The sequence below is a fragment of the Nocardia sp. NPDC050793 genome, assembly GCF_040654065.1.
Classification (GTDB): Bacteria; Actinomycetota; Actinomycetes; order Mycobacteriales; family Mycobacteriaceae; genus Nocardia.
Map to the genome: position 1 here is coordinate 857,228 of NZ_JBFAHG010000001.1, position 114,319 is coordinate 971,546.

Annotated in this window: 109 protein-coding genes and 1 pseudogene (2 of these 110 cut by a window edge); 43 read left to right on the plus strand and 67 right to left on the minus strand. The window is 68.8% G+C overall.

From position 1 onward, the window contains the following. The 3 genes in view from AB0H50_RS03895 to AB0H50_RS03905 are tightly spaced (each overlapping or abutting the next) and all read right to left on the minus strand, a layout consistent with a single transcriptional unit that may run on beyond the window. On the minus strand, positions 1-465 hold the 5' portion of the coding sequence (locus AB0H50_RS03895) for a helix-turn-helix transcriptional regulator (protein WP_357446260.1). It extends 387 nt beyond the left edge of the window; the window shows 465 of its 852 coding nt (coding positions 1-465); it begins with the start codon at positions 463-465; its stop codon lies off the left edge, out of view. Beyond that, on the minus strand, positions 462-974 hold the full coding sequence (locus AB0H50_RS03900; protein ID WP_357446263.1) for a DUF6879 family protein: 513 nt from the start codon (positions 972-974) through the stop codon (positions 462-464). Before AB0H50_RS03900 ends, AB0H50_RS03895 begins: the two co-directional genes overlap by 4 nt. Further along, entirely contained in the window at positions 955-1,281 is a 327-nt protein-coding gene (locus tag AB0H50_RS03905) for a hypothetical protein (RefSeq protein ID WP_357446266.1), read from the minus strand. Before AB0H50_RS03905 ends, AB0H50_RS03900 begins: the two co-directional genes overlap by 20 nt. A gap of 593 nt (positions 1,282-1,874) precedes the next feature. Here AB0H50_RS03905 and AB0H50_RS03910 point away from each other — a divergent pair. Together AB0H50_RS03910 and AB0H50_RS03915 are read left to right on the plus strand one after the other, a co-directional pair. Continuing rightward, positions 1,875-2,072 (plus strand): hypothetical protein, encoded by a 198-nt coding sequence (locus tag AB0H50_RS03910; RefSeq protein ID WP_357446269.1) that lies wholly within the window; start codon positions 1,875-1,877, stop codon positions 2,070-2,072. 260 nt (positions 2,073-2,332) lie between these two features. After that, positions 2,333-3,220 carry an HNH endonuclease gene (locus tag AB0H50_RS03915; protein ID WP_357446272.1) on the plus strand — a complete coding sequence of 296 codons (888 nt, stop codon included), beginning with the start codon at positions 2,333-2,335 and terminating at the stop codon, positions 3,218-3,220. A gap of 37 nt (positions 3,221-3,257) precedes the next feature. Here the strand turns inward: AB0H50_RS03915 and AB0H50_RS03920 are convergent, their stop codons facing one another. The 4 genes from AB0H50_RS03920 to AB0H50_RS03935 all read right to left on the minus strand — a co-directional run bounded on the left by AB0H50_RS03920 (position 3,258) and on the right by AB0H50_RS03935 (position 8,363). Continuing rightward, the gene (locus AB0H50_RS03920) at positions 3,258-4,286 is read right to left on the minus strand and encodes a Shedu immune nuclease family protein (protein ID WP_357446275.1); all 1,029 of its coding nucleotides are present in this window, start codon (positions 4,284-4,286) and stop codon (positions 3,258-3,260) included. Between the two features lie 189 nt (positions 4,287-4,475). Then, positions 4,476-5,891, minus strand: coding sequence for a VWA domain-containing protein (locus AB0H50_RS03925; protein WP_357446278.1), 1,416 nt, complete (start codon positions 5,889-5,891; stop codon positions 4,476-4,478). A 160-nt stretch (positions 5,892-6,051) separates the two neighbouring features. Next, a complete protein-coding gene (locus AB0H50_RS03930) occupies positions 6,052-6,933 on the minus strand; it encodes a MoxR family ATPase (RefSeq protein WP_357446281.1) in 882 nt (293 codons plus the stop codon). A gap of 68 nt (positions 6,934-7,001) precedes the next feature. After that, a complete protein-coding gene (locus AB0H50_RS03935; protein WP_357446284.1) occupies positions 7,002-8,363 on the minus strand; it encodes a DUF2252 domain-containing protein in 1,362 nt (453 codons plus the stop codon). A 457-nt stretch (positions 8,364-8,820) separates the two neighbouring features. Here AB0H50_RS03935 and AB0H50_RS03940 point away from each other — a divergent pair, with 457 nt between their 5' ends. Beyond that, positions 8,821-9,126, plus strand: a complete 306-nt coding sequence (locus tag AB0H50_RS03940; protein ID WP_357446287.1) for a hypothetical protein — start codon at positions 8,821-8,823, stop codon at positions 9,124-9,126. A gap of 66 nt (positions 9,127-9,192) precedes the next feature. Here AB0H50_RS03940 and ilvC read toward each other — a convergent pair whose 3' ends face one another. The 3 genes from ilvC to AB0H50_RS03955 are packed head-to-tail and all read right to left on the minus strand — an operon-like array spanning position 9,193 to position 12,680. Continuing rightward, the gene (gene ilvC, locus AB0H50_RS03945; RefSeq protein ID WP_357447262.1) at positions 9,193-10,194 is read right to left on the minus strand and encodes a ketol-acid reductoisomerase; all 1,002 of its coding nucleotides are present in this window, start codon (positions 10,192-10,194) and stop codon (positions 9,193-9,195) included. A 51-nt stretch (positions 10,195-10,245) separates the two neighbouring features. Then, the gene (gene ilvN / locus AB0H50_RS03950; RefSeq protein ID WP_067832673.1) at positions 10,246-10,749 is read right to left on the minus strand and encodes an acetolactate synthase small subunit; all 504 of its coding nucleotides are present in this window, start codon (positions 10,747-10,749) and stop codon (positions 10,246-10,248) included. Continuing rightward, a complete protein-coding gene (locus AB0H50_RS03955) occupies positions 10,746-12,680 on the minus strand; it encodes an acetolactate synthase large subunit (RefSeq protein WP_357446290.1) in 1,935 nt (644 codons plus the stop codon). The genes ilvN and AB0H50_RS03955 overlap by 4 nt, the downstream gene beginning before the upstream one ends. Positions 12,681-13,027: 347 nt before the next feature. On the opposite strand from AB0H50_RS03955, the gene AB0H50_RS03960 reads away from it, so the two are divergent. The 4 genes from AB0H50_RS03960 to AB0H50_RS03975 all read left to right on the plus strand — a co-directional run bounded on the left by AB0H50_RS03960 (position 13,028) and on the right by AB0H50_RS03975 (position 17,202). Continuing rightward, positions 13,028-13,576, plus strand: coding sequence for a PH domain-containing protein (locus AB0H50_RS03960; protein WP_357446293.1), 549 nt, complete (start codon positions 13,028-13,030; stop codon positions 13,574-13,576). Between the two features lie 400 nt (positions 13,577-13,976). Beyond that, positions 13,977-15,818, plus strand: coding sequence for a dihydroxy-acid dehydratase (gene ilvD, locus AB0H50_RS03965; protein ID WP_357446296.1), 1,842 nt, complete (start codon positions 13,977-13,979; stop codon positions 15,816-15,818). Positions 15,819-15,906: 88 nt separating this feature from the next. Then, entirely contained in the window at positions 15,907-16,125 is a 219-nt protein-coding gene (locus tag AB0H50_RS03970) for a hypothetical protein (protein ID WP_357446299.1), read from the plus strand. 201 nt (positions 16,126-16,326) lie between these two features. Further along, positions 16,327-17,202, plus strand: coding sequence for a hypothetical protein (locus tag AB0H50_RS03975; RefSeq protein WP_357446302.1), 876 nt, complete (start codon positions 16,327-16,329; stop codon positions 17,200-17,202). Positions 17,203-17,345: 143 nt separating this feature from the next. On the opposite strand, the gene AB0H50_RS03980 is transcribed toward AB0H50_RS03975, so the two are convergent. Beyond that, on the minus strand, positions 17,346-18,185 hold the full coding sequence (locus tag AB0H50_RS03980) for a DoxX family protein (protein ID WP_357446305.1): 840 nt from the start codon (positions 18,183-18,185) through the stop codon (positions 17,346-17,348). Between the two features lie 246 nt (positions 18,186-18,431). Here AB0H50_RS03980 and AB0H50_RS03985 point away from each other — a divergent pair, with 246 nt between their 5' ends. Next, positions 18,432-19,532: a PQQ-dependent sugar dehydrogenase gene (locus AB0H50_RS03985; protein ID WP_357446308.1), complete on the plus strand. Its 1,101-nt coding sequence runs from the start codon at positions 18,432-18,434 to the stop codon at positions 19,530-19,532. 112 nt (positions 19,533-19,644) lie between these two features. Next, the gene (locus tag AB0H50_RS03990) at positions 19,645-20,055 is read left to right on the plus strand and encodes a DUF4259 domain-containing protein (RefSeq protein WP_357446310.1); all 411 of its coding nucleotides are present in this window, start codon (positions 19,645-19,647) and stop codon (positions 20,053-20,055) included. Positions 20,056-20,243: 188 nt separating this feature from the next. Here AB0H50_RS03990 and gatB read toward each other — a convergent pair whose 3' ends face one another. The 9 genes and pseudogenes from gatB to AB0H50_RS04035 all read right to left on the minus strand — a co-directional run bounded on the left by gatB (position 20,244) and on the right by AB0H50_RS04035 (position 31,449). Further along, positions 20,244-21,749 (minus strand): Asp-tRNA(Asn)/Glu-tRNA(Gln) amidotransferase subunit GatB, encoded by a 1,506-nt coding sequence (gatB, locus tag AB0H50_RS03995; RefSeq protein ID WP_357446313.1) that lies wholly within the window; start codon positions 21,747-21,749, stop codon positions 20,244-20,246. 65 nt (positions 21,750-21,814) lie between these two features. Then, a complete protein-coding gene (locus tag AB0H50_RS04000) occupies positions 21,815-23,194 on the minus strand; it encodes an alpha/beta fold hydrolase (RefSeq protein ID WP_357446316.1) in 1,380 nt (459 codons plus the stop codon). A gap of 103 nt (positions 23,195-23,297) precedes the next feature. Beyond that, entirely contained in the window at positions 23,298-23,726 is a 429-nt protein-coding gene (locus AB0H50_RS04005; RefSeq protein WP_357446319.1) for a hypothetical protein, read from the minus strand. Positions 23,727-23,759: 33 nt separating this feature from the next. Continuing rightward, positions 23,760-24,794, minus strand: a complete 1,035-nt coding sequence (locus AB0H50_RS04010; RefSeq protein WP_357446322.1) for an ATP-dependent 6-phosphofructokinase — start codon at positions 24,792-24,794, stop codon at positions 23,760-23,762. A 150-nt stretch (positions 24,795-24,944) separates the two neighbouring features. After that, the gene (locus AB0H50_RS04015; RefSeq protein ID WP_357446325.1) at positions 24,945-25,826 is read right to left on the minus strand and encodes a hypothetical protein; all 882 of its coding nucleotides are present in this window, start codon (positions 25,824-25,826) and stop codon (positions 24,945-24,947) included. 528 nt (positions 25,827-26,354) lie between these two features. Continuing rightward, complete coding sequence (locus tag AB0H50_RS04020; protein WP_357446328.1) at positions 26,355-26,777, minus strand: hypothetical protein; 423 nt, start codon at positions 26,775-26,777, stop codon at positions 26,355-26,357. Between the two features lie 1,745 nt (positions 26,778-28,522). Continuing rightward, positions 28,523-29,353 (minus strand): annotated as a pseudogene (locus tag AB0H50_RS04025) (serine/threonine-protein kinase); the annotation flags it as partial. 33 nt (positions 29,354-29,386) lie between these two features. Continuing rightward, entirely contained in the window at positions 29,387-30,076 is a 690-nt protein-coding gene (locus tag AB0H50_RS04030; protein ID WP_357400244.1) for a response regulator transcription factor, read from the minus strand. Then, positions 30,073-31,449: a histidine kinase gene (locus AB0H50_RS04035; protein ID WP_357446332.1), complete on the minus strand. Its 1,377-nt coding sequence runs from the start codon at positions 31,447-31,449 to the stop codon at positions 30,073-30,075. The genes AB0H50_RS04030 and AB0H50_RS04035 overlap by 4 nt, the downstream gene beginning before the upstream one ends. 191 nt (positions 31,450-31,640) lie before the next feature. On the opposite strand from AB0H50_RS04035, the gene AB0H50_RS04040 reads away from it, so the two are divergent. From AB0H50_RS04040 to AB0H50_RS04050, 3 genes are read left to right on the plus strand one after another with little or no spacing between them, the layout of a single operon-like run. Beyond that, the gene (locus tag AB0H50_RS04040) at positions 31,641-31,961 is read left to right on the plus strand and encodes a hypothetical protein (protein WP_357446335.1); all 321 of its coding nucleotides are present in this window, start codon (positions 31,641-31,643) and stop codon (positions 31,959-31,961) included. Positions 31,962-31,990: 29 nt separating this feature from the next. Then, positions 31,991-32,743: an ABC transporter ATP-binding protein gene (locus AB0H50_RS04045; RefSeq protein ID WP_357446338.1), complete on the plus strand. Its 753-nt coding sequence runs from the start codon at positions 31,991-31,993 to the stop codon at positions 32,741-32,743. Further along, positions 32,740-35,232, plus strand: a complete 2,493-nt coding sequence (locus tag AB0H50_RS04050; protein ID WP_357446341.1) for an FtsX-like permease family protein — start codon at positions 32,740-32,742, stop codon at positions 35,230-35,232. The genes AB0H50_RS04045 and AB0H50_RS04050 overlap by 4 nt, the downstream gene beginning before the upstream one ends. A gap of 36 nt (positions 35,233-35,268) precedes the next feature. Here the strand turns inward: AB0H50_RS04050 and AB0H50_RS04055 are convergent, their stop codons facing one another. After that, positions 35,269-38,250, minus strand: a complete 2,982-nt coding sequence (locus tag AB0H50_RS04055; RefSeq protein WP_357446344.1) for a protein kinase — start codon at positions 38,248-38,250, stop codon at positions 35,269-35,271. Positions 38,251-38,643: 393 nt separating this feature from the next. On the opposite strand from AB0H50_RS04055, the gene AB0H50_RS04060 reads away from it, so the two are divergent. Further along, positions 38,644-39,540 (plus strand): hypothetical protein, encoded by an 897-nt coding sequence (locus tag AB0H50_RS04060; protein ID WP_357446347.1) that lies wholly within the window; start codon positions 38,644-38,646, stop codon positions 39,538-39,540. Here the strand turns inward: AB0H50_RS04060 and AB0H50_RS04065 are convergent, their stop codons facing one another. Together AB0H50_RS04065 and AB0H50_RS04070 are read right to left on the minus strand one after the other, a co-directional pair. After that, positions 39,541-40,206, minus strand: a complete 666-nt coding sequence (locus tag AB0H50_RS04065) for a response regulator transcription factor (RefSeq protein ID WP_357446349.1) — start codon at positions 40,204-40,206, stop codon at positions 39,541-39,543. It lies immediately after the preceding gene. A gap of 72 nt (positions 40,207-40,278) precedes the next feature. Further along, a complete protein-coding gene (locus AB0H50_RS04070) occupies positions 40,279-41,463 on the minus strand; it encodes a histidine kinase (protein WP_357447265.1) in 1,185 nt (394 codons plus the stop codon). 202 nt (positions 41,464-41,665) lie between these two features. On the opposite strand from AB0H50_RS04070, the gene AB0H50_RS04075 reads away from it, so the two are divergent. The 4 genes from AB0H50_RS04075 to AB0H50_RS04090 all read left to right on the plus strand — a co-directional run bounded on the left by AB0H50_RS04075 (position 41,666) and on the right by AB0H50_RS04090 (position 45,663). Further along, complete coding sequence (locus tag AB0H50_RS04075) at positions 41,666-42,421, plus strand: hypothetical protein (RefSeq protein WP_357446352.1); 756 nt, start codon at positions 41,666-41,668, stop codon at positions 42,419-42,421. Further along, the gene (locus AB0H50_RS04080; RefSeq protein WP_357446356.1) at positions 42,418-43,833 is read left to right on the plus strand and encodes an alpha/beta-hydrolase family protein; all 1,416 of its coding nucleotides are present in this window, start codon (positions 42,418-42,420) and stop codon (positions 43,831-43,833) included. The genes AB0H50_RS04075 and AB0H50_RS04080 overlap by 4 nt, the downstream gene beginning before the upstream one ends. A 48-nt stretch (positions 43,834-43,881) precedes the next feature. Beyond that, positions 43,882-44,328, plus strand: coding sequence for an SRPBCC domain-containing protein (locus AB0H50_RS04085; RefSeq protein WP_357446359.1), 447 nt, complete (start codon positions 43,882-43,884; stop codon positions 44,326-44,328). 90 nt (positions 44,329-44,418) lie between these two features. Continuing rightward, positions 44,419-45,663 carry an SGNH/GDSL hydrolase family protein gene (locus tag AB0H50_RS04090; protein ID WP_357446361.1) on the plus strand — a complete coding sequence of 415 codons (1,245 nt, stop codon included), beginning with the start codon at positions 44,419-44,421 and terminating at the stop codon, positions 45,661-45,663. Between the two features lie 68 nt (positions 45,664-45,731). Here AB0H50_RS04090 and gatA read toward each other — a convergent pair whose 3' ends face one another. Both gatA and gatC read right to left on the minus strand, forming a co-directional pair. Then, entirely contained in the window at positions 45,732-47,204 is a 1,473-nt protein-coding gene (gene gatA, locus AB0H50_RS04095; protein ID WP_357446364.1) for an Asp-tRNA(Asn)/Glu-tRNA(Gln) amidotransferase subunit GatA, read from the minus strand. Further along, positions 47,201-47,500 (minus strand): Asp-tRNA(Asn)/Glu-tRNA(Gln) amidotransferase subunit GatC, encoded by a 300-nt coding sequence (gene gatC, locus AB0H50_RS04100; RefSeq protein WP_357446367.1) that lies wholly within the window; start codon positions 47,498-47,500, stop codon positions 47,201-47,203. The genes gatA and gatC overlap by 4 nt, the downstream gene beginning before the upstream one ends. A 450-nt stretch (positions 47,501-47,950) precedes the next feature. Between gatC and AB0H50_RS04105 the strand changes: the two genes are divergently transcribed. Continuing rightward, positions 47,951-48,601, plus strand: coding sequence for an amino acid-binding protein (locus AB0H50_RS04105; protein ID WP_357446370.1), 651 nt, complete (start codon positions 47,951-47,953; stop codon positions 48,599-48,601). A 91-nt stretch (positions 48,602-48,692) separates the two neighbouring features. On the opposite strand, the gene AB0H50_RS04110 is transcribed toward AB0H50_RS04105, so the two are convergent. The 3 genes from AB0H50_RS04110 to AB0H50_RS04120 form a co-directional block, all read right to left on the minus strand. Continuing rightward, positions 48,693-49,199 carry a GNAT family N-acetyltransferase gene (locus AB0H50_RS04110; RefSeq protein WP_357446373.1) on the minus strand — a complete coding sequence of 169 codons (507 nt, stop codon included), beginning with the start codon at positions 49,197-49,199 and terminating at the stop codon, positions 48,693-48,695. Positions 49,200-49,247: 48 nt separating this feature from the next. After that, positions 49,248-49,592, minus strand: a complete 345-nt coding sequence (locus tag AB0H50_RS04115) for a hypothetical protein (RefSeq protein WP_357446375.1) — start codon at positions 49,590-49,592, stop codon at positions 49,248-49,250. Positions 49,593-49,787: 195 nt separating this feature from the next. Continuing rightward, positions 49,788-51,014, minus strand: coding sequence for an ATP-binding protein (locus AB0H50_RS04120; RefSeq protein WP_357446378.1), 1,227 nt, complete (start codon positions 51,012-51,014; stop codon positions 49,788-49,790). 450 nt (positions 51,015-51,464) lie between these two features. Here AB0H50_RS04120 and AB0H50_RS04125 point away from each other — a divergent pair, with 450 nt between their 5' ends. Beyond that, positions 51,465-51,818 (plus strand): hypothetical protein, encoded by a 354-nt coding sequence (locus AB0H50_RS04125; RefSeq protein WP_357446381.1) that lies wholly within the window; start codon positions 51,465-51,467, stop codon positions 51,816-51,818. A gap of 133 nt (positions 51,819-51,951) precedes the next feature. Here AB0H50_RS04125 and AB0H50_RS04130 read toward each other — a convergent pair whose 3' ends face one another. The 6 genes from AB0H50_RS04130 to AB0H50_RS04155 all read right to left on the minus strand — a co-directional run bounded on the left by AB0H50_RS04130 (position 51,952) and on the right by AB0H50_RS04155 (position 59,616). Next, positions 51,952-53,034 carry an S-adenosylmethionine:tRNA ribosyltransferase-isomerase gene (locus AB0H50_RS04130; protein ID WP_357446384.1) on the minus strand — a complete coding sequence of 361 codons (1,083 nt, stop codon included), beginning with the start codon at positions 53,032-53,034 and terminating at the stop codon, positions 51,952-51,954. Further along, a complete protein-coding gene (locus AB0H50_RS04135; protein WP_357446387.1) occupies positions 53,031-53,762 on the minus strand; it encodes an SDR family oxidoreductase in 732 nt (243 codons plus the stop codon). The genes AB0H50_RS04130 and AB0H50_RS04135 overlap by 4 nt, the downstream gene beginning before the upstream one ends. A gap of 60 nt (positions 53,763-53,822) precedes the next feature. Beyond that, complete coding sequence (gene ligA, locus AB0H50_RS04140; protein WP_357447268.1) at positions 53,823-55,889, minus strand: NAD-dependent DNA ligase LigA; 2,067 nt, start codon at positions 55,887-55,889, stop codon at positions 53,823-53,825. Positions 55,890-56,008: 119 nt separating this feature from the next. Further along, positions 56,009-57,064 carry a methionine synthase gene (locus AB0H50_RS04145; protein ID WP_357447271.1) on the minus strand — a complete coding sequence of 352 codons (1,056 nt, stop codon included), beginning with the start codon at positions 57,062-57,064 and terminating at the stop codon, positions 56,009-56,011. A gap of 204 nt (positions 57,065-57,268) precedes the next feature. Then, positions 57,269-58,387 (minus strand): tRNA 2-thiouridine(34) synthase MnmA, encoded by a 1,119-nt coding sequence (gene mnmA / locus AB0H50_RS04150; RefSeq protein WP_357446390.1) that lies wholly within the window; start codon positions 58,385-58,387, stop codon positions 57,269-57,271. Beyond that, positions 58,387-59,616: a cysteine desulfurase family protein gene (locus AB0H50_RS04155; RefSeq protein WP_357446392.1), complete on the minus strand. Its 1,230-nt coding sequence runs from the start codon at positions 59,614-59,616 to the stop codon at positions 58,387-58,389. Before AB0H50_RS04155 ends, mnmA begins: the two co-directional genes overlap by 1 nt. A 225-nt stretch (positions 59,617-59,841) precedes the next feature. Between AB0H50_RS04155 and AB0H50_RS04160 the strand changes: the two genes are divergently transcribed. The 3 genes from AB0H50_RS04160 to AB0H50_RS04170 all read left to right on the plus strand — a co-directional run bounded on the left by AB0H50_RS04160 (position 59,842) and on the right by AB0H50_RS04170 (position 62,811). Then, the gene (locus AB0H50_RS04160; protein WP_357446395.1) at positions 59,842-60,351 is read left to right on the plus strand and encodes a hypothetical protein; all 510 of its coding nucleotides are present in this window, start codon (positions 59,842-59,844) and stop codon (positions 60,349-60,351) included. A gap of 100 nt (positions 60,352-60,451) precedes the next feature. Further along, positions 60,452-61,336, plus strand: a complete 885-nt coding sequence (locus AB0H50_RS04165; RefSeq protein WP_357446398.1) for an alpha/beta fold hydrolase — start codon at positions 60,452-60,454, stop codon at positions 61,334-61,336. A gap of 149 nt (positions 61,337-61,485) precedes the next feature. Then, the gene (locus tag AB0H50_RS04170) at positions 61,486-62,811 is read left to right on the plus strand and encodes a family 1 glycosylhydrolase (RefSeq protein ID WP_357446401.1); all 1,326 of its coding nucleotides are present in this window, start codon (positions 61,486-61,488) and stop codon (positions 62,809-62,811) included. A gap of 151 nt (positions 62,812-62,962) precedes the next feature. Here the strand turns inward: AB0H50_RS04170 and AB0H50_RS04175 are convergent, their stop codons facing one another. Next, the gene (locus tag AB0H50_RS04175) at positions 62,963-63,841 is read right to left on the minus strand and encodes an NAD(P)-binding domain-containing protein (RefSeq protein WP_357446404.1); all 879 of its coding nucleotides are present in this window, start codon (positions 63,839-63,841) and stop codon (positions 62,963-62,965) included. An 85-nt stretch (positions 63,842-63,926) separates the two neighbouring features. Between AB0H50_RS04175 and AB0H50_RS04180 the strand changes: the two genes are divergently transcribed. After that, the gene (locus AB0H50_RS04180) at positions 63,927-64,244 is read left to right on the plus strand and encodes a helix-turn-helix transcriptional regulator (protein ID WP_357446407.1); all 318 of its coding nucleotides are present in this window, start codon (positions 63,927-63,929) and stop codon (positions 64,242-64,244) included. A gap of 129 nt (positions 64,245-64,373) precedes the next feature. Here the strand turns inward: AB0H50_RS04180 and AB0H50_RS04185 are convergent, their stop codons facing one another. Then, on the minus strand, positions 64,374-65,204 hold the full coding sequence (locus tag AB0H50_RS04185) for a helix-turn-helix transcriptional regulator (RefSeq protein WP_357446409.1): 831 nt from the start codon (positions 65,202-65,204) through the stop codon (positions 64,374-64,376). Positions 65,205-65,291: 87 nt separating this feature from the next. Here AB0H50_RS04185 and AB0H50_RS04190 point away from each other — a divergent pair, with 87 nt between their 5' ends. Then, complete coding sequence (locus tag AB0H50_RS04190; RefSeq protein ID WP_357447274.1) at positions 65,292-66,077, plus strand: NADPH-dependent F420 reductase; 786 nt, start codon at positions 65,292-65,294, stop codon at positions 66,075-66,077. A gap of 82 nt (positions 66,078-66,159) precedes the next feature. On the opposite strand, the gene AB0H50_RS04195 is transcribed toward AB0H50_RS04190, so the two are convergent. The 3 genes from AB0H50_RS04195 to AB0H50_RS04205 all read right to left on the minus strand — a co-directional run bounded on the left by AB0H50_RS04195 (position 66,160) and on the right by AB0H50_RS04205 (position 69,606). Beyond that, entirely contained in the window at positions 66,160-67,281 is a 1,122-nt protein-coding gene (locus AB0H50_RS04195) for a lysophospholipid acyltransferase family protein (RefSeq protein WP_357446412.1), read from the minus strand. Next, positions 67,278-68,105, minus strand: coding sequence for a GNAT family N-acyltransferase (locus tag AB0H50_RS04200; protein WP_357446415.1), 828 nt, complete (start codon positions 68,103-68,105; stop codon positions 67,278-67,280). Before AB0H50_RS04200 ends, AB0H50_RS04195 begins: the two co-directional genes overlap by 4 nt. A gap of 229 nt (positions 68,106-68,334) precedes the next feature. After that, the gene (locus AB0H50_RS04205; RefSeq protein WP_357446417.1) at positions 68,335-69,606 is read right to left on the minus strand and encodes an NAD(P)/FAD-dependent oxidoreductase; all 1,272 of its coding nucleotides are present in this window, start codon (positions 69,604-69,606) and stop codon (positions 68,335-68,337) included. Positions 69,607-69,719: 113 nt separating this feature from the next. Here AB0H50_RS04205 and AB0H50_RS04210 point away from each other — a divergent pair, with 113 nt between their 5' ends. Next, positions 69,720-70,577: a LysR family transcriptional regulator gene (locus AB0H50_RS04210; protein WP_357446420.1), complete on the plus strand. Its 858-nt coding sequence runs from the start codon at positions 69,720-69,722 to the stop codon at positions 70,575-70,577. A 17-nt stretch (positions 70,578-70,594) separates the two neighbouring features. Here AB0H50_RS04210 and AB0H50_RS04215 read toward each other — a convergent pair whose 3' ends face one another. The 4 genes from AB0H50_RS04215 to AB0H50_RS04230 all read right to left on the minus strand — a co-directional run bounded on the left by AB0H50_RS04215 (position 70,595) and on the right by AB0H50_RS04230 (position 74,352). Beyond that, on the minus strand, positions 70,595-71,752 hold the full coding sequence (locus AB0H50_RS04215) for a hypothetical protein (RefSeq protein ID WP_357446423.1): 1,158 nt from the start codon (positions 71,750-71,752) through the stop codon (positions 70,595-70,597). Then, positions 71,746-72,315 (minus strand): DUF4365 domain-containing protein, encoded by a 570-nt coding sequence (locus AB0H50_RS04220; RefSeq protein WP_357446426.1) that lies wholly within the window; start codon positions 72,313-72,315, stop codon positions 71,746-71,748. The genes AB0H50_RS04215 and AB0H50_RS04220 overlap by 7 nt, the downstream gene beginning before the upstream one ends. A gap of 256 nt (positions 72,316-72,571) precedes the next feature. Then, a complete protein-coding gene (locus AB0H50_RS04225; protein WP_357446430.1) occupies positions 72,572-73,528 on the minus strand; it encodes an electron transfer flavoprotein subunit alpha/FixB family protein in 957 nt (318 codons plus the stop codon). 38 nt (positions 73,529-73,566) lie between these two features. Next, entirely contained in the window at positions 73,567-74,352 is a 786-nt protein-coding gene (locus tag AB0H50_RS04230) for an electron transfer flavoprotein subunit beta/FixA family protein (RefSeq protein WP_067781613.1), read from the minus strand. 238 nt (positions 74,353-74,590) lie between these two features. Here AB0H50_RS04230 and AB0H50_RS04235 point away from each other — a divergent pair, with 238 nt between their 5' ends. Genes AB0H50_RS04235 through AB0H50_RS04245 form a run of 3 tightly spaced genes read left to right on the plus strand, consistent with a single transcriptional unit; the run spans position 74,591 to position 78,212 of the window. Next, a complete protein-coding gene (locus AB0H50_RS04235) occupies positions 74,591-75,355 on the plus strand; it encodes a class I SAM-dependent methyltransferase (protein ID WP_357446433.1) in 765 nt (254 codons plus the stop codon). Beyond that, entirely contained in the window at positions 75,352-76,938 is a 1,587-nt protein-coding gene (locus AB0H50_RS04240) for a glycoside hydrolase family 57 protein (RefSeq protein ID WP_068057608.1), read from the plus strand. The genes AB0H50_RS04235 and AB0H50_RS04240 overlap by 4 nt, the downstream gene beginning before the upstream one ends. Before the next feature lie 11 nt (positions 76,939-76,949). Then, a complete protein-coding gene (locus AB0H50_RS04245) occupies positions 76,950-78,212 on the plus strand; it encodes a glycosyltransferase family 4 protein (RefSeq protein WP_357446436.1) in 1,263 nt (420 codons plus the stop codon). Positions 78,213-78,269: 57 nt separating this feature from the next. On the opposite strand, the gene AB0H50_RS04250 is transcribed toward AB0H50_RS04245, so the two are convergent. After that, the gene (locus AB0H50_RS04250; RefSeq protein WP_357446439.1) at positions 78,270-79,601 is read right to left on the minus strand and encodes a PQQ-binding-like beta-propeller repeat protein; all 1,332 of its coding nucleotides are present in this window, start codon (positions 79,599-79,601) and stop codon (positions 78,270-78,272) included. Positions 79,602-79,960: 359 nt separating this feature from the next. On the opposite strand from AB0H50_RS04250, the gene AB0H50_RS04255 reads away from it, so the two are divergent. Both AB0H50_RS04255 and AB0H50_RS04260 read left to right on the plus strand, forming a co-directional pair. Further along, positions 79,961-80,710, plus strand: a complete 750-nt coding sequence (locus tag AB0H50_RS04255) for an acyltransferase (protein ID WP_357446442.1) — start codon at positions 79,961-79,963, stop codon at positions 80,708-80,710. A gap of 53 nt (positions 80,711-80,763) precedes the next feature. Beyond that, on the plus strand, positions 80,764-81,303 hold the full coding sequence (locus tag AB0H50_RS04260; protein WP_357446445.1) for a DUF1697 domain-containing protein: 540 nt from the start codon (positions 80,764-80,766) through the stop codon (positions 81,301-81,303). Between the two features lie 19 nt (positions 81,304-81,322). Here AB0H50_RS04260 and AB0H50_RS04265 read toward each other — a convergent pair whose 3' ends face one another. From AB0H50_RS04265 to ctaD, 9 genes are all read right to left on the minus strand, one after another. Next, positions 81,323-82,531, minus strand: a complete 1,209-nt coding sequence (locus AB0H50_RS04265) for a class I SAM-dependent methyltransferase (protein ID WP_357446448.1) — start codon at positions 82,529-82,531, stop codon at positions 81,323-81,325. Further along, a complete protein-coding gene (locus tag AB0H50_RS04270; RefSeq protein WP_357446451.1) occupies positions 82,532-83,509 on the minus strand; it encodes a class I SAM-dependent methyltransferase in 978 nt (325 codons plus the stop codon). It abuts the gene before it with no gap. Between the two features lie 179 nt (positions 83,510-83,688). Beyond that, entirely contained in the window at positions 83,689-84,465 is a 777-nt protein-coding gene (locus AB0H50_RS04275) for an enoyl-CoA hydratase-related protein (protein ID WP_357446454.1), read from the minus strand. 132 nt (positions 84,466-84,597) lie between these two features. Continuing rightward, the gene (locus tag AB0H50_RS04280) at positions 84,598-85,368 is read right to left on the minus strand and encodes an NUDIX hydrolase (RefSeq protein ID WP_357447277.1); all 771 of its coding nucleotides are present in this window, start codon (positions 85,366-85,368) and stop codon (positions 84,598-84,600) included. Positions 85,369-85,486: 118 nt separating this feature from the next. Continuing rightward, a complete protein-coding gene (locus AB0H50_RS04285; RefSeq protein WP_357446457.1) occupies positions 85,487-86,320 on the minus strand; it encodes an ABC transporter ATP-binding protein in 834 nt (277 codons plus the stop codon). Between the two features lie 338 nt (positions 86,321-86,658). Next, positions 86,659-87,435 carry an aminoacyl-tRNA hydrolase gene (locus AB0H50_RS04290; protein ID WP_357446460.1) on the minus strand — a complete coding sequence of 259 codons (777 nt, stop codon included), beginning with the start codon at positions 87,433-87,435 and terminating at the stop codon, positions 86,659-86,661. Beyond that, positions 87,436-87,906 (minus strand): protease inhibitor I42 family protein, encoded by a 471-nt coding sequence (locus tag AB0H50_RS04295; protein WP_357446463.1) that lies wholly within the window; start codon positions 87,904-87,906, stop codon positions 87,436-87,438. A gap of 162 nt (positions 87,907-88,068) precedes the next feature. Beyond that, positions 88,069-89,289, minus strand: a complete 1,221-nt coding sequence (gene serB, locus AB0H50_RS04300) for a phosphoserine phosphatase SerB (RefSeq protein WP_357447280.1) — start codon at positions 89,287-89,289, stop codon at positions 88,069-88,071. Between the two features lie 195 nt (positions 89,290-89,484). After that, positions 89,485-91,227, minus strand: coding sequence for a cytochrome c oxidase subunit I (gene ctaD, locus AB0H50_RS04305; protein ID WP_357446466.1), 1,743 nt, complete (start codon positions 91,225-91,227; stop codon positions 89,485-89,487). Between the two features lie 273 nt (positions 91,228-91,500). Between ctaD and AB0H50_RS04310 the strand changes: the two genes are divergently transcribed. Together AB0H50_RS04310 and AB0H50_RS04315 are read left to right on the plus strand one after the other, a co-directional pair. Next, a complete protein-coding gene (locus AB0H50_RS04310) occupies positions 91,501-92,298 on the plus strand; it encodes a VOC family protein (protein ID WP_357446469.1) in 798 nt (265 codons plus the stop codon). Between the two features lie 79 nt (positions 92,299-92,377). Then, positions 92,378-93,448 (plus strand): ABC transporter substrate-binding protein, encoded by a 1,071-nt coding sequence (locus AB0H50_RS04315; protein WP_357446472.1) that lies wholly within the window; start codon positions 92,378-92,380, stop codon positions 93,446-93,448. A gap of 479 nt (positions 93,449-93,927) precedes the next feature. On the opposite strand, the gene nrdF is transcribed toward AB0H50_RS04315, so the two are convergent. Beyond that, positions 93,928-94,890, minus strand: coding sequence for a class 1b ribonucleoside-diphosphate reductase subunit beta (gene nrdF / locus AB0H50_RS04320; RefSeq protein WP_357446475.1), 963 nt, complete (start codon positions 94,888-94,890; stop codon positions 93,928-93,930). Between the two features lie 480 nt (positions 94,891-95,370). On the opposite strand from nrdF, the gene AB0H50_RS04325 reads away from it, so the two are divergent. The 4 genes from AB0H50_RS04325 to AB0H50_RS04340 all read left to right on the plus strand — a co-directional run bounded on the left by AB0H50_RS04325 (position 95,371) and on the right by AB0H50_RS04340 (position 99,009). Continuing rightward, the gene (locus tag AB0H50_RS04325; protein WP_357446478.1) at positions 95,371-96,339 is read left to right on the plus strand and encodes a hypothetical protein; all 969 of its coding nucleotides are present in this window, start codon (positions 95,371-95,373) and stop codon (positions 96,337-96,339) included. Positions 96,340-96,357: 18 nt separating this feature from the next. Next, the gene (locus tag AB0H50_RS04330) at positions 96,358-96,516 is read left to right on the plus strand and encodes a hypothetical protein (protein WP_357446481.1); all 159 of its coding nucleotides are present in this window, start codon (positions 96,358-96,360) and stop codon (positions 96,514-96,516) included. Positions 96,517-96,781: 265 nt separating this feature from the next. After that, a complete protein-coding gene (locus tag AB0H50_RS04335; protein WP_357446484.1) occupies positions 96,782-97,753 on the plus strand; it encodes a hypothetical protein in 972 nt (323 codons plus the stop codon). 275 nt (positions 97,754-98,028) lie between these two features. Continuing rightward, on the plus strand, positions 98,029-99,009 hold the full coding sequence (locus AB0H50_RS04340; RefSeq protein ID WP_357446487.1) for a hypothetical protein: 981 nt from the start codon (positions 98,029-98,031) through the stop codon (positions 99,007-99,009). A gap of 87 nt (positions 99,010-99,096) precedes the next feature. Here AB0H50_RS04340 and mgtE read toward each other — a convergent pair whose 3' ends face one another. From mgtE to AB0H50_RS04355, 3 genes are all read right to left on the minus strand, one after another. After that, entirely contained in the window at positions 99,097-100,461 is a 1,365-nt protein-coding gene (gene mgtE, locus AB0H50_RS04345) for a magnesium transporter (protein ID WP_357446488.1), read from the minus strand. A 276-nt stretch (positions 100,462-100,737) separates the two neighbouring features. Further along, a complete protein-coding gene (locus tag AB0H50_RS04350) occupies positions 100,738-101,262 on the minus strand; it encodes a hypothetical protein (protein ID WP_357446491.1) in 525 nt (174 codons plus the stop codon). A gap of 76 nt (positions 101,263-101,338) precedes the next feature. Then, on the minus strand, positions 101,339-101,551 hold the full coding sequence (locus tag AB0H50_RS04355; protein ID WP_357446494.1) for a type II toxin-antitoxin system VapB family antitoxin: 213 nt from the start codon (positions 101,549-101,551) through the stop codon (positions 101,339-101,341). Positions 101,552-101,723: 172 nt separating this feature from the next. Here AB0H50_RS04355 and AB0H50_RS04360 point away from each other — a divergent pair, with 172 nt between their 5' ends. From AB0H50_RS04360 to AB0H50_RS04370, 3 genes are all read left to right on the plus strand, one after another. Next, positions 101,724-102,506, plus strand: a complete 783-nt coding sequence (locus AB0H50_RS04360; protein WP_357446497.1) for a response regulator — start codon at positions 101,724-101,726, stop codon at positions 102,504-102,506. Between the two features lie 44 nt (positions 102,507-102,550). Next, positions 102,551-103,009 (plus strand): hypothetical protein, encoded by a 459-nt coding sequence (locus AB0H50_RS04365; protein WP_357446500.1) that lies wholly within the window; start codon positions 102,551-102,553, stop codon positions 103,007-103,009. 216 nt (positions 103,010-103,225) lie between these two features. Then, positions 103,226-103,363: a hypothetical protein gene (locus AB0H50_RS04370; RefSeq protein WP_357446503.1), complete on the plus strand. Its 138-nt coding sequence runs from the start codon at positions 103,226-103,228 to the stop codon at positions 103,361-103,363. A 565-nt stretch (positions 103,364-103,928) separates the two neighbouring features. Here AB0H50_RS04370 and nrdE read toward each other — a convergent pair. From nrdE to AB0H50_RS04390, 4 genes are all read right to left on the minus strand, one after another. Beyond that, the gene (nrdE, locus tag AB0H50_RS04375) at positions 103,929-106,010 is read right to left on the minus strand and encodes a class 1b ribonucleoside-diphosphate reductase subunit alpha (protein ID WP_357447283.1); all 2,082 of its coding nucleotides are present in this window, start codon (positions 106,008-106,010) and stop codon (positions 103,929-103,931) included. Between the two features lie 65 nt (positions 106,011-106,075). Continuing rightward, complete coding sequence (gene nrdI / locus AB0H50_RS04380) at positions 106,076-106,537, minus strand: class Ib ribonucleoside-diphosphate reductase assembly flavoprotein NrdI (RefSeq protein WP_357446506.1); 462 nt, start codon at positions 106,535-106,537, stop codon at positions 106,076-106,078. A gap of 43 nt (positions 106,538-106,580) precedes the next feature. After that, positions 106,581-106,814 carry a glutaredoxin-like protein NrdH gene (nrdH, locus tag AB0H50_RS04385; RefSeq protein WP_357446509.1) on the minus strand — a complete coding sequence of 78 codons (234 nt, stop codon included), beginning with the start codon at positions 106,812-106,814 and terminating at the stop codon, positions 106,581-106,583. Between the two features lie 532 nt (positions 106,815-107,346). Further along, on the minus strand, positions 107,347-107,916 hold the full coding sequence (locus tag AB0H50_RS04390; RefSeq protein WP_357446512.1) for an NAD(P)H-dependent oxidoreductase: 570 nt from the start codon (positions 107,914-107,916) through the stop codon (positions 107,347-107,349). A 143-nt stretch (positions 107,917-108,059) separates the two neighbouring features. Here AB0H50_RS04390 and AB0H50_RS04395 point away from each other — a divergent pair, with 143 nt between their 5' ends. Together AB0H50_RS04395 and nadE are read left to right on the plus strand one after the other, a co-directional pair. Next, positions 108,060-108,680 carry a TetR/AcrR family transcriptional regulator gene (locus AB0H50_RS04395; RefSeq protein WP_357447286.1) on the plus strand — a complete coding sequence of 207 codons (621 nt, stop codon included), beginning with the start codon at positions 108,060-108,062 and terminating at the stop codon, positions 108,678-108,680. 6 nt (positions 108,681-108,686) lie between these two features. Beyond that, on the plus strand, positions 108,687-109,511 hold the full coding sequence (gene nadE, locus AB0H50_RS04400) for an ammonia-dependent NAD(+) synthetase (protein ID WP_357446515.1): 825 nt from the start codon (positions 108,687-108,689) through the stop codon (positions 109,509-109,511). Between the two features lie 32 nt (positions 109,512-109,543). On the opposite strand, the gene AB0H50_RS04405 is transcribed toward nadE, so the two are convergent. The 3 genes from AB0H50_RS04405 to AB0H50_RS04415 all read right to left on the minus strand — a co-directional run bounded on the left by AB0H50_RS04405 (position 109,544) and on the right by AB0H50_RS04415 (position 112,260). Continuing rightward, entirely contained in the window at positions 109,544-110,782 is a 1,239-nt protein-coding gene (locus AB0H50_RS04405; RefSeq protein ID WP_357446518.1) for a sigma-70 family RNA polymerase sigma factor, read from the minus strand. A 2-nt stretch (positions 110,783-110,784) separates the two neighbouring features. Beyond that, positions 110,785-111,492 carry a YciI family protein gene (locus AB0H50_RS04410; protein WP_357446521.1) on the minus strand — a complete coding sequence of 236 codons (708 nt, stop codon included), beginning with the start codon at positions 111,490-111,492 and terminating at the stop codon, positions 110,785-110,787. Between the two features lie 129 nt (positions 111,493-111,621). Next, a complete protein-coding gene (locus AB0H50_RS04415) occupies positions 111,622-112,260 on the minus strand; it encodes a TetR/AcrR family transcriptional regulator C-terminal domain-containing protein (RefSeq protein WP_357446524.1) in 639 nt (212 codons plus the stop codon). Between the two features lie 80 nt (positions 112,261-112,340). Between AB0H50_RS04415 and AB0H50_RS04420 the strand changes: the two genes are divergently transcribed. Further along, on the plus strand, positions 112,341-113,243 hold the full coding sequence (locus tag AB0H50_RS04420) for an alpha/beta fold hydrolase (RefSeq protein ID WP_357446527.1): 903 nt from the start codon (positions 112,341-112,343) through the stop codon (positions 113,241-113,243). After that, positions 113,230-113,889: a maleylpyruvate isomerase family mycothiol-dependent enzyme gene (locus tag AB0H50_RS04425; RefSeq protein WP_357446529.1), complete on the plus strand. Its 660-nt coding sequence runs from the start codon at positions 113,230-113,232 to the stop codon at positions 113,887-113,889. The genes AB0H50_RS04420 and AB0H50_RS04425 overlap by 14 nt, the downstream gene beginning before the upstream one ends. Here AB0H50_RS04425 and AB0H50_RS04430 read toward each other — a convergent pair. The 3 genes in view from AB0H50_RS04430 to moaA are tightly spaced (at most 27 nt apart) and all read right to left on the minus strand, a layout consistent with a single transcriptional unit that may run on beyond the window. Next, positions 113,858-113,983, minus strand: a complete 126-nt coding sequence (locus AB0H50_RS04430; protein ID WP_357447322.1) for a hypothetical protein — start codon at positions 113,981-113,983, stop codon at positions 113,858-113,860. The genes AB0H50_RS04425 and AB0H50_RS04430 overlap by 32 nt on opposite strands. Positions 113,984-114,010: 27 nt before the next feature. Then, positions 114,011-114,253 (minus strand): MoaD/ThiS family protein, encoded by a 243-nt coding sequence (locus AB0H50_RS04435; protein ID WP_357446532.1) that lies wholly within the window; start codon positions 114,251-114,253, stop codon positions 114,011-114,013. Beyond that, positions 114,246-114,319, minus strand: partial view of a GTP 3',8-cyclase MoaA gene (gene moaA, locus AB0H50_RS04440; RefSeq protein WP_357446535.1) — the 3' end only. Its footprint extends 985 nt past the window's final position; only the last 74 of its 1,059 coding nucleotides appear in the window; its start codon lies off the right edge, out of view; the stop codon is at positions 114,246-114,248. The genes AB0H50_RS04435 and moaA overlap by 8 nt, the downstream gene beginning before the upstream one ends.

Consider the following 114,319-nt stretch of genomic DNA (forward strand, 5'->3'; position numbering starts at 1 on the left):
CTCCAGACGTTTCGCGACACCAGCCTCTACATCGTTGGGTGTCTGGTAGAACGTGCTCACGTTCTGGAGGACCACCGCCGCGTACTCGGCGGTCTGGAGAAATCCGGGAATGAAGTGCGGGTTGTATACCCGGATGATCTGAGCGGTCTCGGTCAGGTTGACCAGGGCCTGTTGCCGCTGCTTGGTGCCCACGCCGAGCACTTTCCGCCATTCGAGATAGGCGGTTTCGATGCTATGGCGGGTAGCGAGTAGGTCCGGTAACTGGTCGTTGTGGCCGGTGTGGTGGCAGTATGCGCGAATGTCGTTGTCGGAAGGATTGATTCGCCCGTACTCGAGCTTCGGCACCTTGGTTTGGTGCCATCCGTTTCGCCGGGCCAGCTCCGCGCCGGATAGGCCCGCGGCAAGGCGAAGCTCCCGGAGTCGGCCCCCGAGAGCTTCGCGCTGTTGCTGAATCGAACTCGTCACGTGGTGACATACTCCGAGTACGGCGTCGCCAGGTCCCACAGCCGCGCTTGCACGCCCCGGCAGTACTCCGCGATCGGCGGATCGGTGGTCACGGCAGCGCCAGCCGGTTTGCCGTTTGCGTCGGAGAGGTTGAAAGCGACACGTTCGCCATCGAACAACCACCAGTCATCTGGTGGGACTTCCCCGGCGAGATGGCGGGGCAGATACCTGATGTCCTCCCCGGATTCGATGTTGCGGCCCGTGATCGACAGTAACCAACGGTGGTAGCCGGTGTGTGGCACGGTGACAACGCGGACCCGGCTCACGGATACGCCTCTGTCTGTGGTTTCCCGCATGAGCCCATGCCACGGGACAGGCGGCTCATCCGGTGGTGGCTCTCCGTTGAGGAACGCTCGCAGACGATTGTTCTCGGCAGGCTCGGCGTACGAGTCCCGGACTTCGAGATGGAACGCGCTGCGTCGCAACCCACGGAACCATTCCGGCCAGGGGTCACCGTCGACCAGTAGCACCGTAAAACGTCCTCGCTTTCTTCTCGACCTCGATAGCCGTCTCATCGTCGGCCAGTTCGAGCTGCGCTAGCGTCTCAGGCTCGGTCACCGGTCGGCCCGACAGGGTGAACGTGCCCCGGCCGGTGTCGGTCATGGTGGCACCGATGAACGTGTCGGGTTCGGCGAATCCCGCTAGCAGATGCGGGATTTCGACTGTGCCCGGGTCGTCGGTTTCCCATCCCTGGACCAAGTAACCGTGGTCGGTGGCGTACAGAGACGGGCATCCGTTGGCTTCACTTCCACCTTTGCCAAGGAACGTAAGTCCCATGTCGGTCCTCCTGTCAGTTATGCACCTGCATGACGTTGACAGATCCGAGTCTGACCGAAGAATACCGATTGTGGGCTGGTATCCACCGGTCTGTGCATTCTTGTGCATAGGCATGGACCCGAGGCGCCGCCTGTTCGTAGCTTCGATTCCGCACGCGGCACCGGGTGAGTCCAGTCACTAGGTCATCGGTCGGCGGTTTCCCCGGTGCCGGGTGCTGTCAACGGGAATAGGAGGAAACCATGTCGTTGCCGAAGCGCCCACCGAAGACCAAACGCCCGTATCCGACGCCGGTTGCCCGGCCTGCGCTGATCCGGCGCGTAGCCCAAGCATTGACGCAGTGGGAACCGCCGAAGCGGTCGGCATGAGCGAACGAAGTGAGCGAATCATGTGCCAGCGCGCCGTGCGCATGCCTGAGCCGAGCTCCAGCGAGGCGCAGGCATGAGCGACGTAATCCGGCCGACGCTGGAAGCGCTCTCAGCGCGTGCCGCTGTCAGGTCGCTCACGATCCGGCGCTTGAACCGACCACCGTACGGGTGGGAGATGTCCAACTGCCACAGCGTCGTCTGCTCCGGGTCCCTCGACAGGCTTGCGGAGTGGCTGGACGCGGCAGAGCGTCAGCGGTGATCGTGTTCGGCTGGGTTGTCGCGATCGGGCTACCGCTGGCGGTGACGGTCGGAGTGATCGCGTGGCCGGAACGGATTCCGAAGGACCGCACCGCCTGCGGAATCCGCGAACGGATCGAACGCGAGGACACGGACGGGATGAAGCCTGACGCGTCACGGAAGTACTGATCGGCTCCAGGCAAGGTCAGGCTGTTGGTAATACGGAAACCTTGCTGCACAATACTTCTCGGCCATTCTCGATAGCTGAGATACTAGCTTCTGCGCTGGCCCTCAACGCGGGACCGGCCGGCATCTTGGTCGTCTGACAGCGGGGCGGCCACACGACGACGCTGGAGGTCCTCACTAGCCAATCTGGTGCACCCCACGTGAATGGCGCAGATTCGCTCACGAACCGTGACTGGCGAGGGTGAACATGGCACACTCCACACGTGGATCGTGGGGTCGAGTTGGAGTTGCGCGAGATGATCTTCGATCATCTCGCCAAGCAAGTGGAAGAGAAGGGGGCCTTGACCCGAGCCGAGTTGTCGGCTTTCCCGGTCGGGAACGAAACCCGTCGCCTGATCGACCAGAACCGTGGTATCTGGAACCCACGTGATTTGATGGCGACACTGTCCATCGTGTCCAATCCGAGCAGCCAGTACGCGGATGCCGAGATCGGCGACTCGATGTTCGCCTACTCGTACCGCGACGGTAGCACGGACGGCGACAACCGAAAATTGCGGCGAGCCTTCGAACTGCAGCTCCCGGTCATCCTGCTTCGATGGATCCGTCCCGGAACCTATGTCCCGGTGTTTCCGGTTTACGTCATCCGGGACGATCACGAGCGACGACGGTTCCTACTCGCGCTGGACAAGGACTTCGGAGAGATTCCAGATCCGGAGAAACTGACGCCCATCGAACGGCGCTACGCGCGTCGCCTCGCCAAACAACGGCTACATCAGCCGGAGTTCAGGGGAAGGGTCCTCGTGGCGTACGACAACCGGTGCGGGATCTGCGGCCTCGGATACCGGCAGCTGCTGGATGCGGCGCACATCGTTGCCGACAACGACGAGCATGGACTTCCCGAGGTAGCGAATGGCCTGTGTCTGTGCAAGATCCACCACGCCGCCTTCGACGCAAATATGCTCGGTATCTCGCCCGACTACGAAATAGTCGTCGGAGACGAGTTGATGAACGGACCGGACGATGGGCCAATGCTCCACCATGGGTTTCGCGAAATGCACCGTAGGCAGCTCATCACGCCAGTTCGCAGGATCGATCGACCTGCCAAGGACCGCCTAGCCCAACGGTTCGAGCTCTTCGAAGCAGCAAGCTGACAGGAGAATCGAGCATTCGGGTGGTGGTCGAGGACTCTCAGCTGGGGAGCGAGGACGATACGAGCCACTCAGCCCTGGCGTACAACTCGTCGAATGTGATCACTTCGGGCTCGACGAGCTGTCGACGGAACAGTTCGAACGAACGAATCTTTTCCTGGCGGTCTCCGCCGCCCTCTCCAACAAGACCTGAGAGCTGTCCGACGACCACATACGAACGCGGACGGAGCAGATAGGTGAACTCCCCTGGGAGATCGCTTCCATCAGTTGCTTTGTCCTGCAGTCGCTCTCCCATCGTCGAGACGGCGCGATGCACGGTTCCCTGCACCTGAGCGACCGCACCGGACAAATGCTCCGATGGGACCCAACAGCCCGGACGATAGGCGGTTGTTCGCAGCAAGGGTGCACGGTGCGTTTTGAACTCGGCGAAAACGAGGGACCGAATCCGGCCTGCGGTCCGTAGTAGGGCGTCGATCCGCTTGCCGACGCCGGCTATGGAGAATCCTGCTACGACCTGCTCTAGTCGGTTGTCATCCCACGAAGTCAAGAGTTGGCCACCTAGTGAGAGACCCAGGATCCACGGATTCTCTTCGAAGAAGCGTTGCCACACCCCCTCCTCGCCGACACGAGGTGATGCGGCGACTTGCGCATCGAAGTACTCATCGTCCTTCAGCAGGCGGCGAAATCTGTCGACCTGCTGCTTTCGATGCGCCATCGCCACGACGTCGCGCGCGCCCTCGTCGTTCTCGATGAGCTTGCGGAACAACGACGGGTCACGTCGGTACGCTGCAATTAGCCGGCCTTCTTCCCGGTCACCATCGATCGGCGGCTCAAGGTCGAATGCCCTACAGAGGATCGCACTCAACTCGGCCCCGATCTCGGGATTGATCTGCAGCGATTGGCTACTCTTGCGATGCGACGCTCGGTTATTCGAACCGAAGGTACTCAGATGCAGAAGCGATGATCCGTCGGGGTCCTGGATAACTTGCCACTCGCAGTCGACACGCTTATCCCACCTGTGCGGCCGTACCTTCTGCTGGTTCGGAAGCATCTTTACGATCCGCGCCATGAACCCGCAATCTCCTCGCCAGCGCATTCGGCCCATCGCACGCATGGATCACAGGACCGCTACTGGATCGATTGTTGTTAGCCGGCGAAAGGATGTCAACGTCGGCACTGCACCGCTAAGAGTGAATAAACTTCAGCACCAGCCACTTTGCGCTCTAGGCGTCGACAGGTGAGCAGTGCAGCACCGCCCTCACGCAGGCAGCAGGCGGCTGACTACCTCCGTCAGCTGACGCACGTTGCGGCATTCGTGCATGGTTACGTGCTCCGCGTAGGTCAACGCGGCCGAGTCTCCAGTGGCCCAAGACCGGGAGGGTTCGGGGTTGAGCCAGTGGGCGTGTTTGGCTCGGTCGGTCATGGAGTGGAGGGCGGGGAGGTTGGGGTCGGTGCGGTTGGTGCGGGCGTCGCCGAGGATGAGGAGGGAGGTGCGGGGGCCGAGGGTGTCGAGGTGAGTGTCGGCGAAGGTGCGGAGGGCTTCGCCGTAGTTGCTGCTGCCGAAGCGGGAGACGTTGGCCTCGCGGATGATTCGGGTGGAGAGGCCGGGCTGGGGCGGTTCGCCAGGGGTGAAGAAGCCGGTGATCTCGTCGCAGGTGTCGATGAAGCCGAAGCTGCGGACTTTGCTGAATTGGTCTTGCAGCGCTTGGACGAGTTGGAGGGTGAATTCGGCGAAGCCGGTGACGGAACCGGAGAGGTCGGCGAGGACGACGAGGTCGGGGCGGCCGTGTTTGCGTGCGCGTAGCACCGGGTCGACGGGGACGCCGCCGGTGGCCATGGAGCGGCGCAGGGTGCGGCGCATGTCGATCTGGCCGCGGACGGCCTTGCGGCGGCGGGCGGCGAGGCGGGTGGCGAGTTTGCGGGCCAACGGGTTGACGAGGCGGCGCATTTCGGCGAGGTCTTGTTCGCGGGCGCCGAGGAAGTCGATTCGGTCGGTGGCGGTTTCGACGCCGCGGCGGGCGATGTAGTCGGTGCCGCGCAGGTCGGCCGAGCGGAGGCGGGCTTGGGTTTGGACGGCATTGCGGAAGGAGCGCAGCCTGCGTTGGGCCTCGATGGTTTGGACGGCGGAGTCGAGTTCGCCCGCGCCACTCATGCCCGCGACGACCCGATCCAGAAGTTCTTCCGGGCGAAGGGCTTTCATGGTCTGGTACGAGGACCAGCCCGCACCGGACGCGGTGGTGACCGGTCGGGAGGATTGACCCGCACCGGCCGCGCCGCCGTAACCGCCTAGCTCGGTGAGGGTTTGGGCGGCGAGTTCGGCCAGGGCGGCCTGATCGTCGGCGGCCAACGCGGCGGTGAGACGCTCGCGCAGCTCCTCGACCGATTCGGGAACCGTTGCGGGAGTCAGCCGTTCGGCGGTCAGAAAGTAGAGGTCGAAGAGTTGGTCGAAGACGGCGCGCTGGCCGTTGCGGCGGAGCAGGCAGGCGGCCAGACCGGAACGCAGGCGTTCGCGGTTCTCGATGCCAAGTGTGACGATGGCCGCCGCGGCGTCGACGGTTTCGCTCGGACCCGCGTGGATGCCGTGTTCGCGTAGGAGACCGACGAAGTCGACGAGACGGTCGGTGAGCGTCTCGCTCGACCCGGCACGCACGTCACGTCGAGAGGACGCACTCACCCTGCCCGCCCTTTCCGCTGCCCACCCGAGCCGCGACCAGTCGCTAGCGCTGGGAAGGTCTCGCCGCGGCTCACCGCGACGAAACTCCTACCGGTGAGGACGATTCGACCAACGACCGGCTGCGCACGTTGTCGGACAACGGCTTTGCCGCCGCACCCGTTCATCGCCGGTCGCTCTCCGCGTCCGACAACGCAAGCCGCTCGACCGCGACGCGATGGTCCGACTGGTACTTCAGCAACACACCCAGCGTCGAGCGCACCACCCCGTTGGTCAGATTCCGCGCCCCCAGCGCAACGAGAGTCTTTGCCCAGTCGACGGTCTCGGCGATCGACGGCGATTTGCGCAGCGGCAGTTCGCGCAGCGCGCCGACCACCCGCACCACCGGCTCGCCGAGCGCTTCGTCCAGCTCGGGCACCTTCATCCGGACGATCGCGCGCTCGAGTTCCGCCGTCGGGTAGTCGATGTGCAGGTAGAGGCAGCGCCGCTTCAGCGCCTCGGACAGGTCGCGATTGGCGTTGGAGGTGACGATGACGAACGGCTTGCGCACCGCGGTGACGGTGCCGAGCTCGGGGATGCTGACCTGGAAGTCACCCAGCACCTCGAGCAGCAGGCCTTCGAGCTCGACGTCGGCCTTGTCGAGTTCGTCGATGAGCAGGACCGTGGGTTCGGGATTGCGGATGGCGGCGAGCAGCGGGCGGTCGAGCAGGAACTCCTCGGTGAAAACGTGATCGCGCGTCCGGTTCCAGTCCTCGCTGTCGGCGGCGGTGATGCGCAGCAGCTGCTTGGCGTGGTTCCACTCGTAGAGGGCGCGCGCCTCATCGATGCCCTCGTAGCACTGCAGGCGGATCAGATCGGCCTCGGTCGCCACGGCGACGGCCTTGGCCAGCTCGGTCTTGCCGACGCCGGCGGGACCCTCGATCAGCAACGGCTTGCCGAGGTGTCCGGCGAGGAACACGGCCGTGGCGATGTCCAGTGACGGCAGGTAGCCGGCCGCGGTCAGACGCCGGGTCACCGCATCGACCGAATCGAAGAACTTACTCATCGGTAGCCAGTGTAGAGGGCGCTTCTGCCCCGCTCGCGGGACCGCCGAGCTGCACACCACGCGACGGATTACGCCCCCGGTTCGGCGGCGGCGACGCGTCCGGTCTCGATCGCCGCGAGCAGCGCCCGGTGATCGTCGAGGGTCTGGTCCGCGTACGCGAGGGCGAACTCCGCCATCGCCCGATCGAAAGCGTCGCCGGTCCCGAGGTAGGCGGCGATGGCGACGCGATCGCCGGAGCGAGCGTGGGCGCGCGCCAGGCTGTACCCGCACAACGCGGCGTACTCGGTCAGCGCCACATCGGACATGTCCTCGATCACCGCGGAGCCCTTCATGTCTCGCAGCTGGCGCCAGTAGTAGTGGCGACCCTCCGGGCCGGTGGCCCAGCCGAGGAAGATGTCGCTGGCGGCCTGCATGAGCCGTTGGCCGTGGACCACCCGGTGGCCCTGGTGCCGGAATTGGCTCGGCGCGAGATGCCTGCTCAGCACCGAGAGTTCGGCCTCTTTGACCTGGAGGAACAGCGGACCGGCTGTGTCGCGGTCGAGGAGCAGGGCGATGAAGCACCTGGTGCCGACGCTGCCGACGCCGACGACCTTGCGTGCGGTGTCGACCAAACGGTGCCGGTCGAGCAAAACCCGGCGCTCCTCCGGCAGGCTGCGGCGATAAGCGGCGAACACCGCCGCGACCGCGTCCGTCTGCTCGTCTTCGAGTGGTGTCAACAGCGGCGGGCGGTGGCGGATTCGAAGGCCGTCGGCGCCGGGCTCGGTGAGTTTCGCCAGCGCCTGCAGGTTGGTGCGGGAGCGCGCCGCCTCCAGTGTCCGTTCGACGCCTTTGCGCCGCTTGGGGTTGCGGATCACGGCGGCGACGGCGTCGGCGTTGATCTGCTCGTACCAGACCGCCATGCCGTCGAGCACGGCGAGCCGGAGCATCGATTCCCGGTAGCCGCGTGCGGCGGCGAGCACGGCCCGCTCCGCGTCCGCGTCGGGACTGCCGTTGGCCCGCACGGCGACCGCGACGCTGGCGACCAAGCGCTTCACGTCCCATTCGAACGGACCTGGCAAGGTCTCGTCGAAATCGTTGAGGTCGAACACCAGCGAACGTTCCGGTGAGGCGAACAGGCCGAAGTTCGACAGGTGCGCGTCGCCGCACAGTTGCACCGTCAGCCCGGTGCTGGGCGATGCGGCGAGGTCGGCGGCCATGATGGCGGGCGCACCGCGCAGGAACGGGAACGGCGCGGCGGCCATGCGCGCGTGGCGGATCGGGACCAGCTCGGGGATTCGGGTGGCGGCCTGACGCTCCAGGATGGTAACGGGATCGATGCGGTCGGCCGGTGGATGCCAGTCGCCGAGCGCGGAACGCGAGACCCGTTTGCGCGCGGCACGTCCGATCTCGGCGGCGGACGAGGCGGGTGACACCGCGAGCGGAGTCGTCATTTTCCCAGTCTGGCGGGTCGCGACCGGCGTCGCAAGGTCCTGAAGAACCTCGCGGTGAGCCGGGGCCCGTTCGCGGGGAGGCCGGCACCGGAGACCAGTTGCTCGGGATTTGCGTCAGCTCCGAGACGCACAGGCGGACCATGCGGACGGATAAGATTGTGCCCCAACAGGTATGCGGTGAGATCCGGCGGAACCCCGGCACCGCGCTCGGGGAATCCCCCTACAGGGGTGATACTTCGGACTGAAAGTCTTCTCGAATGCCGATCGCCCAGTGACCTTTCGGCCCGAGTGGTGCAGAGTGTAGGCGTGCGGTCGCCCGCACGGCGGTATGACCAGGGGGTCGCATTCCGGCGACGACGACGGCACGTCCTGTCCCGACCCGTTCCGCCCAGCTCAGGCGGACGGATCCCCGCGAGGGGATGGCGAACGAGCGGTTCGCCGCAGAGTGAAAGGATTCATGTTGTCCACCACACGCAAGTCCGCGACCGGACGGATGCTGGCCCGCGTGGCCGTCGCAGGCGCGGTCGCCGCAATACCTTTGGCCGCCTTGGCCGTACCCGCAACGGCCGAGCCGGGCGCCCCCACCGTCACCGAGGTCCGCCACCACCACCCGAGGAATTGCCACGGGGACTGGGGCTGGGATCTCTGGGACAACGACTGGAACCGTTGGAACCAGTGGGATCGTTGCGACGGCTGGCCCGGCAACGGCTGGCACGGCAACGGCCACTGGGGCTGGCCGCGCGGCTCCTTCGGCAGCAGCTAGTACCAGCAGCCGATAACAGAACGGCCCGGCACCTCGCGGTGCCGGGCCGTCGTGTGCGACAAACGCTTACGCGGTCTCGGTGATCGGCCGGTCGACCCAGCTCATCAGGCCGCGCAGCTTGGCGCCGGTGACCTCGATCGGGTGCTCGGCGTTCTTCTTGCGCAGACCCTCGAGCTCCTTGTTGCCGCCCTCGACGTTGGCGACCAGGCGCTTGACGAAGCTGCCGTCCTGGATGTCCTCGAGGATCGCCTTCATCCGCTCCTTGGTGTCGGCGTCGATGACCCGCGGACCCGACAGGTAGCCACCGAACTCGGCGGTGTCGGACACCGAGTAGTTCATCCGCGCGATGCCGCCCTCGTACATCAGGTCGACGATCAGCTTCAGCTCGTGCAGCACCTCGAAGTAGGCCATCTCCGGCGCGTAACCGGCCTCGACCATGACCTCGAAGCCGGTCTTCACCAGTTCCTCGGTGCCACCGCACAGCACGGCCTGCTCACCGAACAGGTCGGTCTCGGTCTCTTCCTTGAAGGTGGTCTTGATGACGCCGGCGCGGGTGCCGCCGATGCCCTTGGCGTAGGACAGCGCCAGCGCCTGGCCATCGCCCTTCGGGTCCTGGTCGATGGCGATCAGGGCGGGAACACCCTTGCCGTCGACGAACTGGCGACGCACCAGGTGGCCGGGGCCCTTCGGCGCGACCATGCCGATGGTCACGTTCGCCGGGGGCTTGATCAGGCCGAAGTGGATGTTCAGGCCGTGGCCGAAGAACAGCGCGTCGCCGTCCTTCAGGTTCGGCTCGATGTCGTTGGTGAAGATGGACGCCTGCGCGGTGTCGGGCGCCAGCACCATGATCACGTCGGCCCACTCCGAAACCTCGGCCGGGGTGCCGACGGTCAGGCCCGCCTCCTCGGCCTTCGCGCGCGACTTCGAACCCTCAGCGAGACCGACGCGGACGTCCACGCCGGAGTCGCGCAGGCTCAGCGAGTGCGCGTGGCCCTGGCTGCCGTAGCCGATGACAGCGACCTTGCGGCCCTGGATGATCGACAGGTCGGCGTCGTCGTCGTAGAACATCTCGACTGCCACTTGGTTTCCCTTCTAGTGATTCTTGCTAGGTCTGTTTGTCTAGCGCGTCGCGGTGATCGACTTCGGTCCGCGGCCAACAGCGACCACACCCGACTGCACGATCTCGCGGATACCGTACGGCTCGAGCATGCGCAGCAGCGCGTCCAGCTTCGACCGCGTTCCGGTCGCCTCGACGGTCAGCGCGTCCGGCGAGACGTCGATCACCTTGGCGCGGAACAGCTGCACGGCCTCGATCACCTGGGTGCGGACGCTCGCGTCGGCGCGCACCTTCACCAGGATCAGCTCGCGCGCCACCGAGGCGTCGGCGTCCTGCTCGACGATCTTGATGACGTTCACCAGCTTGTTGAGCTGCTTGGTGACCTGCTCGAGCGGCAGGTCCTCGACCGTCACGACGATCGTCATGCGCGAGATCTCGGGGATCTCGGTGCCGCCGACCGCGAGCGACTCGATGTTGAACCCGCGGCGCGAGAACAGGCTCGCCACCCGCGCCAACACGCCCGGCTTGTCCTCCACGAGGACGCTCAGGGTGTGGGTGCTACTCATTCGTCAGTCCCCTTGTTCTTCTCGTGCACCATCGCCTCGTGGATGACAGCGGGCTCGGCGGCCTGCTCGTCCTCGTCGAACAGCGGCCGGATACCGCGCGCGGCCATGATCTCGTCGTTGCTGGTGCCCGCGGCGACCATCGGCCACACCTGAGCGTCCTTGCCGACGATGAAATCGATCACCACCGGGCGGTCGTTGATGGACTGCGCCTCGCGGATCGCGGCCTCGACGTCCTCTTCCTTCTCCACCCGGATGCCGTGGCAGCCGAGCGCCTCGGCGAGCTTGACGAAGTCGGGGATGCGCAGGGTGTGGGTGCCGAGGTCGGTGTTGGAGTAGCGCTCCTCGTAGAAGAGCGTCTGCCACTGCCGGACCATGCCCAGGTTGCCGTTGTTGATCAGCGCGACCTTGATCGGCACGCCCTCGACGGCGCAGGTGGCCAGCTCCTGATTGGTCATCTGGAAGCAGCCGTCACCGTCGACCGCCCACACTTCCTTGTCCGGCGCGCCCATCTTGGCGCCCATGGCGGCCGGGACGGCGTAGCCCATGGTGCCGAGACCACCGGAATTCAGCCAGGTGCGCGGCTTTTCGTACTTGATGAACTGAGCGGCCCACATCTGGTGCTGGCCGACGCCCGCGCAGTAGATCGCGTCCGGTCCGGCCAGGCGGCCGAGCGCGTCGATGACGAACTCCGGCGACAGCGAGCCGTCCTTCGGCGGGGTCCAGCCGAGCGGGTACTGATGGCGGATGCCGCCCAGGTAGGACCACCACTCGGTGAGATCGAGCAGCGGCGCCTCGCCCGCGGCCGGATCGGACTTCAGCGTCTCGATCAGCTCGGTGATGACTTCACGGCAGTCGCCGACGATCGGGACGTCGGCGTGCCGGTTCTTGCCGATCTCGGCCGGGTCGATGTCGGCGTGGATCACCTTGGCGCCGGGCGCGAACGAGTCCAGCTGACCGGTGACGCGGTCGTCGAAGCGGGCGCCGAGGGTGATCAGCAGGTCGGACTTCTGCAGCGCCGCGACCGCGCCGACGGTGCCGTGCATGCCTGGCATACCCATGTTCAGCTGGTGGCTGTCCGGGAACGCGCCGCGCGCCATCAGGGTGGTGACCACCGGGATGCCGGTCAGCTCGGCCAATTCCAGCAGCTCGGCCGAGGCGTCGGCCTTGATCACGCCGCCGCCCACGTACAGCACGGGGGCCTTGGCCTCGAGGATCATCCGCGCGGCCTCGCGCACCTGCTTACCGTGCGGCTTGGTGACCGGACGGTAGCCGGGCAGCCGCATCTCCGGCGGCCAGCTGAAGGTGGTCTGCGCCTGCAGCACGTCCTTCGGGATGTCGACCAGGACGGCGCCCGGCCTGCCGGAGGCGGCCAGGTAGAACGCCTCGGCGATCATCCTCGGGATGTCGGCGCCGTCGGTGATCAGGAAGTTGTGCTTGGTGATCGGCATGGTGATGCCGGAGATGTCGGCTTCCTGGAACGCGTCGGTGCCGATGAGGCTGCGGCCGACCTGGCCGGTGATCGCGACGATCGGCACCGAGTCCATCTGGGCGTCGGCGATCGGCGTCACCAGGTTGGTCGCGCCGGGGCCGGATGTGGCCATACACACACCGACCTTGCCGGTCGCCTGCGCGTAACCGGTGGCCGCGTGACCCGCGCCCTGTTCGTGGCGGACCAGCACGTGGCGGACCTTGGTGGAGTCGAAGAGCGGGTCGTACACCGGGAGAATCGCGCCGCCGGGAATGCCGAATACGGTGTCGACGCCGAGCTCCTCGAGCGAACGGACGACGGACTGCGCGCCGGTGACCCGCTCGGGCGGGACCTGGCGGCGGTTCGCCGCGGTCGTCGAGTTGCCAGCGGGCGATGCCTGCTGGGTAGCCGAAGGCGCTGACCTGCGGGCCGAGGGCCCGGGCCGTGCGGTTGGTGCGCTCACCGTCTTCGTTCCTAACTTGTCGTTCTTGACCCCGGACAACACTGCTGTGCTCGACACGACTGGCCTTCGCGACCCGCCGCGCCGGAAACTGCCCGAACACAAAAAAGCCCTCGACCAGCGTATAGCTGTTCGAGGGTGGCGCGTCGCAACGCGAGCTGACGTATTCGACCTAGGTAGTCAGGCTCAACGCTGGACGCGCCGGCCGAGTACGAGCAACTCGTTTCGATTCACGCGCACGACGTTAAGCGGGCGTGAAGCGATGAGTCAAACAGATGACCCAGTGCATCCCATTATGTGGGACTCCAGTGGTTGCTTGTGTCCGATTACCAGGATGCGAGGATGGTGGTGTGTCATCACCGCATCAGTCCGTGCCACCGGCTAAATCGTCCCATACCTCCGACGCGGGATCGGATACGGGTCGGCCGGAGGCCAAGGTCATCCGCATTCAGCCGCTCGCCTATCTCGGCGTGGTCGTGCTCGCGCTGTGCGTGTTCCTGTTCTTCGTCGGCTGGCCCGCGGGCCTGTGGTGGCTGCTGCTGCTCCCCGTGGTGGTGGCCGCGTGGGTGGCGCGCACCAGGACCGTCGTGTCCGACGCCGGGCTCGACCTTCGCACTCTGTTCGGCTCCCGGCACCTCGACTGGGAGCAGATCAAAGGCGTGAGCATTCCCAAGCGCGGGTTCGTGCGCGCGCACCTGACCGACGATTCGCAGGTGAAGCTGCCCGCGGTGAGCTACGACCAGCTGCGCGCGCTGATCACCGCGTCGAAGGGGCGGCTGCCCGATCTGTTCGGCGCGGCCGCGGAGGCCGAGGCGGAGCGACACGCCGAGGAGCGCGCGAGCGAGGACGCGACCGCGCAGGAGACTCCCGAGGCCGATCGCAAGTCCGACGACGACTAGACCGTTGGACCGTCGACTTCCGTAGCACTTCGTGCGCCCGGCCTGGTAGGTCGTCGGCGAGACGAGACCCGCTCGCGCGCTTGCTTCTTCCGCCGCGACGGAATATCGGCCGGACACGCGGCGCTAGTTTTGGCGTAGCCGCGCCGACGACGGACAACCGCCCGCGCGGCTGGACGGTTCGGGTACCGACACACACTCGATGACACCGTCTGCGCCGACGACCACCACCCGCGGCGACACGACGAACACGCGACGCGCGGCACATCGTCTACCGCGACCGGCGACATCTGCCCGGTACCACCGGGAGTACCGTGGAACAGCCGCCGAGCGAGTTCCGCGCACGCCGAGCGAACTCCGCGCAGTCGCACCACAGCCCCCGCGACCCCTTCGAGGAACACCCATGCCACCGCTTCGTTCACGCACCACCACCGCCGGACGCAACGCCGCAGGCGCACGCGCGCTGTGGCGGGCCACCGGCCTCACCGACTCCGACTTCGGCAAGCCGATCGTCGCCATCGCGAACTCCTACACCCAGTTCGTGCCTGGCCACGTGCATTTGAAGGACGTCGGCGAGATCGTGGCGGAGGCGGTCCGCGCCGCCGGCGGCGTGCCGCGCGAATTCCACACCATCGCCGTGGACGACGGCATCGCGATGGGCCACGGCGGCATGCTCTACTCGCTGCCCTCCCGCGAGATCATCGCCGACTCGGTGGAATACATGGCCAACGCGCACACCGCCGACGCGCTGGTGTGCATCTCCAACTGCGACAAGATCACTCCGGGCATGCTCAACGCCGCCATGCGGCTCAACATCCCGGCCGTGTTCGTCTCCGGCGGTCCGATGGAGGCCGGTAAGGCCGTTGTGGTCGGCGGCGTCGCCCAGGCGCCGACGGACCTGATCACCGCGATCTCGGCCAGCGCCAACAGCAATGTCACCGAGGAGGGTCTGGACGAGGTCGAGCGCAGCGCCTGTCCGACCTGCGGCTCCTGCTCGGGCATGTTCACCGCCAATTCGATGAACTGCCTCACCGAGGCGCTGGGGCTCGCGTTGCCTGGCAACGGTTCCACGCTCGCCACGCACGCCGCCCGACGCGCGCTGTTCGAGAACGCGGGCCGGGTGATCGTCGACATCGCCAACCGCTGGTACCGCGAGGACGACGCCTCGGTGCTGCCGCGAAACGTGGCCAACGCGAAGGCGTTCCGCAACGCGATGGCGCTGGACGTGGCGATGGGCGGTTCCACCAACACGGTGCTGCACACCCTCGCCGCCGCGCAGGAGGGCGAGATCGACTTCGATCTGAGCACTATCGACGAGATCAGCCGCAAGGTGCCCTGCCTGTCGAAGGTCTCGCCGAACTCCGACTATCACATGGAGGACGTGCACCGGGCGGGCGGCATCCCCGCGCTGCTCGGCGAACTGCACCGCGCCGGGCTGCTCGACTCCGACGTGACCACCGTGCACACCGCGAGCTTCGACGAGTGGCTCGACACCTGGGACATCCGCTCCGGCAAAGCATCCGACGAAGCCGTCGAGCTGTTCCACGCCGCGCCCGGCGGTGTCCGCACCACCGAGCCGTTCTCCACGGACAACCGGTGGTCCTCGCTGGACACCGACGCCGCGAACGGCTGCATCCGCGACAAGGAGCACGCTTACACCGTCGAGGGCGGTCTTGTCGTGCTGCGCGGCAACATCGCGCCGGACGGCGCGATCCTCAAGACCGCGGGCATCGACGAGGACCTGTTCTCCTTCCAGGGCCCGGCCGTCGTCGTGGAATCGCAGGAGGAGGCCGTGTCGGTCATCCTCGCCAAGCAGATCAAGCCGGGCGACGTGATCGTCGTGCGCTACGAGGGCCCCTCCGGCGGCCCCGGCATGCAGGAAATGCTGCACCCCACCGCCTTCCTGAAGGGCTCCGGTCTCGGTAAGCAGTGCGCGCTGATCACCGATGGCCGCTTCTCCGGCGGCACCTCGGGTCTGTCGATCGGTCACATCTCCCCCGAGGCGGCCAGCGGCGGCGTGATCGGACTCGTCGAGAACGGCGACCAGATCCGCATCGACGTCGCCACCCGCACCCTCGAGGTGCTGGTCGACGACGCTGTCCTGGCCGAGCGCCGCGCCAAGATGGAAGCGTCCGAGCGCCCCTGGCAGCCCGTCGACCGCGAGCGCCCCGTCACCACCGCCCTGCGCGCCTACGCCGCCCTGGCCACCTCGGCCGACAAGGGCGCGGTCCGGCGCGTGCCCTGATCACCCGAAAAGCGCAGGCCCCCGGTTCGAGGCCGGGGGCCTGCGCGGGCTCGGAGCCAACCCGGCCGCAACAACCTGGAGGAAGCTGATGTCGCTGGACCTGTCGTTCTTCCGCTCCGAAAGCTCCCAACGCCTGCGCGCTGAAGGAGTGTGCGGAAGCATCCTGCGGGTGCTCGACCGCCGCGGCGTCGCGGGTCCAGCCGAGGCCCACGCCCGAATCACAGCAGGCACCGATCTCGACACACTGCATACCTGGCTGAATCGGTCGCTGGTCGTCACCGACGTGCGCGACCTGTTTCACGACTGATTTCAGGGGACTTTCGTTCGGCTGCAGACCTTCTCGTGCCGGTGTCGGTCGAGCGGGCCGGTGCCGGTGACGGGTCGCCGTCCACGGCACAGGCTGTGCCCATTGTCGACACGCCAGCGACTCACATCGACACGCGGAGGTCGAGCACGACTCGCCGGATCACCGAACACACTTTCGATCAGATGCCCTACTGTGGCCGCCATGGTCGGTTCCCCGCACGAAGCGATGCACCGGATATTCCAGCACGACCCAGGCGTTTTCACGCGTGCCGTCCGCGCCCTCGGACTACCGTTCCTCGATCCGCTCGAGGTCGCGCTGCTACCCACCGATCTGACCGAAACACGTCCGGTGGAACGCCGCGTCGACACTCTGCTGCGGATAACCACTGACGACGGGGCGTTCCTGTTGCTGGTCGAGGCGCAGGGAAAGATCGACCACGCCAAGCCTGGGGCATGGGCCTACTACTTGTCGCACCTGCACGCCAAATACCGGCTTCCGCCGGTTCTGCTGATCGTCTGCCAGGATCAGCAGACGGCCAATTGGGCACGGAGGCCACCCGCGATCGGCGCACCCTTCCGCCGCAGTCTCATCCTCGCCCCCATCGTCCTCGGTCCGCACAACGTCCCCGCCGTGACCGACCCGGCCGCCGCGGCGGCCGACATCCCGCTGGCCGCGTTGTCCGCGGTCACCCACGCCAACGAGCCCGATATCAATGCCATACTGAAAGCGCTGGCTGCCGCTCTGCACGGGTTCGACGAGGATCAATCCATCTTCGCCGAACTCACCGAAATGGGGCTCGGAAACAGCCCGGCCGCAACAACCTGGAGGAAGCTGATGTCGCTGGACCTGTCGTTCTTCCGCTCCGAAAGCTCCCAACGCCTGCGCGCTGAAGGCCACGCTGAAGGCCACGTCGAAGGAGTGTGCGGAAGCATCCTGCGGGTGCTCGACCGCCGCGGCGTCGCGGTTCCGCAGGAGGCGCACGATCGAATCACGGCGTGCACTGATCAGGAGACGCTGCACATGTGGCTGGATCGATCGCTGGTCATCACCGACGTGCGAGACCTGTTCCATGACTGAATCCCAGGGAACGCGAGCCGACGCGGCTCCTGGTTCGCCGCGCTGACCGTTCCTGTCGACAGGGTGCTCGCCTGATCGACAGACACATGAAAAGCCCCGGACAGCCGGGGCTTTTCAGGTGTTCATCGCATTGTCGAGCCGGGTCAGTCGAAGGGGCCGATGCCCGTGAGGGGATTTCCGCCGTGCAGGTACCAGTAGGTGCCCGCGGCGGCGGCGATGGCGGCTGTCAGGGCGGCGAAGGAGCCGTAGGAGGGGCGGGTGGCCCAGCCGCGGTCGCGGTCGAGGGACCAGCGGCCGGGGCCGGTGAGGATGATGACGGCGGCCGCGCCTGCGAGGATGGTCTCGAGTTCGACGCCGGTAGGCACCGAGCCCTTGTACTGGAAGCCGGGGATCATGCCTTGCTTCCACGCCCAGGCGTCGAGGATCACGGCGAGCACTGCGCCCGCGGCGAGCGGGGTGGCCAGGCCGAGGATCAGCAGTGCACCGCCGCCGATCTCGCCGGTGAAGAGCAGGATCGTTGCGACGATCGAGTGGTCCCAGCCGCCCTCGGCCATCATGTCGCGGGTGCCGTCGAGGCCGGCGCCGTGGAACCAGCCGGTGAGTTTCTGCAAACCGTGGTAAACGAAGGTGGCGCCGACCACGAGCCGCAGCAGGAACAGGCCGAGATCCAAAGTGCCGCGCCGATTTTCGGCTTTGCGCCGCAGTGCCGCCTTGCTCGGCTCCCCCGGCGAGTTGCCCGCGGGCGGGATGCTGGCGTAGGAGTACGCGGGTTCATCGGATTCGCTCTGCTCGACGCTCGGCACATCGGGGTCGAGACCGAGCTCGTCGTCGGTGCGCGGCACGTCGCCCGCGCGCGGCTTGGCCAGATCCACCACGGGGAGCTGTTGGGTCGGCGAATCGAACGGGCTGGTGACCGCACGCGCCGTGGTGGGCTGTTCACCGGTGACCGTGGCGGTGGGAGTCTTGTTCGGCTTGTCGGTCACGGCCGGGCCTCGCTGCCCCTCGGCGCCGTCTTGGGTGAAAGCGCGGTGCCGATACTTCGCTCGCTCATGCCGTGCCCTCGCTGACGCTCGGCTCCGGCATGCGCGAGGCGCGCTGGCACATGATTCGCTCGCTCATGGGTGTACACCCTATGTCGCACCGCCCATCGGCGGGAGTCCACGTGTTGTGGCGTGTCAACACGCACCCGGGAGCGGCGCGGGCGACGGTATTTCCGTAACGTCTGGGGCATGAGGTTGGTTGTCGTGGGGCGTCTCGCCTGGAGTGTGGCGCTCGCATCCGCTCTGCTCGCGGGGTGCGCGCGGTTCGACGATTCCGCGTCGAGCCCGTTCACCCCCGAGCCGACGTTCAGTCCCGCGGATCCCAAGCCGCCCAAGCAGGAGCCGCCGTCGACGACCCGTCCGAGCGGGCCCTGCATCGACCCCGACCCGGCGGTGGTCGCGACCTGCCTGGATACCACCGCCGGAATGGTCGGCGTCGCCGAGGGCGCGCTGGTCGCCGAGCGGCGCACCGGCCGCATCCTCAAGGTGATCGATCCGGATCAGCCGCCGATCGAGATCGCGCGCCTCGACGTGGACGGCTCGGCCGACGGCGGGCTCAGCGATATCGCGCTCTCGCCCACCTACCGCGAGGACGGTCTGCTCTACGCGTACATCACCACAGCCAGCGACAATCGCGTCGTCCGCATCGCGGAGGGCGGCCAGCCCAAGGACATTCTCACCGGAATCCCCAAGGGCGCCAGCGGTAATCACGGCGCGATCGAATGGGCGACCCCGGACCAGCTGCTGGTGCTGACCGGCGACGCGGGCAATCCGGGACTGGCCTCGACCCCGTCGTCCTTGGCGGGCAAGCTGCTGCGGGTGAACTCGCCCGCGCCAGGCGCGGCGGCGCCGGAGGTCGCGGTCTCCGGCATCGGTATCGCCGGCGATCTGTGCCGCGACGGCAAGGACAGCGTCTGGTTCACCGACCGCACCCCCGTCGAGGACCGGCTGCAACGGCTTGGTCCGGACGGCGCGGTCAGCATCGCGTGGACCTGGCCGGACCGGCCGGGCGTCGCGGGCTGCGCCGCGGCCGCCGACGGTGTGGCGATCTCGCTGACCAACGCCAAGGCGCTGGCCATCGCGGCGGCCGACGAGAACACCCGTGCCGTGACCACGGCCCCCAGCCTGCTCGCCCAGGACCGGTACGGCCAGCTCGGCGGCGCGACCGTCGGCCCCGACGGCAACGTCTGGGTCGGCACCGTCAACAAGACCGACGGCCAGCCCGGTCCCAACGACGACCGCGTCGTCCGCATCCCGCCGCAGGCCGGGGGCGGCACCGGACCGGACTAGACCTGCGCACGTGGCGCGGCTGCACGCGGTCCGCGCCACGCCTCGGTCGGGCGCGATGTGTCGGCCCCAGGCGCTAACCTCACCCGCACATCGGTTGAGGAAAGGAAAACCCGTGGGCGCGTGGGGCGAAGGACCGTTCGACAACGACGGATCACATGACGCATTGGCCGGTCTGCGCCACGCCGACCAGGCGGCCGCTGAGGCGCACATCCGCGAGATCTGCGACGGCGTGCTCGGCGAGGAGTACGTGGAGGTCTACGAAGCGCAAGCCGCCATCGGCATCGCCGCGCTGCTCGCGCATCTGGTCGGCCAGGACAGCGGCGACTCCGAAACCGCCCGCCTCGCAACCGATATCGCGGTCACCCCGACCCGCGAACTGCGCGAGTCGATCGCGAACTGCGTCCGACGCATTCAGAACCCGGCCGACAACGAATGGTTCGACCTGTGGGACGAAACGGGCGCTGGGTTCGGCGAAACGATGGTGCGTTCCCTGGATCGCTACCGCGACGCCCTCTCCCGCTGACGCTTCCGCACTCGAAATCGTTCGAGCCGTGCGAAATCCCAGGCCCGACCACTTGCGATGAACTCACCAACGCTCACCGGCGATCATTCACCGGTACCGGCGGGCGCGCCACCGCGAGAAGCGAAAGCACCGAGCGGTGACCAGCACGCCGCCCGCGACCGAAGTCGCGGGCGGCGCGAAAGACACGATCAGGAGCAGGCGGCGAGAACGAGTTCACGCACGCGCGCGGCGTCGGCCTGACCTCGGGTCGCCTTCATGACGTCGCCGACGATCTTGCCCGCGGCCTGCACCTTGCCCGAGCGGATCTTCTCGGCGATGTCGGGATTGGCGGCGAGCGCCTTCTCGACCTCGGCCTGCAGGGCGCTGTCGTCGCTCACCATGCCGAGGCCCTTGGCCTCGACGATCGCGGCGGGCTCGCCCTCGCCCGCGAGGACGAAGTCGACGACCTGCTTGGCGACCTTGCTGTTGACGGTCTTGGCCTCGACCAGCTTGGTCACCTCGGCCACCTGCGCCGGGGTGATGGGCAGGTCCTCGAGGCCGACCTCGCGTTCCTTGGCCTTCTCGGTGAGGTAGTTGACCCACCAGGAGCGCGCCTCGTTGGCCGGAGCGCCCGCGTCGACGGTGGCGATGATGGCGTCCAGCGCGCCCGCGTTCACCACGTCGCGCATGACCTCGTCCGACCAGCCCCAGTCGGCCTGGATCCTGGCCCGGCGCAGCCACGGGTACTCGGGGATGGTGCCGCGCAGCTCCTCGACCCACTCCGCGGCGGGCGCGACCGGCTCGAGGTCGGGCTCGGGGAAGTAGCGGTAGTCCTCCGCGGTCTCCTTGCGGCGGCCCGGCGAGGTGGTGCCGTCGGTCTCGTGGAAGTGGCGGGTCTCCTGCACGATGCTGCCGCCCCCGGCCAGCACGGCGGCCTGGCGGCGCATTTCGAAGCGCACCGCGACCTCGACGCTCTTGAGCGAGTTGACGTTCTTCGTCTCGGTACGGGTGCCGAACTCGGTGGCCCCGATCGGCATCAGCGAGACGTTCGCGTCGCAGCGCAGCGACCCCTGCTCCATCTTGACGTCCGAAACGTCAAGAGCTTTCAGCAGATCCCGCAGGGCGGTGACGTAGGCGCGGGCCACCTCGGGCGCCCGCTCCCCCGCGCCGGTGATCGGCTTGGTGACGATCTCGATCAGCGGCACGCCCGCCCGGTTGTAGTCGAGCAGCGAGTGGCTCGCGCCGTGGATGCGGCCCGTGGCGCCGCCGACGTGCACCGACTTGCCGGTGTCCTCTTCCATGTGGGCGCGTTCGATCTCCACGCGGAAGATGCTGCCGTCGTCGAGCACCACGTCCAGGTGGCCGTTGGTGGCGATCGGCTCGTCGTACTGGCTGATCTGGTAGTTCTTCGGCTGGTCCGGGTAGAAGTAGTTCTTCCGCGCGAACCGGCCCCACGGCGTGATCGAGCAGTTCAGCGACAGGCCGATGCGGATCGCCGATTCCACGGCCTGCTGGTTGACCACCGGCAGCGAACCGGGCAGGCCGAGGCACACCGGGCACACCTGGGTGTTGGGCTGCGCGCCGAATTCGGTGGCGCAGCCGCAGAACATCTTGGTCGCGGTGGACAGCTCGACGTGGACCTCCATGCCGAGCACCGGCTCGTACCGGGCGATGACGTCGCTGTAGTCCATCAGCTCGACGGTGGTTGTGCTCATGCCGATCAGTTTAGGTAAGAGTCCGGTCGGCACCGCGCCGACCTCCGCGGTTCGCGTCGGGGGGATCACTTCGCCGGGAACCGCTTGCCGAGCCAGTCCGTCACGTAGGTGAGGACCTGCGGATCGATGGTCGTCGCGATCGTCGTGTACTCGCTGGGCAGGCCCGTCTGGGTGGGCTGCATCAGGTGGTTGAGGCCGGGGAAGACGTGCACGGTGGCGTCCGGGTCACCGGCCAGCAGGGTGCGGGCGGGCGGCTCGTTCTGGGTGGCGAGCACCTGGAGATCCTTGTCGCCGAAGAACGCGAGCACCGGGATCCGCAGCGCGGACAGCGCGGGCGCGGGATCGTAAGCGATCAGCGCGGCGAAGTACGGGGTGATCTCGGCGCCCACCTGCGCGTCCGGCAGACGCTGGTCCTCGGGCAGCGCCGCGTTGTTGCGCTTGGCCAGCGCTTTGGCCCCTTCCAGGTCGCCCTTCTTCAGCAGTTCGACCATCTCGGTGGTCGCACGCACCTGCTTGTCGATCTCCTCGGGGGACGCGCCGTTGGCGACCAGCAGCGCCCTGGTCTGTTCGATCAGCACGTCGCCGCCGGGCACCGTCGGCCCCGCCATCAGAATCGCGAAGGCCACGCCGCTGTCGGGTTGCGCCGCGACCATCGGCGCGAGGTAGCCGCCCTCGCTGTGGCCGAGCAGCCCGACGCGCGCCGGGTCGATATCGGGGCGGGCCCGCAGGTAGCGCACGCCCGCGGCGACGTCGCCGGAAAGGTCGGTGTAGTTCGACTGCTCCAGGTTGCCCCCGGTGCCGCCGACGCCGCGGTCGTCGGTGCGCAACACCGCGTAACCCGCGCGGGTGAGGGTGTCGGCCAGCAGCAGGAAGGGCTTGTGGTGCATCAACTCTTCGTTGCGGTCCTGCGGGCCGCTGCCGGTGATCAGCAGCACCGCGGGAAACGGTCCCGGCCCTTCGGGTTCGGTGAGGGTGCCCGCGATGGTGATGTCGCCGCTCGGGTAGCTGACGTCCTCGGAGCGGTACGGGAACGGCGGTCGCGGTTCCTGCGGCCGGGCGAGCGGCGCGACGGCGCCGCGCTCCAACGTCAGCGGGTACGACTGCCCGAACTGCGTGAAATCACCGGTGATCCGGTCGGACCCGGCGTCGTAACTGCCCTTGAACGCCGGGTCGCCCTGGATGTCCGGGATCGCGAAGGCGACGCCCGCGCGGTCGGATCGCACGTCCTTCAGCGGCTCGTCCTGCACGCCCTGCACCGGGATGTCGATGGTGGCGGTGCCGTCGCCCGCGAAGGTCACCCCGATGTCCAGCGGCTGGCCGGGTACCTGGATCGCACCGTGCCAGTCCCCAGTGGTCGGTTCCGGCGGATTGGAGTCCTCGGTGCAACTCGTCACCAGCGCGGCGACGACGAAAAGGACCAATGCGAGGGACCGGCCGGTACGCATGTCGGCGACAGTACCGCCTCGGCTGCCAGACCGGGATCAACCGCGAGTCGCACGCGCGTACACCGCGGGAATGATCCGGCCGCCATGGCATCCTGCAGGCGGGTCACTCCCCGCGCGCGTACCTGATCGCGGCGGCGACGGCCGCCATATCCGTCTCCGGGTCCGCGACCTCACCGAACTCGAGCATCGCGTCCTCGACGGTGGCGCGCCGCGCCGAGGCGATCAGCTCGCGCCGCGCGTAGTCGCCGAGCGCGTATCCGGCGGCGTGCGCCCGCCTGCCGAGCACGGTCAGCGTCTCGGCGGGCAGGTCGTAGATCGTGACGAGCGCCGACGCGTCCCGGTCGATCTCGGGCGTTGCCTCGCGCCCCTCCGACGCCAGGAACTCCGCGACGGAGTCCTCCGGCGTGCGCATCCGCGCCCGCGCGACGAGCTCCGCGCGCAGGTAGTCGGCGACGGGAAGTTCGGCGGCACGGGCGCGGCGACGCAACACGGCCGCAGTGTCGGCGGGCAGATCATCGATGGCAAGACCCATGGCGGCCAGCGTAATTGCCGCCAGGACCGGGTGTCAGCCGAAGAACGCCTCCGCTTCGCGGTAGCGGTCGGTGGGCACCCGCTTGAGCTGCTTGGTGGCCTCGGAGAGCGGCACCAGGTCGATGGCGGTGCCGTGCAGGGCGACCATCTGCCCGAACCGCCCCGCGTGCACCGCCTCGGCGGCATGCAGGCCGAACCGGGTGGCGAGCACGCGGTCGTAGGGTGTCGGGCTGCCGCCGCGCTGGACGTGGCCGAGCACGGTCGTGCGCACCTCTTTGCCGATGCGGCGTTCGATCTCGGCGCCCAGCTGCTGGGCGACACCGGTGAACCGCTCGTGCCCGAATTCGTCGATGCCGCCTTCGCGCAGCGCGAAGCCGGAGTCGGGCGCCGGATGCGAACCTTCCGCGACGACGCAGATGAAGTGCTTGTCGCCGCGCTGGAATCGGCGCTTGATCATCGCGCAGACCTCGTCCACGTCGAACGGGACCTCAGGCACCAAAGTCAGGTGCGCGCCCGCGGCCATGCCGGAGTTGATCGCGATCCAGCCCGCGTGCCTGCCCATCACCTCCACCAGCATCACGCGCTGGTGCGATTCCGCGGTGGTGTGCAGGCGGTCGATCGCCTCGGTGGCGATGGACAGCGCGGTGTCGTGGCCGAATGTGACGTCGGTGCAGTCGATGTCGTTGTCGATGGTCTTGGGCACCCCGACCACGGGGACACCCTCCTCGGACAGCCAGCTGGCGGCGGTGAGGGTGCCCTCGCCGCCGATCGGGATGAGTGCTTCGATGCCGTTGTCGTCGAGGGTTCGTTGGATCTGGCCGAGGCCTGCCCGCAGCACGTCGGGATTGGTGCGTGCGGTGCCGAGCATGGTGCCGCCCTTGGTGAGCAGCCGGTCGGTGCGGTCGTCGTTGAGGATGTTGATCTTCCGGTCTTCCAATAGGCCGCGCCAGCCGTCCTGGAAGCCGACGATCGCGTCCCCGTACCGTCCGTTCGCGGTGCGAACGACGGCGCGGATCACCGCGTTCAGTCCTGGACAGTCCCCGCCTCCGGTCAAGACTCCGATGCGCATGGCCGCTATCTTGCACCGCTCGGCGATGTTCGGCAGCCCCGACCCCGTGAACCCTGGGTTACGTCCCGCTCAGCGCGGCATTCGCCGCGCGAGCCGGGTCGTACCCGCGTCAGCGCGCGGTCCATCGACGCTGGTAGCGGCCGGTATACCTCAGCGCGGGCAGGCGCCGCCGGACAGTTCGTCGACGTGTTCGGAGATGAGCGTGGCCATCGTGTCGAGCGCACTCATGCCGTCGGAGAACCCGCCGGAATCGGGTTGAGCGGCAATGGCGACGGCGATCTTCCCGGTCGGTCCGTCGATGATGCCGAACTGGCGCACCAGGTAGTTGCCGGAGGCATCGGGTCCCCAGCCGCCCTTGAACTCCGCACCGCCGATGTTGCCGAGGCCCCAGCGGTGGTTCGGCACGATCTCGGTCATCAGGTCCAGCACGGTCTCCGACTGCGGCAGGCAGGGTAGCCGCGAGGCGAAACGCGCCTGCTCGGTCAGCGACCATTCCGACTGGCCGAACGCCGAATGCTCGGTGCGGCTGCGCGTCGCGGGGACCGCGGTCCTGCTGTCGCCGCCCTCGCGCAGCACCGCTTCGACGGCCTTGGCCGCCTCCTGCGGACTGCCGAGCCCCTGCCACAGCGTGTCGGCCGCGGCGTTGTCGGAAGAGGCGATCGCGGCCGTCATGGAGTAGGTCGAGACGGACGGATTACGGCGCTGCGCGGCGATGACCAGCGGCACCTTCATGGTCGACCAGGCCGGTCCGGTGGTCCAGTCGCCGAAGGTCACCATCCGCTCACCGCCCACCGCCATGATCGCCATGCCGAAATGGCCGCGCTGCCCGGCGCGGAATTCCTGGAAGTCCGCGGCCAGCGTGCCCGGCAGCGTGAACTCCAGGGTTATCTGGTCGCTGCGCGCGGCGGCCTCGGTGATGGTCGTCGCCTGGGTGGAATCGCCGGAACCGGTGCCGCACGAGGTCAGCATCGCCATGGCGAGCAGGCCCGCGCCGAGCGCCTTTCCGAAGCGCCCGCATCGATCAGTAGACATCTTTCGGTACATCCTCGTCGCGAACTCCCCCCGATTTCGGTGTCAGTAGAGCGTGCCGACAACCTACTGGGAACGACTGTCGATCACCCATTTCCGCCGGACGGCGGCCTATGCCGAACTGCCACGGCGGATTCCACGCGCTCTGGGGGCGCGGGGCGTCCGTCCGGCACGCGGGGCGCGGACCAGCGCATTCGTGGGCCAGAAGGTTTCGGGCGGGCTGGGCACGGCGCCCGGAATGCGGAGGCGCACACGCGAACACGCGAACACGCTCGTTGTCGCCCAACCAGCCAGGGACGTCGAGAGTAACAGGAGGGGGCACCTTCACCTTCCAGCCAGGCTTCGCCGGGCGGTCGGAATCGGTACCGACACGCGCTTGTTGCTGGCGGCCGATCCTACCCGGAACTCGCCTGTTGTGGCCGTTGAACCGCACCCGATTCCGCAGCTCTTCCATGCTCTTTCGACATCACCGCAGCGCAGCGACTACGGCGGCGGCGCTTTCGCCGAATCTTCTCGCAATACGACTGGACGTCACTCGGCGTAGGTCATCAGCGCCGCCAGCGACCCGACGATCTGCGCGCACCGCAGCGGCGCGAGATCGGCGGGAATGCTCACCGCGACTCCGCGCAACACCTCCAGCGCCGTCGTGTGGCCGCCCCGCCGCTCCACCAACCGGGCGCCGTGGACCGCTAGTGCCGCCATCTCCCGCCGATCCTCCACGCAGGCGGCGTCGGCGAGATCGAGAGCCGTTTGATATCGCCCGAGCTCCTCCTCGCTCGCGGCGGCGGCGAGATCGACGCCGGCCAGTTCGGACTCGAGCACGAGATCGGCCGGGTCGAGCGACGCGTCGACGCGGTCGGGACGATCGCCCGACGAGGCCCGCGGTCCGGCGTAGCCGAGCAGCGCGAGGCAGGCCGCGAGGGCGAGGGCCGCCCCGAGGACGACCGTCCACACGTCCGACACCCGCCACGGACCGTGTGCGGGCCGCGTCGGAGATCGGCCCCCCGGGCGGGAGGACGCGGAGCGGACGATCGACGAGAGGGCGGGCATCGCGCCTCCTGAAGGGTCGCTAGCAGTTAACCAATCGATCGGTTTCGCGGTCGGCATCATTACGCCGTCCGCCACACCGAGTCCGCCGCCGGTCGGCGCACTCTGGTCGCGGATTCCCACTAAAGCGCTTCCCACCTCGCAAACCGCGGAAAGCTATCAGTTCGTGACCTAGCGATACAGGCTCGAGGTTCGATGCGCCGTCACATGCATATTGGTCGGAAGACCAAGATAACTGGACGTGCGCGGCGCTGATCTCATCGCAAATCGGCAAGGAAACCCGGTCGCCCAACGGAGGCGGCGCCACCGGGGGCCGAGGAGCCGGGCGCCCGCCGCAGGTCGGGTCATCGGCCTGCCGAGTTCTCGGGACGCTCTACGCGTGCGCGTCAGTAGACGTAGACCACCGCGTTCTCACCGCCGGTGCAGACCACGACCTGTCCTTGGGCCGCGCAGGTCATCGTGTAGCTCCGGCCGGTGACCGGGCTGATGGCCACCACCGATCGAGAGCCGCCCGCGTTCCCCGCCGCGGCGTAGGCCTTCCGCACTTCCTCAGCGAACGGGCAGCTGGTGACGGTGTTGCCGATGGCGGCCCTGGAGAACGCGCCGGAACCCTGACCCGCACCGCACGGGGTCGCGCCGTCGGGCAGCCGCGCCGGGCCGGTGGACGTCGAGGCAGGAGCGGTCGTGCGCGCGGCCGAGGTAGCGGCCGCGCCCGGCGCGCGCGCCGAGGTCAGGGACGTGTCCGTCCTGCCTTCGGCGGCGGTGTCGATGACGGTGTCGCGGGTCATCGTCTGCCAGACGACCGCGCCCGACACGGTGACCACGACGATCACCAGCACCGCGAACAGCAGGGGCAGCACGACGGACCGGCGCGGCTGGTCCGCGGAATAGGGAGAGAAATAGGGGTCGGCTTGGTCGTAGCGCTCGCCGTAGGCGTCGTACCCGCGCGGCGGATGCGATTCACCGCCCGGCCCGTGAGCGACGTGGTCCGCGTAAGTCGGTTGCGGTACGGGCTGCGCACCGTGCCGCGGCTGGGGCGGCGCGGCGAACGGCGGTTCCGGGTACCGCTGCGTCTCAGGCGCGGGTTGCGGCACCTCCGGCACCGGCGGGGCCGCGTAGCGCTGCGTCTCCGGCGCGGGCTGCGGCACCTCCGGCACCGGCGGGACCGCGTAGCGCTGAGTCTCCGGCGCGGGTTGCGGCACCTCGGGCACCAGGGGGGCCGCGTAGCGCTGAGTCTCCGGGGCGGTGAACTGCGCGGGTTCTAGCGGCGCCGGGTACTGCTCCGCGTACCGGGGCTCGTCGTATCGGGTTTCGTCGTACTGATTCTCGGCGTATTGGGGTTCGCCGTACCGCTGGGCCTCGGGGTAGAGATGCGCGTCGGGAAACGGCCGCACCTGCGGCAGCGGTCCGGTCGCGGGCGGCGCCTGCGGCTGCTGGGGCGGCAGCGGGGTGAACTGGATGTCGGCGGGCCGGATCTCGGTCGGCGCGGTCGGATGGATGATCGCGGGAACCGATAGCTCCCCGGTGGATTCCGGCGACACGGTCGCCCCGCGCACGGTCGGATCCGACTGACCGAACCTGGCGGGATCAGGGGCACGCACCACGAAGGTGGGCCCGGGCGCGGCTGGTGAAGGCGAGCCCACCACGGCACGAGCCGCGCGCGCCAGCTCGCTCGCTGTCGCGAAACGGTCCGCGGGATCCTTGGCCATGCCGCGCGCGATCACGTCGTCCAGGCCGGGCGGGATACCGGGACGCTCGACGCTCGGCTGCGGCGGCGGATCCGAAAGATGGGACTTGATAAGCACACTCATGCTCGCCGCTGGGAACGGCGTTGCCCCGGTGAGGCATTCGTGCAGCACGCAGGCCAGCGAGTAGATGTCGGCGCGACCGGTCACCGGGCCGACGTCGAAACGCTCCGGCGCCATGTAGATGTAGGAGCCGACCGCCATGCCGACCTGGGTGACCGCCGAATCGCCCTCGGTGTGGGCGATGCCGAAATCGACCAGGTACGCGAAGTCGGCGTCGGTGACGAGAATGTTGGCGGGTTTGACGTCGCGGTGCACCAGACCGTCCGTGTGCGCGGCATCGAGCGCGGCGGCGATCTGTTCGACGATGAAGACGGCGCGTTCCGGGCTCAGCGGCCCCTGCCCGCGCAGGATGGAGCGCAGGTCGACCCCGTTGACCAGCCGCATATCGATGAACAGGACGCCGTCGATCACGCCCCAGTCGTGGATCGGGATGACGTGCGGCTCGGCCAGTCGCGCCGCGGCCTGCGATTCCCTGCGGAAACGCACTTGGTACACAGGGTCTTTGGCGAGTTCCTGGGACAGCAGCTTGACCGCGACGACGCGGTCCTTCACCGTGTCATAGGCCTCGTAGACCTCGCCCATGCCCCCTTTGCCCAGCAGCGAGCGCAACTCGTACGGGCCGAACCGACTGCCTACTCGCCATCCAGGTCCGTCCACCCCGTGCAACCTCCACATCCCAGGCGGCGACCCATGGGTGCGGGCTGCCCGTCAAAGAGTCGATTCTCCGGGTGCGACCACCCCATGGTCAAACGCAAAGACGATCGCCGCGGCCCGATCTCGCAGGTCGAGCTTGCCGAATATGTGCCCGACATGGCTTTTCACGGTGACTTCCGAGATGCCGAGCTGCCTGGCTATTTCCGCGTTGGCGCGGCCGCGTCCGATGAGTTCGAGCACCTCGTACTCGCGCGCGGTCAGGTCGGCGAGCCTGCTGTCGGTGCGGGCCGCCACCGGGCGGGCCGTTCGATAGGTCGTCAGCACGCGGTCGGTCACCGAAGGGTCGAGCCATGCCCCGCCGGTGGCCACCATCCGCACCGCGCGGATCAGGTCCTCGGCGGGCGAATCCTTGAGGATGAACCCGGCGGCGCCCGCACGCAGCGCGCCGGACAACAGCTGGTCGTCGTCGAACGTGGTGAGCACCAGCACCGGCGGCGCGCCCTCGACGGCGCGCAGCAGCCGGGTGGCGTCGATGCCGCCGACGCGCTTCATGCGCAGATCCATCAGCACCACGTCCGGCTTGGCGGCGGCCACCGCGGCGGGCACCTCGTCACCGTCGGCGCATTCGGTCACCAGGAAACCGTCTCGGCGGCGCAGGATGCGACGCAGACCGCCGCGCACCAATTCCTGATCGTCGACGACGAGGACGGCGATGGTGTCGGCGTCCGGCGCTGCGGCTGTCACGCACCCTCCCGCAGGATGTTCCGCGGCCTGGAGCCGATGGGCGGCAGAGCGGCAGTGGCATCGGTGAACAATCCTGGCAGCGGACACGACATCCACGCTTTGGTCGCGCCCAGCGGAAATTCCGCCCGCACCGACCAGCCGCCGTCGGTGGGTCCCGCGGTCAACCGTCCGCCGAGCAGTTCGGCGCGCTGCCACATGCCGGACAGACCCATGCCGCTTCCGCGTTGCGCGGGCAGGCCGCCGGGCAGCGTGTTGCTCACCGTGAGCGCGGCCGCGGCGTCGTCCACCGCGAGCAGGACGGTCGCCGTCGCGCCCGGCGCATGCTTGACCACGTTGGCCAGCGACTCCTGGCCGATGCGGTACAGCGCCAAGCCCACCGCCGCCGACACCGGCGACAGATCGTCGGTGCATTGGTATCGCACGTCGAGTCCGGCGCGCACGAAATCACCGACCAGGCCATCGATATCGCCGACGCTCGGTTCCGCGACCAGCTTCGAGGGCCGCTTGTCCAGCAGTCCGACGGTGCGCCGGATGTCGGCCATCGCCTGGCGGCCCAGGCGTTCGGCGTCGACCAGTGCCTCCACCGCTTCGTCCACATCGCGGTCGGTTTCCAGCGCGTGTCTGGCCGCGGTGAGGTGCAGCAGCGTGATGCTCAGCGAATGGGCGATCACGTCGTGCACCTCGCGGGCGATCCGGCGGCGCTCCTCCTCGGCCGCCTGGGCCGCGCGCATGTCCTGATAGTGGCGTTCCTGGTAGAGGAAGCGGCGCTGATACTGCAACATCAGCCCGACCATCAGCCCGAGCAGGACGCCGATGCTGTACATCGGCATCCCTTCGAAACGTTCGTTGTCGGCGCTCCACAGCACGTGGCCGAACATGTCGAAGGCCACCAGCTCGGCGACCGCCCCGATCGCCACCGCGACGCCGACCCGCACCGACGCGATCGCCGCCACCTCCCCGACGATGATGACCAGCACGAACGGCGCGACGTCCGTCGAGACCGGCTGGAGCAGGAACAGCGCGGCCGCCGCCATCCCGCACACGCCGAGAGTGCCCGGATTGGGCACGACGCCGAGCAGGCAGAACGCGGGGACCGAGATGAACAGCAGCAACACGGCCACCAAGGGCAACGCCGTCGGGAAGTAGGCGTGCCGCTGCACGGTCGCCGCGATGCCGATCACGAACGTCATGATGTCGGCGATGATGATGACTTTCGGCGGATAATCGAACGGCAACTCCGCCAGACTGCGCTGGAACATGCCGATCGGATCGCGCGCGAACGCGCGGACGCGATCGCGCGCCCGGCCGCGACGGCGCAGCGGAATCGCCTGCCGAGCGCCTGCCTGCGAAGCGATGACCTGCGTCACATCCATGTTGCCAGGCTAGTCGGCCGACGCCCGCCGACGCATCGTTCCCCGAACGGTCCGGCTCTCCTACCACGGTAGGAGATCGATTCTCTTCCCCGGCACGACGACACCCTCGGCCGCGCTCCGTAGCGTTGGCCGCATCCTCGCCGTACGGCCCGATCGGCGGTGCGGCGGACGCATCACGAAAGGCCGATGTCATGTCCTGGGAAGAACAACACGCTCGGACCGAAATCGTGCACACCGTACTCGCCCGCGCCGCGGCCGATCCGGACAATCCCGACCTGTTCGACGGGATTCCGGGGCTGGATCGATTGTTCGGTGGCCAGGAGGGGGTGCTGCTCGCCCTGAAGTACCGGTGGCAATTGCATCTGGACGTCAAAATGGAGCAGGCATTGACGCAGGGACAGTCCGCGGTCGAGGCCTATCTCGAGCTCGCGGCGGAGCAGCCTGTGCTGCGCGCGGTGCTCGATTGCCAGTATCGTCGCCGCCACCGGGTGTCCGAGGCACTGGCGCGTTAGCACAGTCGAAAGAAAGTGGGGGAACCACCATGTCGGAACCGGCCATGCTGGAACTGTCGGACGTGATCAAGCAGTACTTGGTCGGCGAGCAGACGGTGCGCGCGCTCGACGGCATCGGATTGCGTATCGAGGCAGGCGAATTCACGTCCATCATCGGTCCGTCCGGCTCCGGCAAGAGCACGCTGCTACATCTGCTCGGCGCGTTGGACAGTCCAGATGCCGGATCGATTCGCTTCCAAGGCAACGAGATCGGCCGACTCAACGAGGATCAGCAATCCGAGTTCCGCCGCCACCAAGTGGGATTCGTCTTCCAGTTCTTCAACTTGCTGCCCACGCTGTCCGCGTGGGAGAACGTGGCCATTCCGAAGTTGCTGGACGGCACCGGATTACGCAAGGCCAAGCCGAAGGCGCTGGAGCTGCTCGAGCGCGTCGGGCTGAGCAACCGGGCCGAGCACCGCCCCGCCGAGTTGTCCGGTGGCCAGATGCAGCGGGTGGCGGTGGCACGGGCGTTGATCATGGAACCGCCGCTCATCCTGGCCGACGAACCGACCGGCAACCTGGACTCCAAGACCGGCGCCGCGATCCTGCAACTGCTCGGTGATATTGCGGGCCAAGGCAATTCGGTGGTCATGGTGACCCACGACATGGGCGCGGTGGAGTACTGCGACCGGGTGATCACGCTGCGCGACGGCAGGATCGGATCCAACGACCGGGTCGAGCGAAGCGCTCGCGCCGAGCCGGCCGCGGACGCGGCGGTGGACGAGGGTTCGGTGCGCGCATGATCCGGGCAGGCTGGGATCGGCTGCGGCTGTTCAACTTCGGCGAACTGCTCGCGCACCGCGGGCGGACGATCATGTCACTGACCGTGATGGGCGTGTCCGCCTCGCTGCTGGTCGCGGTGCTGAGCATCTCCGGCTCGGTCACCGGGTCGGTGGACCGGCTCACCAAGTCGCTCGGCGGGAAGGCGGTGCTCGAGATCACCGGCATCACCGACGCCGGCTTCGATCAGCAACTGCTGCCGCGCATTTCCGCGACTCCTGGCGTCGACAAGGCGGTGCCGATGTTGCGCGCCCAGCTCGGCGCGGGCGAGGATCGCGCGCTGCTGCTCGGCGCCGACACCAGCATCACGGCGCTGGGCAGCGAGATCGCGGGGCCGATGGGCGCGCAGGCAGGCAAACTGATCACCACGCCCAACGGCGTCCTCGTCGGCGCCGCGATGGGCTATTCGGAAGGCGACCGGTTCCCGCTCGGCACCGGCACCGTCACCGTGGCCGGTGTGCTCGACGCGGAGGCGTCGGACAAGCTCAACGGCGGCCACATCATCGCCGCCCCACTGGGTTTGGCGCAGACGCTGACCGGCAGGGCGGGCAAGCTGGACTCGGTGCAGATCGTCGCGGCCGACGGCGCCGATCTCGGCGAGCTGCGTACCGCACTGACCGCGGCGGTGGACGGGCGCGCCGTCGCCGCCGATCCGGATCTGCGCACCGCGCAGGCGAGCGGGGCGATCCAGATCGTCCGCTATTCGACGCTGATGTCCTCGGCCGCCGCGCTGATCGTCTCGGCGTTCCTGATCTACAACGCGATGAGCATGGCGGTCGCCCAGCGCAGGCCGACGCTGTCGCTGCTGCGCGCCATCGGCGGCAAGCGCGGACCGATGGTGCGCGATCTGCTCGCCGAGGCCGCGGTGCTAGGGCTGTTCGGCGGCGCGGTCGGCGCCGTCATCGGTATGTTCATGGGCCGCACCGCGATCGACCGCCTGCCCGCCGCCATGGTGCAGTCGGTGGAGGCGCGCACCGAGTACATGGTGCCCGGCTACGCGATTCCGGTCGCGGTGGCGGCCTGCGTGCTGGCCAGCGTCATCGCCGCCGCCCTCGCCGCCAGGCAGGTCTACAAGGTGCAGCCGATCGAGGCGCTGGCGCCGGTCGGCGTCGGCCAGACCGACTCCGCCCGCCCGCCGCTGCGATTGGCCGCGGCGGCGCTCGGCATCGGGCTCGCGGTGGCCGCCGTCTTCGTCGCCAGGGCCGACCTCGGCAGGCTTTCGCTCGCGTCCATCACGATGGCATTCACGGCGACGGTGCTCGTCTGCTTCGCTGCCACCGGGCCCATCGTGCGGACCGCTGCCATCATCGCCCGCCGCTTCGGCGCACCCGGCGCGCTCGGCTCGACCACACTCGAACGCGCGCCGCGCCGGGTCTGGGCGACGGCGATGACCGTGATGATCGGCGTGTCCGCCACCGTGGCGATGGGCGGCGCGTCCGCCAACATGGTCGACTCGGCCACCGCCTCCTTCGAGGACCTGGGCCGGACGGACGTCTACGTCAGCCCGACGGCGATGGAGCAGTTCCCGACCGGGCCGGTGCTGCCCGCCGGACTGGCGGACACCATCGCGCGGGTGCCGGGCGTCGAACATGTGCGGCCCACGCAGATGGCCTTCGCCACCCTCGGCACCGGGCGCGTCATGCTGCAAGGCTATCCGACCGCTCATGGCGACGTGCGATCCAGCGCCGTGGACCGAAACCTGTTGCCGCGCATGACCACCGGCGAGGGCGTGGTGATCTCCCGGGACGTGGCGCGCTCACTCGGGGTGAGCACCGGCGCGGAACTGACCCTGCAGACCCCGACCGGTCCGCACCAGGTGGAGGTGTTGCAGGTGATCCCGTACATGTCCGCGATCTCGGGCATCGTGATGATGGACCTGGAATACCTGCGCCAGTGGTATGAGCGGCCTGGTGAGACCATCCTCGCCATCGATATCGAGCCGGGCGCGGACCGGGCTGCGGTGCAGGCCGCCATCCGCGCCGCCGTACCGGAGCAGATCTATGTGAGCTCGGGCGCGGACGCCGTGACCGCGATCTCGTCGAGTCTGCGGCAGGGATCGGTGATGAGCCGGGCGATCCTGTGGATCGTGGTGCTGGTGGCAACCGTCGCGCTGCTGAACACCCTGATGCTCTCGGTGCTCGAACGCCGTCGCGAACTCGGCGTGCTGCGCGCCATGGGCACCAGCCGCAAGTTCCTGCTGCGTTCGGTGCTCGCAGAAGCGGCGGGCATCGGACTCATCGGCGCGGCAATAGGTCTCGCGGTCGGCGCGGCGATCCAGTACCTGGCGACCGTCGCCATCGGCCACGCCATGACCATCGACATCGTCTACGAGCCGAGCCCGATGCTGCTCGTCTACGGCACCGCGGCACTCGGGCTCGCGCTGCTCGGCTCCATCCCGCCCGCGTTGCGTGCGGCGCGGATGCCGATCGTGCAGGCGTTGGCGGTCGACTGAACTGGCGGGTGGTGCGGCGGCGCGTCGCACCACCCGTCACAGCGGCGCCGTCGTCCACCACTTCGCGAGCTCTTCCTCGGCGGGTGGCAGCGGCGACTGCGGATTCCTGACCGGGCCCCGATGGCTCGCGTAGACAAGGTAATTCGCGTGGTTCGTGTCGGCGGGGAAGCCGACCACGAGCTTCGCCGTATAGTAGTGCGACGGCACCGGTCCCGGCGGATCCGCCCGGATCCACAGGTGCTGGGTGAAAGGCACGCCCGATTTGCGACCAGGCGTCGCGGCATTGGTTGGCAGCGTCTCGATCACCGACCGCGCCGCGGCGGCGGACTGGTACTCCAGCACGGTGTAGCTCATGCCGAACGGGTTGTCGACATCCCGGCGGCATTCCCAGGCGAGGACCCACTGGCTCGAGGTGAGCGCCTCCTCATCGATGTTCAGCCGATCCCCGCGCCTCTCGGCGTAACAGGTGGCCTCCTCGTAGCCCTCCCCGATGTCGCCTGCCTCCTGCGGAAGCAGCGTCGGAAACGCTCGCCTGCTCGCCGCCAGCGGATCCGGAGCGGGCGCGGGCGAGGCCGCCTTCGGAAGCGCGGTCGCCGGGGCGGCCGCGGTCCCCTCCCCCGCATCGGACCGCGACACGAGCACGACGACCACTCCCACTGTCAGCGCGACGACCGCCACCAGTCCGAGAGCCAGCGCACCGATCAGCCCGGCGAGGTGGCGGCGCGGCGGTACCGGCTGGGCCCCGGGGGGATTCGGCCCGTGCGGATAGCCCGGAGGTGGACCCGGCGCCCCGATGACGGGCCCCGACCCCGGCCCCTGCATCGGTACCGGTCCCGGCGTCGGCGGCACGGCATGCGGCGTTGGCCCGCCGAGATTCGGTGGTAGTGCGGAGTTCTGGCGTTCGGCAGTGCCTCCGGCCGCACCGCCGGACGGCTCGCCTTCCGGCGCGCCTGCGGAACGCTCGCTCTCAGCCGACTTCGCCTCGCCGCCAACGGACTCCGCTTCGTGCGCGGGCGACTCGGGTGAACCCGCTGCCTCCGACGGTGGCGCGTCCTCCGGGCCCGGCGCGCGCTCCTGTGGAGACGACCGCGATGGCTCCGCAGAGCTTCCAGCCGTGGACGACCCCGGCTCCCCCGCCGCGCTTTCCAGGTCACGCTGCACACCCGAAGCCACCGCCGACTCCGCATCGTTGGACGGCGGCGTCTGGCCGAGTTCCGCCGGAACCGGCGGCTGCGGCAACCGCTGCACCGCCTCAGAACGACCCGCGCCAGCCTCAGAGGCATTCGGTGGCACCGAAACCGGAGCAGATTGCGGCATGTCCGACTGTTTCGGCGCGGATTCGATCGGGGGCTGCGGGGCGGCGGGCTGACCCAATCCAGGCAGACGCGCGTCGGACGGCATCGGCATATGGGCAGGTTGCGGCGAACCCGGCGGTTGCGGCAACGGCTGCGCCGGAACCGGCGGCTGTGCAGGGGGATCGGCCAACGGCTGCGGCGGGGCCGGTTGGTCCACGCCGGGAACGGATGCGTTTGGCGGCAGCAGAGTCGAATCAAGTTGCGGAGGAACCGGATGTGACACGGGGGCGGCCATCGGCTGCGGCGGGGCTGGTTGGTCCACGCCAGGAACGGATGCGCTTGGCGGCAGCAGAGTCGAAGCCGGTTGTGGCAGGAGAGGCGGCCGTGCCCCCGAGTCAGCTGATGGTTGCACCACGGCAGGGCGGCCCGATCCTGGCGCAGACGCGGCGGGCGGCACCGGCATCGAGGCAGGCTGCGGCGGTACCGGTGGTTGCGGTGCGGGAGCGGCCGACGGATGCACCGCGCCAGGCCGACCCGGAGGCGCGTTCGGTGGCACCGGAATCGGAGTCGCAAGAGGCGGCACGGGCTGCGGCGGAACCTGCATCGGAACCGGCTGTGGCGGCGCGGGCTGGGGCGGCGCGGGCTGCGGCGGGACCGGCTGCGGCGGCGCGGGCTGCGGCGGCAGGCGCTGCGGTGGTGCGGGCTGGGCCGGTGCAGGCTGCGGCGGGACCTGCCTCGGTACCTGTTGCGCCGGAACCATATGCGGCGGAATGGGTTGCGGCGGCATCGCGTGCGGCGGCATCAGCACGGGTGGCGGGTAGCCGGGAGGCGCGGGGTACGGCTGGGGTGGGTAGGCCGGTGGCGGGATGACCGGTAGCGGGGGCGGGCCGACGGCGGTCAGCGCCTTGCGGGCCGCGGCGGCGAATTCGGTACAGGAGCGGTAACGGTGTTCCGGGCGTTTCGCCATGCCGGCCGCGAGCACCGCGTCAAGGGCGGGATTCAGGTTCGGCCTGCGCAACCGGACCGAAGGCAGTGGGAGCTGGAGATGGCCGTGGATGATGTCGGCGGGATTGTCGGCGTCGAACGGCCCGACGCCGGCCAGCAGCCAGTACAGCGCGCAGGCCAGCGAGTACTGATCGGAGCGGTTGCCCAAGGGGGCGCCGGTCATCTGTTCCGGCGAGGCGTAGGCCAGTGTGGCGGTGAACATGCCGGTCTGGGTCAGGTGGGCGGAGTCCTCGCGCAGCCTGGCGATGCCGAAATCGGTGAGGAAGACCCGCTCCCCCTGCCCGCTGCCGGACCTGGCCAGCATGATGTTGGCGGGCTTCACGTCCCGGTGCAGCACCCCCATGCCGTGCGCGTAATCCAGCGCGTCCGCGACGCCTTCGATGATCTGCACGGCCCGCTCGGGCGGCAGCGTCAGCGGGTTCACCGCCGCCGCGTCGACCCCGTCGACGTACTGCATGGAGATCCACAGCTGACCGTCCTCGGAGCCGCGGTCGTACACCGCGACGATGCCGGGGTGATCCAGCTGCGCGGCCAGGTCGGCCTCCCGCTCGAAGCGCGCCCGCACCTCGTTGTCCAGGAACAGCTCACGGCTGAGGAGCTTGAGCGCGGTGCGCCGGGACAGCCTGGGGTGCCGCGCGAGATAGACCGAACCCATTCCGCCCTGCCCGAGCAGCCGTTCCACGGTGAATCCCGCGAACACCTCACCGCTAGTGAGCAAGGCGACCCCCTTCCGGTCCAGAACAGCCAGCCTAATTCACGGCCGTATCGAAGGCGGAGGTACGCACGCGCGCAGCCCGACGAGTCCGCCGCCAGCTCCACGCACGGCCGAAGCGTAGGCGAAGGTACGCACAACGAGCGCAGTCCGCCGCCGGCCCCGCGCACGGCCGAAGCGAAGGCGGAGGTACGCGCATTCGCCCTGCTCAGAACGCTCGGTTTCGAATTCTGCCCGTTGATCGGCAAACTATGTACAGCACATCATCATCGCGTCACTTCCCACGAGCGAGCACGGTGGTGGGTTCTCGGCCGGTGGATCGCCCGGACGGGTTGGACGGGTAGAAGGCACCGCCGAGGACAGCGCGGGACGCGCAGGGCGGTGGGGAGGTTCACGGTGGTGGAGTCGGCTCGAATCGTTTCCCTATGTCGTCCGGTGCTGCGTGTCGGCGTCGGCGCGACGCTGCTGGCCATGGTCTCCTGCGGTTTGGGGCCCGAGCGCGCGGAGAAGCACACCACCGCGACCGTGGCCGCGCAGACGGCGGGCACCTGGGCCGCGGGACGCACGGTGAGCCTGCCGAACTCGCTGGCCGCCGACTTCACCCAGTTGCAGCCCACCCTGCCGGGCCAGGTCGGTTTGGCGATCATGCCGGTGGGCGGTACCCGGATCACCGTCTTCGGGGATTGGACCACCGGCATCGCCTGGTCCACCATCAAGGTTCCGCTGGCCATCGCGGCGCTGCGCCACGATCCCGAGGGCGCCATGCCCGACGCCGAGGCCGCTATCACCGTCTCCGACAACGCCGCCGCCGACGCGCTGTGGAATTCGCTCGGTGCTGGGCTGGAGGCCGCCCAGGCCGTGCAGCAGGTGCTCGACGAGGCGGGCGACGCGGTCACCGGCGTTGCGGGTCCGCGCACCCGGCTCGACTACGAGGCGTTCGGCGCGACCGAGTGGTCGCTGACCGATCAGGTCCGGTTCGCCTCGCGCCTGCCGTGTCTGCCGCAGACCGAGACGGTGACCCGGTTGATGGGCGAGATTGTCCCCGACCAGGGCTGGGGTCTCGGGACTTTGGAGGGCGCCGAGTTCAAGGGCGGCTGGGGTCCGGACGACGCGACCGGGATCTACACCGCCCGCCAGTTCGGGCTGCTGCCGTCCCGGTCCGGTCTGGTGGCGATCGCTCTTGCGGCACAGGCTGATTCGGGCCGCTTCACGGACGCGACGGCGCTGCTCGACAGCCTCGCCGCGCTGCTCGGCCGCCACGTGGACGAGCTGCGCGGCGGCAAGTGCCCGGACTGATCAGCCGGGGGTGACCAGCCCGGATTCGTAGGCGAGCACAACGGCCTGCGCCCGGTCGCGCAGGTTGAGCTTCGAGAAGACCTTGGAGACATGGGTTTTCACGGTCTGCTCGGCCACGAACAGCGCCTCGGCGATCTCGGTGTTGGACATGCCCTTCGCGATCAGCTCCAGCACCTCGCGCTCCCGCGGGGTGAGCGCGGCCAGTTGCGGCGCGGGTTTGGCGCGCGCCGCGGCGCGGCGGCTGGTGACATCGGCGATGAGCCTGCGGGTGACGGTCGGCGCGAGCAGCGCTTGCCCATCGGCGACCACACGCACCGCGCGCACCAGTTCCTCGGCGGGCGCGTCTTTGAGCAGGAACCCGCTGGCGCCCAGGCTGAGCGCCTCGTACACGTAGTCGTCGATGTCGAAAGTGGTCAGCATCAGCACCCGCACCGGCGGGTCGAAATTCGCCGCGAGGATCGCGCGCGCCGCGTCCAGTCCGTTCATCTCCGGCATGCGCACGTCCATCAGCACCACGTCGGGACGCAGCCGCTTGGCCTCCGTCACCGCGACCTTGCCGTCGGGGGCGTCGCCGACGACGCTGATGTCCGGTTGCGCGGCGAGCAGGGCGCCGAAGCCCTGGCGGACCATCGCCTGATCGTCGGCGATCAAAACCGTTATTGCCACGCGCCCACCCTAATTGCCGCGCCCCACATGCGAGGCGCGCGCCCGGATCGCCCACCGAGAAGAGCAGCGGGCTCAGGACACGATCGGCGGCGCGACCGCCGACGTGGCCTCGGCGAGCGCGGGCCCGAACGGCAGGCGTGCCCGCACCTCGAACCCGCCGTCGGGGCTCGCATCGGCGGTGACCTCGCCACCGACGGCCAACGCCCTGGCCCGCATGCCCGCGATGCCGTGCCCGCCGTTGCCGACCGGCCGCGGGGGCGTCGCGCCGGGTCCGTTCACCACCCGCAAAAGCAGTTCCATACCGCAGACGATCTCCACCCGCACCGGCGCTCCCGGCGCGTGCCGCGAGGCGTTCGACAGCGATTCCTGGGCGATCCGGTACAGCGCGAGCCCGGTGGTCTCCGGCACCGAGCCGAGCTCGCCCTGGACCGTCCAGTCGATCGTGACGCCAGCGCGCTTGGCTCCGTCGAACAGGGCGAGCACGTCCTCCGCTTTCGGCTGGGGCGCGTGTTCGGGCAGCTGCCCGTCGCTGCGCAGCACGCCGAGCATGCCGCGGATCTCGTTGAGCGCCTCGCGCGCGGTGGCGCCGATCGATTCGAATTCGGCGCGCGCGGCCGGGGTCACGCCCTCCACCCGGTACGGAGCGGTCTGCGCCTGCACCACCACCAGCGACATGTGGTGGGCGACCACATCGTGCAGATCACGGGCGATACGCGCCTTCTCCTCGAGAATGGCGCGGCGGGCTCGTTCCAGCTCGTTCTCCTCCTCTCGACGCAGCAGTTCCCTGCGCGAGAGCACCAGCCACCGGACGAGCAGGGCGAACAGCACGACCGCGGCCAGCGCGATGGGCCAGCCCCACGCGGCGTTGGCGAACGCCTCGCCCTCGCCCGGCATGGTCGTGCCGAACAGCAGCGAGGTCGCGCCCCAGGCGACCGCGACGATCTGCACCGGGGCGCGCAGCCCCACCGCGAACAGCAGCGCGATCAGCACGATCACCTGCACCACCTGGAACGGCAGATCGTTGTTCGGCTGGTGCGGGATGGCCAGCGCGATGAGCAGCGCCGATCCCGCCGAGATGGCCCAGCCCAGCGCCGGGTTGACCCGCACCAGCAGGATCGGGAAAGCGGCCAGCGCGGCGATGAACGGCTGCGCTCCCGGCGACACGGCGTGCGTGACGTGCAGCGTCGGCCACGCTACGGAGTAGAGGATCAGCGCGCTGAGCACGACGAACACGTCGAACCATGCGCGCGCGTCCATCCGCCCGGTCAGGCCACGGGTCTTCTGCTTCATGGTGACGACCCTAGGAACCTCGGCCCGTCGCGTGCCTCATACCCACGGGTGAATTCGCACCCAGTACCCCGGTGGGAGACGACGAGCCCGCTCCCTCGCGGGCACGGCGACCGAAACCGCACCGCGGCGGGAGGCCGGTGAGCGTGGGCCGTTCCTAGCGTCGAGGCCCATGAGGACCGAGACCATCGCCGCCCCCGCCCGCCGCCAGGACGCCGCCTCCACCGGGCTGCGCCGGGTCGCGGCGCTGACGGCCGCGGCGCTGACCACGATGGCGGCCACCGTCGCCCTTGCCCCCGCGGCGCAAGCGGCGAGCGCCACGCATCCAGTCGTCGAGAACGTCGCGGCCGCCACCGCGATCGCCGCCCTCACCGCGAGCGAGAATGCCTCGGCCGCAGCACTTCCCGGCGACTTCGCGACCGTGCTCGGCTATCGGCCGGTACCGGTGCGCGGCCTGCTGGCCAACCCGAGCGGTGACTGCTCCTCGCCCGTCCCGCTGCCCGCCGAGTTCGATACCGCATGCAAGGCACACGATCTCGGCTACGACCTGCTGCGCTACGCGGCTCGCCGCGGCGAGCCGCTCGGCCCGTGGGCGAGGCAGGCCGTGGACACCGCGCTCGACCGCCGGATGCGGGCGGCGTGCGACGCCCGCGTCGAATCGTGGGGGCGGGCCAGGTGCTACGCGATGGCGGATATCGCCGACACCGTGGTGGATCTGAACTCGCGCCGCCAGCACTACGGCGCGCCCGTCGTCGAGACGCTGCTCGGCGCGGGCGGTGCGGCGGCCGGACGCGGCGGATGGCTGATCGGTCTCGCCGGGCTCGGCCTGCTCGGCCTCGGCGCGCTCCTCATGCTCGTCCTCGGCGCACCGCGGCAAGCGAGCGCGTTGGTGGCGAACGATGCGGTCGCCGTGGGAGTTTCGGCATGACCACCACCGCACAGCGATACACCGAAACCCCAGACCCCGCACCGAAGGCGCCGCAGCCGAAGCGCCCGGGGTGGGCGCGGTTCACCGGCGCACCGCGCATCGGGACGACGCTGGCAGCCGGCGTCGGAACGCTTCTCTCGCTCGCGCCTGGTCTGCTCCCCCGCACGGCGGGCGCGCAGGCGATCCTCACCGCGCTATTGATCTCGTGCGCACTGGGATTCGCCGCGATATCGCGAATGATGCTCGGCCGCTGGCACTTCGACGTCGACACGCGCTTCGGCCACTACCGTCGGGCGCTGCTCGTTGTGGTCGGCGCGGCGGTCGCGTTCGCCGCATGGCGCGCCGGGCATTGGCAGAACGATCTGCGCGCTGCCATGGGGACCCCGCAGATCGGTCCGGGCTACTGGCTGCGCTGCGCGTTCGGCGCCGCACTGCTCACCGGCCTGGTCATCGGGGTGGCGAAGGCGCTGCGCTGGGTGCTGGGCAAACTCGGGCTGCTCCGCGGACTGGCGCTCGGCCTGGTCGCCGCGGCGGTGGGCTACCTGGTACTGACGCCCGCGGTGGTCGGCTGGCGTCAACAGGTCTACGCGGCCGCCAACGTCGCGATGGATCCGGCTCTGACGCAACCGGTTTCGCGTGCCAGGTCGGGCAGCGCAGAGTCGGCGGTCAGCTGGCCTTCGCTGGGCGCGCAAGGACGCAAGTTCGTCAGCGGAGGACCCGAGGGGCCGGTGCGCGTGTACGTCGGCGTCGACTCCGCATCGGACCTCGATTCCCGTGTCGCGCTGGCGATCCGGGAGCTGGAGCGCTCGGGCGGGCTGGACCGGTCCAATGTCGTTGTCGCGCTGCCGACGGGATCCGGCTGGATCGACGCCAACGCGGTGACCGGTCTCGCCGAGCGTTTCGGCGGTGACGTGGCGGTGGTCGGTCTCCAGTACTCCTACGCGCCGAGCTGGGCGACGTTCCTCTTCGGCCGTGCCGACGCCGTCGCGGCCGCCCGCGCCCTCTTCGACGCCGTGGAACGACGCCTGCGCGCCATGGCCGAGCCCCCTCGGCTGTTCGTCCACGGCCAGAGCCTCGGCGCGGTCGGCGGCAGCGCGATCTTCGCCGACGACGCCGAGCAGGACCGCCGCACCTGCGCCGTGCTCTGGGCCGGCCCGCCCGCGGGCGAGGTGCACCGCGCGGGCGCGACCGTGCTCGCCAACAGCTCCGATCCGGTCGTGCACTGGTCACCCGCGCTGCTGTGGCGGGCGCCCGACCTCACCGGCGTCCGGGTCGACGCCCCGGTCCCGCGCTGGCTCCCGGTGGTGAGTTTCGTGCAGACCACCGCGGATCTCCTCGCCGCCCTCGACGCGCCACCAGGCCACGGCCACCGCTATGGCATCGACCAGGGCACGGCGCTTGGTTCGTGTTGAGCGGGCCGTTCGTTGACGCGACAGTAGAACTTGTTCTAATTTGCTCCCATGGGCTTTGTCATCGACGCGGTCGTGTACATCGACGCACCGGCCGACCTGGTGTGGCAGGTGATCACGGACCTCCCCCGCTACGGCGAGTGGAACCCATTCGTCACCGAATGCGAGAGCACGCTGACGCCCGGTGAACCGATCGACATGCTCGTGCAGGTCTACGGCTCAACCCCGCGGCGCCAGCGCGAATGGATTCGCAGCCACACTCCGGGCCGTGAGCTCAGCTACTCGATGAAACCGGTGCCCCTCGGCGCGCTGCACAGCCTGCGCTCGCACGCCGTGACCGCGGTGAGCCCCGATCGCACCCGGTACGAATCGCATTTCGAGCTCGGCGGCTGGTTCCACCCGGTGGTGGCCGCGGCGCTCGGCGCGAATCTGCGCCGCGGTTTCGATGGCATGACCGCGGGCATCCAGCGCCGCGCCGAGACGCTGCGCACCGCCTGACACACGCCGGGAATCGTCTCCGCCCTCTCGTGGTTGTGTCGTCCTGTTCGGCGATCCGCCGAGTTGGACCACGAGAGAACGGATTACACCGTGCGCATCGCCCGAGCCCTGCTGGCTCTGCTGCTGATCCTGCTACCGTTCACCGCCGCGGGCGCGGCGGCCCGCCCCGCGGAGCCGCCGGGGTGGAGCGCGGCATGGGCGACGTCGCCACATCTGCCGAGCCGCGCGTTCGTGACCAACTGGGCCGAGCAGGGCTTCGCGAATCAGACACTGCGCCAAGTGGTTCGGGTCAGCGAGGGCGGGCTCACCACCCGGGTGCGGCTGACCAACCGCTACGGCGCCGCGCCGCTGACGATCACCGGCGCGACCATCGCGCGGACCGCGGGCGCGGGCGCCATCCAGCCCGAGACCCTGTCGAATCTGACCGTCGGGCTGTCACCCACTTTCGTGATCGCGCCGGGCGCCGACCTCGTCACCGATCCGGTTCCGTTGCCGCTGAGCGCCTTCGACTCGATCACCATCACGCTGTACTTCGCCGAGCCGACCGGCCCCGCCACGCAGCACGCGCAGGCCATCGCTACCACCTACCGCGCCGCGGGCGATCACCGCGCCGACCCGACCGCCGCCGCGTTCACCGAGACCACCCCGACCTGGTACTACCTGGCGGGCGTCGAGGTGGCCGATCTCGCGCCGAACCGGCCCGCCGTGGTGGCCTTCGGCGATTCCATCACCGACGGCGTCGGATCGACCGCCGACGCGGACAACCGCTTCCCCGACGAACTCGCCGAACGCCTCGCCGCCACCGGCGCCCCGCGCGCGGTACTGAATCAGGGCATCGGCGGCAACCGGGTGACCGTCGACTCCGACTGGCTGGGCGAGAGCGCGCTGCGCCGCTTCCAGCGCGACGTCCTCGATCAGCCGGGTATCGGCACGGTGATCATCCTGGAAGGCGCCAACGACATCGGTCTCAGCGCGGGCGCGCCCGGTTTCGGTGAACCGCCGGTGCCGGTCTCGGCGGACCAGCTGATCGCCGCGCACCGGGAGCTGATCGCCCGTGCCCGCGCCGCCGGACTTCGCGTCATCGGCGCGACCATCCTGCCGCTGGGCGGTTCGCCGTACGACACGCCGGAGGCGGAGGCCAAGCGCTTGGCCGTCAACGAGTGGATCCGCACCTCCGGCGAATACGACGCGGTCGTCGACACTGCCGCCGCGCTCGCCGACCCCGCGGACCCGAGCCGCTTGCTGCCCGCCTTCGACAGCGGGGATCACCTACACCCCAGCGACGCGGGCTACCGCGCGATGGCGGCGGCGGTGAATCTCGCCGACCTGCGCTGAGCGAGCACGAAACGGCGAGCGGGCCGGGGCGTCGCGCCCCGGCCCGCTCGCCGTTGTCCGGTCCGCCGTCAGGCGACGGGTCCGCGAGCGGCCTCGTAGGCCGCGCCCACCCGGTACAGCCGGTCGTCGGCCAACGCGGGCGCCATGATCTGCAGACCCACCGGCATGCCGTCGTCCTTGCTCAGACCCGACGGCACCGACATGGCCGGATGACCGGCCAGGTTGGTGGGCAGCGTGCACAAGTCCGACAGGTACATGGCCAGCGGGTCGTCGACCTTCTCGCCGAGCTTCCACGGGGTGAACGGGCTGGTCGGCGAGACCAGGACGTCGACCTGCTCGTAGGCGGCGTCGAAGTCGCGCGCGATCAGGGTGCGGACCTTGAGCGCCTGACCGTAGTACTCGTCGTAGTAACCCGCCGAGAGCGCGTAGGTGCCGATCATGATGCGGCGCTTGACCTCAGGGCCGAAGCCCGCCGCGCGGGTCAGCGCCATGACCTGCTCGGCGCTGTGCGTGCCGTCGTCGCCGACGCGCAGGCCGTAGCGCATGGCGTCGAAGCGCGCCAGGTTCGACGACACCTCCGACGGCATCACCAGGTAGTAGGACGGCAGGCCGTATTCGAAGTGCGGGCACGACACCTCGACGACCTCCGCGCCCAGTTCCTTCAGCACGCCGACGGCGGCGTCGAAGGAGGCGAGCACGCCGGGCTGGTAGCTGTCGGAGTGCAGCTCCTTGACGACGCCGATCTTCACGCCGCGCAGATCACCTGCGGCGCCCTCGCGCGCGGCGGCCACCACCGGCGGCACCGGCACGTTGCGCGAGGTGGAGTCCCTCGGGTCGTAGCCGGCGATCACCTCGTGCAGCAGCGCGGTGTCGAGCACCGTGCGACCGCACGGCCCGCCCTGATCCAGCGAGGACGCGCAGGCGACCAGGCCGAAGCGCGAGACCGTGCCGTAGGTCGGCTTGGTGCCGACGGTCGCGGTCACCGCGGCGGGCTGCCGGATGGAGCCGCCGGTGTCGGTGCCGATGGCCAGCGGCGCCTGGTAGGAGGCCAGCGCGGCCGCCGAGCCGCCGCCGGAACCACCCGGGATTCTGGTGGTGTCCCACGGGTTGCGGGTCGGGCCGTAGGCGGAGTTCTCGGTGGACGAGCCCATGGCGAACTCGTCCATGTTGGTCTTGCCGAGGATCGGGATGCCCGCCGCGCGCAGCTTGGACGTCAGCGTCGCGTCGTACGGCGACATCCAGCCCTCGAGGATTTTCGAGGCGCAGGTGGTCGGCATGTCCGTGGTGGTGAAGACGTCCTTGAGCGCCAACGGAACTCCGGCCAGCGGCGAGGCAGGAGCCTGCCCCTCGGCCAGCGCCGCGTCCACCGCGGAAGCGGCCGCGAGCGCGTGCTCGCCCGCCACGTGCAGGAACGCGTTGAGCTCGCCGTCCACCTCGGCGATCCGATCCAGGTGCGCCTGGGTGACCTCGGCCGAGGACACCTCGCGTGCGTGGATCTTCGCGGCCAGCTCGGCCGCGTTGAGGGTGGTCAGCTCGGTCATTCGCCCTCTCCCAGAATCTGCGGCACCATGAAGCGCTGCTCGTCGACCGCGGGCGCGGCCGCCAAGGCCTCGTGTGGCGTCAGGCCCGGCACGAGCTGGTCGGGGCGCGTGATGTTGGTCGCCGGATTCGGCGAGGCCGTGGCAGGCACGTCGGCGGCGGCGACCTCGGAGATGGTCCGCACGTGACTCAGGATCGAATCCAGCTGACCGGCGAACTGATCCAGTTCGGCGTCGGACAGCGCGAGCCGGGACAGCCGGGCGAGGTGTGCGACCTCGTCGCGGGAGATGGCGGGCACCGCGGGACCCCTTTCGGCATGGTTGTGCATGGGTGGCCGTGCACGACGACCGCGCTTGCGCGCGGCTCACATCGTGCACGGAAGATGTTAGTCCGCGACCGGGATCGCTCCGCCCACCCGGTCACCTCCGCCTATCCGGCACCCCCGCCCGCCCAATCACCCGGGCCACCCCATCACCCCGGCCACCCAATCACCACAGCGCCGGGACTTGACCCAGCGCCGCGGTGGGCGCATCGACGGTACGCCGCGCGACTCACCGCCCGTCCGACCGCGTGAACTCCGACGACACACCACCAGGTCTAGCCCGACACGCCGTGATGGCGCGAAACCGCCACGTGGCGTTCGTCACTGGCAGCGCTTCGAGTCGATAACCGGGCGTCGGGGGTGTAAGTATTGCGTCACCCGGGTATCCGACCACCAGGCTCGGCCGGCCAGAGGAAAGGAACGCGCGTGTCTTATCTGCTTCGCGTGCAACTTCCGGATCGCCCGGGAAGCCTCGGCGCACTCGCGCTCGCATTGGGTTCCGTCGGCGCCGACATCCTCTCGCTGGATGTGGTGGAACGCGGGGCAGGCTTCGCCGTGGACGATCTCGTCGTGGAAGTTCCACCCAACGCACTCCCGGACACCCTGATCACCGCCGCGGAATCGATCGGCGACGTGCACGTGGACTCCATCCGCCCCTATTCGGGCGTGCTGGACACGCACCGCGAACTCGAGCTCATCGACCAGGTGGCCAGCGCCCGCGACGATCGGTTGCAAGTGCTCGTCGACGGCGTGCCCCGGGTGCTGCGGGTCGGCTGGAGCACCGTGATCGACCTGGGGCCGCACGGCGCCTACCGGGTGGTCGGGAGCCAGAGCGCGCCGCAGACGCAGGCCGGTTCGGCGCCGTGGATGCCGCTGGAGAAGCCCTCGGCGCTCGACCCGGAGGCCGCGTGGGTGCCGCAGATCTGGCGCGATATGGACACCAAGCTCGCCGCGGCGCCGCTGGGCAACACCGGCAAGGTGCTGCTGCTCGGCAGGCCGGGCGGGCCCGATTTCCGGCCGTCGGAAGTGGCGCGACTCGGGTATCTGGCGGGCATCGTCGCGACCGTCCTTGGTTGAACCGCGCCGTCCGGAGACCTCCGCGGGTCGAGGACAACGGTTCATCGACATTCGCGGCGCTTGCCGCGCAAGTGGATTCGCGCGATCGGCGTCAGTGCGTGCGCAGCGGTAGGCGCAGCACGGTGAGCAGTTCGCCCGCCGGCGTCGTCCAATCCCGTTCCGGCACAGCGACGAAACCGAAGCGATCGTAGATGCGGCGGGCGTCGACCATCACGGGCATGGTGGTCAACGCCACCGCCTCGCACGATTCCGCGGCCGCCATTTCGATCACGGTGCGCACCAGCGCCGTTCCCGCGCCGAGGCCGCGCGCCCGCTTGTCGACCGCGAGCATGCGGAACTCCAGCTCGCCGGGCCTGGCGATCTCCGCGTAGGGCATGCCGTAGCGGGCGACGGTGAGCGAGCCGACCACCCGATCGTCGTGCACCGCGACCACGACCTGCGCCGCGGCCGCCCTGCGCACGGTGTCGGCGAGCTCGGCGGCGTACGGGCTGCCCGGTGGGACGTAGCCCTCGCCCACGTAGACGTCGACGGTCAGCTCGCCGATCGCGGCGTACTCCTCCGGAGTCGCCGTCCGGATGACCATCTCGTGCACGCTCATAACGGCATATCCTGCCACCGCCGCGGGCGACCTTGACATCCGACCAGTTCAGGAGCCGAGGCCGGGACGACCGCCGGGATGAGCTATCTGCCACCGATCCGGCTTGCCGTGCGGGTAGACCACCGGGATGTAATCGCCGATCGCGGGCCACTGATTCACGTCCCACACGAAACGGCCGTAGACGACGGTCTCCGGCACCGAGGGACCGAACAGATTGCCGGTGATGGTGACGAACTGCTCGCCCACGGCGTCCGGGCGCGGACTCACGCCCGTGACGTACAGCGTGCCGGACTCCGGTTCGGCGGGCTGGAAGCCCTGCCGCCCCCGGCGATAGGCCACCAGCAACGCCACGAGCGTGGTGACCATGATCACCAGCATTGCGAATTCCAGCATGTCCCCATCGTATGGCGCGTACGACGACGCACTCGGCGCGTGGGCCACGCACAACCGCACGACGCCCCGACGCCCCGCCAACCCCCGTCCTCGCAGACCTTCCACTCGCTTCGCAGAGGTTGCTGGCCCTGCGAAGCGTGCGAACAACCTGCGAGGACTGGCACCGGTGGACGTCCAGTCCGGCGCGGGGGGGCGTCAGAGCGCGGCGAGTTCGCTCGTTCCGAGCTCGGTGCGGCGGACCTGCCAGACCGCGGTGCGGGTGCGCTGCGAACGCCCGTTGCCCCGATCGATCAGCGAGCGGTTGTCGGTGGTGAAGACCAGTTGGGCGCCGTTGGCGTTGGTCTCCGGGTTCTGGAACAGCTGAATCAGCCGGTCTGCCTGTTCGGCGGGCAGCCGCTCGCCGATGTCGTCGACCGCGAGCACCCGGCCGTTGTCGAGCGCGTCGAGCATGGTGGGCAGCAGGCGCAGCAGCGAAAGTGTCGCGGCGGATTCGTCGGTGACGTCGAACGGGGCGTCGATGCCCGCGTGCACGAGGCTCAGGCCGACCCCGCGCCGGGCCACCATGCGGGTGTAGAGCGCGTCACGGGCGGCGCGCAGGTTCGTCAGCTCCCGTTCCAGCAGCAGCGGCGTGAGCCCGGTGTCCTGTAGTAGTCGGTCGGCGTGGCCCGGTGAGGTGGCGCACAGCTCGACCTGTTTACCGGCGCCGTCGATGTCGGCGTCGAGTTCGCGCAGGTAGTCGGCATAGAGCGGGTCGTTCTCGGCGATCAGCAGATCCGTGATGCCCAGTTCGGCGGCGCGCAGCAACAGCAACAGCCGAGCGGCATTGTCCGGAGAACGCGAGATGTGGCTACCCAGCCGGTGCGCCACCGCTTCCGGCTCGACCGCGCCGCGCTGCACCTCGAGCATCGAGGAGAACCAGCGGTAGGCGGGCACCAGCGCCTCGGCGTACATCTGCCCGGCGAGGCTGAGCAGCAACGCGTTCGGGCGCACCAGGGGCACCAGTGCGGCGATACCGTAGCGGGCGGCCTCGAACATGGGACCGATCTTGATCTGTTCGCCGTTGCGCTCGAACACGATTCGCTTGCGCGAGCGCGGGTGGCTGTGCAACCACTCGGCCGTCACCTCGGCGTTGTCCAGCCGGAAGCCGTAGGTGAACGGGCAACCCTCCGCGACGAACCCCACGACGAACTCGGATGGCCGATCCGGAAAACCCAAGTGCGGCGCGCGAACCGGGCCCGCGTACGGATCCCACCCGGTGACCGAATGCAGCACCGCGTCGCGCATGTGCCCGAGCCCGTCGATCAGGCTCGTCTTCCCCGCCGCCGTTCCACCGTGCACCGCGGTCACCGGGACGGCCACTGGTCCGCTCCCCTTGGTCAGTCGCAACTCTTGTCGATCGGCCAGCGATCTGTGGTTGGTCACCTGAAAACTCCGCAGCATGCCGACATACTTCCGTCCCGTCTGCCGCGAAGCGACACCAACCCGCATCTCGGCCCGGCGACCCGCCTCCGAGGACAGGAAACCCAATAGCCGCCGCCAGCTGTGGTACTCCGCTAAAGGTGTTGCCACCTGCGAAAATACCAGCGATCGCCAACCTTACTGCCGCAGTGACGCGCTAGCCCGTCGCTATGACCGAGGCTTCGATCGCCGAGCGGTGGACCCGCGACGAATTTCTCCGCGCGTGGGCGGCGAAGTCATTCCGCTTCGCTTCGCCGATATCGCGGTCTCGGTGGACGACGTCCTTTTCCCGAAACATTGGCGGTCGGCGTTGGACGGACGGGCGGACAGCCGGGGCGATCAGGGTTAGCATGCTGGCGCTAGGCCCTGTGGGGGCGTGGCTTTCGGAACGTCTCCCAGGGATGAGGTCCAACGATGACACGTATGCTCCGTCGGCTCGTGATCCGTGGTGCGGTGATCGGGGCGATCGCCGCGGGAACGGTGGTGGCGGTACCGCAGACGGCGATCGCCGACGCGCCGTGCCAGGACGGAACCGCGCGGGTGTTCCTGAACAACGCCACCAATCTGTGCCAGAGCGGCACCGCGACGTACACCGCGCGGCCCGCGGTGAGCAAGGTGTGCTCGACGGGCGGAACGACGGTCGTCGTGGAGACCGACGGTCCGCGCCGCGTCAACCGGCGGCATGTCGAGCTCGAGCCGGGCGGGCACTGCGCGCGCTTCGAGATCGAGGGCCAGGAGAGCGCCACCGTGCGGGTCACGCCCGCCTGATCACCGCGGACACCGGGCCGATTCCCAGGCCCCGGAGAGGTTCTCGTCGAGTGTCCCGCACCACCCACACAAACTGGTCTTCGACGCCCTCCGCCTATATCCAGGCATCATCAAGACTTGGGCTTTACTCCTTCTAGGCGTTGGGCAAGAGTAGGGCGCTGTCGCCGAATTCGTGCCACAGGTAGCCGGTGTCGAGTGCCTCGGCGTAGGCGCGGCGCACGGTGGTCTCGCCCGCGACCGCGACCAGCAGGTCCAGGTGGGACGCGCCAGGGGCGTGCCAGCCGGTGATCAGGCCGTCGACCACACGGGCCGGACGGTCCGCACCGAGGACCAGCTCGGTCCATCCACTCGCGGGCCGCATCCGGCCGTCTTCGTCGGCGGCCGATTCCAGCGCGCGAGTGACCGTGGTGCCGACGGCGACAACCCGCCCGCCCGCGCCTTTGGTGTCGTTCACCAGGCGGGCCGTCGCGGCGGGCACGGCGAAACGCTCCGGGCTCGGCGGCTCGCCCGCCTCCGGTGACGAGACGCCGGTGTGCAGCGTGACCGGCGCGAGGGAAACCCCCGAAGTCACCAGATCCAGGACCGCATCCTGAGTGAACGGCCGTGCGGCGCTGGGCATTTCCGCGCTGCCCGGGATGCGTCCGAACACCGTCGTGTAGTACGAAGGCGACCATCGCCGCGGCACGTACGAATAGGTGATCGGTCGGCCGTGCGCGCGCATGAGAACCCGCGGGTCCACGGTGACATCGGCGATCCACAGCCTGCGTGCCCCCGGCAGCCAGGGCTCGCGCAGCGTCGCGTGCGCTCCGTCCGGGAACTCGAGCACGGCGCCCGCGCGCAGTTCGCGGTCGGGCAGCGGGGTGCGCTCGCGGGTGCGCGCCTCGACCACCCAGCCGCCGTCGTCCAGCCAGGTGGCGAAGTGCAGGGTGATCGGCAGATCGGCGAGGGCGGCGTCGACGGCGGCGGAGGTTGTCGCCGAATTGTTCACCACCACGAGGTCGCCCGGCCGTAGGTACCGCGACAGTTCACGAAACCGCGCGTGCGTCAGCCGATCTCCGGCGACCAACAACCGGACCTCGTCCCGCGCCAACCCGCGCGCCTCCGGCGGCGAATCGGCATTGCGTTGATCCGGCAGCTCGAAGGACCGCACCCGCCCGGCGGAGGCTGTCGCCGCCCTGACGTTTCCGTGTTTGGACAACGAGCGATGTTCGCTCATCGCGCCACCGCGAAATCCGCCGCGGTGTAGCGGCCGTTCTTCGGACGTTCGTCGAGCAGCTGCAACAGCGCGGGCACGACGCTCTCCGGCTCCGGCCGATCGGAGATGTCCTCGCCGGGGAACGCGGCCTGGTGCATCTCGGTGCGCATATCGCCCGGATCGAAGGAGTAGATGGCCAGCTCCGGATGCTCGGCCGCGAGAATCGCGGTGAGCTGGTCCAGCGCCGCCTTGGCCGAACCGTATCCGCCCCACCCCGGATACGGTTCCACGGCGGCGTCGGAACTGATGTCGACCACGACGCCGCCGAGATCGAGCATCGGCAGCACCGCTTGCAGGATCGCCAGCGGCGCTACGACATTCGTGCGATAGACGGCCTCGAGCTCATCGAGCGGATAGTCGGCCAACCGGGGCTGCGGACTCGGTCCGAGCCTGCTGGCGTTGTTGACCACGAGGTCGAGCGGTCCCGCGCCCGCGGCGATTTCGGCCAGCCGGGCGCGGTGCGCGGGATCGGTGACATCACCGGTGACGGCGATGAACGCGACGCCCAGCTCGGCGCGCACCCGGTCGAGCCGGTCGCCGCGACGGGCGGTACCGATCACCCGCCAGCCGCGCCCGGCCAGCGCGCGGGAGAGCGCGAGGCCGAGCCCGGCCGATGCGCCGGTGATCAGGGCGGTGGGACGGTGAGTCATGACGGCCTCCTGGTAGTTGCCTACCCGATCGATCGTCATACCTGAAGCATGGTTCAGGTCAAGTACCGTTCGCCACCGTATGAAATCACCGGGCGCGGGCTACGTCTCGGCGTCTTCCTCGGCGTCGGACACCGCGGGCGTCACCGCCTCCGGCCCGCCCTCCAGCAGCAACCGGAATCCGTCCTCGTCCAGGATCGGCACGCCGATCTCCTCGGCCTTGGCCGCCTTCGAACCCGGCGACTCGCCGATCACCACGAACGCCGTCTTCTTGGAGACCGAGCCCGCCGCCTTACCGCCGCGCATCAAGATGGCCTCCTTCGCGCCGTCGCGCGAAAAGCCTTGCAGCGAACCTGTGACGACGATCGACAGGCCCTCCAGCGTTCGTTCGATGGACTCGTCGCGCTCGTCCTCCATCCGCACGCCTGCCGCGCGCCACTTGTCGACGATCGCGCGGTGCCAGTCGACGGTGAACCACTCGGCCGCCGCCGCGGCGATGGTCGGGCCGACGCCGTCGGCGGCGCCGAGCTCCTCGGCGGTGGCCGACTCGATCCGCTCCATGCTGCCGAATTCGGCGGCCAGCGCACGGGCCGCGGTGGGGCCGACGTGCCGGATGGACAGGCCGACCAGCACCCGCCACAGCGGACGGTCCTTGGCGGAATCGAGGTTGTCCAGCAGCCGTTTGCCGTTCGCGGAGAGGCTGCCGCTCTTGTTGGCGAACAGCGAGGTGGTGAGCAGACGTGGCTCATCGAGGTCGAACAGGTCGCCCTCGTCGGTGATCGCCCCGGACTTCAGCAGGTCGATAGCCGCCTCGTAGCCGAGCGCCTCGATGTCGAAGGCATTGCGGCTGGCCACGTGGTACACCCGCTCCCGCAGCTGCGCGGGGCAGGAACGCTGGTTCGGGCAGCGGATGTCGGCGTCGCCCTCCTTCTCCGGCGCCAGCTCGGTGCCGCATTCGGGACAGTGCGTCGGCATGACGAACTCGCGTTCCTCGCCGGTGCGCGCGTCCACCACCGGGCCGAGCACCTCGGGGATCACGTCGCCCGCCTTGCGGATGGTGACCGTGTCGCCGATCAGCACGCCCTTGCGCTTGACCTCCGAGGCGTTGTGCAGCGTCGCCATGGCGACGGTGGACCCCGCGATGGAGATCGGCTCCATCACCGCGAACGGGGTGACCCGCCCGGTCCGGCCCACGTTGACCTCGATGTTCAGCAGCTTGGTCGTTGCTTCCTCTGGCGGGTACTTGTAGGCGATCGCCCAGCGCGGCGCCCGTGAGGTCGCACCGAGGCGGCGTTGCAGCGACATCTCGTCGATCTTGATGACCTGACCGTCGATCTCGTGCTCGATGTCGTGGCGGTGTTCGCCCCAGTAGGCCACCCGCTCGATCACCGCTTCCACGCCCTGCACCCGCCTGGTGTGCTCGGAGACCGGCAGCCCCCACGCCGCCAGCGCGAGGTACGCGTCGTGTTGCGAGGTCGGGGTGTAGCCCTCGATGCGGCCGAAGCCGTGACAGATCATCCGCAGCCGCCTGCGCGCGGTGACCGAAGGGTCCTTCTGCCGCAGCGAACCGGCCGCGGTGTTGCGCGGGTTGGCGTACGGCGGCTTGCCCTCGGCGACGATGGACGCGTTGAGCGTCTCGAAGTCCTCCAGCCGCATGTAGACCTCGCCGCGCACCTCGAGCAGGTCGGGGATCGGGAACTCGTCGGTGGCGGCGAGCTCGGCCGGGACGTCGTCGATGGTGCGCGCGTTGAGCGTGACGTCCTCACCGGTGCGACCGTCGCCGCGGGTCGCGGCGCGCACCAGCCTGCCCTTCTCGTAGACCAGGTTGAGCGCGACGCCGTCGATCTTCACCTCGCACAGGTAGTGCAGGTTCGGACCGGTCTCGGCCTCCACTCGCGCGGCCCAGGCGCGCAGTTCGTCGTAGCTGAACACGTTGTCCAGCGAGAGCATCCGCTCCAGGTGGTCGACCGCGGTGAAGTCGGTCGCGAAACCGCCGCCGACCAGCTGGGTCGGCGAATCGGGCGTCCGCAGATCCGGGTGTTCGTCCTCCATGGCCTCCAGCCGCCGCAGCAGCTCGTCGAACTCCCCGTCGGAGATGATCGGCGCATCGCGCACGTAGTAACGGAACTGGTGTTCGCGCACCTCGTCCGCCAGCCGCTGCCACTGCACCCGCTGCTCTGCCGTCGCCGGAACCGCCGCACTGTCGCTGTCACTCACGAGAGGCACAGTAGTCGAGCGCACCGACACGTTCCCGCACGTCGATGCCCCTGTCGCCCGGTCTGGACCGGTCAGGAGAACGTCAGCGACTCCGGGTCATCGGCGTAGGCGCGGGCGACCTCGTTCGCCAGGCTCAGCGCGCGCCGGGCCCAGGGCAGCGGCGCGCCGGCCAGCCCGCACGCCGGTGCGACGAGCACGCGGTCGGCGAGCGCGGTGCGCGGGAAGCCGAGGCGATCGATCAGCCGTACGCCAGGTTCCGCGATCTCACGCCAGGTCACCGGCGCGGGCGGCGCACTCTTGGCCGCCGACGCGGTGGTCATGGTCGCCGGGTCGATGGTCGGCACCAGCCCGAGCACCAGCCGCTTCCCGGCATCGAGCGTCTCGCCGATGCTGTCCAGATCGCGGGTACGGATCGTCGCGACGTCGAAGCCGATCGCGGCGGCCGCGCTGCGGCGCAGAAAGGCCAGCGCGGGCGGCTCGGCGCAGCTGTGCACCAGCACCGGCACGGCTTGCGCGTCGATGACGGCGTCGAGCACCGCGAGCGCCTCCGGGTCCGGCATCGCGCGCACGGTGTCCAGCACGCTCACCCCGCGCAGCGAACCGTTCAGCACGTCGGTCAGCGACGGCTCGTCGAGTTGCAGCACGACCCGCGCGCCGAGCCTTTTGCCCACCTCGGCCACGTGCTTGGCGAGACCCTCCGCCAGAGATTCCGAAAGATCGCGCAGCGCACCGGAATCGGTGAGCGCGCGGTGCCCGCCGTGCAGCTCGACCTCGGCGGCCAGCGTGAGCGGACCGGCGGCCTGGACCTTGACGACGCGTCCGGTACCCGCCGAACCCGATGTCTCCCATGCCTCTTCGAGCGCGTCCAGGTCGGCGCGCAGCAGATCGCGGGCGCGGCGGGAGACCGCGCCGGGACGCGCGGCCAGCCGGTAGCCGCGGGTGCTCGTGTCGAAGCGCATGTCCACGAGCAGGGCCGAGACGCGGCCGATCATGTCGGCGCCGAGGCCGCGGCCGGGTAGCTCGGGCAAGTGGGTCAGCTCGGCCAGCTCGCCGAGCACGGTATTCGCGGCTTCGCGCGGATCGGCGCCAGGCCACGAACCGACGGCCGTCGCGATACCGCCGGTCAACGGATCGGCCGCACCGCGTTCGGCGGAAGCCGCAGCGTCAGTACCGGTTTCGCTCACCACGTCCTACCCTGCTCATGTCGATGTGTGCCGTACACCGCCGCGGTATTCCGACGATGCGGCCGAGAGCCGTGTCGTCTCCGCCGGGGCATCGTGACAGTACCGCGCACGGATCCCGCGGCCATCCAGCGTGTGCCCGCGGACGCCCTACCGCGCCTCTACCCGCGCCGCGTCGTCGGCCGAGTGCGGCTCGCGCGAAGTGTCGCTGATGGTGCCGCTGCCGATGACCTCGTCGCCGAGCGCGTCCAGCCGGTACAGCACGACGGCCTGCCCTCGGGCCACGCCGGTCAGCGGTTCCCGCAGCCGCACCTCGAGGCCGTCGTCCACCGCCTCGGCGATCGCGGGAGCGGTGCCGCCGTGCGCGCGCACCTGCGCGACGCACTCGATCGGGCCTTCCGGCGTCGAACCCGAGGTCCAGATCGCGCGCTCGGCGCGCACCGTCCATACCCGCAGGTCGTCGGCCGAGCCGACGCGCACCGTGCCGGACGCGGGGTCGATGTCGGTGACGTAGCGTGGCTTGCCGTCGGCCGCGGGGCCCGCAAGACCGAGGCCCTTGCGCTGGCCGATGGTGAAGCCGTGCACGCCCTCGTGCTCGGCGAGCACCTTGCCCTCGGCGTCCACCACGGCGCCGGGGCGGACGCCGATCTTGGCGCCGAGGAAGGCACGGGTGTCACCGGAGGGGATGAAGCAGATGTCGTGGCTGTCCGGCTTGTTCGCCACCGCGAGGCCACGCTCGGCGGCCTCGGCCCTGATCTGCGGCTTCGGGGTGTCGCCCACCGGGAACATGGCGCGGGAGAGCTGCTCGGCGGTGAGCACGGCCAGCACGTAGGACTGGTCCTTGTCGGCGTCCACCGCGCGGCGCAGCACGCCGTCCTCGAGCCGGGCGTAGTGACCGGTGACGACGGCGTCGAAGCCGAGCGCCACCGCGCGGTCGGCCAGCGCCGAGAACTTGATCTTCTCGTTGCAGCGCAGGCACGGGTTGGGCGTCTCGCCCGCCGCGTAGGCCGCAACGAAGTCGTCGATCACGTCTTCCTTGAAGCGGTCCGCGAAATCCCAGACGTAGAAAGGGATTCCGAGCACGTCGGCGGCGCGGCGGGCGTCGCCCGCGTCCTCCTTCGAGCAGCAGCCGCGCGAACCGGTGCGCAGCGTGCCCGGCGTGGCCGAGAGCGCGAGATGCACGCCGACCACCTCGTGCCCGGCGTCGACGGCGCGCGCCGCCGCGACAGCCGAGTCGACACCACCGCTCATCGCCGCGAGTACCCGCATCACACACCACCTTTCGCACTGGCAAGGCCAGCGGCCCTGGCCCGCTCCACCACTTGGGGCAAGACATCGAGGAGGGCGTCGACGTCGGCGCGGGTCGACGTGTGCCCCAACGAGAATCGCAGCGAGCCGCGCGCGACCCATGGTTCGACGCCCATGGCGATCAGCACGTGGCTCGGCGTGGCAACGCCCGCGTTGCAGGCGGAGCCGGTCGAGCATTCGATCCCGGCGGCGTCCAGCAGCATGAGCAGCGAATCGCCCTCGCAGCCGGGGAACGTGAAGTGCGCGTTGCCGGGCAGGCGCTGCGCGCCCACCGGGCCGTTCAGCACGGCCTCCGGCACCGCTTCGGTCACGCCCACGATGAGCGCGTCCCGTAGCGCGGCCAATTCGGCGGTGCGCGTGGACAGTTCGGCGACGGTGACGTCCAGCGCGGTGGCCAAGCCGACCGCGGCCGCGGTGTCCGAGGTGCCGGAGCGCAGGTCGCGCTCGTGCCCGCCGCCGTGCAGCAGCGGCACGCACTCCACCTGCCTGCCGAGCAGCAGCACGCCGACGCCGTGCGGTCCGCCCACCTTGTGCCCGGCGAAACTGGCCGCGGACAGGCCGCTCGCGGCGAAGTCGATCGGCAGCTGGGCCGCCGCCTGGATCGCGTCGCTGTGCATGGGCACACCGAATTCCTGTGCCACCGCGGCAAGTTCGGCGATCGGCTGGATGGCGCCGACCTCGTTGTTGGCCCACATGACGGTCACCAGGGCGACCTCGTCGGGATGTTCGGCCAGCACCGCCCGCAGCATGCGCGGCGACACGACGCCGTCGGCGTCCACCGGAAGCCAGGTGGCCTGCGCGCCCTCGTGCTGCTCCAGCCACTCCACCGCGTCGATGACCGCGTGATGCTCGATCGAGCTGGCGATGATCCTGGTGCGGCGCGGGTCGGCGTCCCTGCGCGCCCAGTAGATGCCCTTGACCGCCAGGTTGTCGCTCTCGGTGCCGCCGGAGGTGAAGATCACCTCGGAGGGCCTGGCGCCCAGATTCGCGGCGATCGACTCCCGCGCCTCCTCGAGCAACCGGCGCGCCGCACGACCCGATCCGTGCACCGACGAGGCGTTGCCCGGCCGCGCCATGGCAGCCGTCATCGCCTCGATCGCGGCGGGCAGCATCGGTGTGGTCGCCGCATGATCGAGGTAGACCGTCTGGGGCGCAGCACCGGTGACCGGACCCGAAAAAGCCGACTTCATGACCAGTAAAGGATAGCCGCAGCGGGTGCGCGGTTATTCCCGGCCGAGTGCGGGCCGACGGCACCTGCCGTGAACTGCGAGCTTGCCGCCCACCGTCCGCACGAGCGCACGCGCGGAGGCGCGGACCCATGGATGTGAAAGGTAGGTGCGCTGTAGGCGCCGTCGGCCGGCAGCGAGCCGTACAGCGCAGCGGAGTGTCGGTGCCCGGTCCTACAGTGCCTGGACATGACAGCTCGCGACGGCGGAGCGCCGTTCGGCAACCACTCCCAGGACGGATATATCGTGAGCCCGGGCCCTGGCTCCTCCCCGTCGTTCCAGCAGTACGTGGCGGCGGCCCGGACCGGCGCACTCGAGGCCCTGCTCTCGCTCGACTCGGCGAACGACGACGCAGACGATCTGGACGAACTGGCCTACAAACTGCTGAATGTCGCGGCAGACTTCGGCCACTCCGAGGCCGAAGACCTCATCGACGACCTCCTCTGCGGCTCCTCTCTCGTCTACGACGACGACCGGTTCGTGCAGGGCAACGCCCACTTCGAACTCGGCCTGGCCTACCTCATGGGAGCCGACGGCCTCCCAGCTGACCTCGACAAGGGCCGAGCCCACCTCGAGAAGTCACACGCATGCCAGTGGCCATGGCACGTGCAGCAAGGAGAGATGCTGCTGGACGAGGCCCGTGCCATCCTGTCCGCTCCCCAGCTCAGAGTGTTCGACGAGGTGTATCGCCCCAGGTGAATGGCTACGTTCAAGCATTTGCTGTCAATTTGCTCTGCATCGCGTTCGTTGTCGTCCAGACTTGGTTGACCATGAAGTTCCGGCGATCGGAGGTAGTAGCGTGAACGAAGCCAGCACTCCCGTCCGCCCGACCTGGGTACCGGAGAACCTGTACCCGTATGCCAGTCATTTCGCCGAGATCGACGGCTCGCGCGTGCACTACCTCGACGAAGGCAGCGGGCCGCCGCTGGTTCTGCTGCACGGCAATCCGACCTGGTCGTTCCTCTACCGCGACATCATCGCCGGTCTGCGTGACCGGTTCCGCTGCATCGCGGTGGACTATCCCGGCTTCGGGCTGTCCCGGGCGGCGCCCGGCTACGGCTTCACACCCGCCGAGCATGCCAGGGTCGTGGCGGAACTGGTGTCCCGGCTCGACCTGCGCGAGGCGACGCTGATGGTGCAGGACTGGGGTGGACCGATCGGCTTCGCCGCGGCAGGCAGGCACCCGGATCGCTTCGTGGCCTTCGTCATCGGAAATACCTGGGCCTGGCCGAAATCCGACCCGAGCACGCAGGCCTTCTCGCGGTTTCTGGGCGGCCCGGTCGGCGGTTGGCTGATCCGGCAGCGCAACTTCTTCGTCGAACGGATCATCCCCGTAGGCGTGCGCCGCAAGAAACTGGACAAAGCGGTAATGGACGCCTATCGCGGCCCCTTCCCGACACCGGAATCGCGCGAGCCGGTCCATGTGTTCCCACGCGAAATCCTGGCGAGCCGACCGTTTCTCGCCGATGTCGAGCGCGGCCTCGACGTGGTGCGTGACCGGCCGGTACTGATCGTGTGGGGCACCAAGGATGTCGCCTTCCGCGCCCCCGAACGCCGTCGCTGGGAGGAACTGTTCGCCGACCATCGGACGGTTCTTCTCGACGGCGCCGGCCACTACATCCAGGAAGACGCCGCCGACGAAATCGTCGCCGCGATCCGGCAGTGGCGACCTGCCGACAACTGACTCGGGACCGGGTATCGAGCACCGGTCGATGTGGCTCGAAAGATTCAGCAATCCGACAGTTACGTTTGGCGATCATCGTGCGGACCCGGCGGCGATCGAACTCCGGGCGGTGCGCACGACCGAGTAGCGCCGGACGGGACAGGAGCTCGATGCGTACACGGAAGCGCTGGCACACCCTGGTCGCACTCACTACGATCGCGGCGGCACTGCTCGTTCCCGGGGTCGTGGTCCCCTCGGCGAACGCGACCATCGTGCCGTTCGGCAACGAGTTCCTCTGGGGTGTCGCGTCATCCGGGTTCCAGTCAGAGGGGTACGCGCCCGAGAGCAACTGGACCCGCTACATCGATTCGGGTGCGGCCGGGGACGAGTATCCGAATTCGGTCGACTTCGTCAACCACTATGCCTCCGATATCGATCTGGCCGCGCGGCTCGGGGTTCGGGTGTACCGGATCGGGATCGAATGGGCTCGATTGCAGCCGGAACCGGGGATCTGGGACGCGTCGGCATTCAGGTTCTACGACGATGTGATCGCCCGTGTCGTCGCGGCCGGGATGCGGCCGATGCTCACCCTTGACCACTGGGTGTACCCGGGCTGGGCGAGTGATCGCGGCGGCTGGCGCAATCCGGACATGGTCGAGGATTGGCTGGCCAATATGCGAAAGGTGGTGAACCGCTATGCCTCTCGCAACCCGCTGTGGGTCACTTTCAACGAGCCCGCCGCATATGTCGGAACCGAGCTGCGTATCGGCGCCATCACCGTCGACGAGGCTCCCGCGATGCTGGACCGAATGGCTCAGGCCCACAACACGATTTACGACACCATCCACCGCGCCGCGCCCAACGCGCAGGTCACCAGCAACGTCGGCTACGTAGCGGGCGCCGAGACCGAGGTCAACCAGCCGATGGTCGACCGGATCGCCGACAAGCTCGATTTCATCGGCGTCGACTACTATTTCGCGGTGCTGCCGGAATCCGGTCAGTCGGTACAGGGCGGTTCGAACCAGGGCCCCGCGATCTGGGAACTGCCGATTCGCACCGAGGGCATCTACTACGCGCTGCGGCACTATTCGCGCCTGTTCCCGGACCGCCCGCTGTACGTCGTCGAGAACGGCATGCCCACCGAGAACGGCCTCCCGCGGGCGGACGGTTACACCCGCTCCGAACACCTCCGCGACACCGTCTACTGGCTGCAGCGCGCCAAGGCCGATGGCATCGACGTGGTCGGCTACAACTACTGGAGCCTGACCGACAACTACGAATGGGGCAGTTACACACCCCGTTTCGGCCTCTACACCGTCGACGTCCGCACCGACCCCACCCTGGCCCGCAAACCGACGGACGCCGTCGAGACCTACCGCACGATCATCCGATCCGGCGGGGTCCCCGCGGGCTACCGACCGACTCGTCCGCCCGCCGAATGCGCACTGGTAGACCCGCCCGAAAGCTGCGATCAAACGGTCGGCCTCCCTGATTAGACCGCGAGCACTCCGGCTGCCCGGTGCTGTGTGCCGTCGGGTGCCGGAGCGCGCCATTCACCAGCGCGCCACGCGGCCCTACATCTGGCTCACAATCTCGTCTGGTTCGCGGGTGAGGTCGCAGTCGTAGACCGCGTCGTCACCGCATCGATCAGGCCGCGGGCCGGGCGGCGACGGTGTCGACCAAGCGCGCCAGACCGTCGGCCCCGAAACCGGAGTCGACGGCGCGCCGCACGATGTCCTGCGACGCCTGCAACATCGTGGCATCGAAGCCGAGGGTTCGAGCGCTCTCGGTGAGGTGCGCGAGGCCCGCCGACGCCGAGGCGATGGTCGATATGCCGCCGGGGTAGTCGTCCGCCTCGACCTGGCCGGCGAACCGATCGAGCATCTCCGGCAACAGCCCGGTGATGCTCGCGGCGAAGGGCGCGAGATCGGCCCCGGAGATTCCCTCCGCGCGCGCCATCGCGAGGCTGTGGACGACGCCGAGCACCGACAACCAGAACAGTGACAGCACCGCGGCGTCGTACCCGGCGGCGCGGCCGACGTCCTCGCCGACGTACAGCGCCCGGCCGCCCAACGTGGCGAGCTGCGCTCGATGCGCCTGGTACACCGGCTCGGCGCCGGAGTACAGAACCAACGCCGCCGGCCCGCCGATGGTCGGCGTCGGAGTGAGGATGGCGCCGCCGAGATAGTCGATCTCATGTCGCGCGGCCCATTCGCCTCGCGTCCGCGACTGGTGCGGCGCGGTGGACGTGAGGTTCACCAGCGTGCGACCGCGCAGCGCGTCCGCGGCGGGCTCGAGCACGGCGGCGACCGCCTCGTCGTCCACCAGGCAGACAACGACCAGATCGGCCGCGCGCACCGCGTCGGCCACCGTCTCCGCGCGAACGGCGCCCCGGCCTACGAGCGCATCGGCACGGGTCGGCGTGCGATTCCAGACCGTTGTCCGAACACCGCCGTCGATGAACGCACCGGCAAGAGCATGCCCCATCGGACCGAGACCGACGACGGCAACAGTGGGCACTGACACCGGGAAACCTCCCAAGACTGTTTGAAGTATGTCCAACAATTATTGTTGGATGACCGCAAAACAATCAAACCGAGGGAGATCGACCGTGCCGCGTGTGCCCTTTCAGCCTGCGACCGCCGACATCACCCTCGTCGGCGTGATGCACGCGCTCTCCGACCCGGCGCGACTAGAGATCGCCTCCCGGCTCGCTGGCAGCGACGGCGAGAACTGCTCGGGCATCGGCGAGGACATCGACCTGCACAAATCGACCCTGTCGCACCACTACCGCGTGCTGCGCGAGGCCGGGGTCACCGCGACCACGATCGAGGGACGCACGCGCGTCGTGCGACTGCGACGTGACGACCTGGAGGCCCGCTTTCCCGGGCTGCTCGACGCGGTGCTCAACGCGTATGGCGATCGCTGAGAATCGCCAGCGTCTCCCGATCGTGTCGGCGGCAGGGGGCGATGTCGTTGCGGGCCGCACGCTGGGCCACGCGATCGAGCTCAGGGAGCGCTGGCGCCGCGGTTCACCCGCGCGTCAGGAACTCGGGACTCACTGGCTCGCGAGTTGCCGCAGGGCGCGCTCGGACGCCGAGCCCGGTTCGGCGGCGAAGAGGTCCAGCCCGAAGCACGACGGCGCGTCGGGCAGCGCGACGAGCTCGCCGTGCAAGGTCAGTTCGCCGACGACCGGGTGATGCAGCAGGTATGTCCGGTTACGGACCTGTGCGACAGGATGTTCCGCCCAGAGGCGCGCGAAGTCCGCGCTCAGTTCCCGCAATTGGTCGATGTGCGCCGCGAGTGCCTGGTCCCCGCGAAACCGGCCGAGCAGCACGCGCAGATGCGCCACGTGCTCGCGCGCCACTCGCTCCCACGCGGCGCCGTGCAACTCGCGCAGGTAGGGGTTGTCGAACAGCAGATGCGAGAGCGTGCGGCGGTGGTCAGGCAGCACGTGGAAGTCGCCGAACACCGCGACCGCGAGCCGATTCCAGCCCATGATCTGGGTGTGCCGTCCGATCGCCAGCGCCGGGGTCATGACGAACGACTCGAGCAAATAGCGCAGTCCCGCAGGCAGATCCGTAGCGGCCGTGTCCGCCACGCAGGGCGTGGGGCGCCGGGCGATTCGGCGCAGATAGGCGAGTTCGTCCGCTTCCAGTCGCAGCGCCGCACCGATGGCTTCCAGGACCTCGTCGGAGACGCTGTCGCCGTTGCCCTGTTCCAGACGCGTGTAATGGGCGATGCTCACCCCCGCCAGCCGGGCCAGCTCCTCCCGCCGCAGGCCCGCGACCCTGCGCACGCCGCCGTAGTCGCGCAACCCGACGTCCTGCGGGCTCAACCGGGCACGGCGCGATTTGAGGAACTCGCTCAGCTCGGTCCGGTCGTCCACGGCACAACACTACGGGCCCGGCGGTGGGTGATCACGCCGTGAGTACGCAGGGCACGGGGCTGGTCGCGCGGTCGACGCCGTTCGACGCTGTCGTGCGAACAACCCACTCACGAACGGAGACGCACCGTGCATCGAACGCTCGGACTCATCGGCAGCGGAATGATCGGATCCGCCGTCGCCCGCTTGGCCGTCGCGGCGGGCCTCGACGTGGTCCTCAGCAACTCGCGAGGCCCGGAGACGCTCGCCGATCTTGTCGCCGAACTCGGCGGAACCGCACGCGCCGCCACACCGGAGGAAGCGGCCCGCGCCGGAGATCTGATCGTGGCGGCGGTTCCGCTGGCGGCCTACCGTCAACTGCCCCTCGAAGCCCTGGCCGGTAAGACAGTGCTGGACACGGCGAACTACTACCCCGAACGCGACGGCCACCTTCCCGAACTCGACGCGGGAGAACTGACCTCCACCGCGCTGGTCCAGCGCCACCTCGCGGAGTCCCGAGTGGTCAAGGCCTTCAACACGATTACTCCGCACCAGCTGTTCTCGCTCGCCCGGCCCGCGGACGCGCCGGACCGCAGCGCCCTACCCATCGCCGGTGACGACGCGGAAGCCAAGGCAGCGGCGACCGGTCTGTTGGATGCCCTCGGTTACGACGCCGTCGATATCGGCACCCTCGCCGACAGCTGGCGCAGCGAACCGAACACACCGGCCTACATCGCGCCGTATCTCGGTGAAGTACCCGCGATGAACGTCGAGGACTTCCTCCGCTGGACGCTGCGCACACCCGGCATCGCCGTCCCCGCGGCACGGATCGGTGAGCTCGTGCAGACCGCGGTTCGCCAGCGAGCGGGCGACGCAAGACTTCCGAGCGAGGATTGAATTCGCCCGCGCACCAAGCGTTTGCGACTCGACTGTGAGTCCGTACTGGCTATCGACACCGGCGTGCTGCGCCGCACCGGTTTCAGGCGGGCGTGCCGTCGGTGGCCTCTCGCGGGTGCGCCGTGCGGCCGCGGAAGAGCGCGACGGCTCTACTCCGCAGTCCGGGTCGGCCGAGGCCGTGATGTGCGCCCGCTGCGCCGGGTCGCGCCGGTTCCTGTGACACCGGGGCCGGGTCCTGCACTCGGGTCGCGGTGGCCTCGATCCATTCGGTGTCGGTCGCCGAGTGACGCGGGAGTTCCGCGCCGCGGACAGCCATTTCGCAGCGGCGGGCCAGATCCTTGCGGTCGAGACCAGGGTATTCCGGCGTCTCCAGGACGATCTCGGCGATCATGCCGCGCGTACGCAGCACGCGCAGGGCCGAGTTGCCGAAGGAGTCCTCACCGACGAAGCTCGGCACGGTGCAGCGGTCGCCGTGCCCGTCCAGGTAGCGCAGCCGCACGGGCTGCACGAAGGTGCCGGTGTCGATCGCGGCCTGGAACAGGGCAGGCCGCATGGTGCCGTAGGCGCGTCCGCACCAAGTGGTGCCCTCCGGGAACATCGCGACACGCTCGCCCGCGGCGAGGCGAGCACCCAACTGGGCGACGATGTCGGGCAATTGGCGCAGCCGCTCGCGTTCGATCGGGATGACGCGCATCAGTTGGGCGAGGCTACCGAGCACCGGCCAGTCGATCAGGTCCGCCCGCGCGACGAACCCGAGCGGCTGCACCGCGGCCAGCGCGACCACGTCGGTCCAGCCGATGTGCCCGGTCACCACGAGCACGCCGGTGCCGGGATCGGCGTAGCGGACATCCGCGCTGGCGGCCGCGGCGGCGGCGCGTTCGGCCCCGACCCGCGAGGCGATGGCGCGTTCGGCGGGCACCGGGTCGGTGGGAATCCGGTTGTCCACCACGCGAAGTCGCATGCCGAGACAGCGCAGCAGCACGCGCGCGTAACCGCGCTGTACGTCCGCCCGCCGTCCCGCGGGAGTCGCGACGTGGCACACCGGATAGGTCAGCAGCAGCCCGGCGATGCCGAGCGCGCGGGCGACCACCCGCGCCGTGCCGACCTCACCGATCGGCTCGACGCAGCCGGGCCCGCAGGGGCTCGACGGCATCCACGCGTGCACGGCCTGTGCGGGCGGCGCCTCGAAGACCACGGTCCTCACCGCCCCCCGTCGAGGGAAGCGGCCGCGCCCTGTAGTCGCTCCAGGTACCGCGTGTTGATGGTGTCCAGGCCGAGCAGCGCGACGAAGTCGGCGACCGCGAAGTCGGGATCGTGTGCCGGTTCGCCGCAGATCTCCGCGCCGAGGCGCAGGTAGCCGCGCAGCAGCGGGGGCAGCTTGGGACGCGAGGGCGGGGTCAGCTCGTCGAGCGTCTTGCCGTCGACGACCACCGGACGGTGCGGGTGCACCCGCCGCTCCGGGTCGGAGGCGTGCCTTCCGAGCAGCATGTCCCGCACACCGCGCACGTTCACGCCTGCCGGATCCTCCGGGGTGTCCTGCATCGGCACCGACACGCACCCCATCACCCACTCGTATCCGGTGAGCTGGATGTAGTGCAGGATGCCCGCCCACATCAGGGTGAGCACCGAACCGTTGCGGTGATCGGGAACCACGCAGGCCCTGCCCATTTCGACGATCCGCTGACCTTCGGGATCCAGCTGGGCGAGGTCGAATTCGGTGGCCGTGTAGTACCCGCCCGCCGCGGCGACCTTGTCCGGCGGCAGCATCCGGTAGCAGCCGACGAACTGCTCGGTGACATCGTCGCGAACCAGCAGGTGGTCGCAGTGCTCGTCGAAGCGATCGGCGTCGCGTCCGGTGCCGTTGTCGGGGATGTGGAACCCGGGCTCGTTGGCGAACACGCCGTAGCGCAACCGCTGCGCCGCCTCCCGATGGTCGGCGTCGGACGAAACGACCAGCGAATAGCGCGACCGTTCCACCCCCGAGTCCGTCGGTCGAGCCGGGGCTGTCAGCACGGACGAAATAGTCATATCCGTGATGAAGCCAGTCCGACACTGCGCCGGGGCAACCTCGAAGTTGCGTGCCGATGCAGGCTAGGTGAACGAGACGCCGATCACACCCAAGGTTCACCGACCCGACGCGCAGCGTTAGCATCGACGCGTCGTGGAGTCGCCTTTTCCCTGCTTGGGCAAGTTTTCAGCGTCCGAAGACGGCGATCGCACCGATGCGAGGGCATCGGTGCGATTCGTTCGGGCGCGCTCAGGCGGCGACGCGTTCCGGTGCGCGCGCTTGCGTCGGCGTCGGTTCCACCTCGTCGAAGCCGGGACGTCCAGTTCCGATGAAGGCGATCAGCCACGAAGCCACCGCCGCGAAGCGGTTGCGGAAGCCGACCAGGTACAGCAGGTGCACCGCGAGCCACATGAACCAGGCGATCACGCCGCGGAAGGTGATGCGGTCATTGAGCTTCACCACCGCGCTGAACCGGCTGATCACCGCCATGCTGCCCTTGTCCCAGTACTTGAACGGGGTGCCGGGCAGCTTCTTGCGGCGGATGATGTCGGCGGCGTGCCTGCCCTCCTGCATGGCCACCGGCGACTGACCGGGGTAGCCGTTGAGCGAGGTCATGTCACCGATGGCGTAGATGTCGGCGTAGCCGGCGACCGTGAGGTCCGGGTTGATCAGCAGCCGTCCGGCGCGGTCGGTCTCGACGCCGGTGGCCTCGGCCAGGATCTCGGCGAAGCCGCCCGCCTGCACCCCCGCCGACCAGACCACGGTCTCGGCCGCGATCTTGCGCTCCACGCCCGCCTTGTCCTTCACCGTCACCTTGCCCGGCTCGATGTCGGTGACGAAGGTGTCGACGAGCACCTCGACGCCGCTGCCGGTGAGCGACTTCTTCGCGTACGCCGAGAGCCCACCGCCGAAGGGCGGCAACACCTCTCCGGCGCCCTCCACCAGGGAGACCGAAACCTCCTGGTGGTAATGCCTTTTCGCGAGTTCCTTCAGCTGGCCCGCGACCTCGACGCCGGTCGCGCCTGCGCCGACCACCACGAAGCTGAGCAGCCTGCGCTTGGTCTCGGCGTCCGCGGTCGCGGCCTCGGCGAAGACCCGTTCGATCTGCGCGCGAAGCAGTTTCGCGTCGTCGATGGTCTTGAGCGCGAAGGTCTTCTCGGCGAAATCGTCACGGCCGAAATAGGACTGCGAGGCGCCGGTGGCCGCGATCAGCGATCCGTACCGAATCTGGTGGCGCACACCGTCGGTCACATACGTCAGGATTGCCTGGTCGGTATCGATGGCGACGACCTCGCCGAGACGCACGTCGGCTTCCTTGTGCCTGCGCAGCACCGACTTGATGGGCGGGGCGATTTCGTGCGACGCCAGCACACCCGTCGCGACCTGGTAGAGCAACGGCTGGAACAGATGCTCCGGCGTGCTGGAGATGAGTACGTAGTTGATTCCCGACTTTGCCAGTTGCTTGGCGGCGGCCAGCCCCCCGAATCCCGATCCGACGACGACCACTTCTGCGTGTTCCATGACAGCCTCCTTCTCTCATTACCAACCGTCATCGGGAACGCAGATATTTCAGGCGTTCAGGCGCATAATGAAGATGACTCTTATCTGGATCGTTCATGAATGGGAGATTTGCCGTGGAGCTCCGCCAGCTGGCATACTTCGTCGCGGTCTGCGAAGAACTCAGCTTCAGCAGGGCCGCCGCGCGATGCTTCATCTCGCAATCGGCGATCAGTCACCAGATCGCCCGGCTCGAACGCGACTTGGGTGTACCGCTGTTCGAGCGCTCTACCAGGGCTGTCGTCCCTACCGACGCGACCACACGGCTACTTCCGTTGGCGAAACAAATGCTGAGCCTGGAATCCGCTATCCGCGCCGCGGTTCGGGCTTCGGGCCCGCGGATCCGGTTGGCCGCCAACATGTCCTTCGCGAGCCGCTCCCTGTCCGCCATCGCGGCCGCGCGGGCCGCGCACCCGGACGCGGAGATCGAATTCGTGATCAAGCCGTTCCGCCAACGCATCACGGCCGTCGCGGACGGCGACTGTGATCTCGCCCTCATCCGCGGCCGAGTCGACCAGCCCGGCCTGATGGTGGAACAACTCTGGGTCGAGGACCTCGTGATCGCCACCACCAGCGGCCATCCGCTGGCCACCCGGGACACCGTCACCCTCAACGACCTGAGCGCCTACCCACTGCTGCTGCCTCCTGAACAGGAACAAGTGCTGCTGCACAACATCATTCGCAGCGCCTTCGCGGAGCTGCCCGTCGGCCCCACCTTCGGCCCGCCGATCCCGCCCGACCACACCGCCACGATGGAGCTGATCAACCGCCCCGAGGCGTGGACCGTCCTCTACGCCCAGAGCCCCACCGAAGGACTCGTCGTCCTGCAACTCGCCGAACACCGCCTGCGCATCCCGGTCTCAGCCGTCCTACGCGACGACGCCCGCCGCTCCCCCATCCTCACCACCCTGCTCGCCACCCTGCAACGCAGTTGACCGCAAGCCTTCAGGTGTCAGGTCGAACGATCCGAGAGCCTGCGGTCCACAGTGACTTCGCCGGTCAGGCGCCAGGCTCCACGTTCGAACGACAAGTTCCCGGAAACGACGATTGGCCTCTTGGACTGATGTGCGGCGATCGCCCATTCGTAGTCGGTCCCCGCCAGCGGTACATGAACCTTCCGCGAGCGACCGTCCACGTGCGTGGACAAGACGATGCTGGTGGCCTCCTCATCTCCGTCACCGAGGTCATCACGGTTGAGCGTCCGGACGATTCCGAGCAATGTTTCATGCCGCGGCGGCTCCTCGTTGCGAACCAGGCGCTCCCGTACCCGCGACAACCCCGCCATGGCATCGCGATCGATGACGATGCGTGAGCTTTCGAGCACCGGCGAAGGCTCGGCCGCCGCCCAATCGAACGACAGGTCCAATGCGCGTAAGTCGTGCGGCTGAGTCAGCTCCAAGACCGACTCCACCAAGTTGGCGCTCAATCCCAGCTCGCCGGTGCGCTCCAAAGCGCGATCGTCCCAGTGCAACGCCAGCTTTCGCGTCGAATTCAAACCCACGGCGAGCGTCGCCATCGCCGCGCGCGCGAACGGCACCTGCGGCATGTCGACTGCATGCTCGGGCATCACATCGCCGAGACGAGAGACGACGGTGAACACGAAACTGCCGCGTTTGGTATGTCCGAGACGGATATTCTCCTCGAGAAATTCCGTCACGGTGGCGGATCTACGGCCCCGGTGCGAGTGCGTCGGATCGTCCGCGGTCGTCGCGGCGGCCTTCATCATCCGGAACAGGGCTTCCAGAGTCGTTTCCGCCTGCCGGAACGGGATGGTGCCGTCGATCATCTCCTGGTCGAGTCGCACGAAGAACAGGTCGGCACGAGTGGCGATGATGCGTTCGACCAGTTGCGCCGGATCCCAGTCGTAAATGGTCGCGAGCGCCTGAATTGTTTCCTGAAAGCGCCGAGAAAAGTCCACGTAATCGGTGGCCAGCGGCAACATTATTCGTCCCAGCGGACCGTTCTCGCCTGGAAGTCGCCAGATCTCCTTGACATCGTCGTCGCGGACCTCGAGTTCCCAGTCGTGCGTGGCAAGGTATTGAGATACAGCCGGTGGCGAGACGGCAAGCGCCACGTCGCGAAGGTCGCCGACAGGGATACCCTTCACCACTGGCCTCCTTCGCCGATTCTCTGCATGATGTGCTGGAGCCCGACTACATCGAACAGGTTACTTCTGGGTAGGTGGACTGTAGCGCTGGACTTGCCGTCGCCTATCTCCCCCAGCTTCGTCGCGTACTCCCAGTACATGCGACTCGAGCTGGTCAAACCTTCCTCCGAAAGATCGATCAGCTGGCCAGGATCCTCCGGTATGAGCAGGACGCCGAGCAGGGCCGGAACGAACCGCTTCGGGCTCACCAGTTTCAGGAACCGATCTCTTTTCAACGGCCATGCCAGATGATCCGACTTGAGCTGACTGTGTTGCGTCGTGCACTTGAGCTGCAACTCGAACTCAGGACAATAGAATCGTTCATACTCCCGCGAGGCCACTATCGTGATATCGACTCCGTCGTAGTCGGTTTCATGGCTCTTGATGGAACAGCCCGCGGCGGCGACGACCATGCGCACGAATGCGAGACTGAACTGCTCCTGTCGAGCGGAGATCGGAAGTCCACCGTCGTCGGGCATTTCAGTCGTCCACCCTGTCGGCAGACCACCATCTTCGTCGATATCCATGCACCCCCCGCACCCGTCGAACCGGACCGGCACACGGTAGCGCATCTCGGAGCACCCGCACCACCTGCAGAGAAGTTGAGGCACCAACAAAAAAGACCCCGCCAAACCTGCTGCTACGCAACGCAACAACAGATTTGGCGAGGTCCGGGTAACTCACCGGGTACGGACTGAGCCCGCCACCGTGCCAACGGAACACGGCAGCGCAACCCAGCCCGCACCCAAAGCAGCCGCCTTGGGCACGGAGAGGCGGAACAGCCTAGCCCTTGTGGGTTTTGACCGCTTCGGTGAGCTGCGGGGTGACGTTGAACAGGTCGCCCACGATGCCGTAGTCCGCGATCTCGAAGATCGGGGCCTCTTCGTCCTTGTTGACCGCGACGATGGTCTTCGAGGTCTGCATGCCTGCGCGGTGCTGGATGGCGCCGGAGATGCCGAGGGCGATGTACAGCTGCGGGGAGACCGTCTTACCGGTCTGACCGACCTGGAACTGGCCCGGGTAGTAGCCCGAGTCGACGGCGGCGCGCGAGGCGCCGACGGCCGCGCCGAGCGAGTCGGCCAGCGCCTCGACGACCGCGAAGTTGTCGGCCGAGCCGACGCCGCGGCCACCGGAGACGACGATGTTGGCCTCGGTGAGCTCGGGACGGTCACCGGCGACGACCGGCTCGCGCGAGGTCACCTTGACGACGCCCTCTTCCTGCGCGGGGACCTCGACGGTCACCTTCTCGCCCGCACCCGCCTGCGCGACGGCCTCGACCGCACCCGGGCGGACCGAGATGACCGGCAGGTCGCCGGTCGCCTTGGCGTCGACGGTGAAGGCGCCACCGAAGATGGAGTGGACGACGGAGCCGTCGGCGTTCACGCCGATGACGTCCACCAGCAGGCCGGAGCCGATGCGGGCGGCGAGGCGACCCGACACCTCCTTGCCCTCGGCGGAGGCGGACACGATCACGGCGGCCGGGGAGACCGACTCGACCAGACCGGCCAGCACGTCGACCTTCGGGGTCACCAGGTAGTTCTCCACATCGTCGGACTCGGCGATGTAGATCTTCTCCGCGCCCGCCGCGGCCAGCGCGTCGGCCAGCTTCTCGCCGGTGCCCGCGGCGCCGAGCACGACGGCGGCCGGGGTGCCCAGGGTGCGGGCGGCGGTGAGCAGTTCGGTGCTGACCTTCTTGATCGCACCGTCGGCGTGCTCGACGAGCACAAGTACTTCAGCCATTTGTGTTCTCTCCTAGGAAGTCTCGTCAGCCGGGCGGATCAGATGATCTTCTGACCGATGAGGTACTGGGCGATCTTGGTGCCGCCGTCGCCCTCGTCCGCGATCTTCTCGCCCGCGGTGCGCGGAGGCTTCGGGGTGGACGCGGTGACGGTGGTGCCCGCGTTCGCCACACCCACGGTCGACGGGTCGACACCCAGATCGGCCAGCGTGAAGACCTGAACTTCCTTCTTCTTGGCCGCCATGATGCCCTTGAAGGACGGGAAGCGCGGCTCGTTGATCTTCTCGGTGACCGAGACGATGGCCGGGAGGGTGGCCTCCAGCTTGAAGACGCCTTCGTCGGTCTCGCGCTCGCCGGTGATCTTGTCACCGTCGACGGTCAGCTTGCGCAGGTGGGTCAGCTGGGGCAGGCCCAGGTACTCCGCGATGATCGCGGGCACGGCGCCCGCGCGGCCGTCGGTCGCCTCGTTACCGGCGATGACCAGCTCGACACCCTCGACCTGGCCGAGCGCGCTGGCCAGCACCCACGCGGTCTGCACGGCGTCGGAGCCGTGGATCGCCGGGTCGTTGATGTGGATGGCCTTGTCGGCGCCCATGGACAGCGCCTTGCGGATGGCCTCGGTGGCGCGGTCCGGACCGGCGGCCAGCACGGTGACCTCGCCGCCCTGGGCCTCCTTGATCAGCAGCGCCTCTTCGACGGCGCGCTCGTTGATCTCGTCGAGGACCGCGTCGGCGGCCTCACGGTCCAGGGTGTAGTCACCATCGGACAGCTTGCGCTCGGACCAGGTGTCGGGAACCTGCTTGATGAGTACGACGATGTTCGGCATCGGTCTTCGTCGACCTCCTGTTCTGGGGGCGTGTATCTGGCGGTCGCACGAGCTGGGCCGTACGTCCTGTTGAGGTAGCTCAGGGCGTGACACTACCCTACGCTAAGTTACTCGTGGGTAACTTAGTGGCTTCTCTCTCAGTACACCGGTCCGGGCGATATCGTGCGCGACCCTTACCAGTAACGTCGGTGTGATGAGCGAGGCTGTGATCCCTGCCGCAGTGGGCGACCCGAGGGTCATGACTACGGAAAACGCCGGTGCCGTCGAACCTTTGCCGCTGACCGGCGAGCGCACCGTACCCGGCATCGCCGAGGAGAACTACTGGTTCCGCAGGCACGAGATCGTCTACGCCCGGCTGCTCGACCGGTGCGCCGGAAAGACCGTGCTCGAGGCGGGTTCCGGCGAAGGCTACGGCGCCGACATGATCGCCGGTGCGGCCACCAAGGTGATCGGCCTCGACTACGACGCGAGCGCGGTCGCGCACGTGCGGGCGCGCTACCCGCGCGTCGAGATGATCCAGGGCAACCTCGCCGCCCTGCCGCTCGACGACGCCTCGGTCGACGTGGTGGTGAATTTCCAGGTCATCGAGCACCTTTGGGATCAGGGCCAGTTCCTGCGGGAATGCCTGCGCGTCCTGCGGCCGGGCGGCGAGCTGCTGATCAGCACGCCCAACCGGATCACCTTCTCGCCCGGCCGCGACACCCCGCTCAATCCGTTCCACACCCGCGAGCTGAACGCGGACGAACTCACCGAACTGCTGGTCGACGCCGGTTTCGAGGTCGCGCTGATGACCGGCGTGCACCACGGCGCGACGCTGAAAGCGCTGGACGCCAAGCACGGTGGCTCGTTCATCGATGCGCAGATCGAGCGCGCGCTCGCGGGCGAGCCGTGGCCCGCCGAGCTGACCGCCGACGTGGCCGCGGTGTCCATCGACGACTTCGACCTCATCACCGAGGACATCGACGCCAGCCTCGACCTCGTGGCCATCGCGGTGAAACGTTGACCGACAACGCGGTACCCGGCCAGTTCACCCTGGTCCTGCACTCCCATCTGCCCTGGCTGGCCCACCACGGCCGCTGGCCGGTCGGCGAGGAATGGCTCTACCAGTCCTGGGCCGCTTCCTACCTGCCCGTCGTCGAGGTACTGAGAACCCTTGCGGCGGAAGGGCGTTCGCATCTGCTCAGCCTCGGCATCACGCCGGTGCTCGCGGCCCAGCTGGACGACCCGCACTGTTCGGCGGGCATGCACCACTGGCTGGGCAACTGGCAGCTGCGCGCCGACGAGGCCGCCATGGCGGGCAACGTCGCGCTCGGCAGGCACGAACACCGGCTCGCCGCCGCGGCACTGACCGAGTTCGAGCAGCGCTGGCGGCACGGCGCCGCGCCGGTCTGGCGCGAGCTCGTCGACGCGCAGACGATCGAGCTGCTCGGCGGTCCGCTCGCGCACCCGTTCCAACCGCTGCTCGACCCGCGACTGCGCGACTTCCAGCTGCGCGAGGGACTGGCCGACGCCCGCAGGCGCTGGGGTCACACCCCGACCGGCATCTGGGCGCCGGAGTGCGGATACACCCCGGGCATGGAACTCGGCTACGCGGCCGCCGGTGTGACGCATTTCATGGTCGACGGTCCCGCCCTGCGCGGCGACAGCAGCCTCGGACGTCCGGTGCGCGACTCCGATGTGGTGGCGTTCGGACGCGATCTCGCGGTGAGCTACCGGGTCTGGTCGCCCAAGTCCGGCTATCCCGGCCAGGCGGCGTACCGTGACTTTCATCACTACGACCACGCGACAGGTCTCAAACCGTCCCGCGTCACCGGCAAGACGGTCGCCGGGCCCGACAAGGCGCCCTACGACCCGGAGCTGGCGGCCGCGGCGGTGGTGCGCGACGTCGACGACTTCGTGCGGACGGTGCGCGAGCGGCTGGTCGCCGAATCCGAACGCATCGGCCGCCCTGCTCTCGTGGTGGCCGCCTTCGACACCGAACTGTTCGGGCACTGGTGGCACGAGGGCCCGCAGTGGCTGGCCCAGGTGCTGCGCGCGCTGCCGGAGGCGGGCGTCACCGTCGGCACCCTGGCCGACGCGCGGGAACGCGGATACGTCGGTGCGCCCGTGCAGCTGACCGATTCGTCCTGGGGCTCCGGCAAGGACTGGCGGGTGTGGGCCGGTGACCAGGTGCGCGATCTCGTCGAACTCAACGACGAGGTGGTGCGGCTGGCGCTGGACACCCTGGACAAGATGCGCGCCGGAAACTCGTTCGCGCTGCGCGATCCCGTCGCGGATCAGTTGCTGCGCGAAGCGATCCTGACGGTGTCCAGCGACTGGGCGTTCATGGTCAGCAAGGACTCCGCGGCCGGCTACGCGCGGGAGCGGGCGCACCAGCACGCGCATGCCGTCAGGGAAATCGCGGCGGCGGTCGGCGCGGGTCAAGTCGCCAAAGCGCGGCAGTTGGCGGCAGGATGGTACGCGGCCGACGGATTCTTTCCCGGATTGGATGCGCGACGGCTCCCCAGTACCGACCCCACCGGGAACCTGGGCCCGGCCCCCGAAGGCCAAGCCGCAGAAGGCCCTGACCGACAAGGCCCTGCCTGAGAAGGACTTGCATGAAAATCTTGATGGTGTCGTGGGAGTACCCACCGGTTGTGGTCGGTGGGCTGGGTCGCCACGTACATCACCTGGCCACCGAGCTCGCCGCGGCGGGCCACGAGGTGGTCGTTCTGTCCCGCCGCCCCTCCGGCACCGACTCGTCGACGCATCCCACGCACTCCTTCATCGAGGACGGCGTGCTGGTGGTCGCGGTCGCCGAGGATCCGCCGTGCTTCGACTTCGGCGAGGACATGCTGGCGTGGACCCTGGCCATGGGGCACGCCATGGTGCGCGCGGGCGTCGCGCTCGGCAAGCCCGGCATCGGTGACGGCTGGACGCCCGACGTCGTGCACGCGCACGACTGGCTGGTGGCCCACCCCGGCGTCGCCCTGGCGGAGTACTTCGACGTGCCGCTCGTCTCGACCATCCACGCCACCGAGGCGGGCCGCCACAGCGGCTGGGTCGCGGGCAAAGTCAACAAGCAGGTGCACTCCGTCGAGTGGTGGCTCGCCAACGAGTCCGACGCGCTGATCACCTGCTCGACCTCGATGCAGGACGAAGTGCAGCGCCTCTACGGTCCCGAGCGCATCCCGATGACGGTCATCCGCAACGGCATCGACGTGGGAGCGTGGACCTTCCGGCCGCGCTCCCCCCGCTCCGGCCCGCCCCGGCTGCTCTACGTCGGCAGGCTCGAGTACGAGAAGGGCGTGCAGGACGCCATCGCCGCGCTGCCCCGCATCCGCCGCGCCCACCCGGGCACCACGCTGACCGTCGCGGGCGTCGGCACCCAGTTCGAATGGCTGCGGGAACGGGCCAGGGTGCACCGCGTCGCGCGCGCAGTCACCTTCGCGGGCCAGCTCGGTCATCAGGAACTGCTCGGCTGGCTGCACGGAGCCGACGCCATCGTGCTGCCGAGCCGCTACGAGCCGTTCGGTATCGTGGCGTTGGAGGCGGCCGCCGCGGGCACCCCGCTGATCACCTCGACGGCGGGCGGACTCGGCGAAGCGGTCATCGACGGCGTCACGGGCGCGTCCTTCGAACCCGCCGACGTGGACGGCCTGGTCGAGGCGGTGCGCGCCACGCTGGACGACCCCGTCGCCACGCAGGACCGCGCGTACGCCGCGCGGGAACGACTGACCGCCGACTTCGCCTGGGACGTCGTCGCCGCCGAGACCGCGCAGGTGTACTCGGCGGCCAAACGCCGCGTGCGCAATCCGCTCGGCAGGCCGGTCATCGTGGAACGCCCACTGCCGGAACGGGATCCGAACAACCCGCTCTGACCGGCGCAGTCCGTCCGAAGACCGCGCGTGGCCGGAACGAAGGCGGCGGTACGCGCCTTACTCCGGCTGGAAGACGAAGACCTCGCCGATACGCGTGGCAACCACCACCTCGCCCTCGGGCCCGACCGAGGTGCCGGTGGTGGTGCCCTTCGCGCCGGGCAGGACGTCGGAATCGATGGTGGCGCCGGTGCCGGTGTCGAAGGTGATCAGGTTCAGGCCGTCGCCGATCGCGGCGGCGGTGTAGCCGGTGTCGCCCGCGGTCTGCACCGGCGCGCCGCGCAGCGCGAGATCCTTGCGCTCCCAGGCGATCTCGGCGCCTTCACCGGTGTCGCGCAGGGCGAGCAGGTAACCCTCGTCGCCCGCCGGGATGATCAGGCCGTCGCCGGAGACCGAGATCCCGCCGCTGGGAACGAATCCCAGCGGTCGCACCCACTTGGTGCGACCGTCGGCGGCGTCGACGGCGATCAGCCGCTTGCTGTTGTCGCCGACGTAGACGGTGCCGCCGTCGGCGGACAGGGCGGGACCGGTTGCGCTGCCCCCGGTCAGTATCTCCGCGCGCCACTCCTGCTGAATCTTGTTGTCGGCGTAGCGCAAGGCGATCAGCGCGGCGCTGGGCGCACCGGGCTGCCACACGGTGACGTAGAACCGGCCGGTGGATCCGTCGATCGCCGAGATGTTCGCGATCGGGCACTGCGGGCCGCCGGTGCCACAGTCGTCGAGTCCATGGCCCGAGGCAGGGCGGGTCAGGTCGGGGTTCTCGATGAAGTCGGGCTCGCCGAGCAATTGAACGGTCGGCACCGTCCGCTGGCCCGTCTGCCGGTCCAGCACGTCCACCTGACCGGACTGGGTGATGGTGAGCAGCCTGCTGTCACCGGTGAACTGCACCGAAACCGGAACCCCGGCAACGGGTGTGCGCCAGCGCGGCTGACCGAGGTAGTTGATGGAGTTCACCGCGCCGTCGTCGCCGACGTATACGTTGCTGACGCCGTCGACGGCCGTCGGCGACGAGATCGCGTTGGGGCCGAGCACATCACAGAATCGCTTGCGACCGGTCGGCATCTGGAACGACAGGATGGCGCACCCGTTCGCGGTGCGGGTGGTCAGGAACAGCTGTCCCTCGGCGCCGATGGTGACCGGCCGCTCGATGGGCCCCGCCGCGGGTCTGGACCAGCTCAACGTCAGCGAGCGCGCGCCGCTCACGGGGCTGACGCCGCTGTTGCGACCGTCGTGATGCGCGGCGGGCCACCCCTTGCCGGGGCCGACGGCGATATCGTCGACGTCGGTGCCGCAGGCGGTCAGAGCCAGCGTGCTCAGAGCGGCCAGCGCGGCCACCGCACGCACCCGGGATCGCGGCTGTGTCGCGACAGCCCGCACGCTACCGGTTCGCACCTGCTGTTCTCCCCTCTGGTCGATGGCCGCTCGCAAGACTAGCCGGTGCTGGATCCGCCGCGCCTGCGGACGGTGTGTTCGCGGCCCCCTGGTATCTCGCGCTCGAGCGGCCGCGCCGGCGGCGGCTCGCATGCGCAGCGGCCGCTCGGGCGCCGGACGGACCGCGAACGGCGCTCGTAAGACTCGCGCGAGACGGTGGTCGGCTTGCGTGACGAGGTTGCCTCTCCGTGAACGCCGGGGAACGTCTCGTCCGGCGAACGTGAGGGTAGAGCCCAGGGTGATGCGGCACGAAAGTACGCTGTGTAGCCAATGACGGACCCTCGGGTCGCCGCCCGGGGAACACGACGGGAGAACGGTTCGTGACGAGCATGTGGGGCGCACCGTTGCGCTCACGGTGGCGGGGTTCGCGCCGCCGGGATCCGCAGCAGGCGCGATTTCTGACGATGGCGTCGCTGCGCTGGGTGCTCGCCAACCGCGCCTACACGCCCTGGTATCTGGTCCGCTACTACCGGTTGTTCAAGTTCAAGATGGCCAACCCGCACATCGTGCTGCGCGGCATGGTGTTCCTCGGCCGCCGGATCGAGATCCACGCGACCCCCGAGCTGAGCCGGATGGAGATCGGGCGCTGGGTGCACATCGGCGACGGCAACGCCATCCGCTGCCACGAAGGCTCGCTGCGGATCGGCGACAAGGTGGTGTTCGGCAAGGACAACGTCGTCAACACCTACCTCGACATCGAGATCGGCGAATCCACCCTGGTCGCCGACTGGTGCTACATCTGCGACTTCGACCACAAGATGGACGACATCACGATGCCCATCAAGGATCAGGGCATCGTGAAGAGCCCGGTCCGGATCGGCCCCGACACGTGGATCGCCGCCAAGGTGACCGTGCTGCGCGACACCCGCGTCGGCCGCGGCTGCGTGCTCGGCGCGCACGCGGTGGTCAAGGGCGAGATCCCGGACTACAGCATCGCCGTCGGCGCGCCCGCGAAGGTGGTCAAGAACCGCAAGGCGACCTGGGAGGCGGGCGCCGAGGAGCGGGCGAAGTACATCGCCGCGCTGGAGGACATCGAACGCAAGAAGAACGGCGTCACCCAGGAGGCGTAGTTCGCCGTGGCGTTCGACGGAAGCCGTCGGTGCGCTCGAGTACGGTCGTCGGCATGAACAGGTACGCGGCGCTCTTGCGCGGGATCATGCCGACCAACCCGAACATGCGCAACGAGAAGCTGCGCGCGGTGTTCGAAGGGCTCGGATTCGAGAAGGTCGCGACCATCCTGTCCAGCGGCAACGTGGTATTCCGCTGCGCCGACACCGATGCGGCCGCGCTGGAGGACCGGATCCAGCAGGCGCTGAACCGGGAACTCGGGATTCCCGGCGGCACCATCGTGCGCAGCTACGAGGAACTGCGCGAGCTGCTGGATCGCGATCCGTTCGAGGGTCTCACCCACGAGCGCGGCTCGTATCTCACGGTGACCTTCTTCAAGGATCAGAGCCCGAACGTCGAGCATCCGGACACCGGCGACGAGTTGACCCGGATCATCGGGTACGACGCCGATGCACGCGCCTTCCTCACCGTCATCGACAACAGCACGCCGAAGACGCCCGACTTCATGGCCTGGCTGGACAGGACCTACGGCAAGGACATCACCACTCGCACCTGGCTGACGGTGCAGCGGATCGTGAAGAAGCTGGAGTCCTAGGCCTGAACTGCGCGGGCGCTCACGACGCGGCGCGCGCGGTACACAGGAACACCGTCGCGGTGCGGCCGATGCGGGTGATCACCAGGGTGTAGGGCGCGCTGCCTTTGAGCTTCAGTCGTTTGCGCAGCGCGTCCGGGTCGACGTCCACGCCGCGCACCAGAATCTCCAGCGCTCCGCACTCGCGGCGCGCCAGCTCCTGGCGCAGTGTCTTCTCGCGCAGCTCGAGCCGGTCCGCGATACGGAAGCCACGCACGCCCGCGGGCACCGCATCGCCGGTGAGGTAGGCGATGTGCGGATCCAGTTGCCACAGACCGTGTCTCGCGGCGTAGTGCCGGACCAGCCCGGCTCGCACGATCGCGCCGTCGGGATCGATGATCCACTCGCCCGGCGAGCGCTCGGGCAGTTCGTCCGGCTCGGCGTCGGTGAGCACCTCGGGATCGCGGCGCGAACTCAGCACCGTCGCGCGCCGGGCGACACCGGCTTCGGTCAGGCCCGCCGACCACAGGCAGGCCTCGCGCACCGCGCCGTCGAGCGAGACGACCTCGATCTCGCCGTGCCAGTCCAGGCGGTCGAAATCCAATCCGGGCGCGCACTTCACGGCGATGTCGCGGCCCGCGTACGCGTCGAGCAGATCGGGCAGCGGAGGTTGCAGTTCGGCCGGGTCGTGGGTGCGGCGGCCGTCCGCGCGACGGGCCGGATCGGCGACGATCACCGTGCCGGTGCTGCTCGGCACGACGGCATCGGCCTTGGCCAGCAGCACATTTCGCGGCCCGGCCGGATCGCCGCCGGACAGCGGCGCCCAGCGGGAGCCGAGATTGTGCGCGGCCATCGCCAACCGCACCTCGTCGAGGTCACTGCCGACGACGGCGGGGCACACCTCGGCCAGTTCGACGAGTTCGGCGCCGATGGAGCAGGTGACGTCGTGCACGGCCCGGCCGGCCAGCCGGGCCGCCCGATGGCGGGCGACCGGCGTCGGCGTCGCCTGCTGGAGCGCGTCGTCGGTGAAGAGCCAGTCCCCTGCGCCGTGCAGTTTGGCGGCGGCTTTGCGCCGCAGCCGCACGGTTTCCACGAGCGCGGCGGCGTGCTCACCGTGATCGCGACGCACCCGCTCGATATCGCGCAGGTGCGTCGCGGACGTCAGCTCCAGCCGCTCCACCTCGGCCAGCGCGGCGCGTCCTGCCGCGCAGGCGAGGAACGCGATGTCCGCGCGACCGAAGCGGTAGCCCACCTACTTGGCGGACGCGCCCGGCTTCACGCCGGTGATCATGGCGTTGTAGAAGAACTGGCGCGGCACCACGCGACGCATGATGTTCTCGTCCACCCAGCTCAGTCCGAGCCACGCCCGGTACATCGCCATCCGGTAGCCCATGGTGAGCTTCTCGGCGGGCACGGCCGCCTCGAAGGTGCGCACCGGCCAGCCCCACAGCGCGGCGGCGAATTCCTCGGTGCTCGCCTTGACCTCGACGGCGCCTGCGGACGTGGCCATCGCTTCGAGATCGCGCGGATCGAAGGTGTGCAGGTCGACGACCGCCTCCAGCGCCGCGGCGCGCGAGGACTCGTCGAGCTCCTCCTGCGGGCGCCGCCAGCCCGCCAGGGCGGGCAGCTTCGTGACGGTGGTGGTGGCCTTCCAAGTGATGCGGCCGAGCCAACGGGCGTAGAAGTTACCGGCGGTGGTCGGCTCGCCGGCGAAGACGAAGCGACCGCCCGGCTTGAGCACGCGCAGGCACTCCTTGAGCGCCAGCTCCACATCCGGGATGTGGTGCAGCACCGCGTGACCGACGACGAGATCGAAGGTGTCGTCGTCGTAGGGGATGGTCTCGGCGTCGGCGACTCGGCCGTCCACATCCAGACCCAGGTTCTCCGCGTTGCGCAGCGCCACCTTCACCATGCCCGGCGAGAGGTCGGTGACCGAACCGGACTTGGCGACGCCGCCCTGCATCAGGTTCAGCAGGAAGAAGCCGGTACCGCAACCGAGCTCGAGCGCCTTCTCGTAGGGCAGCGGCGCGGGGCCGACCGCGGCGTCGAAGCGGCCGCGGGCGTAGTCGATACAGCGCTCGTCATAGGAGATGGACCATTTGTCGTCGTAGGTCTCGGCCTCCCAGTCGTGGTAGAGCACCTGGGCGAGCTTCGTATCCTTGAGCGCTGCTTCGACCTCGGCCTCGGTGGCGTGCGGGTTCGGCGCGGGGTCGTCGGGACGTACCGTCATGGTCGCCTAGCCTACATAAATCCCCAGATGAAGCCCGCTGTCGGCCCGGGCATTCCGCGACCCGCTGGACGGATGGTCAGAGGAGAACCTGTTCCGATCAGGGCAATCTCCTGGCACACCCCGCGCAGACCGAACGGTCTGTGTGCGGGCGGCCGCCCGCAACGCCCGTCCGGACGAATTCAGCGTCCGACGAAAGCCGCGGATCCGGGCCCGTCGGCGACGAAGGATTCCGTCCCGATCCGGCGATCCTCGGTACCGAACAACCCGGCCCATTCGCCGCGCGCGCGATCCAGACCGTGCGGGCCCGCCTCGAACACCGCCTTGGCCGCGGCCAGCGCGCGTCCCGGCCCGTCGGTGAAGCGTTCGGCCCAGCGCAGCGCGGCGGCGAAGACGTCGTCCGGCGCGACGACCTCGTCGACCAGACCGAGCGCCTTCGCCTCGTCGGGCTCCACGAAACGTCCGGTGTACACGAGATCCTTGGCCGAGCCGGGGCCGATCAGCAGCGACAGCCGCCGGATGCCCGCGAGCGGGATCAGTCCCGCGTGGATCTGCGGCAGCCCGAGCTTGACGTTGTCGCCGATGACGCGGCGATCGGCGCCGAGCGCCAGCTCCAGCCCGGCCCCGAGGCAGTACCCGCTGATCGCGGCGACGGTCGGCTGCGGAACCCTGGCCAGGCAGCCCAGCGCGGCTTGCACGTCGGCGGCCATGGCCGCGGCCTGGTCGGCGTCCAGCGCGGCCAGCTCGGCCACATCGTCGCCCGCCGAGAACACCCGCTCGTCCCCGTAGACCACCAGGGCGGCGACGCCGGCATGCGCCGCGACCGCCTGCGCGGCCTCGGCCACTTCTCGCACCACCTGAACGTTGAGCAGGTTCATCGGCGGACGAGCGATCCGCAGGACGGCGACGCCCCGCGCACCATCCCCTTCCGGCAGCTCCAGGGTCACGAATTCGGCCATGCCACGCACGCTACCTCGCGCCCCCGCAGCGTCCCGCATCACCGATGCCGCAACAGACCCGACGCCCTCGCAGATCTTGTGCACGCGGCGCGTGCAGCCCCCGCGAGGCGCGTGGAAGTGTGCGGGGAGCTCTTACCCGCGGGCGGAACCCCTGAGCTTGGCGGTTTCCGGGAGATCGGCGAAGTAGCGGTCGTTGCCGGGAAAGCTCAGCGCCTTGGCGCCGTTCTCCTCGGCGAGCTCCGGCATGATCGGGTCGATCACCGGTTCGGCCGCGAAGATCTCCGCCGTCGAAGCGAAGCCGCTGAGGGCGTCGAGCTGGGACCAGGTCGGCGGAAGCAGGATGTCGGTGCCGGCGCGCCAGCGGTCGAGGGCCGCGGCCGGGGTGCTCCACTGCACTTCGGCGGCCTCGGTCGTCGCGCCGTCGGCCAGCTGACCCTCCGGCAGGACCGCGACGAAGAAGTGGGTGTCGTAGCGGCGCGGTTCGACCACCGGGGTGATCCAATTCGCCCAAGGCCGCAACAGATCGGCGCGCAGCACCAGCTTCTCCTCGGCCAGGAAGGCGGCCAGGGACAGTTCGCGGCGCTCCAGCCTGCCGCGGGCGTCGCGGTACGGGGTGGTGTCGCCGACGACGGTGTCGGCCGTCGGACCCGCCAACAGCACACCGCATTCCTCGAACGTCTCCCGCACCGCCGCGCACACCAGCGCCTTGGCGCGCGGTTCGGTGGTCGCGAAACGCTCGGCCCACCAGGCGGGATCGGCGCCCGTCCAGTCGATCTCGATGGTGCTGTCGGCGGGATCGACGCCGCCGCCGGGGAACACCGTCATGCCTGCGGCGAAGGCCATCGCCCCGACCCGTCGTTGCAGGAACACCTCGGGACCGTTCGCCCCGTCGCGCACCAGCATCACCGTGGACGCGTCCTTGACGGGCGGGGGATCCTGCGGCCGATCGCCGGGGGACGTCGTTGTCTCACTCACACCTGCACCATAACCGGCGCAGCCGGACGAAGTCCCCGGCGTCTCGCTACCTGGACCGGTGCTGCCCCGCTTTCCGCGCGCGCCGGGCGAAGTAGCGGCCGTCGACGCGGTCCAGCGCGATGGCCTGGCGGAAGGCGTCGCTGAGATTCTCCGAGGTGAGCACATCGGTCAGCAGGCCCTGGGCGACCACCTCGCCCTCGTTGAGCAGCAGGCCGTGGGTGAAACCGGGCGGGATCTCCTCCACGTGGTGGGTCACCAGCACCATCGCCGGTGCGTCTGGGTCGGCCGCCAGATCGCCGAGGCGCTCGACCAGCTCCTCGCGACCGCCGAGGTCGAGGCCTGCCGCCGGTTCGTCGAGCAGCAGCAGCTCCGGATCGGTCATCAGAGCGCGGGCGATCAACACCCGCTTGCGCTCCCCCTCGGACAGGGTGCCGTAGGTGCGGTCGGAAAGGTGTTCGGCGCCCAGGCTTTCCAGCATGTCGATGGCGCGGTCGGTGTCGACGTCGTCGTAGCGTTCGCGCCAGCGGCCGAGCACGGCGTATCCCGCGGACACCACGAGATCGCTGACCTTCTCGTCCAGCGGCACGCGATTGGCCAGCGCCGCCGACGAGAGGCCGATGCGCGGCCGTAGCTCGTTGATGTCGACCTTGCCGATCACCTCGCCGAGCAGGTGGGCGATTCCGGAGGTCGGGTGCATTTCAGCGGCGGCCATGCGAAGCAGGGAGGTCTTGCCCGCGCCGTTCGGGCCGAGCACGACCCAGCGTTCGTCGAGCTCGACCTGCCAGGTGACCGGACCGACGAGGGTGTGCCCCGAGCGTCGGACGGTCACGTCGGTGAAGTCAATGAGCAGATCGGGATCCGGTTGCGGCACGCGCTCCATCTTGGCCCACCTGCGCCCGGTTTGCCCGACCGACCCACATCGGTCGCACCGAACGGGCCAAACGCGCGACGACAGTTCGCCGCCTGGCCCGTGCGGCACGCGGCCGAGCCGACGGCGGCCCACCGAGCGGGCGGAACATCCTGGCGACGATCAGCGCCAGCGGCAGTGAAAGGAGCACCCATCCGGCGAGAATCAACAGCAGCGTCGTCATGACATCCTCCGGAGACGGCGAGGCCGAGGCCCCGTTCCGTCACAGATACCCAAATACCCATCGCCCACACCCGGCCGCGGTGCAGTGTGCCGACCGGCCGCGGGTTCCAGCCTCTCCCCGCCGCCGTTCACCAGGACTCGGGCGGCACGGCGATCACCGTCAGCGAACCCGGAGCAATCTCGGTGAAGCCGGCGTCGCGCACCGCCACCGCGCCGCCCGCCGCCACCCGCTCGGTGCACGCCCGCCACTGCGCCACATCGGCTTCGCGTACCGCGCAATGGAATTCGCGATCCGCCCACCGGTAGGCGTCCTCGGGACTCAATGCGGCCGCGAGCAGCATACTTGCGTGGCCGACCTGCGCGGCGCTCTTGCCCAGCGTCATGCCCAGCGCCGAATTCACCCAGAGGACAGGCAGATGCGGGTCGGGCGGGCCGGGCTCGTCGTGCTCGAGATCGGTGCCGCCGATCTGTAGCTTCTTGATTCGAGGGTCCACCTCACCGACCGCGCTCGGCACGAAGGCACGCGCCTGCGCACCGCCGACCGCCACGGTGACGCCGTCGACGTCGCCCGCCGCCAGCCACTGGGCGCCGCGGGCACGCCGCGCCACCTTGCGAATCCGGGACCGCTTCCACGCGAGATACGGTTGCGCCCACGGCCCGTCCGGGCCGACCCGCTCGTCAAGGCACAGCGCGACCGCCGAAGCCGCCGCGGCGGCGAGCAATGCGCTGCGCGGCGGCGGATCCGCCTTCGGCAGGTACAGCACCATCTGCATGGCCTGCACCTGCTCGGGGTCGTCGGAATCGCCCGCGCCACCGTAACCGAGCGCGAGCTCCGCGTGCCGGATGCGGAATCCCTCCTCCCCCGTGGACAATTCGTCCACGGTGCCGCTGTCCGGGCTGCTCATTCACTTCACCTCGACCCTCAACGTGAACTTCTGCGCGGGCTCGACGCCGTGCTCCCACGGACGCGCGTACTCCAATGCAAGCTCGGTGACGCCCGCGGCATTCCCGACGAACGTCCACACCGCGCTGCCGCCGGAGCCCGGCGCGATCGGACGGTCGGCATCCGGCCGGTAATCCGGCTCGCCCGCGGGCCGGAGCACGCTCTGGTCCAGTGCCGCCAGCCGCCAGCCGTATCCGGTGGACGGATTCGAGGGCAGTGTCACGATCAATTGCCCGCCGACGCGCAGCGAGCGCTGTTGCCCGCTGTCGGCCTCGGTCACGTGCATGGCATCTCCCGAAGGCTCGACGTTTCCGGAAGGTTCGGCGCGGGTGGACACGGTCGACGTTGCCTGCGTGCGCTCCTCGTGCCCGTCGTCGGTTCCGCACGCGGCGAGCGCCACGCCGAGCAGCAGCACAACCAGGGACTTTCGCACCGCATCCTCCGATCACCGAACGATCACTCCGCGACCAGCCTAATGGCGCTGTCGGACACGGTCCGTCGATCGCCCGCGCACGGCCGGAGCGCAGGCGGGTACACGCCTGACGAACGCTGCCGAGGGCACGCCGCTTGGGCGAAAAACGTTGCGCCGCGCGGACTACTGGATCAGCGGCACCCGGCGCATCAGCCCGTCGCGCGCGTCGGCTGCCTCCACCTCGTGCCTGGTGACGCCGAGGATGAACAGCACCGCGTCCAGGTAGGGGTGCGACAGCGCCGCGTCGGCGACCTCGCGCAGCGCGGGTTTGGCGTTGAAGGCGACGCCGAGCCCGGCGGCATTGAGCATGTCGATGTCGTTGGCGCCGTCGCCGACCGCGACGGTCTGCTCCATCGGCACCCCGGCCTCAGCGGCGAACTTGCGCAGCGCGGTGGCCTTGGCGGCGCGGTCGACGATGTCGCCGACCACGCGGCCGGTCAGCTTGCCTTCCTTGATCTCCAGCGTGTTCGCCTGCACGAAGTCGAGTTCGAGTTCGTGCGCGAGCGGCTCGATGACCTGGCGGAACCCGCCGGACACCACACCGCAGCGGAAGCCGATGCGGCGCAGCGTGCGAATGGTGGTGCGCGCGCCAGGGGTCAGCTCGATCCGGTCGGCCACCTCCTCGATGACCGATTCGTCCAGCCCCTCCAGGGTCGCGACGCGCTGGCGCAGCGATTCGGCGAAGTCGATCTCGCCGCGCATGGCCGCCTCGGTGACCTGGCGGACCTGCTCCTCGACGCCCGCGTGCGCGGCGAGCATCTCGATGACCTCGCCCTGGATCAGGGTCGAGTCGACGTCGAACACGATGAGCCGCTTGGCCCGCCGCGCCAGCCCGGCCCGCTCCACCGCCACGTCGACCTCTTCGGCGACCGCCACCTCGGCCAGCGCGGTGCGCAGCCTGGAGTCGGTGTCGGCGCCCGTGTCGGTCGCCGAGACCAGCAGCTCCATGCCGGTGACCGGGTAGTCGGCGATGCCGCGGATGGTGTCGATGTTCGCGCCGAGCGTCGCTAGCTGACGCGACACCGCGCTGAACGCCCGCGCGGTCACCGGCGCACCGAGAACGACCACCGCGTGCGTGGACATCGGCGCCCGCCCGATCGCGGCCCCCACCTCGACGTCGACGTTCATGCCGACGGTGTTCATCGCCTCCTCGAGCTCGTCCTGGAGCTCTTCGGGATCGTTCGGGCAGGTGACCAGGACACCGAGGGTGAGCCGGCCGCGGATGACGACCTGCTCCACATCCAGCAGGCTCACCTGGTGCCGCGACATCGCCGCGAGCAGCACGGACGTCACACCGGGCCGGTCGGGTCCGGTGACAGTGACGAGAACGGTGGTGTCGGCCAAGGCGGTGCGCTCCAAGTCTGTGTTCGATCGGCGGCGTTCCTGGGCTCTACCGTATCGCCACTGAAGCACAGCGACGGCAAGCAGCAAGGTGTACGCCGGGCCACATAGGGGGAGCCGTCGACGCCGCACTACGCAGGGTAAACGCGCATGCACCCGCTGAGTTGTCAACGGGTGCATGCGCGTCGCGTTGTAATGCTAGTGCTTTACCAGCTCGCCCTCGTGGACGGCGGTGGCGTGCTTGCCGGAGCCCCAGCCCACGTGCGCCTCGGCACGCATGCGCTCCACCATGTGCGGGTAGTGCAGCTCGAACGCGGGGCGCTCGGACCGGATGCGCGGCAGCTCGTAGAAGTTGTGCCGCGGCGGCGGGCAGGTGGTCGCCCACTCGAGGGAGTTGCCGTAGCCCCACGGGTCGTCCACCGTCACGACCTCGCCGTAGCGGTAGCTCTTGAAGACGTTCCAGATGAACGGCAGCATCGAGGCGCCGAGGACGAACGCGCCGATGGTCGAGATGGTGTTCAGCGCGGTGAAACCGTCGGTGGGCAGGTAGTCGGCGTAGCGACGGGGCATGCCCTCGTTGCCCAGCCAGTGCTGCACCAGGAACGTGGTGTGGAAGCCGACGAAGGTCGCCCAGAAGTGCCACTTGGCCAGACGCTCGTCCACCATGCGGCCGGTCATCTTCGGGAACCAGAAGTAGATGCCCGCGAAGGTGGCGAACACGATGGTGCCGAAGAGCACGTAGTGGAAGTGCGCGACCACGAAGTAGGTGTCGGACACGTGGAAGTCCATGGGCGGGCTGGCCAGGATGACACCCGACAGACCACCGAAGAGGAAGGTCACGAGGAAGCCGATCGACCACAGCATCGGCGACTCGAAGGTCAGCTGACCGCGCCACATCGTGCCGATCCAGTTGAAGAACTTCACGCCGGTCGGCACCGCGATGAGGAAGGTCATGAACGAGAAGAACGGCAGCAGCACCGCGCCGGTCGCGTACATGTGGTGCGCCCACACCGCGATGGAGAGCGCGGCGATGCCGAGGGTCGCGTACACCAGGGTGGTGTAACCGAAGATCGGCTTCCGGCTGAACACCGGGAAGATCTCCGAGACGATGCCGAAGAACGGCAGCGCGATGATGTACACCTCGGGGTGGCCGAAGAACCAGAACAGGTGCTGGTAGAGCAGGATGCCGCCGGAGGCCGGGTCGTAGATGTGGCCGCCGAGGTGGCGGTCGTAGGCCAGGCCGAACAGCGCCGCGGTGAGCAGCGGGAAGGCGAGCAGGACCAGGACGCTGGTGACGGCGATGTTCCAGGTGAAGATCGGCATCCGGAACATGGTCATGCCGGGCGCGCGCAGGCAGACCACGGTGGTCAGCATGTTCACGCCACCGAGGATGGTGCCGAGACCCGAGACGGCGAGGCCGAGGATCCACAGGTCGGTGCCGACGCCGGGCGAGTGCAGGATGTCGCTCAGCGGGACGTACGCGGTCCAGCCGAAGTCCGCCGCGCCGCCCGGGGTGATGAAGCCCGCGGTCGCCATCGTGCCGCCGAACAGGTACAGCCAGTAGCTGAACGCGTTCAGGCGCGGGAAGGCGACGTCAGGGGCTCCGATCTGCAGCGGCAGGATGATGTTGGCGAAGCCGAACACGATCGCGGTCGCGTAGAACAGCAGCATGATCGTGCCGTGCATGGTGAACAGCTGGTTGAACTGTTCCGGGGAGAGGAACTGCAGGCCGGGGCGCGCCAGCTCGGCACGCATCAGCAGCGCCATCAGACCGCCGACCATGAAGAAGCTGATCGCGGTCACCAGGTACATGGTGCCGAGCACCTTGGGGTCCGTGGTGGTGACCATCTTGTAGAGGAAAGAACCCTTGGGTCCGGTCCGGGCCGGATACGGTCGAGTCGCTTCCAACTGAGGGACTGGTCTGGGCTCTACCGCAGTCACTGATCCTCCTGAAGGTGCCTTTAGGTCGCTCCGCGAGCTCCGCTGCTCGCCTTCATCCCGTTCCCGAGACAGCGGACAGTTCGCTTGCGCTCCTGAGATCGTAAACGGTGCCGTCACGGCCGACAGCACGGGTCCTACTCTGCGTCGTATTTCGTTGGTCACCGGTCATCCGCGGTACACCTCCGGATCTCCCGTGGCGTGCGCCGATGAGTTCTTCCCGTGGCGGCCGTCTCTATCTATGACAATCGTTCGTCACCTGTGAGGAGACCGTCCATGACCACCCCGAAGCCGGGCGACCCCGTCTGGGTCGACCTCTACACCGCCGATCCCGAACGCAGCATCGCCTTCTACGGCGACCTGTTCGGCTGGACCGTCGACCGCGCGGGCGCGGAATTCGGCGGCTACCTCACCTTTCGCAAGGACGGCAAGGCCGTCGCGGGCGGGATGGGCAGGATGGACGATGGCGACACCGGACCGGATCGGTGGACCGTCTACCTGTCCGCACGGGACGCCCGTGCCACCGTCGCGGCCGCGACGGCGCACGGCGGGTCCGTGATCGTGGAGCCGATGGACGTGGGCGACCTCGGCACGATGGCGGTGCTCGCCGATCCGGACGGCGCGGGCATCGGCGTCTGGCAGGCCGGCACGTTCGGCGGAGCCGAGACCGAGGCCATCGTCGAGGGCGGCCGGTGGCGCAATCACGCGGGAGCGCCGTCCTGGTTCGAGCTGCACACCCGGGCGTACGAGGCGTCCCTGGCGTTCTACCGCGAGGTGTTCGGCTGGTCCGACACCTTCGAGATGCCCGGCGCACCCGACTTCCGCTACACGACCATCCACTCGACCAGCCCGATGCTCGGCGGCGTGATGGATGCCTCGGACTTCCTGCCGCCGGGCGCTCCCGCAGGCTGGACGGTGTATTTCGGCGCCGACGACGTGGACAAGGCGGTCGCCCAGGCGGTCGCGCTCGGCGGCAAAGTCGTCTCGCCCGCGCAGGACACCCCGTACGGACGAATGGCCACGGTCGCCGATCCGACCGGCGCGGTCTTCCATCTCGGCGGCGACGTCGCCTGAGGTAGCGGGTTCGTTCGCCGAGGCGCGGGCCGCCACCCGCGCCTCGGCGGCGACTTCCGACGCCTGTACCCTCTCCGGCATGCCGGTGAGCGCCCTCGTTCGCACCCGAAACCGCACTGTCGCCACCCGTTACGGCACGGCCGCCGTCGCGGCCCTCTGCGCCGCCGCGCTGGCCGGCTGCGGAAACCAGTCCGACGACGCGAGTTCGATCATCCGCACCACCACCAACATCGCGGGCGCAAGTGTCGTCGGCTTGGAGCGTGACACGACGCGAGCCTGCGCACTGCCCAGCGCACCCGATCAGCCCTCGGGCACCCGCAGCGTCACCCACGCCGCCGGGGTCTCCGAGGTACCCGCCGATCCGCAGCGCATCGTCGTGCTGACCACCTCCGCGCTCGACGCAACCTGTGCGCTCGGCCTGTGGGAGCGTGTCGTCGGTGCGGTGACCGTGGATGGCGGCGGGCGTCCGCAGCCCGAGTTCCTCGGCACCGGCGTGCTGAAGGTTCCGAGCATCGGCACCGCCGTCGCGCCCGATCTCGCCAAGATCGCGGAGCTGCGTCCCGACGTCATCATCGGCGAACAGCCTTCGGGCGCGGCCACTTTCGACGCGCTGCGAGCCATCGCACCGACTGTGCTTGTCGGCGCTCCTGCCAGCTGGCAGGCCCAGTTCGGCGCCTTCGCGGAGGGGCTCGACCGGCGCGGCGCGGCGACCACCGCGCTGGAGAACTTCCACACCGAGGCCGCCGACATCGGCACCGCTATCGCCGCCAACCAGAGTCAGGCGTCGGTCGTCCGCTTCACCGGTGACGCCATTCAGGTCCAGGGCGCCAACAGCTTCGCAGGCCAGGTCCTGGCCGACGTGGGCGTTCGGCGGCCAACGGCCCAGCGCGGCGTGTCCTTCGACGTCGCGTCCGGCGAGCTCGACACGAAGGTCGAAGGCGACATCGTCTACGTCGTCCTGGCCGGTGAATCGGGTAAGGAACAGGGCGAGAAGGTGATGCGCGGCGACGAGTGGAAGGAGCTCGGCGCCGCCACCGACCGCCGCGTCTTCGCCGTCGAAGACAGCGTCTGGCACGGCGACGGCCTCACCGCGGCCCGCGCGCTGCTGACCGATCTGCAGAAGACGCTCAACGGGTACGTCACCGACTGACGGCTCGTCCGACTCCTCGGCCCCCTACCACCGCCGGACCGCCCACGCTGGGCGTTCGTCCAACCTATCGTGCGCGAATCCCCCACTCCGCGACACGAATTCGCGTCCACCACGACACGCTGGCCGTGACCGGGCGGACCGCTTTTCTCGATGGGATTAGCCAGCCACCCGCGCCTCCTGATCCGTGCCGTCGATGGTCACGGTCGGGGTCCACGTCTGGTGGGATCGGCGCTCGACCTCTTCCGGCGTGCTGTTGTCGGCGTCCGACAGCAGCCACGCGCGCGCCGCACCGATCCTGCGGTCGTGCCCGATCCCTCCGCCTGAGACAGCCGCGAAATCCGAGAACCGTTCCAGCGGAGGCAGTTTCGGCGCACCGCCCGGCCGCAAAGGCGGTCCGCCGCCGGGCCGCTGAGACGCGCGAACTCGGGAAAACGAATCGAGGCCCCGCGTCCGGCGGGGCCCCGATCAGGAGTGGCGGGTCAGAACTCCCAGTCCTCGTCCTCGGTGTTGACGGCCTTGCCGATCACGTACGACGAACCCGAGCCCGAGAAGAAGTCGTGGTTCTCGTCGGCGTTCGGTGAGAGGGCCGACAGGATGGCCGGATTCACGTCGGTCTCGTCCTTCGGGAACAGCCCCTCGTAGCCGAGGTTCATCAGCGCCTTGTTGGCGTTGTAGCGCAGGAACTTCTTGACGTCCTCGGTGAGGCCGACCTCGTCGTAGAGGTCCTGGGTGTACTCGACCTCGTTGTCGTAGAGCTCGAAGAGCAGCTCGAAGGTGTAGTTCTTCAGCTCATCGCGCTCGGCCTGGGAGACCAGCTCAAGGCCCTTCTGGTACTTGTAGCCGATGTAGTAGCCGTGTACGGCCTCGTCGCGGATGATCAGGCGGATCATGTCGGCGGTGTTGGTCAGCTTGGCGCGCGAGGACCAGTGCATCGGCAGGTAGAAGCCGGAGTAGAACAGGAAGCTCTCCAGCAGGGTGGAGGCCACCTTGCGCTTGAGCGGGTCCTCGCCGTTGTAGTAGGCCAGCACGATCTCTGCCTTGCGCTGCAGGTTCCGGTTCTCCTCGGACCAGCGGAAGGCCTCATCGATCTCCTTGGTGGAACACAGCGTGGAGAAGATGGAGCTGTAGCTCTTCGCGTGCACCGACTCCATGAACGCGATGTTGGTGAGCACCGCCTCCTCGTGCGAGGTCAGCGCGTCCGGGATCAGGCTCACCGCGCCGACGGTGCCCTGGATGGTGTCCAGCAGGGTCAGGCCGGTGAAGACCCGCATGGTCAGCTGCTTCTCGTCGGCGGTCAGCGTGTTCCACGAGGGGATGTCGTTGGACACCGGGACCTTCTCGGGCAGCCAGAAGTTGCCGGTCAGCCGGTCCCAGACCTCGGCATCCTTCTCGTCGGGCACCCGATTCCAGTTGATGGCCGATACCCGATCGATCAGTCTCATCCTGCCTCCACACCTTTCCCGAGCACGCTGCCGTCACGGAGTTCCTACCACTGAACACTACTCCTAGTGGCTCAGAACTCCATGCAGCACAACACCTTGTGTCGCTGCGGCGCACGTCACGGACGACCATTCGCCATGAGCGCATCGCGCGCGGCACCTATTGTGCGGCACCCGCCCGCGGCCGAGCGCAGCGGTCCACCCGCGGAGCCGATCGATCGCCAGCCGTTAGCCATCGCCAGTAGTTAGCGGTCGGCGCCGATGCGACGAGCGCCCGTGGTCGACCCCGCGGCGCCGGTTTGCCGGTACCGAATCGGTGCCGCGCCCGCCGAGGCGGCCGGGATACAACAGATCATCGACTCCGCATACCTCACCTGGAACCCGGCCGCTTCCACCTGGACCGTTTGGCCCACACCGCACAGTCGGGCAGACTTCTGCACCAGAAGTCGCGCACTCGGCGCGGCGCAAAGGGGGGATTCACGCGTGTTGCGCGTGTTCGCGACGGCCTTCGCCGCCGTCATAGTCGTGCTCGGTGTCGCGGCCTGCCAGGACGAGCTTCCGACCACGCCCGCCGGGCCCGTCATCTCCTGGTCGACTGCTCCCGCCTCCGACGAGGAGTACCTCGCGGTCATCGCCGCGGTGCGCAGCATCGATCCCTGCGCCATCATCCCTCGTGGGGAGCTCGCTGCGATCGGCACCGTGGTGAAGGTCGAGGCCCGCTCCATCGATACCTGCGAGGCCACGCTCGACTCCGCCGAGTTCGGCAAGAGCACGATCTTGCTCTGGTCGCTGGGCATCTCACGCGACCCCGTCGAAGGATCGGACACAACGGAACCGCCGACCCGAATCCGCGACGCGACAATGGTTGTCGACCGAGAGGCGGGCGCCGCTGAGCAAGGTTCGATGACCCGGACGTGCATGGCCATCGGCCAGTTCCCTGCCACGGTCTTGCTCAATGTGAACGTGGTGACCCCCGCTGATCAGTTGCCGTGCGCACTGGCGAAGAAGGTGATGCCGAACGCTCTCGACGTGCTACGCACCGCGCCGGCTGCGGGCACGTCACCGGATACGCCGAAAACCGTTCTGTCCGGAGCGGATCCGTGCGCGGTCCTGGATTCCCTAGGGACGACGACGCCCGCGTCCAAGCATTATTTGTTCGGGTGCGTGTTCCAGTACAAGGGCTCCTATGTCGATCTCCAGTACGCCTACGAAGGCGAACTGATCGCAACGGGCGGCACCCCCGTGCTGGAGGTGAACGGCCATCGCGGCTACGACCGGCGCAGCACCACCGAGACGTACTGGTACTCAGTGATTGTCGGCCCCGCGTTCGGCACGGCGGATCCGAAGACGACGATGGGCCGCCAGTTGCCGGTGGCAAGACTGATGGGCCGCGATCCCGAGGTCCTGCGGGAGGTCCTGCAGCACGTCGCCGAACTGTTCCCGGCGAGCTGAACCGAAGGGTCCGCCACGATGCGCGAGTTCGCGCTGGTCGCGGCTGCCGTCGCCGTCGCCGCGATGTCGGCGGGATGTCTGGAGGAAGTGCTCACGCCGAAGGGCGACGCGTACTGGTCCACTGCCGGAGACCGACGAGCAGCGCTGGGAGGTGTTGCGGCGGGTCCGCGCGGTTGACCCGTGTGCGTTGATCCCCCGCGAGGAGCTGAGCAAATTCGGGTCCGTGGTCCACCCTCGGCGGTCGTTTGCCGGGGCCTGAATCGACCGCGAGAGATCGACAGAAACGGTCCCACCCGCCGGGCGACAGCCTCCGCGCCTGGGCACCCGACCGATCGCCGGCGCAACGCATCGCGGTCGGTTGCGACGCGCGCCAACCAGCGGGCAGACTGCTGCACCATAAGACGCGCGCACTCGGCGCGCCACACAAGGGGGGTTCACTATTTTGCGCAGATTCGCGACTGTCGCCGCGGCCGCGGCCGTCCTGGTGGGTGTCACATCCTGTCAGGACGACCTACCGCACGCGCCCGCCGGCTCCACCGAATACTGGTCCACCGCCCCGCGGACCGACGAGCAGCGCTGGGAAGTGCTGCGCAAGATTCGCGCGATCGACCCGTGCGCGCTCGTCCCCCGCACCGAACTGGCAAAGATCGAAATCGTGAGCTCGGTGGATGTCCGCATGCCCAACTGGTGCGAAGCGCGGATCGGCCCGAACGAAGCCGGAAAGGGAACCGCGCTGAGCTGGTCGCTGTCCATCGCACCGAACGGCGTCGAGCAACCGGAGCGCGGTCGCACGGCGAAGATCGGCGCCGTCACTGTCGGCACGGTCAGCGATCTCGACACCAACCCCGACCTCCAGGGCAAGCTGGTCGAGCGCAATTGCACGGCAAGCGCGAACTTCCCTTCGACCGCGGCCGTGATGATCTTCGTCACGACCCCGCTCGGCACCGAACCGTGCCCGGTCGCCGAAGCGGTACTGCCGACCATTCTCGCCCAGCTCGACAAGGAACCCGCCCACGGCACCTCGCCCGACACCCCGCGGACCGTCTTGCTCGGCAGCGATCCCTGCGCGGTCGCGAACGACCTCGGCGTCACTCCGGCGGTAGCGGACCAGCGCGACTGGAAGTGCTCCTTTCCGTATCGCGGCGAAACCATCGAGGTCCGGTACACCTATGACAAGGAGCGGCTGATCGTCCAGGGGGAACCGATCTTCACCGTCAACGGGCATCCCGGATACGGCGATCCGAGCGCAGACGAATTCCATTCGTACAACGCGATAGTGGGGCCCCCGCTGCCGTCGTCCAGACCCGAGTCGTTCCTGGGACCGAAGCTCCCGGTCGTCAACGTATTCGGCCGGGACGAGGCCGCAGTGGAAGAGGTCCTGCGCCGGGCGACCGGGCTGTTCCCCGCCGCATGACGCGGAACCGTATTCACCCGGCCCCGAGAACCCCACTGACGCGACGACTGTCTCGGGCCTGCGTCATGACCGCGGCAGGCCGCAAAAGCACTGCGCTCCAAGGGATTCTCCGGCAGGCACGGTCCGCCCTTGCCTCGAGAATGCGCGCATCTCGCTCCCGGGCAATGCAATCCCCGCTTTGCGGGACGGCGGCACTACGGGCACACTCGGCGGCGATAGTTCGCGGAGACAGATCATTTCGCGCCAAGCCAATTCGATGCGATTGAGGGGATTCGATGCTGCGCCGACTACTGTTGGTGGCCGCGCTCGCACTGACCGCCGCGGGCTGCCAGGACGCACCGGCGTCGAATTCGGCGTCCGACACGGACCCCACCACGGGCGGATTCTGGTCCACCGCACCGCAGACCGACGCGCAGCGGCTCGAAATGCTGCGCAGGGCACGCAATATCGACCCCTGCGCGCTGCTGCCCAATCAGAAGCTGCGCGAGGTCGGTGCGGTGGTGTCCGTGGACAACACGCAGCCGTCCACCTGCAAGGCGATCATCGGTTCGGCCGAGCCTGGCAAGGGGACGACCCTGGTGTGGCATGTGGTGGCGCCGCCGACGAGCATCCCGTGGGAAGACAGGGACGCGACGATCGAACGGGTGGGTAACGTCACCGTTTCGCTGTTGGACGACCGGAAGGTCATGACGAACGAGCAAGTCCGCGAGCAGGGCCATCACACCTGCTACGCCGAAGCGCGCTTCCCCGCCACCGCCGAGTTCTGGCTCGACGTGCAGAGCCCGATCGGCGGCGATCCGTGCGCCGTGGCCCGTTCGCTGGTGCGAACGGCGTTGACGGAGTGGCGAATCGAGCCGCCGCATGGCACGTCCCCTGTCACGGCTCGCAGCATCCTCACTGGACACGACCCGTGCGCGGTGGCGCCTGGGCTCGGCGTCACCGTTCCCGCGGGTGAACAACAACTGCACAAGTGCGCGTTCACCTACCACGGCAACTATGTCGTGATCAACTACGAGTACCACGATGGAGATCCGGCGGGCCCCGGCGAGCCCGCGTTCACGGTCGGCCCTCGCCCGGTGCACCAGGTCGCCGCTGCGGCCGGTGACACGCGGGTCTATTCGGCACCGGTCGGTCCCCCGCTGCGCCCCGCCGTGACCGGCCAGGCGCTGCCGACCCGGATCCCTGTCGTCTCGGCGGTGGGCAAGCCCGACGCCGTCGAAGAGGTCATGCGCAGGCTGCTGCCGATGCTGCCCTGATCCGTCGACGGGGTTTCCCGCATCCGCTCACTTCCCGGGCGCAGGCGCGCAGCCGGTCCCGGAAAGCTTGCGGCGGAACCGAATTCCTCAGATCCCCAGGACCAGCTTCGCCGTCGTGAAGTAGATGATCAGTCCGGTGGCGTCCACCAGCGTCGTCACCATCGGCGCCGACACCACCGCAGGATCGATGCGCAGCTTCTTGGCGAGCAGCGGCATGGTGCCGCCGATGGTCGCCGCCCACCCGCAGATCAACACCAGGGTGATCGCGACCACCACCGCGATGCGCGGGCCGACGAACAGCGCGCCGATCACCAATCCCGCACTGGCCAAAAGGGATCCGAGTACCAACCCGACCCGGCATTCGCGCCAGATCACCTTGAACAGGTCCGAGACGCGCACCTCGCCGACGGCGAGCGCGCGCACACAGGCGGTGGCCGCTTGCGCGCCCGCGTTGCCGCCCGCGCCGATCAGCAGCGGGATGAACAGCGCGAGGTGCGCGGCCTGCTGCAGGGTGCCTTCGAAGAAGTCGGTGACACTCACCGTGAGCGTGGCCGCGAAGAGCAGCAGCATCAGCCACAGCGCGCGGTAGCGGGCCAGCTGGAAGACCCCGGCCGCCATGTAGTGGCCTTCCCACGGCGCGGAGCCGGCCTGGCGGGCGACGTCCTCGCTGTCGGCGGCCTCGATGACCTCGACCGCGTCGTCGATGGTGAGCAGACCGACGAGACGGTCCTCGCTGTCCACCACCGGGAGGTTGATGTCGTTGGTCTCGCGCATCAGCCGGGCGGCCTTCTCCGCGGAGTCGGTGGCGCGGGCGAACGCGGGCTCGGTGACGACCAGCTCGGACACCATGGTGTCGGGCCCGGCCAGCACCAGTTCGCGCAGCTCGACGATGCCGGTGAGCCGACGGCCCGCGTCGACGACGGGCAGCGTGTACACGGTCTCCGCACTCGCGCCCTTGGCGCGCACCATGGCCAGCGCGGCCGCGACAGTCAGGTTGCGCGGCAACGCGACCACCTCGGGCGTCATGTACTGGCCCGCGGAGCCCTCGGGGTAGCCGAGCAGCGCGGCCGTCATCCGGCGCTCGCGCGGGCTGAGCCCGGCCAGCACCTTCTTGGCGACCTTGGCGGGCGCTTCGCGCAGCATGCGGGCGCGGTCGTCCGGGGCCATGCCCTCGACCAGCTCGCGGAAGCTCTGGTCGCGCAGGCCCTGCAGAATCTGCTGCTGGTCGACCGGCTCGAGCTCCTCGAACACGGCCAGCGCCAGATCCTTGTCCAGCAGCCGGAACGCCATGCCCGCCTGGACGGCGTCCATTCGGGCCAGCTGGTCGGCGATGAAGTGCGGCGGGTGGTTGTCGAGCCAGTCGAGGGCGGCGTCGACACGGGATTCGGCGACGAAGTCCGGCAGGGACTCGGACGGCGCCGGGCGTGCTTCGATCAGATCGGTCTGCGACATGGGAGGTCCTCAGCACAGCGTGGGGTGAAAAGTGCACGAAGTTTCACACCGCGAGGCGCCCACCCGGGCGACGCAGACCTACCAGGTATGCGAAGGGGCGGCGCCGCGCGGCCTTCGACTGGGAGGTTCACTGCGCATGGCAACCCACCTCCTGATCGTTCCCGCCGCGACCGACCGGTCGCGCGCCGTCTACCTGGTCAACAGAATTCGGACGCGAATGCGTCCCCGTGAAGGATACATGTTTCAACCCTAGGTTTCACTGTGAGCGGCGTGTCGTCACCGTTCCGCGGGTCGCGGCGTGATCGAGGACATCACAGCCGGTTCCGTTTCCGCCCAGGTCGGCACGTGTTCGACCCACTCCGGGATCGGCCCGGTTTGCACGCCGAAGAGGTACAGATGCGGTACCAGACCGCGCAGCGCCCGGTGCACGTCCAGACGGTCGTCGATCATGTGCGTGATGCCGAGCTCGGCGCAGTGAATCGCCTTGTCGGCGCGTTCCCGGCAGAAGCGGAGGTTGCCGCGCGGAATTCCGGTCCGCTCGTAGAAGTCGTGGTGGTCGAGCCAGCGCTGGGTGCGCTCTTCCACGCGCGGACCGCATTTGGAGATGATCCAGGCGCGCCGCTCGAACAGCGCGACCAAGCGCGCGAGCACCTCGAAAGCGTTGGGGCTCGGCGGAGTTCGCATGGCGTCCGCGTCGCCGCCGCCGAGGAAGACGGTGTCGGCGTCGCCGGAGGGCAGCGCGGCGCCCTGGATGACCCGGCCGAAGTCCACACCGAGTCGATACTGTCGTTCGTTGTTCATCGCACCAAGCATGACCTCAACCGAGCGACCCGGCTACCGAATTTCATTCCAGTGCTGGGCTTTCCCACGTTTTCGGTTACCAGCAGGCGGCCTTGCGCCACGGGTCAGGCGCCTGGTCGACCTTCTCGCGGGAACGGACCATCATCCGCTCCAGCATCGCCAGTCGCTTGCGTTGCGCGATCACCTCGTGCAGTGCCGCGTTCACCGTTTCCTCGGTGTTCGTCGTGCCGAGCAGCACACCGACCACCGCCAGGGCGGCATCATCCACATCGATCGATGTCTGCGACATGCGCACCTCCCACAAATCGGCCCCTCTTCGAATCGTAGGCCGAATTTCCGCGCCGTGGACAGTGGTATGCGCCGTTGTCCGGGTTGTGGGAGATGTGGGGGCACCCTATAGTCGGGCTGGGTTTCCGGCGAAAAGCGTTGTGCTCGTTGGGGACACGTCACAAGGGGGAGCTGTGAACGAGACGATCGATGCTGTCGCGGCGCTGCTGTGGCCGTTGCTCGCGGCGGCCGCGCTGTGTATGTTTCGCGGCCCGTTGGCGCGGGTGATCAGTTCGGCGGCGCGCAGGCAGTTCACGTTGCGCATCGGCGGGCAAGAGCTGGACATGAAGCAGGTCAGCGAGCAGCAGGAGAACATGATCGAGGATCTGCAGGTCCAGGTCCGCAGACTGCGCGAACAGGTCGATCAGCTCACCGCCGACCGTGCGCTCGGCCCCGCCACGGGTCAGGTCGGCCGCCCGTCCGGCGCCGGGGACGACACCCGATCCGGCACCGCGGCGGACGTCGGCAGCTCCCCGGACCTCGGCCCGGCCTTCGGCGCGGCCCCGCCGCCGCGCTCTCTTCCGGAATCCCCTGCCGCAAGCGCGATCCTGTGGGTGGACGACCACCCCTCCAACAACGCGTTTCTCATCGACCGGTTGGAACGCAACGGAATTCGCGTCGACACGGCCCTCACCACCGCGGCCGCCACCGACCTGCTGTCCACCCGCCGCTACGGCGCGATCCTCACCGACATGAACCGCACCGAAAACGGAACCGCCGTCCCCGACGCGGGCCTGCGCCTCACCGAAACCGTCCGCGCCCGCGGCCTCACCACCCCCATCCTCGTCTTCACCAGCGCCCACACCGCCTGCTGCGACACCAGCGACCAAGCCCTCGCCGCAGGCGCCCGCACCGTCACCTCCTCCCCCACCGACCTCACCGGCGAACTCGCCACCCTCGGCCTCCTCCCCAGATAGCCGCACTACTTGCACAGACTTCTGAAAAAATTCAGAATAGTTCCATGGTTACCGAGGTGCAGTGGAGCGAGCTACAACGCGACCCCAAGCAGGTGGCGCAACTCGCCGATCAGGGAGCCGTTCGCGTCCGCCGCCGCGACGGGGCTCCGCTGCTGCTGATCCGCGAGGATCGCGCACAGTCGGAGTCGGAGGGGTCGATCACCGCCGCACGCGCCCTGCGCAACGTGCTGGTCCACCTCCCCCACGATGTCGCCGCCCGCGCCCTTATCGACGAATTTCCTTGGGTGGATGTGCTTCCCGAGGACGCACAGGCCCGCTTCGTCGCTGATTTCGCGCGCGCCTTCCAGGCTTCGGCCGAACTCGGAGAGTGGTCGGTGCTGGAGCGAACGGTGCACGAATGGCGCAGCACCGCGGCAATTTACGCCGACCCCACGCTCGCCCGCGAACTTTCCGGACCACTGGACGACGATTTCGGCCCGGTGTCCGAACCGGTGGGAGAGTGAATGGCGCCGAAAAGGGGTGACCGAGTCGCGCCGCCCGCGCGACCCGGGATGCGGGAGGCGCGATTCGCCACGTCGGAGGCGGCCAAAGGGTGGGAAGATCTGTGCCGCACGGCGCGATCCAATACCTGGGAGGCGTAGATCGTCCTCACCGAACGTCCACTGGCGCCGGAGAACCCGGCCCGCCAACATCGACTTCGCGACACCTTCGGCACACGCGTGATCGCCGGTCGGGAGTTGGAACAGTGGCAGTACGAGGTGACCGCGGCCGGCCGGATCTGGTACTGCCCGGACCCGGAACGACGAGTCGTCTGGGTGGTGCTCGCCCGCTCCGGCCATCCCAAACAGACCGACTGAACTCGGTCGTACACGCAGAACCCTGAAGGTTCGACATCGATATCTGAGAATCGCTGGAGGGCAAGTTAATTCGTTGGTCCGTAAGGATTCGGCAAGGTTTCGGGCGGGGTTGGGGGAATACGTTGCCGGGCATGGACGAGACGATGGAGGGGCTGCGGGTAGACGGCACCGTGGCCCATTCGAACGGCATTCGGATGGCACGCTGCGGTATGCGCGGCCGGAGGAGCCGACGAAGGACGAGTCCCCGCTGGTGGGGACCGGTCGCCACGAGGGCGAGAAGGATGCGGTGCGCGCGGCGGTGGCCTTCTTGATCGATTTGGCGTTGCATGCCGCGATCGGTTCTTGGGCTGACCCGGGCGCACCTATTCGGTGCGCGGCGCGTTGAACGGGGGCGACCACAGGAGCCGCTCCCACCCGACCACCACGGAGCGAGCCCGACGAGCGACGTTCGCGGCCGTCTCGCGGCCGAGCGATCGAAGCGCATGCGCCGAAGGCGCGAGTCTCGATCGCTCGGCCGCGAGACATGAAGGCCGCGAACACGCAGCGCCGCAGGCGCTGCCAAAAGTTACAGCATGCAGCTGACGCAGCCTTCGACTTCGGTGCCTTCCAACGCCATCTGGCGCAGCCGGATGTAGTACAGCGTCTTGATGCCCTTGCGCCAAGCGTAGATCTGCGCCTTGTTCAGATCACGGGTGGTGGCCGTGTCCTTGAAGAAGAGGGTCAGCGACAGGCCTTGGTCCACGTGCTGGGTGGCCGCGGCGTAGGTGTCGATGATCTTCTCGTAGCCGATCTCGTAGGCGTCCTCGTAGTACTCGAGGTTGTCGTTGTCCATGTAGGGCGCCGGGTAGTAGACGCGCCCGATCTTGCCTTCCTTGCGGATCTCGATCTTCGACGCCACCGGGTGGATGGAGCTGGTGGAGTGGTTGATGTAGGAGATCGACCCGGTCGGCGGGACGGCCTGCAGGTTCTGGTTGTAGATGCCGTGCTCCATGACCGAGGCCTTCAGCTCGCGCCAGTCCTCCTGGGTCGGGATGTGCACGCCCGCGTCGTCGAACAACCGGCGCACCCGATCGGTCTTCGGCTCCCACGCCTGGTCGGTGTACTTGTCGAAGTACTCGCCGCTGGCGTACTTCGATTCGGGGAACCCGCCGAAGTAGCTGCCGCGCTCCTCGGCGATCAGGTTCGACGCACGGATCGCGTGGTAGACCACGGTGTAGAAGTAGATGTTGGTGAAGTCGATGCCCTCTTCGGATCCGTAGCGGATCCGCTCACGGGCCAGGTACCCGTGCAGGTTCATCTGCCCGAGGCCGATCGCGTGGGACTGGTTGTTGCCCTGTTCGATCGACGGCACCGAGTAGATGTGGGTCTGGTCCGACACGGCGGTCAGCGCGCGGATCGCCACCTCGATGGTCTGCGCGAAGTTCGGCGAGTCCATCGTCTTGGCGATGTTCAGCGAACCCAGGTTGCAGGAGATGTCCTTGCCGATCTTCGCGTAGGACAGGTCGTCGTTGAACTCCGACGGGGTGGAGACCTGCAGGATCTCCGAGCACAGGTTGGAGTGGGTGATCTTGCCCGCGATCGGGTTGGCCCGGTTCACCGTGTCCTCGAACATGATGTACGGGTAGCCCGATTCGAACTGCAGCTCCGCGATGGTCTGGAAGAACTCGCGCGCCTTGATCTTCGACTTGCGGATGCGCTTGTCATCGACCATCTCGTAGTACTTCTCGGTGACGTCGATGTCGGCGAACGGCTTGCCGTAGATCCGCTCCACGTCGTACGGCGAGAAGAGGTACATGTCCTCGTTCTTCTTCGCCAGTTCGAAGGTGATGTCGGGGATCACCACACCCAGCGACAGCGTCTTGATGCGGATCTTCTCGTCCGCGTTCTCCCGCTTGGTGTCCAGGAAGCGGTAGATGTCCGGGTGGTGCGCGTGCAGGTACACCGCGCCGGCGCCCTGCCGCGCGCCGAGCTGGTTGGCGTAGGAGAACGAGTCCTCCAGCAGCTTCATGATCGGGATGACGCCCGAGCTCTGGTTCTCGATCTTCTTGATCGGCGCGCCGTGCTCGCGAATGTTGCTGAGCAGCAGGGCGACACCACCGCCGCGCTTGGACAGCTGCAGCGCCGAGTTGATGGAGCGCCCGATGGACTCCATGTTGTCCTCGATGCGCAGCAGGAAGCAGGACACCGGCTCGCCGCGCTGCTTCTTGCCCGAGTTGAGGAAGGTCGGGGTGGCGGGCTGGAAACGTCCGTCGATGATCTCGTCGACCAGCTTGCGGGCCAGGACCTCGTCACCGGCGGCCAGGGTGAGCGCGACCATGCACACGCGGTCCTCGAAGCGCTCCAGGTAGCGCTTGCCGTCGAAGGTCTTGAGCGTGTACGAGGTGTAGTACTTGAACGCGCCCAGGAACGTCGGGAACCGGAACTTGTGCGCGTAGGCCTGCTTGAACAGGCTCTTGATGAACGCCCTGCTGTACTGGTCGAGAACCTCGGCCTCGTAGTAGTTCTCGTCGACCAGGTAGTCCAGCTTCTCGTCCAGGTTGTGGAAGAAGACGGTGTTCTGGTTGACGTGCTGCAGGAAGTACTGGTGGGCGGCCTCGCGGTCCTTGTCGAACTGGATCTCGCCGTCCGGTCCGTACAGGTTCAGCATCGCGTTGAGGGCGTGGTAGTCGAGTACCTCGCCCGCGGCGTCGGCGCCGCGCACCGGGGGCTGTTCTAAGCGAGCTGTCTTTCCGGCAGGCGCTGTCGTTGCTGTTGCCAAAACAATCCCAATCCCTCTCGGACGCGGTCGACGTCCTCAGCGGTTCCCATGAGTTCGAAGCGATACAGGTACGGCACCCCGCACTTGCGCGAGATCACCTCTCCCGCAAAGCAATAGGTATCGCCGAAGTTCGTGTTTCCCGCCGCGATGACGCCGCGCAGCAACGCGCGGTTGTGCGGATCGTTGAGGAACTTGGCGACCTGCCGCGGCACGAAGTCCTTGTCGGACCTGTTACCCCCCAGAACGTGCCGACCGCCCCCGTAGGTCGGGACGATCAGCACGTAGGGTTCGTCGACGCGCAGCGAATCGGCGGTGTGCAGTGGTATGCGAGTCGCCGGGAGTCCCAGCTTCTCGACGAAACGATGCGTGTTCTCCGAAGCGCTGGAGAAGTAGACCAGCGCCGTCCCCGTGGACATCGCTTCTCCTCTCCTATCGGACGAACAGGAAGTGTGGCGCCGATCAGGCCGCCGCGACCGCGAGGGCCTTGATGCGGTCGGGACGGAAGCCGGACCAGTGGTCCTCGCCCGCGACGACGACCGGAGCCTGCAGGTAACCGAGGGCCATGACGTAGTCACGCGCCTCGTCGCTCTCGGAGATGTCGATGACCTCGTAGTCCACCCCGGCCTTGTCGAGGGCCTTGTAGGTGGCATTGCACTGGACGCAAGCGGGCTTGGTGTACACGGTGACGCTCATAGAGTCCCTCTCTCCTGTGCCTGATGCGCGGTGTTCGCGGCCTGGTTACGCGGCTTCCGCCTCCGGGTCCGAGCTCGCACCGCGAGCCTGGTCCACAGCCGGTGATCCGTATGCGGTACGTGATCCGACGTACGCTGCGCAAACTCCTGGATCCGGTCTCGAAACCCCTGCTAGCGCCGCTGCGAGCGACAGCTTTTCGCGGTGGGTCTCGCACCGCCTTCCAGCACCGAAGACACTACACCTAGTGGCCGACAGATTGAAACAACACGACATGTTGCGAGTCGCACAGATGTAATTCCACCGGGAGAAGTACCAGGACGCTCGATTCGCAACCCGACACGTCCGTGGTGCAGATCACAATTCCGTACCGTAGCGCCCTTCTAGCAAACTTTCGCCTCAGCCGATGTCACACCGGCCACGGCTGTCTCGTCCATCTCTTGTGCGACATCGCGACACACCGGAAACACGAGACCGCCCCCGTCCCAGAAGAGGGCGGGGGCGGCCACTGCGGAGCACCGGCATCGGAGAACAGTCAGGCGGACACCAGCTGCCCACGCGCGGCCTCGGCCAGTTCGTGCACGGTGGCGCCGAGCTGGGTGAGCGCCTCGGCGTCCTCGCGCGGGTGCGCGGCGCCGAAACGCTCACCGATCACGCCGAAGTGGGCGTGCGCAGCCTCGACGACCCTGCCGCCCGCGACGCCGACCGCCTTGACCGCGTCGCCGTGCGCCCACCGCGCCGCGTTCGAGCTGATGGACGCGCTCACGATCGCGACAGCCTTGTCCTTCATGGCGCCGACGCCGTACGGCCGCGAGACCCAGTCGATGGCGTTCTTCAGCACCGCCGACAGCGTGCCGTTGTACTCCGGGGTCACCAGGAGGACGGCGTCGGCTTCGGCGACCGCGTCGCGCAAGCGCTGCGCGGCGGCGGGTACGGCACCGGGAACGTCGATGTCCTCGTTGTAGAACGGAATGTCGGCGAGACCCTCGTAGATCGTCACCTCGACACCGTCCGGCGCGGTCTGCACGGCGGCCTCGGCCAGCTGCCGGTTGATCGAGGCGGCGCGCAGGCTCCCGACGAGAGCGAGGATGCGAGTCTGGGCCATGGCAACTCCTGGTGTACTGAATGTGGTGTCCGAACTTTCAACAGACACTAACCGGACTGCGGTCCGATTACTTCCCACGAGACCGTGAGAGGGCTGTGAACTACCCCACACCGTCCCCCGGCGAACCGACGCGCGAGCGACCGCTGCTGCGTATCGGCACGCCATTGCCGGGGACCGCCGAGCCCACCGAACGCGCCGACGCGGCACGCAACCGGCGTTTGCTGCTGGACGCCGCGCAGGACCTGGTCCGCGACCACGGTGTCGACGGCCTCACGATGGACGAGCTGGCCAAGCGGGCCGGCGTCGGCAAAGGCACCGTGTTCCGCCGCTTCGGCAGCCGCGCGGGACTGATGCGGGCGCTGCTCGACCATTCCGAGCAGAAGTACCAGGCGGCCTTCATGTTCGGGCCGCCGCCGCTCGGGCCGGGCGCGCCCCCGGTGGACCGGCTCATCGCGTTCGGGCGCGCCCGGATCTCCGACATCGAGGTCGAGGGCGAACTGCACCGCGCCGCGGAGATCAGCGAGGCGGGCGATCGCTACACCGGAGCGCCGTACAACCTGCTCAAGGCGCACGTCTCGATGCTGCTGCGGCAGGCGGACGCGGCAGGCGAGATACCGCTGCTCGCGGACAGTCTGCTCGCCACGCTCTACGCACCCCTGCTGATGTACCAGTTCACGGTCCTCGAATACAGTGCGCGGCGGGTCGGGGACAACTGGGAAGCGTTCGTTCGCCGGGTTGTCTCGGCGGACGCGCCAGTAGAGTGAGGTGCCATGGCTAGTCTGCGCGAACAGATCATCACCGAATTGGGCGTCCAGCCGACGATCGAACCGAAGGTCGAGGTGCGTCGCCGGATCGATTTCCTCAAGGACTATCTGCGCGCAACGACGGCAAAGGGTTTCACGCTCGGCATCAGCGGCGGCCAGGACAGCGCACTGACCGGGCGGTTGTGCCAGCTGGCCGCCGAGGAACTGCGAGCCGACGGCTTCGACGCCACCTTCGTCGCGGTCCGGCTGCCCTACGGCGTGCAGTCCGACGAGGTCGACGCCAGGATCGCGATGACCTTCATCGCGCCGCACCGCGCCGTGGTGGTCAATGTCCGTCCCGGCGCCAACGCGGTGGCGGCCGAGACCGCGTCCGCGCTGAAGGTGAGCAAGCTGCGCGATTTCGTGCGCGGCAACATCAAGGCCCGCGAGCGCATGGTGATCCAGTACGCCATCGCCGGTGAGGAGAACTTGCTCGTGGTCGGCACGGACCACGCCGCCGAGGCGGTCACCGGTTTCTTCACCAAGTACGGCGACGGCGGCGTCGACCTGACCCCGCTGACCGGTCTCACCAAGCGACAGGGCGCGGCGCTGCTCCAGGAACTCGGCGCGCCTGCCAGCATCTGGTCCAAGGTCCCCACCGCCGATCTCGAGGACGACCGGCCGGCGCTCCCCGACGAGGAGGCGCTCGGCCTGCGCTACAGCGAGATCGACGACTACCTCGAGGGCATGGACGTCACGCCCGAGGTGGCCGAGCGGGTGGAGCGGATCTTCCGCAGCACCAGGCACAAGCGCACGGTGCCGGTGACTCCGCTCGACACCTGGTGGCGCTGAGGGCTTTCGGCTCAGGTCACGAAGACCGGGATCTACTCGGCCGCCTCGACTTCGGCGAGACGGCGCGCAAGGAATCGCCGCACCTGCTCGTTCCCTGCGACGTCCCAGGCAGCACGGTAGCTGTCCGCGGCCTCGCGTCGCCGTCCCGCTCGGCGCAACAGATCGGCCCGCGTGGCCGGGACCAGGTGGGTCCCGGCCAGGCGCGGATCGTCGGCCACCTCGTCGAGTGCGGCGAGTCCGGCGTCGAATCCGCGGGAAAAGCCAACGGCCACCGCTCGATTCACCCGGACGGCGGGCGAGGCGGAATACCGCAGCAGCTCGTCGTAGCTTTCGACGATGGCGCTCCAGTCGGTATCCGCCCAGCCCGGAGCCGTGGCGTGCGCCGCCGCGATGCGCGCCTGCGCGAGGTACGATCCGCCGCCGCCGTCGGCCGCCGCTGAGACGAGGCAAGTCAAGCCGGCCCTGATCGCCCCGTGATCCCATGCGGACCGGTCCTGGTCCTCCAATGGAACCAAATCGCCGTCCGCGCTGCGCCTTTGCCCGCGCCTGCTGTCCTGCAACAACATCAGCGCCAGCAGCGCCAGCGCCTCCGGCTCGCCCGGCAGCAGCCCGCACAACAACCGTCCGAGCCGAATCGCTTCGTCGCACAACTCGTCTCGCACGGCCGACGGACCCGAGGTCGCGAAGTAGCCCTCGGTGAACACCAGATACACGCACGCGAGCACAGGGGGCATGCGCTCCGGCAGCAGGTGCGCCCGCGGCACGCGCAGTGGGATACCGGCCTGTCTGATCTTCGCCTTCGCGCGGGAGAGGCGTTGCGCCACAGTGTGTTCCGGCTGCAAGAAGGCCCTTGCGATCTCCGCGGTGCGCAGACCGCACACCAGCCGCAGCGTCAACGCGACCTGCGACTGCCGCGACAGCGCGGGATGGCAGCAGGTGAAGATCATCCGCAGCTGGTCGTCCGGCACCGGTGACACCTCGGCCTCCTCGATCGGCGCCTGCGCCGCGACGGCGTCCTGTTCCTTGCCGGCTCGCGCCGACTCGCGCCGCAGCCGGTCCAGCGCTCGATGCCGGGCCGCGGTGGTGATCCAGGCGCCCGGATTCACGGGTGTGCCGCGCTCGGGCCAGGTGCGCAGCGCGTCGGCGAACGCCTCCTGCACCGCGTCCTCGGCGAGCGCGATGTCACCGACCATCCTGGCGACGGTGGCGAGAGCCCGGCCGAACTCGGCGCGATAGACGATGTCGATTCCCGTGGCCGGGCCCGTGGTCACCGTCAGTCGCCCAGTTCGACGATCCGACGCACCTCGGTGTGCCCGCGCTCGCCGAGGGGGATCGCGGCCGCGACCTCGGCCGCCTCCGCCCGGCTCGCCGCCGCGAACAGATACAGGCCGTCGATCACCTCGGCGAATTCCGGGAACGGACCGTCGGTCAGCAGCAGTTCACCGTCGCGGACCCGCACCGTGGTCGCCGAGGACGGCGGTTGCAACGCACCGCCGCCACGGATCGCCGCCGCGTACTTCGCGCCGAACCGTTCGTGCTCGGCCACCCCCGCATCCCATTCGGGCGAGCCCGGCGCGATCACCGCGTCCGGCGCTTCCCACAGCAGCGCCAGCCACCAGTCCGCGCGCGGCATCTCGTGCGGCGACCACATGACCATCGGCCGCACCTCGACCTGCCCGTCCTGCGCGGCAGGCAGCTGCCGCGCCAGCTCGATCACCGCATCCAAGTCGGCGGCCTCGAACACATAGAAGCCGCCGACGACCTCCGCCTGCTCGGCGAACGGCCCGTCGGTGATCAACGTCCGTCCGCCCCCGCGGCGGATGTGCATCGCGGACGCGGACGGGTACAGCGCCGCGCCGCCCGCCACCGCGTCGCCCGCGCGCTCGTCGAACGCCGCGTACTTCGCCACCTCGGCGTCGAACTCCGCTGTACCGGGCAGCACGCCGCCTTCGCGTCCCACCAATGTCGCCAGGTAGTACATCGCGTGATCCTTCCTCGTCTCGAGGGGTCCGATACCCCTTACTACTCGGACGACGAACCGCGCGCCGGGTTCTCTACATCGCGGCGGAGAAAATCTCCGGCCGAAGCGGAGTACGCCGTTCGCGCGACGCTAGCGGCGCCGCTTCGCCCCGCGGGCGGCGATCCCGTCGAGCAGCATGCGCAACCCTTGGTCGAAGTCCTCCTCGACCGATGTGCGCGTAGCGACGTGCGCCAGTGCTTCGACATTCGGATAGTCCGCCCCGGCAACCGAACCGATGCGGGCGGCGGCGTCGCCGGCGTCGCGGCCCCGCGTCAGCGGACCCGCCAGTTCAGCCTGCGCCGCGCCCACCACGAATGCCAGCACCGCGTGGAATGCGGCGAGGCGGTCCGAGTCCTTCAGCCCGCCACGGGCGAGCGCCGCGATGAGTGCGTCGGCTGCGGCGAAGCCGGTCGCCGACGATGTCCGGCGCGTCAGGACCAGCGGGATCGCGGCGGGATGCGCCCGGATACCCCGCCACATCGCGTCGGCCACCGCGTACACGTCGTCGATCCAGTTCGTCGTCGGCTCAGGCACCTGAACCTCGGCGACGACGGCGGCGACGACGAGTTCCTCGAGCCCCTCCTTGTCGGGGACGTAGTTGTACACGGTCATCGGCCCCGTGCCCAGTGCGGCCGCCAGCGCGCGCATGCTCAGCGCGCCCGCCCCGGCCTCGTCGACGATGCCGAGTGCCGCGGCGGCGATCTCCTCGATGGTGAACCGTGCGCGCATTCTTGTGACCCCTTGACAAGTACACCGTATGTGAAGCAGCCTAGCCCATACGTACATCGTACTTATGAAGGAGGCTCTCAGTGCCTGCGACCATTCCGACCGAACGCGTCGACTTCCATTCCCGCGGAATCCGATGTGCGGCGTGGTTGACGCTGCCCGCCGGCGAGGGGCCACACCCTGCCGTGGTGTTGGTGCACGGTCTCGGTGCGACCCACGACATGATGCTGGCGCAGTACGAACAGCATTTCGCCGCGGCGGGCATCGCCACGCTGGCCTTCGACTACCGCAACACCGGTGATTCCGATGGGCAACCGCGGCAACATATTTCGACCCGCGAACAGTGCCGCGACGTCGACGCGGCCATGGCCCGTCTCGCAGGCCACCCAGACATCGACCGCGGGCGGGTCGGCCTGTGGGGCACCAGCCTCGGCGGCATGAACGTGATCAGGGTTGCAGCGGTGCGCGACGATGTGGCGGTCGCCGTCGTGCAGTGTCCGATCGTGCACGGGCCAGGAGCCGCCCGCCGGCTCGGCGTGCTGGCGTCGCTACGACTCGCACCGGCGATCGCTGCGGACCTCGTTCGCCGCGCGACGCGGCGGGGACGCCGCTACGTGCCGATCACCGGGCCGCCGGGAGGCTTCGCGATGATCACGGTGGCAGGCGCCGAGGCGGGGTGGAACTCGACAGTGCCGCCTGGGGTCCGGTTCGACAACCGCATCGCCGCCTCGGACGCACTGGCCATGGTGACGACGTCGGCGATCCGGCAGGCCCGCAATGTCAACGCACCGCTGCTGGTGTGCGTGTGCGATCGAGAGAACCTCATGGACCCGCGCTACGCCGCCCTTGTCGCACAGCGGGCACCGCGCGGTGTCGCCCGCCACTACGACTCCGACCATTTCGACATCTACCACCCACCGCTCGTCGGCCGGGTCCTCGCCGATCAGACTGCCTTCTTGAAGGAGTATCTCGATGTCCGTGCGTGAACTGTTGCGCAACAACGACGAACGCTTCCGCGTGCTCGCCGCCGGGTTCAGCGGCGACGAGTGGGCGCAACCCAGCCTGTGCGATGCGTGGAGCAATCACGAAGTGCTCGCGCACCTGGTGATCGGGTATCGCACAGGTCCCGGGGTCGTTGCGGCCGAGATCCTGCGCCACAGAGGCTCATTCGACCGCGCGAACGCCGCGATGGCCTGCTCACTGGCGCGGACCCACAACCCCGGCGAGTTGCTCGACGAGTTCGAACGACTGGTTCACCATCCGCGCGGGTTGGGACGTGTCTTCCCGCCGCGGCTACTGCTGGGCGATCACATCACCCACGAGCTCGACATCCTCTTCGCAATCGACCGTGAGCCGACGATCCCGCTCGATGCGGTGGTGGCGGTGCTCAACACCCAAGTGACGGTGCCGAATCCGTTCGTTCCCGCGTTCCGCAACAGCCGGGGGCTGCGGTTGAGGGCCACTGATGCCGACTGGGCGCACGGTACGCAGGGGCCGGTCGTCGAGGGCCGCGCCGTCGATTTGGTTTCGGTGCTCGGGAACCGGCAGAGAATGTTGTCTGCGCTCCGCGGTGACGGTGCCGACCTGCTGGCGTCGCGCGTCAGCCCGCGCCCGGCCCGTACGGCCGGGTGATGCTCTCCAGAAAGTGACCGGACGGGTCCTGGAAGTACACGCCGCGGCCGCCGTCGTTGTGGTTGATCTCATCGCTCGCCTTGCTCTGCACCACGGCTCGGCTGTAACCGGACGCTGCCCGTTATCCGCCCGCGAACGGCGGGAGCACGTCGACGCGGGCACTGAGCGCGGAGGACGGGTCGCGGGTCAGTTCGTCGCCGATGAGGTAGGCGCAGACCCTCAGCATCTTGTCCAGATCGGGGCCGTATGCGGCGGCCAGGCTGGTGCGTAGATCGGCGACCGTGGCGCCGGCGGGCAGGTCGATCCGCTCGGAATCCTTGCCGACGGCATCGGCGATGGCGGCGAAATAACGGACCTCAACCACCGATGGCTCCCATCGTGCGTTCCGGCGGGACGAAATCCTCGGCATCGATGCCGTGTCCCGCCCATT

Bases quoted from the DNA above. Each gene is read 5' to 3' on its own strand.
- AB0H50_RS03905 (WP_357446266.1), bottom strand. From the start codon at position 1,281: ATGGGACTTACGTTCCTTGGCAAAGGTGGAAGTGAAGCCAACGGATGC.
- AB0H50_RS03920 (WP_357446275.1), bottom strand. From the start codon at position 4,286: ATGGCGCGGATCGTAAAGATGCTTCCGAACCAGCAGAAGGTACGGCCG.
- AB0H50_RS03930 (WP_357446281.1), bottom strand. From the start codon at position 6,933: ATGAGTAAGTTCTTCGATTCGGTCGATGCGGTGACCCGGCGTCTGACC.
- AB0H50_RS03935 (WP_357446284.1), bottom strand. From the start codon at position 8,363: ATGACGACTCCGCTCGCGGTGTCACCCGCCTCGTCCGCCGCCGAGATC.
- AB0H50_RS03940 (WP_357446287.1), top strand. From the start codon at position 8,821: ATGTTGTCCACCACACGCAAGTCCGCGACCGGACGGATGCTGGCCCGC.
- ilvC (WP_357447262.1), bottom strand. From the start codon at position 10,194: ATGTTCTACGACGACGACGCCGACCTGTCGATCATCCAGGGCCGCAAG.
- ilvN (WP_067832673.1), bottom strand. From the start codon at position 10,749: ATGAGTAGCACCCACACCCTGAGCGTCCTCGTGGAGGACAAGCCGGGC.
- ilvD (WP_357446296.1), top strand. From the start codon at position 13,977: ATGCCACCGCTTCGTTCACGCACCACCACCGCCGGACGCAACGCCGCA.
- AB0H50_RS03970 (WP_357446299.1), top strand. From the start codon at position 15,907: ATGTCGCTGGACCTGTCGTTCTTCCGCTCCGAAAGCTCCCAACGCCTG.
- AB0H50_RS03975 (WP_357446302.1), top strand. From the start codon at position 16,327: ATGGTCGGTTCCCCGCACGAAGCGATGCACCGGATATTCCAGCACGAC.
- AB0H50_RS03985 (WP_357446308.1), top strand. From the start codon at position 18,432: ATGAGGTTGGTTGTCGTGGGGCGTCTCGCCTGGAGTGTGGCGCTCGCA.
- gatB (WP_357446313.1), bottom strand. From the start codon at position 21,749: ATGAGCACAACCACCGTCGAGCTGATGGACTACAGCGACGTCATCGCC.
- AB0H50_RS04000 (WP_357446316.1), bottom strand. From the start codon at position 23,194: ATGCGTACCGGCCGGTCCCTCGCATTGGTCCTTTTCGTCGTCGCCGCG.
- AB0H50_RS04005 (WP_357446319.1), bottom strand. From the start codon at position 23,726: ATGGGTCTTGCCATCGATGATCTGCCCGCCGACACTGCGGCCGTGTTG.
- AB0H50_RS04010 (WP_357446322.1), bottom strand. From the start codon at position 24,794: ATGCGCATCGGAGTCTTGACCGGAGGCGGGGACTGTCCAGGACTGAAC.
- AB0H50_RS04015 (WP_357446325.1), bottom strand. From the start codon at position 25,826: ATGTCTACTGATCGATGCGGGCGCTTCGGAAAGGCGCTCGGCGCGGGC.
- AB0H50_RS04035 (WP_357446332.1), bottom strand. From the start codon at position 31,449: ATGGATGTGACGCAGGTCATCGCTTCGCAGGCAGGCGCTCGGCAGGCG.
- AB0H50_RS04040 (WP_357446335.1), top strand. From the start codon at position 31,641: ATGTCCTGGGAAGAACAACACGCTCGGACCGAAATCGTGCACACCGTA.
- AB0H50_RS04045 (WP_357446338.1), top strand. From the start codon at position 31,991: ATGTCGGAACCGGCCATGCTGGAACTGTCGGACGTGATCAAGCAGTAC.
- AB0H50_RS04050 (WP_357446341.1), top strand. From the start codon at position 32,740: ATGATCCGGGCAGGCTGGGATCGGCTGCGGCTGTTCAACTTCGGCGAA.
- AB0H50_RS04070 (WP_357447265.1), bottom strand. From the start codon at position 41,463: ATGGACGCGCGCGCATGGTTCGACGTGTTCGTCGTGCTCAGCGCGCTG.
- AB0H50_RS04075 (WP_357446352.1), top strand. From the start codon at position 41,666: ATGAGGACCGAGACCATCGCCGCCCCCGCCCGCCGCCAGGACGCCGCC.
- AB0H50_RS04080 (WP_357446356.1), top strand. From the start codon at position 42,418: ATGACCACCACCGCACAGCGATACACCGAAACCCCAGACCCCGCACCG.
- AB0H50_RS04085 (WP_357446359.1), top strand. From the start codon at position 43,882: ATGGGCTTTGTCATCGACGCGGTCGTGTACATCGACGCACCGGCCGAC.
- gatA (WP_357446364.1), bottom strand. From the start codon at position 47,204: ATGACCGAGCTGACCACCCTCAACGCGGCCGAGCTGGCCGCGAAGATC.
- AB0H50_RS04110 (WP_357446373.1), bottom strand. From the start codon at position 49,199: ATGAGCGTGCACGAGATGGTCATCCGGACGGCGACTCCGGAGGAGTAC.
- AB0H50_RS04115 (WP_357446375.1), bottom strand. From the start codon at position 49,592: ATGCTGGAATTCGCAATGCTGGTGATCATGGTCACCACGCTCGTGGCG.
- AB0H50_RS04125 (WP_357446381.1), top strand. From the start codon at position 51,465: ATGACACGTATGCTCCGTCGGCTCGTGATCCGTGGTGCGGTGATCGGG.
- AB0H50_RS04130 (WP_357446384.1), bottom strand. From the start codon at position 53,034: ATGAGCGAACATCGCTCGTTGTCCAAACACGGAAACGTCAGGGCGGCG.
- AB0H50_RS04135 (WP_357446387.1), bottom strand. From the start codon at position 53,762: ATGACGATCGATCGGGTAGGCAACTACCAGGAGGCCGTCATGACTCAC.
- mnmA (WP_357446390.1), bottom strand. From the start codon at position 58,387: ATGCGGGTACTCGCGGCGATGAGCGGTGGTGTCGACTCGGCTGTCGCG.
- AB0H50_RS04155 (WP_357446392.1), bottom strand. From the start codon at position 59,616: ATGAAGTCGGCTTTTTCGGGTCCGGTCACCGGTGCTGCGCCCCAGACG.
- AB0H50_RS04160 (WP_357446395.1), top strand. From the start codon at position 59,842: ATGACAGCTCGCGACGGCGGAGCGCCGTTCGGCAACCACTCCCAGGAC.
- AB0H50_RS04170 (WP_357446401.1), top strand. From the start codon at position 61,486: ATGCGTACACGGAAGCGCTGGCACACCCTGGTCGCACTCACTACGATC.
- AB0H50_RS04200 (WP_357446415.1), bottom strand. From the start codon at position 68,105: ATGACTATTTCGTCCGTGCTGACAGCCCCGGCTCGACCGACGGACTCG.
- AB0H50_RS04205 (WP_357446417.1), bottom strand. From the start codon at position 69,606: ATGGAACACGCAGAAGTGGTCGTCGTCGGATCGGGATTCGGGGGGCTG.
- AB0H50_RS04220 (WP_357446426.1), bottom strand. From the start codon at position 72,315: ATGGATATCGACGAAGATGGTGGTCTGCCGACAGGGTGGACGACTGAA.
- AB0H50_RS04225 (WP_357446430.1), bottom strand. From the start codon at position 73,528: ATGGCTGAAGTACTTGTGCTCGTCGAGCACGCCGACGGTGCGATCAAG.
- AB0H50_RS04230 (WP_067781613.1), bottom strand. From the start codon at position 74,352: ATGCCGAACATCGTCGTACTCATCAAGCAGGTTCCCGACACCTGGTCC.
- AB0H50_RS04235 (WP_357446433.1), top strand. From the start codon at position 74,591: ATGACTACGGAAAACGCCGGTGCCGTCGAACCTTTGCCGCTGACCGGC.
- AB0H50_RS04245 (WP_357446436.1), top strand. From the start codon at position 76,950: ATGAAAATCTTGATGGTGTCGTGGGAGTACCCACCGGTTGTGGTCGGT.
- AB0H50_RS04260 (WP_357446445.1), top strand. From the start codon at position 80,764: ATGAACAGGTACGCGGCGCTCTTGCGCGGGATCATGCCGACCAACCCG.
- AB0H50_RS04270 (WP_357446451.1), bottom strand. From the start codon at position 83,509: ATGACGGTACGTCCCGACGACCCCGCGCCGAACCCGCACGCCACCGAG.
- AB0H50_RS04275 (WP_357446454.1), bottom strand. From the start codon at position 84,465: ATGGCCGAATTCGTGACCCTGGAGCTGCCGGAAGGGGATGGTGCGCGG.
- AB0H50_RS04280 (WP_357447277.1), bottom strand. From the start codon at position 85,368: ATGCTGGTGCGCGACGGGGCGAACGGTCCCGAGGTGTTCCTGCAACGA.
- AB0H50_RS04285 (WP_357446457.1), bottom strand. From the start codon at position 86,320: ATGGAGCGCGTGCCGCAACCGGATCCCGATCTGCTCATTGACTTCACC.
- AB0H50_RS04290 (WP_357446460.1), bottom strand. From the start codon at position 87,435: ATGAGCAGCCCGGACAGCGGCACCGTGGACGAATTGTCCACGGGGGAG.
- AB0H50_RS04310 (WP_357446469.1), top strand. From the start codon at position 91,501: ATGACCACCCCGAAGCCGGGCGACCCCGTCTGGGTCGACCTCTACACC.
- AB0H50_RS04315 (WP_357446472.1), top strand. From the start codon at position 92,378: ATGCCGGTGAGCGCCCTCGTTCGCACCCGAAACCGCACTGTCGCCACC.
- nrdF (WP_357446475.1), bottom strand. From the start codon at position 94,890: ATGAGACTGATCGATCGGGTATCGGCCATCAACTGGAATCGGGTGCCC.
- AB0H50_RS04330 (WP_357446481.1), top strand. From the start codon at position 96,358: ATGCGCGAGTTCGCGCTGGTCGCGGCTGCCGTCGCCGTCGCCGCGATG.
- AB0H50_RS04340 (WP_357446487.1), top strand. From the start codon at position 98,029: ATGCTGCGCCGACTACTGTTGGTGGCCGCGCTCGCACTGACCGCCGCG.
- mgtE (WP_357446488.1), bottom strand. From the start codon at position 100,461: ATGTCGCAGACCGATCTGATCGAAGCACGCCCGGCGCCGTCCGAGTCC.
- AB0H50_RS04350 (WP_357446491.1), bottom strand. From the start codon at position 101,262: ATGAACAACGAACGACAGTATCGACTCGGTGTGGACTTCGGCCGGGTC.
- AB0H50_RS04355 (WP_357446494.1), bottom strand. From the start codon at position 101,551: ATGTCGCAGACATCGATCGATGTGGATGATGCCGCCCTGGCGGTGGTC.
- AB0H50_RS04365 (WP_357446500.1), top strand. From the start codon at position 102,551: ATGGTTACCGAGGTGCAGTGGAGCGAGCTACAACGCGACCCCAAGCAG.
- nrdE (WP_357447283.1), bottom strand. From the start codon at position 106,010: ATGCTGAACCTGTACGGACCGGACGGCGAGATCCAGTTCGACAAGGAC.
- nrdI (WP_357446506.1), bottom strand. From the start codon at position 106,537: ATGTCCACGGGGACGGCGCTGGTCTACTTCTCCAGCGCTTCGGAGAAC.
- nrdH (WP_357446509.1), bottom strand. From the start codon at position 106,814: ATGAGCGTCACCGTGTACACCAAGCCCGCTTGCGTCCAGTGCAATGCC.
- AB0H50_RS04390 (WP_357446512.1), bottom strand. From the start codon at position 107,916: ATGGCCCAGACTCGCATCCTCGCTCTCGTCGGGAGCCTGCGCGCCGCC.
- nadE (WP_357446515.1), top strand. From the start codon at position 108,687: ATGGCTAGTCTGCGCGAACAGATCATCACCGAATTGGGCGTCCAGCCG.
- AB0H50_RS04410 (WP_357446521.1), bottom strand. From the start codon at position 111,492: ATGTACTACCTGGCGACATTGGTGGGACGCGAAGGCGGCGTGCTGCCC.
- AB0H50_RS04415 (WP_357446524.1), bottom strand. From the start codon at position 112,260: ATGCGCGCACGGTTCACCATCGAGGAGATCGCCGCCGCGGCACTCGGC.
- AB0H50_RS04425 (WP_357446529.1), top strand. From the start codon at position 113,230: ATGTCCGTGCGTGAACTGTTGCGCAACAACGACGAACGCTTCCGCGTG.